Annotated in this window: 107 protein-coding genes and 2 tRNA genes (1 of these 109 cut by a window edge); 43 read left to right on the top strand and 66 right to left on the bottom strand. The window is 70.7% G+C overall.

The genetic code is table 11. From position 1 onward, the window contains the following. The 3 genes from AB3M83_RS03710 to AB3M83_RS03700 form a co-directional block, all read right to left on the bottom strand. Positions 1-331, bottom strand: the 5' portion of a protein-coding gene (locus tag AB3M83_RS03710) for a hypothetical protein (protein WP_412945227.1). 2 nt of this gene lie to the left of the window's left edge; 331 of the gene's 333 nt are visible here — the first part of the coding sequence; its start codon is at positions 329-331; the stop codon is cut by the window's left edge — 1 of its three bases falls inside, at position 1. Positions 332-398: 67 nt separating this feature from the next. After that, positions 399-725: a hypothetical protein gene (locus AB3M83_RS03705; RefSeq protein WP_412945225.1), complete on the bottom strand. Its 327-nt coding sequence runs from the start codon at positions 723-725 to the stop codon at positions 399-401. A gap of 98 nt (positions 726-823) precedes the next feature. Then, positions 824-1,111, bottom strand: coding sequence for a hypothetical protein (locus tag AB3M83_RS03700; RefSeq protein ID WP_412945223.1), 288 nt, complete (start codon positions 1,109-1,111; stop codon positions 824-826). Positions 1,112-1,536: 425 nt separating this feature from the next. Here AB3M83_RS03700 and AB3M83_RS03695 point away from each other — a divergent pair, with 425 nt between their 5' ends. Together AB3M83_RS03695 and AB3M83_RS03690 are read left to right on the top strand one after the other, a co-directional pair. Beyond that, a complete protein-coding gene (locus AB3M83_RS03695) occupies positions 1,537-1,731 on the top strand; it encodes a hypothetical protein (protein WP_412945222.1) in 195 nt (64 codons plus the stop codon). A gap of 202 nt (positions 1,732-1,933) precedes the next feature. Continuing rightward, positions 1,934-2,809, top strand: a complete 876-nt coding sequence (locus AB3M83_RS03690) for a manganese catalase (protein ID WP_412945221.1) — start codon at positions 1,934-1,936, stop codon at positions 2,807-2,809. 62 nt (positions 2,810-2,871) lie between these two features. On the opposite strand, the gene AB3M83_RS03685 is transcribed toward AB3M83_RS03690, so the two are convergent. From AB3M83_RS03685 to AB3M83_RS03675, 3 genes are all read right to left on the bottom strand, one after another. Next, a complete protein-coding gene (locus AB3M83_RS03685; RefSeq protein ID WP_412945973.1) occupies positions 2,872-3,537 on the bottom strand; it encodes an alpha/beta fold hydrolase in 666 nt (221 codons plus the stop codon). A gap of 92 nt (positions 3,538-3,629) precedes the next feature. Continuing rightward, positions 3,630-4,229 (bottom strand): hypothetical protein, encoded by a 600-nt coding sequence (locus tag AB3M83_RS03680; protein ID WP_412945219.1) that lies wholly within the window; start codon positions 4,227-4,229, stop codon positions 3,630-3,632. A gap of 11 nt (positions 4,230-4,240) precedes the next feature. Beyond that, positions 4,241-5,386 (bottom strand): zinc-dependent alcohol dehydrogenase, encoded by a 1,146-nt coding sequence (locus AB3M83_RS03675; RefSeq protein WP_412945217.1) that lies wholly within the window; start codon positions 5,384-5,386, stop codon positions 4,241-4,243. A gap of 133 nt (positions 5,387-5,519) precedes the next feature. On the opposite strand from AB3M83_RS03675, the gene AB3M83_RS03670 reads away from it, so the two are divergent. Next, positions 5,520-6,170, top strand: a complete 651-nt coding sequence (locus tag AB3M83_RS03670; protein WP_412945216.1) for a prolyl oligopeptidase family serine peptidase — start codon at positions 5,520-5,522, stop codon at positions 6,168-6,170. A gap of 4 nt (positions 6,171-6,174) precedes the next feature. Here AB3M83_RS03670 and AB3M83_RS03665 read toward each other — a convergent pair whose 3' ends face one another. From AB3M83_RS03665 to AB3M83_RS03620, 10 genes are all read right to left on the bottom strand, one after another. Beyond that, positions 6,175-6,849 (bottom strand): ThuA domain-containing protein, encoded by a 675-nt coding sequence (locus AB3M83_RS03665; RefSeq protein WP_412945215.1) that lies wholly within the window; start codon positions 6,847-6,849, stop codon positions 6,175-6,177. 47 nt (positions 6,850-6,896) lie between these two features. Beyond that, positions 6,897-7,604: a cupin domain-containing protein gene (locus AB3M83_RS03660; protein ID WP_412945213.1), complete on the bottom strand. Its 708-nt coding sequence runs from the start codon at positions 7,602-7,604 to the stop codon at positions 6,897-6,899. After that, on the bottom strand, positions 7,601-8,506 hold the full coding sequence (locus AB3M83_RS03655) for a DUF6807 domain-containing protein (protein WP_412945212.1): 906 nt from the start codon (positions 8,504-8,506) through the stop codon (positions 7,601-7,603). The genes AB3M83_RS03660 and AB3M83_RS03655 overlap by 4 nt, the downstream gene beginning before the upstream one ends. Beyond that, positions 8,503-9,624 carry a Gfo/Idh/MocA family protein gene (locus tag AB3M83_RS03650; RefSeq protein WP_412945210.1) on the bottom strand — a complete coding sequence of 374 codons (1,122 nt, stop codon included), beginning with the start codon at positions 9,622-9,624 and terminating at the stop codon, positions 8,503-8,505. Before AB3M83_RS03650 ends, AB3M83_RS03655 begins: the two co-directional genes overlap by 4 nt. A 73-nt stretch (positions 9,625-9,697) precedes the next feature. After that, positions 9,698-10,084, bottom strand: coding sequence for a DUF1304 domain-containing protein (locus AB3M83_RS03645; protein WP_412945208.1), 387 nt, complete (start codon positions 10,082-10,084; stop codon positions 9,698-9,700). 12 nt (positions 10,085-10,096) lie between these two features. After that, positions 10,097-10,924 (bottom strand): carbohydrate ABC transporter permease, encoded by an 828-nt coding sequence (locus AB3M83_RS03640; RefSeq protein ID WP_412945971.1) that lies wholly within the window; start codon positions 10,922-10,924, stop codon positions 10,097-10,099. A gap of 83 nt (positions 10,925-11,007) precedes the next feature. Beyond that, on the bottom strand, positions 11,008-11,910 hold the full coding sequence (locus AB3M83_RS03635) for a carbohydrate ABC transporter permease (RefSeq protein ID WP_412945206.1): 903 nt from the start codon (positions 11,908-11,910) through the stop codon (positions 11,008-11,010). 14 nt (positions 11,911-11,924) lie between these two features. Continuing rightward, positions 11,925-13,193: an ABC transporter substrate-binding protein gene (locus AB3M83_RS03630; protein ID WP_412945205.1), complete on the bottom strand. Its 1,269-nt coding sequence runs from the start codon at positions 13,191-13,193 to the stop codon at positions 11,925-11,927. A 95-nt stretch (positions 13,194-13,288) separates the two neighbouring features. Then, the gene (locus tag AB3M83_RS03625) at positions 13,289-13,921 is read right to left on the bottom strand and encodes a phosphoribosyltransferase (protein ID WP_412945203.1); all 633 of its coding nucleotides are present in this window, start codon (positions 13,919-13,921) and stop codon (positions 13,289-13,291) included. Between the two features lie 39 nt (positions 13,922-13,960). Further along, positions 13,961-14,950, bottom strand: a complete 990-nt coding sequence (locus AB3M83_RS03620; protein ID WP_412945201.1) for a hypothetical protein — start codon at positions 14,948-14,950, stop codon at positions 13,961-13,963. Between the two features lie 89 nt (positions 14,951-15,039). Between AB3M83_RS03620 and AB3M83_RS03615 the strand changes: the two genes are divergently transcribed. Next, positions 15,040-15,501 (top strand): hypothetical protein, encoded by a 462-nt coding sequence (locus AB3M83_RS03615; protein ID WP_412945199.1) that lies wholly within the window; start codon positions 15,040-15,042, stop codon positions 15,499-15,501. A gap of 13 nt (positions 15,502-15,514) precedes the next feature. Here the strand turns inward: AB3M83_RS03615 and AB3M83_RS03610 are convergent, their stop codons facing one another. Genes AB3M83_RS03610 through AB3M83_RS03600 form a run of 3 tightly spaced genes read right to left on the bottom strand, consistent with a single transcriptional unit; the run spans position 15,515 to position 18,687 of the window. Continuing rightward, positions 15,515-17,083, bottom strand: a complete 1,569-nt coding sequence (locus AB3M83_RS03610; RefSeq protein ID WP_412945198.1) for a tripartite tricarboxylate transporter permease — start codon at positions 17,081-17,083, stop codon at positions 15,515-15,517. 3 nt (positions 17,084-17,086) lie between these two features. Further along, positions 17,087-17,710, bottom strand: a complete 624-nt coding sequence (locus tag AB3M83_RS03605) for a tripartite tricarboxylate transporter TctB family protein (RefSeq protein WP_412945196.1) — start codon at positions 17,708-17,710, stop codon at positions 17,087-17,089. Beyond that, positions 17,707-18,687 (bottom strand): Bug family tripartite tricarboxylate transporter substrate binding protein, encoded by a 981-nt coding sequence (locus AB3M83_RS03600; RefSeq protein WP_412945195.1) that lies wholly within the window; start codon positions 18,685-18,687, stop codon positions 17,707-17,709. Before AB3M83_RS03600 ends, AB3M83_RS03605 begins: the two co-directional genes overlap by 4 nt. A gap of 158 nt (positions 18,688-18,845) precedes the next feature. Between AB3M83_RS03600 and AB3M83_RS03595 the strand changes: the two genes are divergently transcribed. The 4 genes from AB3M83_RS03595 to AB3M83_RS03580 all read left to right on the top strand — a co-directional run bounded on the left by AB3M83_RS03595 (position 18,846) and on the right by AB3M83_RS03580 (position 23,513). Further along, on the top strand, positions 18,846-20,459 hold the full coding sequence (locus AB3M83_RS03595) for a sensor histidine kinase (protein ID WP_412945193.1): 1,614 nt from the start codon (positions 18,846-18,848) through the stop codon (positions 20,457-20,459). Position 20,460: 1 nt separating this feature from the next. Continuing rightward, the gene (locus AB3M83_RS03590; protein WP_412945191.1) at positions 20,461-21,150 is read left to right on the top strand and encodes a response regulator; all 690 of its coding nucleotides are present in this window, start codon (positions 20,461-20,463) and stop codon (positions 21,148-21,150) included. Between the two features lie 84 nt (positions 21,151-21,234). After that, complete coding sequence (tcuA, locus tag AB3M83_RS03585; RefSeq protein WP_412945190.1) at positions 21,235-22,704, top strand: FAD-dependent tricarballylate dehydrogenase TcuA; 1,470 nt, start codon at positions 21,235-21,237, stop codon at positions 22,702-22,704. Between the two features lie 158 nt (positions 22,705-22,862). Continuing rightward, complete coding sequence (locus tag AB3M83_RS03580; protein WP_412945188.1) at positions 22,863-23,513, top strand: GntR family transcriptional regulator; 651 nt, start codon at positions 22,863-22,865, stop codon at positions 23,511-23,513. A 65-nt stretch (positions 23,514-23,578) separates the two neighbouring features. Here AB3M83_RS03580 and AB3M83_RS03575 read toward each other — a convergent pair whose 3' ends face one another. The 6 genes from AB3M83_RS03575 to AB3M83_RS03550 are packed head-to-tail and all read right to left on the bottom strand — an operon-like array spanning position 23,579 to position 31,329. Then, a complete protein-coding gene (locus AB3M83_RS03575; protein ID WP_412945186.1) occupies positions 23,579-24,271 on the bottom strand; it encodes a response regulator transcription factor in 693 nt (230 codons plus the stop codon). Beyond that, complete coding sequence (locus AB3M83_RS03570; RefSeq protein WP_412945184.1) at positions 24,246-26,774, bottom strand: ATP-binding protein; 2,529 nt, start codon at positions 26,772-26,774, stop codon at positions 24,246-24,248. Before AB3M83_RS03570 ends, AB3M83_RS03575 begins: the two co-directional genes overlap by 26 nt. 2 nt (positions 26,775-26,776) lie before the next feature. After that, positions 26,777-27,391 carry a potassium-transporting ATPase subunit KdpC gene (gene kdpC / locus AB3M83_RS03565; RefSeq protein ID WP_412945183.1) on the bottom strand — a complete coding sequence of 205 codons (615 nt, stop codon included), beginning with the start codon at positions 27,389-27,391 and terminating at the stop codon, positions 26,777-26,779. A 20-nt stretch (positions 27,392-27,411) separates the two neighbouring features. After that, positions 27,412-29,562 (bottom strand): potassium-transporting ATPase subunit KdpB, encoded by a 2,151-nt coding sequence (kdpB, locus tag AB3M83_RS03560; protein WP_412945182.1) that lies wholly within the window; start codon positions 29,560-29,562, stop codon positions 27,412-27,414. A 4-nt stretch (positions 29,563-29,566) separates the two neighbouring features. After that, positions 29,567-31,240, bottom strand: a complete 1,674-nt coding sequence (kdpA, locus tag AB3M83_RS03555; protein WP_412945181.1) for a potassium-transporting ATPase subunit KdpA — start codon at positions 31,238-31,240, stop codon at positions 29,567-29,569. Next, the gene (locus tag AB3M83_RS03550) at positions 31,240-31,329 is read right to left on the bottom strand and encodes a potassium-transporting ATPase subunit F (RefSeq protein ID WP_412945179.1); all 90 of its coding nucleotides are present in this window, start codon (positions 31,327-31,329) and stop codon (positions 31,240-31,242) included. Before AB3M83_RS03550 ends, kdpA begins: the two co-directional genes overlap by 1 nt. 274 nt (positions 31,330-31,603) lie before the next feature. Between AB3M83_RS03550 and AB3M83_RS03545 the strand changes: the two genes are divergently transcribed. Further along, the gene (locus tag AB3M83_RS03545) at positions 31,604-32,563 is read left to right on the top strand and encodes a LysR family transcriptional regulator (RefSeq protein WP_412945177.1); all 960 of its coding nucleotides are present in this window, start codon (positions 31,604-31,606) and stop codon (positions 32,561-32,563) included. 48 nt (positions 32,564-32,611) lie between these two features. On the opposite strand, the gene AB3M83_RS03540 is transcribed toward AB3M83_RS03545, so the two are convergent. The 9 genes from AB3M83_RS03540 to AB3M83_RS03500 form a co-directional block, all read right to left on the bottom strand. Further along, positions 32,612-33,556: a sugar kinase gene (locus AB3M83_RS03540; protein ID WP_412945175.1), complete on the bottom strand. Its 945-nt coding sequence runs from the start codon at positions 33,554-33,556 to the stop codon at positions 32,612-32,614. Between the two features lie 11 nt (positions 33,557-33,567). Further along, on the bottom strand, positions 33,568-34,281 hold the full coding sequence (locus AB3M83_RS03535) for an RraA family protein (RefSeq protein WP_412945174.1): 714 nt from the start codon (positions 34,279-34,281) through the stop codon (positions 33,568-33,570). Beyond that, a complete protein-coding gene (locus AB3M83_RS03530) occupies positions 34,223-34,885 on the bottom strand; it encodes a bifunctional 4-hydroxy-2-oxoglutarate aldolase/2-dehydro-3-deoxy-phosphogluconate aldolase (protein ID WP_412945173.1) in 663 nt (220 codons plus the stop codon). Before AB3M83_RS03530 ends, AB3M83_RS03535 begins: the two co-directional genes overlap by 59 nt. Then, positions 34,882-35,214, bottom strand: a complete 333-nt coding sequence (locus tag AB3M83_RS03525; RefSeq protein ID WP_412945171.1) for a hypothetical protein — start codon at positions 35,212-35,214, stop codon at positions 34,882-34,884. The genes AB3M83_RS03530 and AB3M83_RS03525 overlap by 4 nt, the downstream gene beginning before the upstream one ends. Next, positions 35,214-36,047, bottom strand: a complete 834-nt coding sequence (locus AB3M83_RS03520) for an ABC transporter ATP-binding protein (protein ID WP_412945169.1) — start codon at positions 36,045-36,047, stop codon at positions 35,214-35,216. The genes AB3M83_RS03525 and AB3M83_RS03520 overlap by 1 nt, the downstream gene beginning before the upstream one ends. Beyond that, a complete protein-coding gene (locus tag AB3M83_RS03515; RefSeq protein WP_412945167.1) occupies positions 36,044-36,877 on the bottom strand; it encodes an ABC transporter permease in 834 nt (277 codons plus the stop codon). The genes AB3M83_RS03520 and AB3M83_RS03515 overlap by 4 nt, the downstream gene beginning before the upstream one ends. Then, a complete protein-coding gene (locus tag AB3M83_RS03510; protein ID WP_412945165.1) occupies positions 36,874-37,707 on the bottom strand; it encodes an ABC transporter permease in 834 nt (277 codons plus the stop codon). The genes AB3M83_RS03515 and AB3M83_RS03510 overlap by 4 nt, the downstream gene beginning before the upstream one ends. Further along, positions 37,704-38,777: an ABC transporter substrate-binding protein gene (locus tag AB3M83_RS03505; protein WP_412945969.1), complete on the bottom strand. Its 1,074-nt coding sequence runs from the start codon at positions 38,775-38,777 to the stop codon at positions 37,704-37,706. The genes AB3M83_RS03510 and AB3M83_RS03505 overlap by 4 nt, the downstream gene beginning before the upstream one ends. A gap of 310 nt (positions 38,778-39,087) precedes the next feature. After that, positions 39,088-39,429, bottom strand: a complete 342-nt coding sequence (locus tag AB3M83_RS03500; RefSeq protein ID WP_412945163.1) for a hypothetical protein — start codon at positions 39,427-39,429, stop codon at positions 39,088-39,090. Between the two features lie 124 nt (positions 39,430-39,553). On the opposite strand from AB3M83_RS03500, the gene AB3M83_RS03495 reads away from it, so the two are divergent. The 6 genes from AB3M83_RS03495 to AB3M83_RS03470 all read left to right on the top strand — a co-directional run bounded on the left by AB3M83_RS03495 (position 39,554) and on the right by AB3M83_RS03470 (position 42,678). Continuing rightward, positions 39,554-40,270 (top strand): GAF and ANTAR domain-containing protein, encoded by a 717-nt coding sequence (locus AB3M83_RS03495; RefSeq protein WP_412945162.1) that lies wholly within the window; start codon positions 39,554-39,556, stop codon positions 40,268-40,270. Beyond that, on the top strand, positions 40,267-41,016 hold the full coding sequence (locus tag AB3M83_RS03490; protein ID WP_412945161.1) for a GAF and ANTAR domain-containing protein: 750 nt from the start codon (positions 40,267-40,269) through the stop codon (positions 41,014-41,016). Before AB3M83_RS03495 ends, AB3M83_RS03490 begins: the two co-directional genes overlap by 4 nt. Before the next feature lie 133 nt (positions 41,017-41,149). Continuing rightward, positions 41,150-41,440, top strand: a complete 291-nt coding sequence (locus tag AB3M83_RS03485; RefSeq protein ID WP_412945158.1) for a hypothetical protein — start codon at positions 41,150-41,152, stop codon at positions 41,438-41,440. Positions 41,441-41,762: 322 nt separating this feature from the next. Continuing rightward, complete coding sequence (locus AB3M83_RS03480; RefSeq protein ID WP_412945156.1) at positions 41,763-42,083, top strand: DUF7882 family protein; 321 nt, start codon at positions 41,763-41,765, stop codon at positions 42,081-42,083. After that, on the top strand, positions 42,083-42,412 hold the full coding sequence (locus AB3M83_RS03475) for a DUF7882 family protein (protein WP_412945154.1): 330 nt from the start codon (positions 42,083-42,085) through the stop codon (positions 42,410-42,412). Before AB3M83_RS03480 ends, AB3M83_RS03475 begins: the two co-directional genes overlap by 1 nt. Beyond that, complete coding sequence (locus AB3M83_RS03470) at positions 42,409-42,678, top strand: hypothetical protein (protein ID WP_412945152.1); 270 nt, start codon at positions 42,409-42,411, stop codon at positions 42,676-42,678. The genes AB3M83_RS03475 and AB3M83_RS03470 overlap by 4 nt, the downstream gene beginning before the upstream one ends. A gap of 64 nt (positions 42,679-42,742) precedes the next feature. Here the strand turns inward: AB3M83_RS03470 and AB3M83_RS03465 are convergent, their stop codons facing one another. After that, positions 42,743-43,915 (bottom strand): glutamate--cysteine ligase, encoded by a 1,173-nt coding sequence (locus AB3M83_RS03465; protein WP_412945150.1) that lies wholly within the window; start codon positions 43,913-43,915, stop codon positions 42,743-42,745. A 318-nt stretch (positions 43,916-44,233) separates the two neighbouring features. Between AB3M83_RS03465 and AB3M83_RS03460 the strand changes: the two genes are divergently transcribed. Continuing rightward, on the top strand, positions 44,234-44,965 hold the full coding sequence (locus AB3M83_RS03460; protein ID WP_412945149.1) for an SDR family NAD(P)-dependent oxidoreductase: 732 nt from the start codon (positions 44,234-44,236) through the stop codon (positions 44,963-44,965). A 58-nt stretch (positions 44,966-45,023) separates the two neighbouring features. Here the strand turns inward: AB3M83_RS03460 and AB3M83_RS03455 are convergent, their stop codons facing one another. The 6 genes from AB3M83_RS03455 to AB3M83_RS03430 form a co-directional block, all read right to left on the bottom strand. Further along, positions 45,024-45,695 (bottom strand): cation efflux transmembrane domain-containing protein, encoded by a 672-nt coding sequence (locus tag AB3M83_RS03455; RefSeq protein ID WP_412945148.1) that lies wholly within the window; start codon positions 45,693-45,695, stop codon positions 45,024-45,026. Positions 45,696-45,729: 34 nt separating this feature from the next. Continuing rightward, positions 45,730-46,035, bottom strand: a complete 306-nt coding sequence (locus AB3M83_RS03450) for a metal-sensitive transcriptional regulator (RefSeq protein ID WP_412945146.1) — start codon at positions 46,033-46,035, stop codon at positions 45,730-45,732. Continuing rightward, a complete protein-coding gene (locus AB3M83_RS03445) occupies positions 46,032-48,143 on the bottom strand; it encodes a heavy metal translocating P-type ATPase (protein WP_412945145.1) in 2,112 nt (703 codons plus the stop codon). Before AB3M83_RS03445 ends, AB3M83_RS03450 begins: the two co-directional genes overlap by 4 nt. 26 nt (positions 48,144-48,169) lie before the next feature. Further along, positions 48,170-50,455 carry a heavy metal translocating P-type ATPase gene (locus tag AB3M83_RS03440; protein WP_412945143.1) on the bottom strand — a complete coding sequence of 762 codons (2,286 nt, stop codon included), beginning with the start codon at positions 50,453-50,455 and terminating at the stop codon, positions 48,170-48,172. 32 nt (positions 50,456-50,487) lie between these two features. After that, entirely contained in the window at positions 50,488-50,697 is a 210-nt protein-coding gene (locus AB3M83_RS03435; protein ID WP_412945141.1) for a heavy-metal-associated domain-containing protein, read from the bottom strand. 150 nt (positions 50,698-50,847) lie between these two features. Next, the gene (locus AB3M83_RS03430; protein ID WP_412945139.1) at positions 50,848-52,167 is read right to left on the bottom strand and encodes an NAD(P)-binding domain-containing protein; all 1,320 of its coding nucleotides are present in this window, start codon (positions 52,165-52,167) and stop codon (positions 50,848-50,850) included. Between the two features lie 88 nt (positions 52,168-52,255). Between AB3M83_RS03430 and AB3M83_RS03425 the strand changes: the two genes are divergently transcribed. From AB3M83_RS03425 to AB3M83_RS03405, 5 genes are all read left to right on the top strand, one after another. After that, positions 52,256-52,606, top strand: a complete 351-nt coding sequence (locus AB3M83_RS03425) for an ArsR/SmtB family transcription factor (RefSeq protein WP_412945137.1) — start codon at positions 52,256-52,258, stop codon at positions 52,604-52,606. Between the two features lie 23 nt (positions 52,607-52,629). Continuing rightward, the gene (locus AB3M83_RS03420) at positions 52,630-53,115 is read left to right on the top strand and encodes a GNAT family N-acetyltransferase (RefSeq protein WP_412945135.1); all 486 of its coding nucleotides are present in this window, start codon (positions 52,630-52,632) and stop codon (positions 53,113-53,115) included. A 170-nt stretch (positions 53,116-53,285) separates the two neighbouring features. Further along, positions 53,286-54,635 carry an alpha-amylase family glycosyl hydrolase gene (locus AB3M83_RS03415; protein WP_412945134.1) on the top strand — a complete coding sequence of 450 codons (1,350 nt, stop codon included), beginning with the start codon at positions 53,286-53,288 and terminating at the stop codon, positions 54,633-54,635. 199 nt (positions 54,636-54,834) lie between these two features. Further along, a complete protein-coding gene (locus AB3M83_RS03410; RefSeq protein WP_412945132.1) occupies positions 54,835-56,166 on the top strand; it encodes an MFS transporter in 1,332 nt (443 codons plus the stop codon). Positions 56,167-56,426: 260 nt separating this feature from the next. Continuing rightward, entirely contained in the window at positions 56,427-56,972 is a 546-nt protein-coding gene (locus AB3M83_RS03405) for a hypothetical protein (RefSeq protein WP_412945131.1), read from the top strand. A gap of 64 nt (positions 56,973-57,036) precedes the next feature. On the opposite strand, the gene AB3M83_RS03400 is transcribed toward AB3M83_RS03405, so the two are convergent. The 5 genes from AB3M83_RS03400 to serS form a co-directional block, all read right to left on the bottom strand. After that, positions 57,037-57,128 (bottom strand) — tRNA-Ser (locus AB3M83_RS03400). 74 nt (positions 57,129-57,202) lie between these two features. After that, the gene (locus AB3M83_RS03395) at positions 57,203-58,522 is read right to left on the bottom strand and encodes an LCP family protein (protein WP_412945129.1); all 1,320 of its coding nucleotides are present in this window, start codon (positions 58,520-58,522) and stop codon (positions 57,203-57,205) included. 18 nt (positions 58,523-58,540) lie between these two features. Beyond that, positions 58,541-58,625: transfer RNA gene (locus AB3M83_RS03390), tRNA-Ser, on the bottom strand. A 104-nt stretch (positions 58,626-58,729) separates the two neighbouring features. Next, complete coding sequence (locus AB3M83_RS03385; RefSeq protein ID WP_412945127.1) at positions 58,730-59,632, bottom strand: HAD family hydrolase; 903 nt, start codon at positions 59,630-59,632, stop codon at positions 58,730-58,732. After that, positions 59,629-60,906 (bottom strand): serine--tRNA ligase, encoded by a 1,278-nt coding sequence (gene serS, locus AB3M83_RS03380; RefSeq protein WP_412945125.1) that lies wholly within the window; start codon positions 60,904-60,906, stop codon positions 59,629-59,631. Before serS ends, AB3M83_RS03385 begins: the two co-directional genes overlap by 4 nt. 76 nt (positions 60,907-60,982) lie before the next feature. Between serS and AB3M83_RS03375 the strand changes: the two genes are divergently transcribed. From AB3M83_RS03375 to AB3M83_RS03365, 3 genes are all read left to right on the top strand, one after another. Next, positions 60,983-62,152, top strand: coding sequence for a diacylglycerol/lipid kinase family protein (locus AB3M83_RS03375; RefSeq protein WP_412945123.1), 1,170 nt, complete (start codon positions 60,983-60,985; stop codon positions 62,150-62,152). A 62-nt stretch (positions 62,153-62,214) separates the two neighbouring features. Further along, positions 62,215-63,576, top strand: coding sequence for a cryptochrome/photolyase family protein (locus tag AB3M83_RS03370; protein WP_412945121.1), 1,362 nt, complete (start codon positions 62,215-62,217; stop codon positions 63,574-63,576). An 85-nt stretch (positions 63,577-63,661) separates the two neighbouring features. After that, a complete protein-coding gene (locus tag AB3M83_RS03365) occupies positions 63,662-64,705 on the top strand; it encodes an LLM class flavin-dependent oxidoreductase (protein WP_412945119.1) in 1,044 nt (347 codons plus the stop codon). Between the two features lie 6 nt (positions 64,706-64,711). On the opposite strand, the gene pheA is transcribed toward AB3M83_RS03365, so the two are convergent. Continuing rightward, positions 64,712-65,677, bottom strand: coding sequence for a prephenate dehydratase (pheA, locus tag AB3M83_RS03360; protein ID WP_412945117.1), 966 nt, complete (start codon positions 65,675-65,677; stop codon positions 64,712-64,714). Between the two features lie 120 nt (positions 65,678-65,797). Here pheA and pgm point away from each other — a divergent pair, with 120 nt between their 5' ends. Then, entirely contained in the window at positions 65,798-67,438 is a 1,641-nt protein-coding gene (gene pgm / locus AB3M83_RS03355; protein ID WP_412945116.1) for a phosphoglucomutase (alpha-D-glucose-1,6-bisphosphate-dependent), read from the top strand. 111 nt (positions 67,439-67,549) lie between these two features. Further along, positions 67,550-68,527 (top strand): UDP-glucose 4-epimerase GalE, encoded by a 978-nt coding sequence (gene galE, locus AB3M83_RS03350; protein ID WP_412945114.1) that lies wholly within the window; start codon positions 67,550-67,552, stop codon positions 68,525-68,527. Positions 68,528-68,801: 274 nt separating this feature from the next. Here the strand turns inward: galE and AB3M83_RS03345 are convergent, their stop codons facing one another. After that, on the bottom strand, positions 68,802-69,767 hold the full coding sequence (locus AB3M83_RS03345; protein WP_412945967.1) for a LacI family DNA-binding transcriptional regulator: 966 nt from the start codon (positions 69,765-69,767) through the stop codon (positions 68,802-68,804). 99 nt (positions 69,768-69,866) lie between these two features. Here AB3M83_RS03345 and galT point away from each other — a divergent pair, with 99 nt between their 5' ends. From galT to AB3M83_RS03330, 3 genes are all read left to right on the top strand, one after another. Continuing rightward, positions 69,867-71,042, top strand: a complete 1,176-nt coding sequence (gene galT, locus AB3M83_RS03340) for a galactose-1-phosphate uridylyltransferase (protein WP_412945112.1) — start codon at positions 69,867-69,869, stop codon at positions 71,040-71,042. Further along, the gene (galK, locus tag AB3M83_RS03335; RefSeq protein ID WP_412945111.1) at positions 71,039-72,217 is read left to right on the top strand and encodes a galactokinase; all 1,179 of its coding nucleotides are present in this window, start codon (positions 71,039-71,041) and stop codon (positions 72,215-72,217) included. Before galT ends, galK begins: the two co-directional genes overlap by 4 nt. Positions 72,218-72,314: 97 nt before the next feature. After that, positions 72,315-74,000, top strand: coding sequence for an ABC transporter ATP-binding protein (locus AB3M83_RS03330; RefSeq protein WP_412945109.1), 1,686 nt, complete (start codon positions 72,315-72,317; stop codon positions 73,998-74,000). A gap of 68 nt (positions 74,001-74,068) precedes the next feature. Here the strand turns inward: AB3M83_RS03330 and AB3M83_RS03325 are convergent, their stop codons facing one another. From AB3M83_RS03325 to AB3M83_RS03310, 4 genes are all read right to left on the bottom strand, one after another. Next, the gene (locus AB3M83_RS03325; RefSeq protein ID WP_412945106.1) at positions 74,069-75,028 is read right to left on the bottom strand and encodes an ABC transporter permease; all 960 of its coding nucleotides are present in this window, start codon (positions 75,026-75,028) and stop codon (positions 74,069-74,071) included. Next, positions 75,025-76,029, bottom strand: a complete 1,005-nt coding sequence (locus AB3M83_RS03320; RefSeq protein WP_412945103.1) for an ABC transporter permease — start codon at positions 76,027-76,029, stop codon at positions 75,025-75,027. Before AB3M83_RS03320 ends, AB3M83_RS03325 begins: the two co-directional genes overlap by 4 nt. An 85-nt stretch (positions 76,030-76,114) precedes the next feature. Further along, on the bottom strand, positions 76,115-77,788 hold the full coding sequence (locus tag AB3M83_RS03315; RefSeq protein ID WP_412945101.1) for an ABC transporter substrate-binding protein: 1,674 nt from the start codon (positions 77,786-77,788) through the stop codon (positions 76,115-76,117). Positions 77,789-77,976: 188 nt separating this feature from the next. Beyond that, positions 77,977-79,341 (bottom strand): flavin monoamine oxidase family protein, encoded by a 1,365-nt coding sequence (locus AB3M83_RS03310; protein ID WP_412945099.1) that lies wholly within the window; start codon positions 79,339-79,341, stop codon positions 77,977-77,979. A 312-nt stretch (positions 79,342-79,653) separates the two neighbouring features. Between AB3M83_RS03310 and AB3M83_RS03305 the strand changes: the two genes are divergently transcribed. From AB3M83_RS03305 to AB3M83_RS03290, 4 genes are all read left to right on the top strand, one after another. Further along, positions 79,654-81,102 (top strand): HNH endonuclease signature motif containing protein, encoded by a 1,449-nt coding sequence (locus tag AB3M83_RS03305; protein WP_412945097.1) that lies wholly within the window; start codon positions 79,654-79,656, stop codon positions 81,100-81,102. 476 nt (positions 81,103-81,578) lie between these two features. Further along, positions 81,579-82,442 carry a spermidine synthase gene (locus AB3M83_RS03300; protein ID WP_412945095.1) on the top strand — a complete coding sequence of 288 codons (864 nt, stop codon included), beginning with the start codon at positions 81,579-81,581 and terminating at the stop codon, positions 82,440-82,442. 82 nt (positions 82,443-82,524) lie between these two features. Then, positions 82,525-83,052, top strand: coding sequence for a hypothetical protein (locus AB3M83_RS03295; protein WP_412945093.1), 528 nt, complete (start codon positions 82,525-82,527; stop codon positions 83,050-83,052). 29 nt (positions 83,053-83,081) lie between these two features. After that, on the top strand, positions 83,082-83,570 hold the full coding sequence (locus tag AB3M83_RS03290) for a SprT-like domain-containing protein (protein ID WP_412945091.1): 489 nt from the start codon (positions 83,082-83,084) through the stop codon (positions 83,568-83,570). On the opposite strand, the gene AB3M83_RS03285 is transcribed toward AB3M83_RS03290, so the two are convergent. Further along, positions 83,557-84,216, bottom strand: a complete 660-nt coding sequence (locus AB3M83_RS03285; RefSeq protein ID WP_412945089.1) for a 2-phosphosulfolactate phosphatase — start codon at positions 84,214-84,216, stop codon at positions 83,557-83,559. The two genes, AB3M83_RS03290 and AB3M83_RS03285, sit on opposite strands and share 14 nt — an antisense overlap. Before the next feature lie 31 nt (positions 84,217-84,247). Continuing rightward, on the bottom strand, positions 84,248-86,713 hold the full coding sequence (locus AB3M83_RS03280; RefSeq protein WP_412945087.1) for a glycoside hydrolase family 3 protein: 2,466 nt from the start codon (positions 86,711-86,713) through the stop codon (positions 84,248-84,250). A gap of 139 nt (positions 86,714-86,852) precedes the next feature. Between AB3M83_RS03280 and AB3M83_RS03275 the strand changes: the two genes are divergently transcribed. Further along, entirely contained in the window at positions 86,853-87,407 is a 555-nt protein-coding gene (locus AB3M83_RS03275) for a hypothetical protein (RefSeq protein WP_412945084.1), read from the top strand. An 83-nt stretch (positions 87,408-87,490) separates the two neighbouring features. Here the strand turns inward: AB3M83_RS03275 and AB3M83_RS03270 are convergent, their stop codons facing one another. The 6 genes from AB3M83_RS03270 to AB3M83_RS03245 form a co-directional block, all read right to left on the bottom strand. Then, positions 87,491-88,969 (bottom strand): ABC transporter permease, encoded by a 1,479-nt coding sequence (locus AB3M83_RS03270; protein WP_412945083.1) that lies wholly within the window; start codon positions 88,967-88,969, stop codon positions 87,491-87,493. Further along, positions 88,966-89,727: an ABC transporter ATP-binding protein gene (locus AB3M83_RS03265; RefSeq protein ID WP_412945080.1), complete on the bottom strand. Its 762-nt coding sequence runs from the start codon at positions 89,725-89,727 to the stop codon at positions 88,966-88,968. The genes AB3M83_RS03270 and AB3M83_RS03265 overlap by 4 nt, the downstream gene beginning before the upstream one ends. A 98-nt stretch (positions 89,728-89,825) precedes the next feature. Then, positions 89,826-90,467 carry a response regulator gene (locus AB3M83_RS03260; RefSeq protein WP_412945078.1) on the bottom strand — a complete coding sequence of 214 codons (642 nt, stop codon included), beginning with the start codon at positions 90,465-90,467 and terminating at the stop codon, positions 89,826-89,828. Continuing rightward, positions 90,464-91,642, bottom strand: coding sequence for a histidine kinase (locus AB3M83_RS03255; protein ID WP_412945076.1), 1,179 nt, complete (start codon positions 91,640-91,642; stop codon positions 90,464-90,466). The genes AB3M83_RS03260 and AB3M83_RS03255 overlap by 4 nt, the downstream gene beginning before the upstream one ends. A gap of 56 nt (positions 91,643-91,698) precedes the next feature. After that, positions 91,699-92,661: a diacylglycerol/lipid kinase family protein gene (locus AB3M83_RS03250; RefSeq protein WP_412945073.1), complete on the bottom strand. Its 963-nt coding sequence runs from the start codon at positions 92,659-92,661 to the stop codon at positions 91,699-91,701. Positions 92,662-92,726: 65 nt separating this feature from the next. Further along, the gene (locus tag AB3M83_RS03245; protein ID WP_412945072.1) at positions 92,727-93,206 is read right to left on the bottom strand and encodes an Lrp/AsnC family transcriptional regulator; all 480 of its coding nucleotides are present in this window, start codon (positions 93,204-93,206) and stop codon (positions 92,727-92,729) included. A 119-nt stretch (positions 93,207-93,325) separates the two neighbouring features. On the opposite strand from AB3M83_RS03245, the gene AB3M83_RS03240 reads away from it, so the two are divergent. Continuing rightward, positions 93,326-94,738, top strand: coding sequence for a DUF6421 family protein (locus AB3M83_RS03240; RefSeq protein ID WP_412945070.1), 1,413 nt, complete (start codon positions 93,326-93,328; stop codon positions 94,736-94,738). 37 nt (positions 94,739-94,775) lie between these two features. Here AB3M83_RS03240 and AB3M83_RS03235 read toward each other — a convergent pair whose 3' ends face one another. Then, complete coding sequence (locus tag AB3M83_RS03235; RefSeq protein WP_412945068.1) at positions 94,776-96,215, bottom strand: MFS transporter; 1,440 nt, start codon at positions 96,213-96,215, stop codon at positions 94,776-94,778. 130 nt (positions 96,216-96,345) lie between these two features. Between AB3M83_RS03235 and AB3M83_RS03230 the strand changes: the two genes are divergently transcribed. Then, the gene (locus AB3M83_RS03230) at positions 96,346-97,407 is read left to right on the top strand and encodes a threonine aldolase family protein (RefSeq protein WP_412945066.1); all 1,062 of its coding nucleotides are present in this window, start codon (positions 96,346-96,348) and stop codon (positions 97,405-97,407) included. Here AB3M83_RS03230 and AB3M83_RS03225 read toward each other — a convergent pair whose 3' ends face one another. Then, complete coding sequence (locus AB3M83_RS03225) at positions 97,408-98,628, bottom strand: coiled-coil domain-containing protein (protein ID WP_412945064.1); 1,221 nt, start codon at positions 98,626-98,628, stop codon at positions 97,408-97,410. It lies immediately after the preceding gene. Between the two features lie 163 nt (positions 98,629-98,791). Continuing rightward, positions 98,792-99,442, bottom strand: a complete 651-nt coding sequence (locus AB3M83_RS03220; protein WP_412945063.1) for an NUDIX hydrolase family protein — start codon at positions 99,440-99,442, stop codon at positions 98,792-98,794. Between the two features lie 86 nt (positions 99,443-99,528). Between AB3M83_RS03220 and AB3M83_RS03215 the strand changes: the two genes are divergently transcribed. Next, positions 99,529-100,188, top strand: a complete 660-nt coding sequence (locus tag AB3M83_RS03215) for an alpha/beta hydrolase (RefSeq protein ID WP_412945061.1) — start codon at positions 99,529-99,531, stop codon at positions 100,186-100,188. Between the two features lie 9 nt (positions 100,189-100,197). On the opposite strand, the gene AB3M83_RS03210 is transcribed toward AB3M83_RS03215, so the two are convergent. Both AB3M83_RS03210 and AB3M83_RS03205 read right to left on the bottom strand, forming a co-directional pair. Further along, positions 100,198-100,608, bottom strand: coding sequence for a GreA/GreB family elongation factor (locus AB3M83_RS03210; RefSeq protein WP_412945059.1), 411 nt, complete (start codon positions 100,606-100,608; stop codon positions 100,198-100,200). An 82-nt stretch (positions 100,609-100,690) separates the two neighbouring features. Beyond that, positions 100,691-101,776 (bottom strand): PucR family transcriptional regulator, encoded by a 1,086-nt coding sequence (locus AB3M83_RS03205; RefSeq protein WP_412945057.1) that lies wholly within the window; start codon positions 101,774-101,776, stop codon positions 100,691-100,693. Between the two features lie 172 nt (positions 101,777-101,948). On the opposite strand from AB3M83_RS03205, the gene codB reads away from it, so the two are divergent. From codB to AB3M83_RS03180, 5 genes are all read left to right on the top strand, one after another. Beyond that, positions 101,949-103,310, top strand: a complete 1,362-nt coding sequence (codB, locus tag AB3M83_RS03200; RefSeq protein ID WP_412945055.1) for a cytosine permease — start codon at positions 101,949-101,951, stop codon at positions 103,308-103,310. A gap of 2 nt (positions 103,311-103,312) precedes the next feature. Then, the gene (locus AB3M83_RS03195; protein ID WP_412945052.1) at positions 103,313-104,848 is read left to right on the top strand and encodes an amidohydrolase family protein; all 1,536 of its coding nucleotides are present in this window, start codon (positions 103,313-103,315) and stop codon (positions 104,846-104,848) included. A 357-nt stretch (positions 104,849-105,205) separates the two neighbouring features. Next, the gene (locus AB3M83_RS03190) at positions 105,206-106,855 is read left to right on the top strand and encodes an ABC-F family ATP-binding cassette domain-containing protein (RefSeq protein ID WP_412945050.1); all 1,650 of its coding nucleotides are present in this window, start codon (positions 105,206-105,208) and stop codon (positions 106,853-106,855) included. A 76-nt stretch (positions 106,856-106,931) separates the two neighbouring features. Continuing rightward, positions 106,932-111,686: an Lhr family helicase gene (locus AB3M83_RS03185; protein WP_412945048.1), complete on the top strand. Its 4,755-nt coding sequence runs from the start codon at positions 106,932-106,934 to the stop codon at positions 111,684-111,686. Continuing rightward, complete coding sequence (locus AB3M83_RS03180; RefSeq protein ID WP_412945046.1) at positions 111,679-112,452, top strand: DNA-formamidopyrimidine glycosylase family protein; 774 nt, start codon at positions 111,679-111,681, stop codon at positions 112,450-112,452. Before AB3M83_RS03185 ends, AB3M83_RS03180 begins: the two co-directional genes overlap by 8 nt. 6 nt (positions 112,453-112,458) lie before the next feature. Here the strand turns inward: AB3M83_RS03180 and AB3M83_RS03175 are convergent, their stop codons facing one another. Then, positions 112,459-113,121, bottom strand: coding sequence for a YitT family protein (locus AB3M83_RS03175; RefSeq protein WP_412945044.1), 663 nt, complete (start codon positions 113,119-113,121; stop codon positions 112,459-112,461). 96 nt (positions 113,122-113,217) lie between these two features. Between AB3M83_RS03175 and AB3M83_RS03170 the strand changes: the two genes are divergently transcribed. Continuing rightward, positions 113,218-113,625 carry a transferase gene (locus AB3M83_RS03170; RefSeq protein ID WP_412945042.1) on the top strand — a complete coding sequence of 136 codons (408 nt, stop codon included), beginning with the start codon at positions 113,218-113,220 and terminating at the stop codon, positions 113,623-113,625. Positions 113,626-113,676: the final 51 nt, after the last annotated feature.

The raw sequence follows: 113,676 nt of genomic DNA, 5'->3' as shown, positions 1-113,676 counted from the left end.
AGCCGCGCAGCCGAGCCGCCACGGCGTCGAACTCGTCGGAGGACATGCTGATGCCGGCCTGCTCGAGGCGCTCGGCGAGCATCTTCGGCCCGTCCACGTCGTCGTGACCCGCGATGTCCGCGCGAGTCTGCACGAGGACGCCCTCGATCTTCTGCGAGGCGTCGGCATCGTTCTGCGACATGCCGGGGCGGTCCTGCGTCGACTCGCCGGCGTGATCCGATTGCGAGTCGCTCACCGAGATCGCGTCCGAACCGCCATCCTGGCCGTAGTGGTCGCCGGGGCGGCCGGCGGAGGTGGTCTCGTCGTTCGCGGCATCCGGGGTGTTCGTCATGATCCCAGTGTCGCGCGGCGTCCGGCCGACGGGCAGGGTCTTGACCTCCGACCGCGTCGACGTATAGTCAGCCGTTCCGCCGCTCGGCGTGGATGGTCGGCCCGCGCCATACCCCGGCGCCCGATCCCGGGCTCGCCGCGTCCATGTCGTCGTCCTCTTCGAACGGCTGCGGGTCCGGGGGAGGATCGCGCGGCTCCGCCTGCGGGATGATCGCGATGGGCACCCCAGGCGTGATGGACAGGAACGCGGGTCGCGGCTGGCCGCCGCCCTCGTTCACCTGCAGCCAGTGATGCCCGGCCAGGACGCCCCGCCGGATCTCCTCGTGGACTTCGGCCAGCGTCCGATCGCCGATCGAGTAGGACTGTCCGCCGTAGGAGACCTCTATACGACTCATGAGCGCTCCTCGGTCGGGCATCGGCGGTGTCACCCCAGCATGCGGGCTTCCGCCCCCGGCTGGCGACGTCCTTGACACTCAGTTCGCGGAGGGGTACTTCACATGGTCGCGAGCGGCGGGAGGTGCGGGATCGGTATGGGCTTCCCGCGCCGCGACGCGCACGCCGCGAGGTGGCGGTCCGCAGCCGCGATCAGGTCCTCGACCGACTCGAACCGCGCGTATCCGCCTCCTCCGCGGACCCAGGTCGCCTCGTACTCGTCGTCATGACGTTCGACGTACGCGACCACGGTGTCGGCGTCGGAGTCGGCCACCGCGGCGTCGCAGAGACGCCATGCGCGGGGTCCGATCGGCTGCAGCCGGAGTATGTGAACAGGGTCAGCAGGCATGGCATCCTCCAGTGAGGGGTCGAGCAGGGCAGCTCTTCTTCGAGCCACCGGGCGAGCTATGCTCACGGCGGCAGGATGCGGCCGACGGCGTCATCCGCGGAGGCCCTTGACAGCCGACGCGGCCCTTGTTCCGCATCCGGCGCCGTGTACCAGACCGCCCAGCGCGGAGTCAATGCCCCCGAGCCACCGACTCCGACCGCCGTACATTGGTGCGTGCAAGGAACGTAGGCGGATCGGTCGAGACGGAAGGTGTTCGGGTCACTTCTCTTCTCCCGCGTCTATGAAAGGCCCCGGCGATCGGGCTTATCGCCGGGGCCTCATCCTTGTCCGGCCGGCGAGCGCGCCGGGCGCCGGACCGTGTCAACCCCTCGCGTGCGGGAACGGCCCCGGCCTACGGTCGGAGGGACAAGCGAGAGGAGCCGATCATGACCGATCGAGGCGACATCCCGGGCTCGGACAAGCCCATCCCCGGCGGCGACCTTCCCGACGAGGACCCCATCGAAGCGGTGTCCGACGCGGCCGACGGCGACGACAGCGTCCCCATCGAGAACGTCGAGCCGGGCGTCGACGCGGATTCCGCTGATTCCAGCGCCGTGCTCCACCGGCGCGACGAGGACTGAGTCCCGCTCCACCGAACGAAGGCCGTGCATCCCCTCGGGATGCACGGCCTTCGTCTTCGCCCGGACGGATGCCGCAGTGTCACGCCGTCGGGCATTCGTCAAGGCCCGCACTGTGCGGCCCTCCACCTGTTTAGCGTCGCTGTGCGGCGGCGATGCTCTCCCACATCGTCCTTCGGGCCGCGCATCACGGACAGGAGACAGAATGTTCTTTCACCGCCAGGAACTGCAGTTCACCTCGACCCCCGACAAGCCCGACGCGCTCTTCGCGAGGCGGCTGCAGGAGGTGCTGGGCGGCCAGTACGGCGAGATCACCGTCGCCATGCAGTACGGCTTCCAGGCGTGGAACGCCCACATCCCGGGCAAGTACCGGGACCTGCTCTACGGCATCGGCGCAGAGGAGTTCGGCCACGTCGAGATGCTGGCGATCATGATCGCCCAGCTGCTGGAGAAGGCCCCGATCGAGCAGAGCGAGGCGGCCGCGGCATCGGATCCCGTCCTGGGCGCCGTCATGGGCGGCATGGACGTGCAGTCCGCGATCGTCGCCGGCGCGGGTGCGCGTCCGGTCGACAGCAACGGCAACCCGTGGCAGGGCTCTTACATCACCGCGAGCGGCAACCTGATGGCGGACTTCACCGCCAACGCGAACGCCGAGATGCAGGGGCGCGTCCAGGTCGCGCGGCTCTACAACATGACCGATGACCACGGTGTCCGGGAGATGCTCTCGTTCCTGCTCGCGCGGGACACCATGCATCAGAACCAGTGGACCCGCGCCATCCAGGAGCTCCGCGAGGAGGGCGTCGAGGATCTGCCGGTGCCCCTGAACTTCCCGCTCTCGAACGAGGCGCGCGAGCACTCGTACAAGTACATCAACTTCTCCGACGGCGCCGCGGCCGCGGAAGGGTCGTGGGCGAGCGGCCCGACGCCGGACGGCAAGGGCGAGTTCACCTACCTCGACGGACCCGACACGTCGGTGCCGATGCCTCCGCCGACGCAGCCGGACCCCCGCCTGTACGGCACGGATGCGAAGCCGAACATCGTCGACAAGGCGGAGGGGGTCATCCGCGACAAGCTGTCCTGACGGCGTGACGGGATGCCGGGCCTGGTTCCCGGCATCCCTCACTCCCCCGGCATCCCGCGCGTTCAGCGCTCCGCGGGGACCAGCGCGAGCAGCTGTGCCGCGACGGCATCGGTCCGGGTCGCCTGCGCGACGTGCGCGGCGCCGGGGATCTCCACGAAACGCCCGTCGCGCGCACTCGCCGCGAGGGCGCGGCACCAGCGGGTGCCGGCGATCGGGTCGCGCGCTCCCCGCAGCACGAGGAGCGGCTGCGACAGCCGCGCGACGCGGCCTTCGAGCGGGTACGCCATCATGTGCCGGAGCTGCGTGAGATACCAGCGGATGCCGCAGCGGACGTAGTCACTGAAGACGACGGCGTTGACGCGGGGCGGCTCTCGGAGGCTGTCCATCGCGAGGGCGGCGGCCTGAGCCGGGACGGTGCGGTGCGCGTCATCGGTGACGGGGCCGATCGCGACGACGCGCGCGACGAGGTCCGGGGCGATGAGCGCCGTCTCGACCACCCACTGCGCACCCATGGAGTGCCCGACGACGACGCAGCCCGCGGCGTCCGTCCGCTCGAGCACGACGGCAAGGCCGCGGGCCATGGCGGCCACGTCGACGTCCCGACCGGGACGCCGCAGTCCGCCGTGCCCCGGCAGGTCCACGCAGACGACACGGCGATGGCCTCGGAGCCGACGGGACAGATTGCGGAAGTACCGCGAGGACATCCCGATTCCGTGCACGAGGACGATCGGCGGACCGGGCAGCGCATCGCCCGACTCGCGGACGCGGTAGACGAGGTCGCCGACGCGCAGCCGCCGGACGCGCTCGCCCGCCGGGCCGCTCAGCGGCGCGGCGCCGGGACGGCCCGACGCTTCGACGCGGGCAGGAACAGCGCTCGCCCCAGCTTGACGGCCACGACCGCCGACACCACCCAGGGGCCCACGATCAGGAGGGGATCGATCCAGGTGTGGTTCAGGTCCGCCCGGCCTCGGCCGAACCGCGACGAGACCGGGCCGCGCCCGCGTTCGCCGAGGACGCCGGACTGCGTGATCGGGTCGTCGGGCCGGCTGCTGACGAACGAGCGCAGATGGGCGCCGGCCGATTCGACGCGGTCACCGAGGATGAGGAGCATCCAGTGCGGTGTCTGGCCTTCGCTGTAGCGCGCGTAGGCGAGCCGACGGATCGCGCCGGCGACCCCGTGCAGCGGCTGGGCCGTGCCGAACACCGGCGTGAGCCGGTTGTGCTCCACCGAACGCTCGCGGCCCTGGCCTCCCGGCTGCTGCTCGGGGAGGTCCCAGTGCGCGCCGGTCTCGATGCCGGGCTGCTCGCGGGGGAACGCGGGGCGGTCGCTCGGATCGAGGTCGGCGCCCCAGCCGGGGATGCGGGCGCGCAGCGCGTCGGGGTCGGGGGTCGGTCCGGGCTTGTGTGCGGTGTACGGCATGTCGATCCTCCTCAGGAGCCGAACGTGACGACGGGCTTGATGATGCCATCGAGCTTCGAGGAGAAGACGTGGTACCCCTCGGCGATGTCATCGAGATCGAAGCGGTGGGTGATGAGCTCGCGCGGGGCGATGTGACCGGCGCGGATGTGCTCGAGCAGGCGCGGCCACTGCCGTTTGACGGGAGCCTGGTTCGCGCGGATCGTCAGACCCTTGTTCATCGCGTCGCCGAACTTGACGGCGCTGAACAGCGGGCCGTACGCCCCCATGACCGAGACGGTCCCGCCCTTGCGGACGGCGTCGATCGCCCAGTTCAGCGCGATCGGCGAGCCGCCCTGCATCTTGAGCTTCGCGGCCGTGACGTGCTGCAGGAAGTGGCCGTCCGCCTCGGCGCCGACGGCGTCGATCACGGCATCCGCGCCGAGCCCGTCGGTCATCCGCTTGAGCTTCAGGACGATGTCGTCGACCTCGCCGAAGTGCACGGTCTCGGCGAAGGCGAACTCGCGCGCCTTCTGCAGGCGGTAGTCGATGTGATCCACGACGATGACGCGACCGGCGCCCATGAGCCAGCACGAGCGGGCTGCCGCCAGGCCCACAGGACCCGCGCCGAGGACGACGACCGTATCGCCCTCGACGATGTCGGCGAGCTGCGAACCGAAGTAGCCCGTCGAGAACGCGTCGGTGAGCAGCAGCGCGTCCTCCGAGGCGATGTCCTCGGGGATCACCATCGGGCCGACGTCCGCGAACGGCACCCGGACGAGCTCGGCCTGGCCGCCGTCGTACCCGCCCGTGGTGTGGGAGTAGCCGTAGATCCCGCCGATGGCGGTCGCGTTCGCGTTCACGTTGTGGCAGTTGGAGTACAGGCCTCGTGCGCAGAAGAAACAGGACCCGCAGTAGATGTTGAAGGGCACCATGACGCGATCCCCCACGGACAGGTTCTGCACCGACGAGCCGACCTGCTCGACGCGGCCGATGAACTCGTGGCCGAAGGTGTGGCCGACCCGGGTGTCGGGCATCATGCCGTGATACAGGTGCAGGTCCGAGCCGCAGATCGACGCGAGCTCCACGCGGACGACCGCGTCGTTGGGGTGCTCGATCACGGGGTCGGGTTTGCTGTCGACACGGACCTTGTACGGTCCGCGGTAGGCCATGGCCTTCATGTGTCCTCCTCCTCCGGTGGTCTTCCGCAAGCATCATCGGGATGACGGGTCGACGCGAGGGGCTTGCACGAGCCCCGGCGACGTGTCAGAGGGCGCTCGCTAGGCTCGGATCGCACCGAGGAGAGGCAGGCGGATGACCCAGGTGGACCACATGATCGTCCTTCCCGGGGGCGGCTACGGGATGCACGCCGACCACGAGGCCGAACCCGTCGCCGACTGGCTGCGCGGGCTGGGCATCCGCGCGAGCGTGTTCCGCTACCCGGTGCTGACGCGGCACCCCGGCCCGCTCGCCGCCGTGCGGGCAGCCGTGGTCGCGGAGCGCGAGCGCGGTGCGCAGCGGGTCGGCCTGCTCGGCTTCTCCGCCGGCGGCCACGCCGCCGCGCATGCGGCGCTGGCGCCCGGCGCGAGCGAGGCGGAGCGGGTCGACATCGCCGTCACCGCCTATCCGGTCGTGTCGATGCAGCTCGACACCCACCAGGGCTCGCGTGAGAACCTCATCGGACCGGATGCGGCGGACGGGCTCCGGGCCGAGACCTCCGCCGATCGGCTCGTCACACCCGAGGCCCCGCCGTTCTTCCTCTGGCACACCGCCGAGGACGATGCCGTCCCGGTGGCGCACTCCCTGCTGCTGGCATCGGCGCTGTCCGCGGCTCGCGTGCCCTACGAGCTGCACGTGTACGAGCGCGGTGAGCACGGGATCGGGCTCGCCGAGGAGAGCGGCACCGCGGCCGACTGGACGTCCGCCTGCGCGAGATGGCTCGCGAGCCACGGCTGGGGCGGCTGAGGCCTCAGCGGTCGTCGGCCGCTGCGGCCCAGGCGGCGAGCGCCTCGACGAGGCGCCGGTGCCCGGCCGAGTCGTACGAGCGCGCGTCGTGCCCGAGGACGTCGACGGCGATGCGCGCGTGCCCCAGGGTGCGCCGCCACGCGGCGGGCTCCGGCCCGCTTCCGGGCTCGTCCGCGCCGCTGTGCCAGGCGACGACCTCGCGCCGTCCCGTCAGCTGCAGGGCGCAGTACTTCTCGTCGCGCACGCGGAAGCCCCCGGGGAGGCCGGGCAGCGGCATCCGTTCGACGCGCACGTCGACGTCGCCGTGCGGCGGGTGGAACGAGAGCTCCGGCAGCCAGATCGCCCCGACGGCGCCCGCCCAGCTCGGGTAGTCGCGCAGGGAAGAGGCTGCCGAGTGCATCGCGAGAACACCCATGCCGCGCTCGAGCGCCGCCTCGAATCCGGCGAGCGACGCGGCCGGGGCGCCGCGCTCCCCGTCCGACCACGGGTCGCCCGCGTTGACGACGAGCAGGTCGACGCCACCGAGTTCCGCCATGGCCGCATCGATGTCGCCGCGGACGGCGACGTCGTGACCCGCCCCGACGAGGATCTCGCGGAGGCGGTCGGTGGTCTCGGCGAACGGATGCCACGGGTCGGCGTAGCGGCCCTCGCCGGTGAGGATCAGAGTGCGGACGGTCATGATGCCATCCTGTCGCACCCCGAGCAGGGCGGATCGCCGTACGGCGCTCAGCCGGCGGGCCACTCCCAGGTGCGGAGCATGCCGCACATGCCGTGGGTGCGCTCCGGTCCGCGCTCGGCGGCGCGCCTCACGCTGGCGTCCCGCAGACCGCCCGGCTCGCCGGCGGCCAGGGCATCGAGCTGGGCGTCGACCCGAGCCGTCTCGGCGGCGACGGTGGCCTGCCAGATCTCGCGCCACTGCGGCACCCGGCCCTGCACGATCCGTGCCGCATCGGCGTGGAGCTGCGCGAGAGCGCCCGGCCCGCCGGCACGCAGCGCCTCGAATCCCGCCAGGGCGAGATCGCGACGTGCTCGGGCGGATGCCTCGCGTCCGGCTACGTCGTCGAGCGCCGCGGCGGCGGCGTACGCGTCGGGGTCCCGCAGGATGTCCGACGGAAAGGTGAGGACCGCGTCGCCGGCTTCCGGCAGACCCGCGTTCGACATCGCGACCAGCAGCCGGAGATCGCCGTCGTTGACGAGCCGGTGCACCGTGCCGGGACTGAACCAGACGATGTCGCCGACGGCGAGCGGATGCTCCTCGACGCCGCTCGAGGACACGGTCTGCACCGAGCCGGTCCCGCCGATGACCACGTAGCCCTCGCTCGAGGCCGTGTGCAGGTGCGGGGTGCCGCCCCGGCATCCGTCCGCCGCCGCCCAGTCGTAGACCTGCAGGTCGCTCAGCGCAACGCCGCCGGGGAAGAGCGGGGACGAGGTCATCGCAGCGGGCGGAGCCGGTCGGCCAGGTCCGCCGCCTGCGCACCGTCGCCGTCGGCGATCCCCACGACGTAGCGGAAGGTGGCCGTGTCGCCGGATCCGATCTCGAACTCCTCGCTGAAGAAGGGCGCCGGGTTCAGGCCGGCGAACTCCTCGGACCGCGCGAACCACTGCGGCGGGTGGCACGGGTTCTCGGCGGCGTCGAGCATGAGGACGAGGGACGTCTCGTCGATGACGTCATGGCGACCGACGAATCCCATCCACTCGTGGCGCTGCCCACGGACGTCGCCTCCCGTCCCCTCGCCGTCCGCCGTCACGAGCCGCCCGTCGGTGAACGACCTCGGCCCGCGCCAGAAGAGTCCGCCGTAGCCGGCATTGTCCCGGCCCTTCGTGGTCGGCGAGCCGATGCGGATGGCGGCATCCGTCACGTTCGTCATGGCCAGCTCGACGGTCAGCGCCCAGACGTCGTCGGAGAGGACGCGGGCGGACAGGCCCCGCTCCTCGGTGAAGATCCGGGCGCCGCCCTCGGTCACCCAGTCCAGCGCGTGCCGGAAGCGCGCGACGCCCGCCACGGTCTCCGCCTGCCGCACCGCGCGGTGCTGCTGGGTGCCGTTGTTGGGCAGCTGACGGTAGCCCTCATCCCGGAGGTAGGTCGGGCCGCCCCAGAAGTTCTCGTGGTCGACGACCGGCAGCGACCACGCGATGCCCTTGTGCCAGACGTGGTCCCACGGCCGGAACAGGCTCACGACGTGGCCGGCGCGCGTCCGGATCGGGTCGAGGTAGGGCTTGGGCGACTCGAGCTGCGGCGAGTCGGGGACGAAGACGTAGCGGAACAGCTCGACGCCGCCGGCGGCGACCACCAGGTCCGTCTCTCCGACGGTGATCGTCGGTGCGGGCTGCGTCATCGTGCGGACTCCTTCTGGTCTGCGGCGTCGGCCGGGGGCCACGGCACCGCGCCGCCGTCCATGGAGCGGGCGAACGGGTCGTCCGCCGTGATCTCGCCGGCACGGACGGGACGCCCTCGGAACGCCGAGGCGTAGGTCGCCGCCGCGAACTCCAGCGTACGGCGCGCGTCCTCGACGGCGACGCCGGGCCGCTCCCCCGCCGCGAACGCGTCGAGGATCGCCGCGATCTGATCGCGGTGCCCGCTCGGGTGGTCGGATGGCGCGGCGTGCCAGTGCTCCGCGAGATGCTCGTGCCCGGGCGCGGGAGTGAAGGTCCAGTCCGCCTCCGTGTACCCGTAGAGATGCTCGACCTCGACCGTGGCGTACTCGAAGTCGAACCGCAGGCGCGACGTCTCGCGCGGCGAGACGATCGAGTTGACGACGCTCGCGAGGGCTCCGTTGTCGAACTCGACGAGAGCCATCGAGACGTCCTCGGTGTCGGTCGGGAGCGCCTGGCGCGCGGCGAACGCGGTGAGTCTCGACCAGGGGCCGAGGACCGCGAGCAGCAGGTCGAACTGGTGGATGCCGTGTCCCATGGTGGGACCGCCGCCCTCGATGTGCCACGTGCCGCGCCACGGCAGCGCGAAGTACTCCGGACCCCGGCGCCACAGGGTGTCGCACGTCGCGACGAGCGGCCGTCCGAGGACGCCGTCACCGGCGAGGCGCGCGAGGCGGATGCCGGCGGCGCCGTAGCGGTGCTGGAAGACGGTGAGGGCGGGGACGCCCGTCTCCTGGGACACGGCCACGAGCTCGTCCATCTCGGCGAGGCTGAGCGCGGTCGGCTTCTCGACGAGAGCCGGCACGCCGGCGCGGAGCGCCGTGATCGCCAGGGGCACGTGCGTCTGCGGGGGCGTGCACACCGACACCAGGTCGAGCTCCTCCGCGGCGAACAGCGCGGCCGCGTCGGGGTGGACGTGGACGGCCTCGCCGTACGCGTCGGCGAACGCCTGTGCGCGTGCCGGGTCGAGGTCGACGACCGCGACGAGGTCGATGCGGGGCGCCAGCGCCGCCATGGCCTCCGCGTGCGCGTGCGCGATGGCGCCGGTGCCGATGATGGCTGCTCGGATGGGTCGGGGCATGCTGCTCCTCACTCGGTGACGTTCACGACTTGCGAGGCTACCCACCGCCCGGCAGCACTGCCATCGACGCGGATCAGGCGGCGAGGCCGACGACGAGCGCGATGATCCCGAGGAGCGGCGGCACCAGCTGGACGAGCGCGGCGCGCGCCTTCGTCCGGTCGGACAGCACGAGCACCAGTCCGGCGGCGACCATCGAGCCGGTTCCGACGAAGACGAGCGTCAGCCCGATCGCCTTCTGCCCGAGCGCGACGAGGACGATGCCGACCACGATCTCCACCACGAGGAACAGGTTGTAGAAGCCCTGATTGAACGCGAGCGGCTTGGTGATCTCGGCACTCTCGCGGGTCAGTCCGAACGTCCGCCGCGCCGCCGCACCCGTCCAGACCAGCGACTCGAGGACGAAGACGTAGACGTGGATCGCCGCGGCGACGGCCGCGAGCACGAGCCCCAGGATGGTCACGATGTCATCCTCTCAGCCTTTCAGGGCGCCCTGCGTGACCCCCTCCATCACCCAGCGCTGCGTGAACAGGTAGGCGATCACCGCGGGTGCCATCGCCATGAGGTACGACGCGAACGACACGTTGTAGTTGTTGCTGAACTGCGTCTGGAACAGGTTCTGCCGCACCGGCAGCGTCTGCAGCGCCGGGTCGGAGATGATGAGCGACGGCATCATGAAGTCGTTCCACGCGTAGAGGAACGCGAAGATCCCCACCGTCGCGCTCATCGGCGCCAGCAATGGGAAGATGAGCCGCCAGAAGGTCTGCCACGTCGTCGCGCCGTCGATGCGCGCGCTCTCCTCGAGCTCGATGGGGATCGACCGCAGGAACGCCGTGAACAGCAGCACGCTGAAGCTCAGCTGGAACATCGTCGCGAGGAGGACGACACCGCCCGGGTTGTCGAGTCCGAAGCGCCCGGTCAGCTGGATCTGCGGCAGTGCCACGACGGGGAACGGGATGAACATGGCGGCGAGGAGGTAGAAGAACGACCAGCGGAAGAACCGCTTGTCCCAGTTGCGCACGATCGCGTAGGAGGCGAACGCGGCGAGCAGGATCGTCGCGATGACGGTGCCGGCCGTCACGAGCAGGCTCATCAGCGCGCCGACCGGGAAGTTCGTCAGGTTCCACGCCTCGACGAAGCCGTCGAAGCTGATCGGCGCGGGCCACGAGAAGGCGTTGCCGTCGGTCGACTGCCCGCGGGTTTTGAACGCCATCGTGACGGTCACGTACAGCGGCAGCAGCACGGTGACCGCGCACAGCAGCAGGAGGATGGTCGTCGACCAGTTGTAGCGCTCCCCGCGCATGCCGCGGCCCTGCCGGCGCGGCTTGTCGACACGGTCCTCGCGGGTCGAGGTGAACGGGGGCTGCGCCGCGGTGTTGACGGACATCAGAGGCCCCTCCTTCCGCGGGTCATGGAGAGTTGCAGCAGCGACACGACGATGGCGACGATCAAAAAGAGCGTCGCGTTCGCCATCTGGTACGCGTAGTCGCCGCCGGTGAAGCCGCTGATGATGGTCATCGCGACGCTGCGGGTGGCCGTTCCCGGGCCGCCGTCGGTCAGGCCGATGATGATGTCGTACGAGTTCAGGAAGTTCTTGAAGCCGAGGATCACGTTGATCACGACGTAGCCGAACACGAGCGGCACGGTGATGCGCAGCAGCTGCTGGCGCTTCGTCGCGCCGTCCACGGATGCCGCCTCGTACACGTCGCCGGGGATCGAGAGGATGCCGGCGATGTAGATGAGCAGCGCGCTCGGCACCGCCTGCCACGCGGTCACGACGACGATCGCGAGCCACGCGAGGTCGGGGTTGGCGAGGAGGCTCGTCTCGAGCCAGGAGACGCCCGTCGCCGCCCCGAGGGCCGGGACCGAGCGCGAGAACAGGAAGTTGAAGACGTAGGCGATGATGATGCCGGAGACCACCATCGGGATGACGAAGACGGCCCGCAGCGGCATCTTCAGCCGGATGCGGGCCGTCAGCCCGACGGCGAGCAGGAAGGCGATGGCGTTCACGAGGATCACCGTCACGATGGAGAAGCCGAACGTGAACAGATAGCTCTGCAGGATCGCGGGGTCGCCGAACATCGCGATGTAGTTGCGGAAGCCGGTGAACTCCCACTCGCCGATGCCGATCGAGTTGGTGAAGCTGAAGAAGATCCCGATGAGGGCGGGCACGGTGATCGCGAGGGTGAACAGCACCAGCGCCGGCACCAGGAACAGGTAGTAGATCGGCTCCGTGCGCCGCATGCTCTTCGGGCGCTTGCCCTGCGTGACGATCGTGGTGGTGGCCATGCGGACTCCCTCGTCTACTGGCGGAACGCCAGGCGTGCCCAGTCGGCGTCGATCGTGCGCAGGACCTGCGCCGGGTCGTCTCCGAGCGCGATCGCCTGCGTGTAGTTGAAGAACGGGATCGTCTGCGGGACGAGCACCGACGGCCCCTGGTAGTAGCGCCCGTCCTCGTAGAACGGCACCATGCCCTCCACCTCCGGCTGTGACGGCGGCGGGGCATCCTCGGTGGGCGTGAACCCGAGCTGCGACTCGTTGTAGGCCTCGATGTTCTCGGGCAGGAAGAGGAACTCGAGGAAGTCGCGGGCGGCCTCCTGATGACGGGAGTCGACCGGGATCCAGGCGGCGAGGTCGACGTTGACGCGCACCTTGAGGTCGTCGGGGTCGTCGGTCATCGGCAGGGGGAACGTGCCGATCCGGGGCGGATCCTCCGCGCGGAGCAGCTCGGAGATCGCCCACGGCCCCTGCAGGTACATCGCGGCGTCGCCGTTCACGAAGGCGGTGTTCCCGTCGTTGTACCCGATACTCCCCGCATCCGGGTTCGTGTACGTGGAGGCGAGCTCCATCATCCGCTCGACGGGTTCGAGGTGATCCTTCTCGAACGAGACCTCCGAGTCGGGACCGACCTCGGTCCCCTCCTCGTCCAGCGCCTCATAGAACCCGACCACGTCGATGGACCCGCCGACCGCGTAGTCGTACCAGCCCTGCCCGATGGTCCACGGATCCTTGAACGTCCCGTAGAAGGGCGTGACGTCGGCATCCGCGAGCGTCTCGCACACCTCGATGAGCTCGTCCCACGTGGTCGGGACCTCGACGCCCACCTCCTCGAAGATGTCCATGTTGTAGACGACCGAGGACGCCATGATCGAGTACGGCAGGGCGCTCGTCCGGTCCTCGCACGAGCCGTACTGATCCATCAGGACGCTGAGGTCCTCGCGGATGGTCTGCGCCGCCTCGGTGTCCGAGAGGTCGGTGAGGGCGCACCGCTCGACGAAGCGGGACGTCTCCATGTTGTAGTTCGCGAGCGAGATGTCGGGCGGGTTGCCCCGCACGAAGCCCGCGGAGGTCGTGTCGACACCCGAGGTGTCGAGGATGACCCGGACGTCGTCGCTCTGCGCGTTGTAGGTGCTCACCATCTCGCGGACGATCTCGAAGGCTTCGCGCTTGCTGAAGGCGAAGCGCACCGTCTCCTTGCCGTCCGCCGAGCAGCCGGCGAGCACCGACGCTCCGAGGGCGAGAACGGCACCGGCCGCGAGGACCCGCCGCATCCGCGTCGTCGACACGGTCACCTCCTTCTCCGGACATCGGCGTCCGTGGGATTGATGGGGATGATGGCTCACCTGGGACGCGGCGTCAACACCGTTGCGCCCCGGCCTCCATCGATTCAGCCGACCGTGCCGGCCAGCAGCCGGACGACCTCGGCATCCGACGTCGGCGCGAAGTCCTCGTACCACTCGCCGACGGCGCGGAACGATCGGGGCTGAGCGAGACAGATCACCTCGTCGGCCGCCACGATCAGGCAGGCTGCGTCCCGGGGGCCGATCGGGGCCGCGACGATGACCCGGGCGGCGCCCTCATCCCGGGCGTACCGGCACGCCGCGGACGCCGTCGCACCGGTCGCGATGCCGTCGTCGACGACGAGGACCGTGCGGCCGCCCAGGTCCGGGCGCGCGGGGCGATGGGCGCGAACCGCCGCCGCGCGCCGCTCGAGCTCGTCCCGCTCGCGTCGTTCGACATCGCGCAGTGCGGCAGGGGTGACGCCGGCGCGCCGGATCAGATCGTCGTCGACGACCCGGATGCCGCCTTCCGCGATCGCCCCCATGGCGACCTCGGGCGCGGCGGGCAGGCCGAGCTTCCGGACGACGATCACGTCGAGCGGCAGGCGGAGCACCCGAGCCACCTCCGCGGCCACCGGGACGCCGCCTCGCGGCAGCCCGAAGACCATCGCGGCGACGACACCCCGCTCTGCGAGGTGCCGGCCGAGCCGCCGCCCGGCATCCGGACGATGCGCGAACATGCCGGAAGCCTGCCACGTCCGAGCGCGTCGCGGCACCGCTCAGATGAAGGGGCGCCGGTCGACGATCGGGGTGAGCGTCGCACCGTGCGAGGCCACGGCGTCCGGGAGCAGGTGCGCCAGTTCGGCGACGAGACCCACCCGCGCCTGCACGACGTGCAGATCGCCGTCGGTGGACGTCGGCGCGGCGAGCGCTGTCGCGGCGTGCCGGGCGAGGTCGGCGAACGCCTCGGCGACCGCCGGGGTGCGGTGACCGCAGCGCGCCGCACGGCCCACCGAGTAGGCCCAGTCGAGCTGCCGGAACCCCCAGTCGTCGGGATCACCCGGATCCGCCGGCAGGACGACGGCGGCGTGGCGGAACAGCGTGAGCCCGACGTCGATCACGCCGTCGGGTCTCGGCCAGGGGCGGCCGACCTTCTCGTAGAGGAAGTGCAGGTGGAAGGCGCACCCCAGGTTGCCGAACAGTCCCGGGGCGTCCTCGAGGCGTCCCATCCGGCCGGTGAGCCACAGCCCGGTGACGGGGTCCGCATGGTCGTCGAGCCAATCGAGGTACTCGCCGACCCACGAGGCTCGGGCGACGGGATCGGAGGCGCCGGTGGTGAGCCCGATCGCGAGCAGGCCGGCCGCCGCGTGAGACGCGAGCCAGGGCTCGTCCCAGTCGAGCCCGCCGAGGACGTCCGCGACGCGGTCCGCGCGCAGGAGCGGATCGACGAACGCCGGGGTGGCGGGCTTCTCGCCCAGCACCTGGAGCGTCGTCACCGCGGTGGCGGCACGGTGCATCTCGCCGTGCGTCGCGTCGGCGAAGCGGCCGTCGGCGTCCTGCCACCCGCGGAGGGTTGCGGCCAGCGTGCCGGCTTCGGCCCCTGACGGCCGGTCTCCGAGCGCGAGCCGGATGCCGACGGCGGCCGCCGTTCCGTAGAGGTCCGGCACCCGGGCGCCGGGTGTCCGCGCGTACCCGCCCCCGATGCGGCTGTCGGCGACGCGGGAGGAGGCGCGGGTGAGGAAGTCGGTGAAGTCGTGGATCATCTCCACCCATCATCCTCTGCGACGACGCGGTCCGCGGCGGCACACTCGACGGAGCCCGGGGGCCGGCGTATCCTGGCGCCGTCCGTAGGAGAACCGTGAAGAAGCACCGCCTCCCCCCGATCAGCGACGACGAGCAGATCGCCCGATACGCCTACATCCTGGGCAACGTGCCGTCCGGTGTCGCCGACAGGGCCTACGCCGCCGCCTTCGCCCGTCTCCCGGCGCCGGAGCGGCATCGGCTCCTCGCCGAGCTGGGGGCGCAGCTGCCGGTGGAGCAGCAGGATCCGGATGCCGACGACCCGGAGCGGTTCGCCGCACGGATGCGGAATCTGCACGCGCGCAGCGCCCTGGTGACCTGCCGCAGCGCACCGGTGCTGTCTGCGGCGTTCGTCTCGAGCCCGCCGGTCGCGGCGTACTTCACGTCGGGCGTCGGGTCGGTGTCGATCGACCAGCAGCCGCCGTGGGTGCACGAGCTGGTCGGCCATGAGACGGCGCCGATCGACGGCGGGCGCATGCATCACCGCAAGGGCGCGATCACGGGCAGGTGGTTCCGCTGACGGCGACGGACCGTTAGGAGACGGGCGTGTTCTGATCCGCGTCCCGGTCCGGCACGACACCGATCTCCTGGGTGCGCGCCTCCCGGGCATCGCGGCGGCGATGACGCAGATGCTGCACCGCCGAGACGACGAGCCCCACCGCGAGCACGATGTACAGCCCGATGGTGAAGGGGGACCCCCACAGGATCGCGACGTCGCCCTCCGAGACGGCGAGCGCCCGGCGGAGCTCCGTCTCCGCGAGCGGACCGAGCACGACGGCGATCATCACCGGAGCAACCGGCACACGGAAGCGCCGCATCACGAAGCCCAGGATGCCGACGCCGAACAGGACCCACAGGTCGGCGGTCGACGAGCCGACGGCGTAGACGCCGAGGACGGCGAGGACGGTGATGCCGGCGTACAGGTAGTGGTTCGGCACCTCCAGCAGCTTGCCCCACCAGCTCGCGAGGAAGAGGTTCAGAAGCAGGAGGACCGCCAGGCCGATGAAGAGCGACGCGAGGAGCGTCCACACGAGATCGGCGTTGTTCGTGAAGAGGAGGGGCCCGGGCTGGAGGCCGTACTGCTGGAAGGCGGCGAGCATGATCGCCGCCGTGGAGGACACCGGCAGACCCAGCGCGAGGAGGGTCCCCATGGCGGTGCCGGTGGTGGCGTTGCCCGCTGCTTCGGGGGCCGCCAGCCCGCGCAGCGAACCGGTCGTGCCGAACGTCTTGTCCCCGCGCCGCTTCGCGAGCGACTTCTCCGTGCCGTACGCGAGGAAGGTGGGCACCTCGGCTCCGCCGACCGGGATGATGCCGAAAGGCAGACCGAACGCCGTTCCCCGAAGCCAGGCCGGGAGGGCGAACCGGAACTGACGCCAGCTGAGCGCGGCGCGCTGCTGCGGGAGGCGCTGCGGCGGCCCGCTGCGGACGGTCGACGCCATCGTCAGCACCTCGCCCAGGGCGAGGAGGCCGACCGTGATGGTGACGATCGAGAATCCGTCGAGGAGCTCGGGGACGCCGAAGGTGAACCGCTCGGTGCCGGACGGGCCGTCGATCCCGACCATCGTGAGCGCGAGCCCGATGCCGAGGGCGATGAGACCCTTGACGACCGACTCCGACACGACGCTCGACACCGCGAGGAACGCGAAGACGGCGAGCGCGAAGTACTCGGCCGGGCCGAACACTGTGGCCAGCGCGGTGAGGTACGGGATGAGGAAGACCGTCAGCATCGTGGCGAGCAGTCCGCCGACGAAGGCGCCGATGGCGGCGGTCGCCAGCGCCTGGCCGGCCTTGCCGTGCAGGGCCAGTCGGTGCCCCTCGAACGTGGAGGCGATCGCCGACGACTGTCCCGGCGTGTTGAGGAGGATCGCCGCGGTCGAGTCGCCGAACATGCCGCCGAAGTAGATGCCCGCGAACATGATGAAGGCGGCGACGGGATCGAGGCTGAACGTCACCGGCAGCAGCAGCGCCACGGCCATCGAGGACCCCAGGCCGGGCAGCACGCCGACGGCTGTGCCCATGATCGCCCCGAGCAGGACCCAGAGCATGTTCATGGGGGTGATGGCCGATGCGAATCCCTGCATCAGCAGGTCGAACTGTTCCATGGGTCAGATCCCTCCGAGGAAGCCGGCGGGGAGCGCGAGGCCGAGCAGCCCACTGAAGACGAGTTGGACGATCGAGCCGATCAGCAGGCCGATCGCCAGATTGAATCCGATGCGCTTCGAGCCGAACGCGAACGCGATCGCCGCGAAGAGCAGGGTGCAGCCGATGATCCACCCGAGCACCGGGAGGAGGAGGATGTAGCCCGCGACGGACGCGGCGGTGATGCCGAGGGCCTTCCAGTCCAGGTCCGACGGCTCGGCGTCCTCGCGAGGCGGAGCGGCGGCCTTCTTCCGGTGGGCCTGCTTCAGCTGGATGAGCTGGGTGTCCGCACGGGACACGTCCCGCAGCAGCTCCCGCGAGACGTCCGGGGCCAGTTCGGCGCTCTCCTCCACCCGCTTCGCGGGGATGGCTGCCCGGATGAGGAGGAAGCCGCTGGTGACGGCGAGGAGGATGCCGACCACGACGGGGAAGAACTGCGGCCCGGGCACGGCTTGCCCGCGGACCTCCATCGTGGCGGACCCGGCGAAGAGGACCGCGGCGATCGCGAGGCCGATGCCGCCGATGAGGATGTCACCCCACCGGATCGTGCGGCGCCGCGACGGGGTGGGGGGAACAGGCGTCGTCGTCATAGTCCGAGCTCCTTCACGATGGCGTCGGCGGTCTCCTGCTCGTCCCGCACGAAGTCGTCGAACTCCGCCCCGGTGAGCCAGGAATCGGTCCACGAGTTGCGCTCGAGCGCGTCCCGCCACGTCGCCGACTCCCGCATCTCGGTCAGGATGGCGAGAAGCTCGTCGCGCTCCGCATCCGTGATCCCGGGAGGTGCCACGTAGCCGCGCCAGTTGGTCATCGCGACGTCGTAGCCGGCGTCCCGGAAGGTCGTGGTGTCGATGCCCGCCACGGGCTCGGGAGCGGAGATGGCGAGGAGGCGCAGCTGCCCCGCCTCGATCTGCCCGGAGACTTCGTTGTACCCGGAGATCCCCGCGGTGGTGGTGCCGGAGAGCATGGCGCTCAGTGCGTCTCCGCCCCCGGAGTAGGCGATGTAGTTGGCGTCGGCCGGGTCGATCCCGACCTCACGCGCGAGCAGGCCGGTGACGAGGTGGTCGATCGATCCGAGCGAGCCGCCCGCGAACGACGTGCCCGTGGGATCCGCCTGCCACACCTCGATGAAGTCGTCCAGCGTCTCGATGTCGCTCGAGGCGGGAACGACGAGGGCGGTGTAGTCGTCCGCGACGCGCGCGATGAGCGTCACGTCCTCGAACGACTCCGCGGGCTTCGACACGGAGATGCCGCCGACCATCACGCCGCCGGTCGCCATGAGGATGTCGTTGCGGCCGTCCATCTGGACGAACTGCGAGAGACCGATGGTCCCGGCGGCGCCCGGCACGTTGACGACCTGCACGTTCGCGACGACACCGTCGGTTCGCAGCGACTGCTGCGTCGTGCGTGCGAAGCCGTCCCATCCACCGCCCGGTGCCGCCGGGGCGAGCAGAGTCAGGCTCGAGCGGACCGTCGCCTGCGACGACGTCGAGATGGCGTTGGCGAAGGCGAATGCCGCGGTGACCGCGACGACGACGGCAAGCGCTGTTCTGCGGAGAATTCTGGCCAAGGTAACCCCATCGTTACGTGGATACAGCGGGATACGGCGGCTAGGGTTGCTCGCACAGTGCCCGGCCGCGCACACACTCTACGAACGGCCCGCGCCGCGAATCCGGTTCTTGGCACTAACGACAGTTTTGATCGTTTCGGTCCCAGAAAAGATCCCCCATGGCATCGTCACGCACCGCCCGACCGATCGCGGGCGTCCTTTTCGGCGTCCAGCTCGCCGTCATGGTCGTCGTCGTCGCGATCATCGCCGGGGTGGGCGTCGCGCGCGCGGTCGGCGAGGCTGAGGCTGTCGTCGAGCAGCGGATCCAGGAGGTCGCCGACACGATCCGGCACCTCCCGACGGTCGTCACCGCCCTGCGGAGCGACGATCCGACGGCGGAGATCCAGCCGATCGTCGATGCGGCGATCAGCGCGTCGGGCTTCCAATACATCACGGTCGCCGACCTCGACGGCATCCGCGTCGCTCATGTCGACCCGGACCAGATCGGACGGCCGGTGTCGAGCGATCACGCGCCGATCCGCGCCGGCGGCGAGTTCCGCGGGATCGAGTCGGGACCGCAGGGGGTGACGTACCGGGTCAAGCTCCCGATTATCGACGGAGACGACGTCGTCGGGACCATCTCCGTCGGCGAGCTGGTCAGCGACATCCGCCAGGAGGCCTTCGATCAGAGTCTCCCGATCGCCGCCACGTCCCTCCTGGCGATCGCGCTGGGCGCGCTGCTCGCCTGGCTCGTCTCGCGGTGGCTGCGGCGGAGGCTCTACGGCGTCGAGCCCAGCCAGGTGGTCGGGCTGCTCCACGCGCACCAGGCGGTCATGGACAGCGGCCAGGAGGGCATCGTGACGCTGGACCCGAAGGGCCGGATCCAGCTCATCAACGCGGAGGCCGCGAGACTCCTCGGGCTGGCCGCGGATGCGGTCCCGCCGCTCATCGGCGCGGGCGCCGACGCGCTTCCCGAGGAGGTCCGCGACCTCCTCGACGAGGACGCCGACCGCGGCCGCGTGCACCTGCGCCACTTCGGGGACTTCAGCGTCTACGTGCAGGCGGGCGACGTGCGCCACGGCAACAGGATCGTCGGCCGGATGGTGTCGCTTCGCGACCGCACCGAGCTCGATCGAGCCATGGCCCGGCTGCAGGCGGAGCAGGCCGAGGCCGAACTGCTCCGCATCGAAGCGCACGAGTTCGAGAACCGGATGCACCTCGTCTCGGGCCTCATCGAGCTCGAGGAGTACGACGAGGCCCGCTCCTACCTCGAGGGCGTGCCGGGGGCACGGCCGGTGGCATCGGTCGAGGCCCCGATGCTGGCGGCGCTCGTCTCTGCTCACATCGGCGTCGCCGCCCGCGAGCACGTGACGCTCGGCGTCGCGCCGGAGAGCAGCATCCCCGCGGCATGGCCCGTGGACGACGACACCCTGCTCGTCCTCGCCAACCTGCTCAACAACGCCGTCGAGGCCACCGGGTTCGGCGGAGTGGTGCAGCTCCTGCTCAGCGCCGAACCGGAGGCGGGTATCCTGCGGATCTGCGTCGATGACGACGGTCCCGGCTTCGAGGGCGACCCCGGACGCCTGCTCCGCCGCGGGGAGACGTCCAAGGAGGATGCCGCGAATCACGGGATCGGGCTGGCGTCGGTGCTGCGGGTCGTCGAGGGGCGGGGTGGACGCCTCGTCCTCGGCGAATCGCCGCTCGGCGGAGCGCGGGTCGAGGTCCTGCTGCCGGCGACGACGACCGGGGCTCCGCCCCCCACCCGGAGCGAGGAACAGGCGAGGGAGGCGTGACGTGACGGGGATACGGACGCTCATCGTCGACGACGACTTCGCCGTGGCACGGCTGCACGCGAGCTTCCTCGGGCGCATCCCGGGATTCGAGCTCGTCGGCAGCGAGCTGACCGCGGCCGACGCCCTCGCGCGGGTCCGCGGCGGTGACCTCGACCTGCTGCTCCTCGACATGTACCTGCCCGACGCGTCGGGGATCGAGCTCCTGCGACGACTGCGCGCCGATCCGGCGTGCCAGGTCGACGTCATCATGGTGAGCGCCGCCCACGAGCCGGCTCTGGTGGAGCAGGCGATCTCGCTCGGCGTCGTCGACTTCCTCCTGAAGCCGTTCACCCACGACGACTTCCGCGCCCGCCTGGCCGGCTACGCCACCCGCGTGCGCGAGCGCCGGCTCGTGAGCGGGCTGGCGCGCCTGTCGCAGGGTCAGGTCGACACGCTGCTCAAGCGCGGTCCCGTGGGCGCCGGCACCGGTGCGGCGAAGGGCATGAACCCCGTGACCCGGCAGCGGGTGCTCGAGGCCCTGGCGGGGATGGACTCCCCCATCACCGCGCTCGAGGCCGCGGACGCCACCGGGCTTTCGCGGGTCAGCGCACGCAGGTATCTCGAGCGCCTGGTCCACGACGGGGTCGTCGAGATGCAGCCGCGCTACGGCGAGGCCGGGCGGCCGCAGCACGAGTACTGGATCGGCTCCTGATGGGCTGACCATCACCCGTGGGGGTCCTTGCATCGGTCGGCCGAGCGTTGTATACATATGTATACCGAAACGATGGGAGCGGACATGACGCACATTCTCGCGACGGACGTGGTGGTCGTCGGGGGCGGCAATGCCGGCTTCACCGCGGCGCACGCGGCAACCGAGCGCGGGCGGCGGGTCATCGTGCTGGAGGCCGGCACCGAGGACATGGCCGGCGGTAACAGCTTCTACACGGCCGGTGCCACACGGATTACCCACAACGGTCTCGACGACCTGCGGCCGTGGCTCGAACCCGATGAGCGCTGGTCGACCACGGTCGTCCCGCCCTACAGTGCGGACGAGTATCGCGCGGATCTCGAGAAGGTCACCGAGGGCCGGAACGACCCCGAGCTGACGGACGTCCTCGTCCAGGACGCGACGGACGCGCTGATCTGGCTGCACGAGAAGGGCCTCAAGTACCGCCTCATGTACGAGCGGCAGGCCTACGAGCGCCCGGACGGCTCCCACCTCTTCTGGGGCGGTCTGCACGTCGGCAACGTCGGCGGCGGCGAGGGCCTGATCGCCGACCACACGCGCGCGGCGCGTGCGAGCGGAGTCGACATCCGCTACGGACACCGGGCCACGGACCTCATCGTCGACGGCGGTCGTGTGGTCGGAGTGACGGCTGCCACCGCCGACGGCGAGGTCGAGGTGCGGGCCGAGTCGGTCATCCTGACCGCAGGCGGCTTCGAGGCCAACGCCGGCATGCGCGAGGAGTACCTCGGCGAGGGATGGGGGAACGCCAAGGTGCGCGGCACGCCGTACAACCAGGGCGACATGCTCCGTGCCGCCCTCGCCGTCGGCGCGGCGCGGGGCGGCGACTGGAACAGCTGCCATTCGGTGCAGTGGGACGCGTTCACGGCGACGAACGAGTCGAATCGGGAGCTGACGAACCGGCTGACGCGGCAGAGCTACCCGCTCGGCATCATCGTGAACCGCGAGGGCAACCGCTTCCTGGACGAGGGCGCCGACTTCCGCAACTACACGTACGCGAAGTACGGTCGCGAGATCCTCCGCCAGCCCGGGTCCGTCGCCTACCAGGTGTTCGACGCCGAGCTCCGGCCGCACCTGCGGACGGAGGAGTACGACATGCCGGGCATCTCCGTCGAGGTCGCCGACACGATCGAGGAGCTGGCCGAGAAGATCGGCATCGATGGCGCGGCGCTCACGGCGACGGTGGACGCCTTCAACGCGTCGATCGATCGCGACCGTCCCTTCGATCCGACGGTCAAGGACGGACGCCGCGCCGACGTGGTGCCGCCGAAGTCCAACTGGGCCGCGGCCATCGAGACCGGGCCGTTCTACGCGTTCGGAGTGACCTGCGGCATCACCTTCACGTTCGGCGGGCTGAAGTCCGACACGGAAGGACGCGTGCTCGACGCCGACGGGACCCCTCTCCCCGGGCTCCTGGTGGCCGGCGAGATGCTCGGCGGCCTGTTCAGCGGCAACTATCCCGGCGGCAGCGGGCTCGCCGCCGGCTGCGTCTTCGGACGCCGAGCGGGCGCGATCGCCTGACCGTCTGACCGATCCGTGCGGGCGGTGTGCGTCGCGCCGCCCGCCCGGCATCCCTCCCTCGATGCTGTTGGCGTGCCGCGCCGCCGAGGGAGAGAATCGTCACAGCGCTCGACTGCCGCCCGCCCGACCGCCCACCCGCCCTGGAGGAGAGCCTCGATATGCCGTCGCATGATCCCGAGAGCCTCGTCCGATCGCTGCGCAGCGAGATCGTGTCCGGCGTGCTCGAGCCGGGTCTGGCGCTTCGCGAGGTCGCCCTGGCGGAGCGGTTCGGCGTCTCGCGGACGCCGGTGCGAGAAGCGCTGAGCCGGCTCGAGGGATACGGCCTCGTCGAGCGTGACGGCCGCACGCTCCGCGTCACGGCACCGAACCCCGAACGGATGCTGAACACGTACAACGTCCGCATCGCGCTGGAAGGCGAGGCGGCGGCGGAGGCCGCCGAGAACCGTCAGCTGAGCGACCTCGTCACCCTAGAGGGGCTCATCGCGAGGGACCGGTCGCTCCGGGACCCGGACGATGCGCAGCGCATCCGGACCAATCTCGAGTTCCACACCGCCCTGTGGCATGCCTCTCACAACGCCGTGCTCGTGGAGCTGCTCGAGCGCCTGCAGTTCCACCTGACCAACGCGCCGCACTCCACGCTCTCGGTCGGCGACCGCTGGACGCAGTCGCTCGACGAGCACGAGGCGATCGTGGCCGCGATCGACGCGCGCGACGCCGACGAGGCGCGTCGGCGGGCGAGTGCGCACATGCGCACGGCGCGGGAGCTGCGCATCCGCCTCCTGCGCGAGCACGCGCGAACGGCACGGTGAGGACGCCGCCGCCGGTCTGAACCGGCATCCTCTGCGGCGACCGGCATCCGCGCGGCCCGAAACGGTCACGCCTGGGCGTTCTCCAGCCGGTACCCCATTCCCGCCTCCGTGATGATGAACACCGGCGCCCCCGGGTCCGGTTCGAGCTTCTTCCTGAGCTGGGAGATGTAGAGGCGGAGGTAGCCGGTGTCCTCGGCGTGCTCGGTGCCCCAGATCTTGGTGAGCAGGGTCTGCCGCGTCACGAGACGCCCCGCGTTGCGGATGAGCACCTCGATGACCTGCCACTCGGTCGGCGTCAGACGGACGCGCTCCGCCCCGTCAGGAGTGCTGATCGTGACGCTCCGCGCAGAGAGGTCGATCGTCGCGTCGCCGAGCCGCACGACCGGCCCCGACTCGTCCGGCGTCACGCGCCGCGTCAATGCGCGGATCCGTGCGAGCAGCTCTTCGACGGCGAACGGCTTGGTGATGTAGTCGTCCGCGCCGACATCGAGCGCCTCGACCTTGTCGGCCGCCCCGGCTCGGCCCGAGACGACGAGGATGGGTGCCTGCGACCACCCCCGGATGCCTGCGATCACGTCGAGCCCGTTGAGCCTCGGCATCCCGAGGTCGAGCAAGAAGATGTCGGGGCGGTGATCGACGGCGGCGCTGATGGCTTCCGCCCCGTCCGAGGCCGTGACGACGTCGTAGCCCTTGGCGGAGAGGGTGATGCGAAGCGCGCGGATCAGCTGGGGGTCATCGTCCGCGATCAGGATTCTCATGAGGCTCTCGTTCGCTGCGGTGGGTGGTGCGGTGGGTGCGGAGGGAGATCACCATCGTGAGGCCGCCACCCGGGGTCTCCTCCGGGGTCAGGGTCCCGCCCATCGCCTCGACGAATCCCCGCGAGAGGGCGAGGCCGAGACCGAGGCCGGTGGAGTTGTCGGTGTCTCCCGAACGCTGGAAGGGGATGAAGATGTCGTCCGCCTTCTGCGCCGGCACCCCGGGCCCGTGATCGATGACGCGGATCTCCAGCCTGTCCGAGAAGGTGCTCGTGGTGATCTTCACCGGCGTGCCCTCGGGCGCATACCGGTGCGCGTTGGCGAGCAGGTTCACGAGCACCCGCTGCAGCAGGACGGGGTCTGCCAGCACCGTGCTGTCGTCATGCTGCAGGCGAAGGGCGACGTCCTGGGGGCCGAGCTGCAGTTCGTCGAGTGCGGGGGCGATCACCTCGGCCGGGTCGACCGGCATGTTCGCGATCGAGAGCGCACCGGCCTGCACGCGACTGACGTCGAGGAGGTCCGTCACGAGCGTCCCGAGCGCGCGGAGACTCTCGTCCGCCGTGTCGAGGAGCTCTCGTCTGTCGTGAGCGGTGAGGTTGACGTCGGCGGTCTTGAGTCCGCCGACAGCCGCGGTCGCGGACGCGAGCGGGCGCCGGAGGTCGTGGCTCAGCGCCGAGAGCAGCGCCCCGCGGACCCGATCGGATGCCGCGATGGGTTCGATCGTCTCAGCGGTCTGCTGGAGCCTCTCGTGCTCGAGAGCGGCCGCCAGCTGCGCGGTCACGACCGCCAGCAGCCGCCGCTCCGACGCCGCGAGGTTCGCGCCGTGGAGCTCGAGCGTCACGCCCTCAACGACGGGCACTTCGGTGCGCCGGTCATCGGCCACGGGCTCGCCGGCACGGGCGACGACCTCGTCACCCCGCACGAGTCGGACGCCGGGGAGCTGGAACGCTTCTCGGGTCCGGTCGACGAGAGCCTGGAGGGCGTTCTCCCCGCGGAGGACGCTGCCGGCGATGGTCTGGATCAGTTCCGACTCCGCCGCCGATCTCCGCGACGCGCGGGTGTAGCGGGCGGCGCGGTCGACGATCACGCTGACGAGCGAGGCGATGACGACGTAGAGGACGAGCGCGAGCAGGTGGTGGGGCTGGTGGATGTGGACGGCGTAGAGCGGTTCGATGAACAGGAAGTCGAGGGTGATCCCCGACAGCACCGCGGCGAACAGCGCCGGCCACAGTCCGCCGACCAGGGCGACGAGCACGACGAGGAGCTGGAAGCTCAGCACGTCGGTCGTGATGGACTCCTCCGAGCGGAAGACCGCGAGCAACGCGGTGAGGATCGGCCCGCCCACCAGCGCGAGCGCGAGCCCCAGGATCCTCCGCTTGACCGTGAGCGCCCCCGTCAGCGGGGGCAGCGCACGACTGCCGCCGGCGGCTGCGTGATTGACCATGTGCACGTCGATGTCCCCGGACTCCCGGACCACGCTTGCGCCGATCCCGGGTCCGGTGAGGGCAGCCGACAGCCGCCCCCGTCTGCTGGCGCCGAGCACGAGCTGGGTCGCGTTCACGGAGCGCGCGAACTCGACGAGGGCCGTCGGGATGTCCTCGCCGATCACCTGGTGGTACGTGCCGTTCAGCTTCTCGACGAGTGCTCGCTGCTGCGTGAGCGCGGCCGGGTTCGCGCTTCGGAGGCCGTCCTGGCTGGTGACGTGGACGGCGATGAGCTCGCCGCCGGCTGACCTCGCTGCGATCCGCGCGCCTCGCCGCAGGAGCGTCTCACCCTCGGCGCCGCCGGTGAGGGCGACGACGACGCGTTCCCTCGCTTCCCATGTCGCCTGGATGCCGTGTTCTCGCCGGTACCCCGTCAGCGCCTGGTCCACCTCGTCGGCGAGCCACAGCAGCGCGAGTTCGCGGAGTGCGGTGAGGTTGCCCAGGCGGAAGTAGTTGGACAGCGCCGCGTCGATGCGCTCCGCCGGGTAGACGAGGCCGCCGGTGAGACGGTCGCGCAGCGCCTGGGGCGCGAGGTCCACCACCTCGACCTGGGCGGCGGCCCGGAGGAAGCTGTCCGGCACGGTCTCCCGCTGCGCGGCTCCGGTGATCTGCTCGACGACGTCGGTGAGGGACTCGATGTGCTGGATGTTGAGCGTCGAGATCACGTCGATGCCCGCGGCGAGCAGCTCTGCGACGTCCTGCCACCGCTTCTCATTGCGCGTCCCGGGCGCGTTGGTGTGCGCGAGTTCGTCGACGAGCGCGACGCGCGGCGACCGGGTGAGGACTGCAGCCAGGTCCATCTCGTCGAGCTCGACGCCTCGGTGCGAGACCCGCATCCGCGGGACAGCCGGGATGCCCGCAGTCATGGCGGCCGTGGCGGAGCGGCCGTGCGACTCGACGACGGCGATGACGACGTCAGCGCCCTGTCCGATGAGGCGGCGCCCTTCCTCGAGCATCGTGTACGTCTTACCCACCCCGGGCGCAGCGCCGAGCAGCACCCGGAGCTGTCCCGGTCTGGTCATGCTCAGTCCCCTGCCTCGTCGAGTGCCACGTTGAGTTCGAGGACGTTCACCACGGGCTCACCGAGATAGCCTAGGTCCGGCCCCTGCGTGTGCGATCGCACCAGGTCGGAGACCTGCTCGGGTGGGATGCCGCGCTCCGCCGCGATCCGATCGACCTGGATCGCGGCGTACTCGGGGCTGATGTGGGGGTCCAACCCCGACCCCGAGGCGGTGAGCGCGTCCGCCGGCACATCGGCTTCGGGGACTCGGTTGAGCGACGCGACCTGCGACCGCCGCTCGGCGATCGCGGCGATGAGGTCGTCGTTCTCGGGCCCGAGGTTCGAGCCGGACGATGCGCCGCCGTCGTAGCCGTCGCCGGCCGCGGACGGCCGCGGCTGGAAGTACTCCGGCCGAGGGGCGCCGTCGTCGTCGTCTGCGAACGGCTGACCGATGAGGGACGACCCGACGACGTCACCCGCGCCGTTGCGCAGGAGCGAGCCGTTGGCCTGCGCGGGGAGCAGCGCCTGCGCGACGACGGTGATCGCGAGCGTGTAGCCGACGCCCAAGACGGTGGCCAGCACCATCGCCTTCACGGCGACTCCCGCGGAACGTCCGAGCTGCCGGGTGGAGGTGATCATCGCTGTTCTTCTTTCAGGTCTCAGAAACCGGGGATGAGGCGGACGACGAGGTCGATCAGCCAGATGCCGACGAAGGGGGTGACGACGCCACCCACCCCGTAGACGGCGAGGTTGCGGCCGAGCACGGTGGCGGCGCTGCCCGGCCGGTACGTCACGCCCCGGAGCGCCAGCGGGATGAGGAAGACGATCACGATCGCATTGAAGATGACGGCGGAGAGCACCGCCGATGCGGGCGAGCTCAGTCCCATGACGTTGAGCGCCGACAGCTGGGGGAACACCGCCATGAACATGGCCGGGATGATCGCGAAGTACTTCGCGATGTCGTTCGCGATGGAGAAGGTGGTGAGGGCGCCGCGGGTGACGAGCAGCTGCTTCCCGACGCGAACGATGTCGATGAGCTTGGACGGGTCGGAGTCCAGATCCACCATGTTGCCCGCCTCCTTGGCGGCCGAGGTGCCGGAGTTCATCGCGACGCCGACGTCGGCCTGCGCCAGAGCGGGTGCGTCATTGGTGCCGTCGCCGGTCATCGCGACGAGGTTGCCCCCCTCCTGCTCCTCTCGGATGTAGGCGAGCTTGTCCTCCGGGGTCGCCTCGGCGAGGAAGTCGTCCACGCCCGCCTCCCGCGCGATCGCCGCCGCGGTCAGCGGGTTGTCGCCGGTGATCATGACGGTGCGGATGCCCATCGCCCGCAGATCGGCGAACTTCGCCGGCAAGCCGTCCTTGACGACGTCCTTCAGATGGACGACACCCCAGAGGCGTCCTCGTCCGGCGGTCTTCGTCGCGACGGCCAGCGGAGTGCCGCCGGACTGCGAGATCATCTCGGCGTCGGCTTCGAGTTCGGCGAGTTCGGCGCGAGGCATCCGCTGCCCGTCGTCCTCCAGCCAGGCCACGATGGCCGACATCGCGCCCTTGCGGATGCTGACGCCGTCCGAGGTGTCGAGCCCGGACATGCGCGTCTGCGCGGTGAAGGGGACGACCTCTGCTGTCGTCGTCGCGCCGGCGTCGACCTCGACGCCCTCGACGCGGGCGAGCTCGACGATCGACGCGCCCTCGGGTGTCGGGTCGGCCAGCGAGGAGAGCGCCGCCATCCGGACCAGCTCCTCGTAGGCGGCGCCGGGCATCGGCAGGAATTCGCTCGCCCGTCGGTTGCCGTACGTGATGGTGCCGGTCTTGTCCAGGAGGAGTGTCGTGACGTCGCCGGCGGCTTCGACGGCACGGCCGGACATCGCGAGGACGTTGCGCTGGACGAGGCGGTCCATGCCGGCGATCCCGATCGCGCTGAGGAGGGCGCCGATCGTCGTGGGGATGAGGCACACCAGCAGCGCGACGAGGACCGTGATGCTGACGGGCGCGGCCGCGTACGACGCGATCGGGTTGAGGGTGAGCGCGACGACGACGAAGACGATCGACAGGGCCGCGAGGAGGATGTTCAGGGCGATCTCGTTCGGGGTCTTCTGGCGCGCAGCGCCTTCGACCAGAGCGATCATCCGGTCGACGAAGGTCTCCCCCGGCTTCGAGGTGATCCGCACCACGATCCGGTCGGAGAGGACGCGTGTCCCGCCGGTGACGGCGGAACGGTCGCCGCCCGACTCGCGGACGACAGGCGCGGACTCGCCGGTGATGGCGGATTCGTCCACGGATGCGATGCCCCACACGATGTCGCCGTCGCCGGGGATCAGCTCCCCTGCGGAGACGGCCACGACGTCGCCGAGTCCGAGCTCTGACGACGCGACCCGGTCGACCTGCGCTCGCTCACCGCCGCCGTCGACGGCGGCGTCATAGTCGGCCAGCCGGTTGGCGATGGTGCTCGTGCGCGTCTTGCGCAGGCTTTCGGCCTGAGCCTTGCCCCGCCCCTCGGCCACCGCCTCGGCGAGGTTGGCGAACAGGACCGTGAGCCAGAGCCACAGCGCGATCACCCCCGTGAAGGCCGCCGGGACCGCCGCTCCGCCCGAGTCGGCGGGGCCGCCGATGAAGGGCTCCGCGACCGCCAGGATGCTCGTGAGCACGGCGCCCACCCAGACGAGGAACATGACCGGATTCCGCCACTGGTCCTTGGGGTGGAGCTTCGCGACGGTGGCGGGGAGCGCGTCACGGACCTGCGTCCAGCTGAAGCCCCGCCGTGCCGTCGATGCGGCTTCCGCTCGGGGGCGGCTCTGTGTCGTCGTGGACATGGTGTTACCTCAGCCCTTCCGCCAGGGGACCCAGCGCGAGAACGGGAAAGTAGGTGAGCGCGGTCACCAGGACGATGACCGCCGTGAGGAGGCCGATGAACATCGGCCGGTGCGTCGGCAGGGTGCCCGACGTCGCCGGGACCTTGTCCTGTGCCGCGAACGATCCGGCGAGCGCGAGGATCAGAACGATCGGAACGAATCGCCCGAGGAGGATCGCCACTCCGAGCGCCGTGTTCATCCAGGGCGTGTTCGCCGTGAGTCCCGCGAAAGCGGATCCGTTGTTGTTGGCCGCCGACGTGAACGCGTAGAGCACTTCGGACATGCCGTGGATGCCCGGGTTCCAGATCGAGGTGGCGACCACGTCCTCACGGACGCCGGGGATCGCGAAGCTGAGGGCGGTGCCGACGAGGACGAGCGTGGGGGTCACGAGGATGTAGGTCGCGGCGAGCTTGATCTCCCTCGGCCCGATCTTCTTGCCGAGGTATTCGGGCGTGCGTCCGATCAGGAGCCCGGAGATGAAGACCGCGATGATCGCGAGGATCAGGAGGGAGTAGAGGCCCGCCCCGACGCCGCCGGGAGACACTTCGCCGAGCATCATGTTCAGCAGCGGGAGCATCCCGCCGAGCGCCGAGTACGAGTCGTGCATCGAGTTGACGGCGCCGGTGGAGGTGCTCGTGCTGGTCGTCGCGAACAGCGCGGAGCCGAGGATGCCGAAGCGCTGCTCCTTGCCCTCCAGCGCGGCGCCGGCGAGCTCGGGCGCCGTGCCCATCCCCGCGGATTCGAGCGCCGCGAGGGCCACGAACGACGCGGTGTAGAGCGTCGCCATCGTGGCGACGACGGCGTACCCCTGACGGTGGTCGCCGACCATCCGCCCGAAGGTGCGCGGAAGCGAGAACGGGATGATCAGCATGAGGAGCACCTGGAAGAGGTTCGTCCACGGGCTCGGGTTCTCGAAGGGGTGCGCGGAGTTGACGTTGAAGAAGCCGCCCCCGTTCGTGCCGAGGAGCTTGATGGCTTCCTGGGACGCGACGGGTCCCCCCGGGATGACCTGAGCCGTGCCCACGACGGTGGTGACGCCGGTGAACCCGTTGAGATTCTGGATCACGCCGCCGATCAGGAGGACGATCGCACTGATCACTGCCAGCGGGAGAAGGATGCGGAGTGTCCCACGGGTCAGGTCGACCCAGAAGTTCCCGATGGTCCCCGACCTCCGGTACGCGAAGCCGCGGACCAGGGCGATGGCGACGGCGATGCCCACGGCGGCGGACACGAAGTTCTGCACGGCCAGTCCGGCGAACTGGACGGTGTATCCGAGGGTGAGCTCTGGCGAGTAGGACTGCCAGTTCGTGTTGCCGACGAAGGATGCCGCGGTGTTGAACGACAGGTGCTCCGAGGGCGCCGGGAGTCCGAGGGAGTAGGGGAGCCACTGCTGCAGCCGCTGCAGCGCGTAGACGATGAGCAGACCGATGAGGGAGAACAGCAGGACGCCCCGCAGGTGGGCGGGCCACGCCTGCTCCGCGCGGGCGTCGACGCCGATCACTCGGTACACGCCGCGCTCGATGCGCAGATCCTTGCCGGAGGTGTACACCCGCGCCATGTAGTCGCCCATCGGGCGGTACAGGAGACCGAGGGCCAGCGCCACGGTGCCGAACGACAGGAGTGCGTGCAGCCACGTCATCAGAAGCGCTCCGGTTTCACGAGCGCGAACACGAGGTACACGATCGCCGCCACGCCGAGGCCGCCGGCGAGGAGCTCGAAGACGATCACAGCTTCTCCACCGCCTTCCCCAGCAGGCCGATGACGAGGAACACGGCGATCGCGCCCATCACGTACACGAGGTCAAGCACAGCGGGCTCCCATTCGGATGGAGACGGCAGCGGATGCCCGCGCCGTGCGGCCCGGGAGGGCCACGACTTCCGATCAAAGCCCTCCCGGAAGCCGCATCACCCGGCCCTAACGGAACCCATACGCCGTTCGGCCGATCCCTCACACATCCCTGACGACCACCGTCCCTCATGACGTCGCTCATTAGGCTGGCGGCATGGCATCGCTCTCCCGCCTCGATGGCTACCGCTTCGAGTGGCTGACGAGCTTTCTGGCCGTCGTCGACTTCGGCGGGTTCGCCGCCGCAGCCGAAGGCACCTTCCGATCGCAGCCGCGCATCTCGTCCCACGTCGCCGACCTCGAGCGCCACATCGGCGCCGAGTTGTTCGATAGGCGAGAGCGCCCGGTGCGGCTCACTGACGCGGGGATCGCATTCCTGGAGCACGCGCGCGCGGTCGCGCGATCCCTCGAAGCCGCGTCGGACTCCGTTCAGGCCGTCCTCGGTGTTCTGCGTGGGACAGTGCGCCTGGGGTGGTATCCGAGCGCGGGTGCCGCGTTCGGCCCCACCATCCTGAAGGAGTTCGGAACCCGGTATCCGCACATCGCGGTGACCATCGTCGAGGGGGATGCAGCCGCCCTCGGTGACGCGCTCCGTTCCGGTGAGGTGGATCTGGCGATCCGACCGCAGGTCCCGCAGATCAAGGAAGCGTCGGTGCGGTCACACGCACTGTGGGAAGAGCCGCTTGTCGCCGTCGTGCCCGACGGTCATCCGATCGCCCTGAACGACTATGTCTCCGTCGCGGAGGTGGCCAGTCATCCTGTCATCACCATGAGCACCCGAGGAGCCGAGCCCGAGTCCAGCAACGAGGCCTACCGCGCCTTCAAGACTGCCCATGCCAGGCCCAATGTCGTTCACCACACCGACGTGCCGCAGACGCTCATCGGTCTGGTGCGGGCGGGCCTCGGCGTCGGGTTGACCAACATGCTGGCAGCTGAGATCTCAGAACGGTCCGGCCTGCAGATCGTCCCCATCCAGGACTCCGGCAACCGGCGGGTGGTCAGCGTCTTCTGGGACTCTGCCCGTCCGCTGCAGCCAGCGACGCGTGCGCTGCTCGATCTCGTCGCACAACTACCGGTTCCCGAACCGGTGCGCAGATACCAGCGAGGCGGGGTCTGACGCTGGCGGGGAAGCGCTGTCGCGCCTCCCCGCTTCGCGCGCCCGAGCTCAGACCGACAAAGCAGCGAGCTCGGTGTAGATGGCGTCGGCCTCGCTGCGACGAGGGATGGGGCTGACCGCACCGAGTCCCTGCACTACCCGCGATGCGGCCGCCGAGGCGAACATGGCGGCCTCGGCAGGCGGCCGCCCCTCGACGAGCGCGACCGCGAAGCCCGCGTCGAAGGTGTCGCCGGCGCCGGTCGGGTCCTGCGCGACGACCTCGCGGGTCCGAACCGGAATGTACTCGTCCGGTGTCGCCACGACAGCTCCCGCGCCACCCATCTTCAGGACGACCATCCGGGCCCCCATGGCGAGCAACTCCTGCGTGATCGCGCGAGGTTCCTCACGACCGGTCAGCATGCGACCTTCGTCGAGGTTGGGGACGACCACATCGCAGAGCGGGATCGTGTATCTCACGATCGCCCGCGCGGTGTGCAGCGGCCACAGCGCCGGCCGGATGTTCGGGTCGTACGTGATCAGGGTCTCGGCTCCGCGGGCTCGATCGATCGCCTCGAAGACGGTTTCGCGCGCGCTGGCACTGATCGCCTGCGTGATTCCCGTGACGTGGAGGAGCTTTGCGTCTTCCACCCAGCCTCCGGGAAGGTCACTCGGGGTGAGATGAGCTGCTGCGGATCCCTGACGTCGATATTGGAACTCCGTCATGGCGCCGTGTCGCAGGATGAAGTACAGCCCGGTCGGGTGTTCCTCGTCGACGATGACATGGCTGGCATCGATTCCTTCGTCGTGCCACAGCTGCTGAAGCATCCCGCCGAACGGATCCGCCCCCACGCGTGTGAGGTATCCGACGCGGCCGCCAAGACGACGAGCTGCGACGGCGAAATTGGAGGAATCACCGCCGAAGCCTGCGCTGAAGATGGACCCAGCCCTCGGTCCCCCCAGCGCCTCCGAATTGAACTCGACCATCGGTTCCCCGAAAGACAGGATGTCCGACATTGTTGCCTCTCTCAGATGCGGTTGTACTTTGCGAGACCGGCGAGCAGAGAGCCCGACTCGAGGATGAGGCGGGTCTGCTCCTTCTCACGGTTCTCGATGTCTTCGGCGATCTCGCGCACCTGATTGACGAGGGCGGCAGGAACCACCACGATGCCGTCGCCGTCGCCGACGATCAGGTCTCCCGCGTTGACCGTGATCCCTCCGATGGTCACCGGAACGCCTGAGGCGACAGTGCGGAATCGTCCGACAGTCGTCGCCGGGGAGACCGATCGCGAGAACACCGCGAAGCCGTCGAAGTCGCGACGGATCTCCTCCACATCGCGAACACCGGATTCGATCACGACGCCGGCGAGCCCGTTGGCGACAGCTCCAGCAGTCATCAGGCCACCCCACGCCGCGACGTTCGTCTCGGCGCCGTTATCGATCACCATCACCGAGCCCGGCGTCGCCGAATCGATCGCCTCGAGCGCGTGCTGGGGCGGAACCGACTCTGTCGTCGGCTCTTCTTTGACCGTGACGGCAGGGCCGACGAGCTTCCCGCCCGCAACACGGCCGATGGCACTGTCTGCGTACCCGTGCACTCCGAGCGACTGGAGAGCGTCGGACACGGACGCCGTGGTGATACCCCGGAATGCCTCGATCGTCTCGGGGTGGATCGCGATGTTGTCAGGACTCAAGGGACAGCTCCTCTTCGTTGGTGTGGTGGGCGCGGCCGACGGCCGCAACTATTCGCCGGGCTTCGGCCGCGATCGATTCGAGATCCGGATGGGCAGTCCCAGGGCTCAAGCTGCCGGCGAGGCCGACCGCTATCGCACCCGCCGCGAGCCAATCCGCCGCGTTGGCCGCATTGACGCCGCCGCTGGGGATGACCTTCACCTGCGGCAGGGGCCCCCGAAGCGCCCTGATGTGATCAGGACCGGCGAGGTGTGCGGGGAAGAGCTTCACCGCGGGCGCCCCGAGCTGGAGCGCGCGCACAACCTCCGTCGGCGTGAAGACGCCCGGAAGCATCAGAACGCCCGCGTCAATGACGTGTTGCACGACATCGGCATCCAGCCCGGGACTGACCACGAAGAGCGCACCGGCATCGATGGCGGCTTGCGCCTGGTCGGTGCTCAGGACCGTGCCTGCCCCGACGATCAGCCGAGAGTCGCGGGCCAGCTCGCGAATGAGTTCGACCGCCCCTGGCACGGTGAACGTGACCTCCACCACCCGGATGCCGCCCGCCACCGCAGCGCCGATGGCGGCTTCGGCCGCGCTGGGGTCGGGCGCACGAACCACCATGATCGCCTTCTGGCGGGCGATGGCGGCCAGCGTCGTCGCGGCGCTCACGACGCGTCTCCGGGCAGGACCCGCTGCACCCAATAGATGCGGGCGAGCAGTCCGACGGACTCCGGACGGACATCCCGCAGATGCAGCGTGTTCTCATCCACGCCCGAGATCCGGCCGTACGACTGCAGATGAAGCGTGTGGAACTGCTCGGGCGGGAAGCCGAGGACGACATCGACGGTCAAGGATGGCGAGGTCTGCGCCTCGGCGGCGACCGCTTCGTCGATAACGGAACCGGCACGCACCGTCAGGTACGCCTGCCACGCGAGGACGATGGTGACGGCGACGACGACCACCTTGAGAAGTCGCGAGCGGAGGAATCGCGTGAGCATCAGGGTGCCGCCTCTGACGTGGCGTCATCGACGCCGACAGCAGCGGATCCATCGAGCTCCACCTGGTCCTCCACGCCGAGCATGCCGAGCAGGCGGCTGCGGAGACGGATGAACTCCGGGTGACTCTGGACGTCCTTCCATGCCCGAGGACGCGGCAGATCGATCGTGATGTCCGCCTGCACCTCGCTCGGGCGGTTGCCGAGAACGATGACGCGGTCCGACATGAAGACCGCTTCCTCGACGTCATGGGTGACGAAGAGGACGGTCGGCTTCTGGGTCGACCAGATGCGCAGCACTTCCTGCTGCAGCACCCGGCGAGTCTGGGCATCGATCGATGCGAACGGCTCGTCCATGAGCATGATGCTCGGCTCCGTGGCGAGGACCCGCGCGACTCCCGCGCGTTGGCGCATGCCACCGGAGAGCTCATGAGGGAATTTCTGCTCAAAGCCGGCCAGGCCGACCAGTCGTGCCATCTCGCGCGCGCTCTCCCGGCGTTGTCCTTTCGGAACCCCGCGCATCTTCAGACCGAACCCGATGTTGGCTTCCACCGTCATCCACGGGAAGAGGGCGAAGTCCTGGAAGACGACACCGCGGTCCTGCCCGGGTCCGGTCACGGGGGCGCCATCGACGAGCACGCGCCCGCCGGTTGGCTGGATGAACCCCGCGACGATGTTCAGGACCGTCGTTTTTCCGCAGCCGCTCGGTCCGATCAGCGACACGAACTGTCCCTCGGGGATCTCGAACTCGACATCGCCGACGGCGGTCACCGTCGACTTGGCGTACGAGTCGAAATACGACTGGCTGAGATGATCGATCTTCAGGGTGCCGCTCATCGGCCCACTCCTTCTACCATGCCCCAGCGTTCGACGGTCTCCCGTTCGAAGGGGGCGAGAATCAATGCGTCGACGAGGTACCAGAGGACACCCAGAACGACCATTCCGACAAAGACCTTCGCCACATCGCCTTGGCCGCGAGCGTCGAACATCATGAACCCGACACCGCTCGTGCCGATGATCATCTCCGCCGCGATCAGCGCACGCAGCCCGTAGCCCAGGCCCGTGCGGATGCCGCTCGAGACGCCGGGGAGCGTGCCCGGGAGGATGACGTACAGAAGGCGGGACCAACGGCCGGCCCCGAGACTGCCAGATGCCCGGAGCAGGCTGACCGGCATTCCGTCGATCGCAGAGACGATGGCGATGATCAGGGGGAACATCACCGTGTAGACGATCACGATTGTCACGCTGGTGATGGAGAATCCGAACCAGATCACCAGGATCGGGAGCCACGCGATGTCGCCGATCGCCTGGAAGAACAGCAGCAGGGGCCACAGGAACTTCCGGACGTAGCGGTTCAAGCCGATCAGGAATCCCAGCCCTACGCCGACCGCCAGTCCCACTGCACTTCCGACGAGCAGTCGACCGATGGAGTCACCGAGGTAGGCCGGCAGGATGCCGCGCTCGACCAGCGACACGAACTCCTCGGTGACCGCACCCGGTCCGGTGAAGAAGGACGATGGCACGATCTGAGCGGCGGCGATGCCAGCCCAGATGATGAGGACGACCAGGAAGGGACCCCAGGTGCGGATCCCGGGGATTCGGAGCGCAACAGCCCAGAACTGATCCCACGCCGACTCCCGGCGCGCAGCGGGAGCGAGGGCGCTCACCTGTCCACTCCCTGCTGGCCGCCCCATCGCTGTATCGTGCGGCGCTCGATGGGGACGAGGACGAGACGATCCATGATCAGCCAGAGAACTCCGATGACGATCATGACGAGGATCATCACATCCGTCTCGTAGTACTGGCGGGCCAGGAACAGGGTGTAGCCCAACCCGAGGCTCGTCGCGATGATCTCGGCGGCGATCAGACCGCGCCATGCGAACCCCATTCCGGTGCGGGCGCCGACCGCGATGCCGGGCATCGCTCCGGGCAGATACACCTCGAAGAACATGCGCAGCGGGGACGCTCCGTTGCTGCGCGCAGCGCGCAGCAACGAGATCGGGATCTGCCGCACGCCGAGCAGCGTTTGGTAGACGATGGCGAAGAAGACCGCGTTGAAGACGATGAAGATCACCGCTCCTTCGCCGTAGCCGAAGGCCAGCGTCGCGATCGGGATCCACGCGATGCCCGCGAGGGCCACAGAGAAGCGCAGCAGCGGCTCGAAGAAGCCGGAGACTGCTTTGCTCATGCCCATGAGGATGCCGAAGGGTATGCCGATCAGCATGGCGAGACCGGCCCCGACGAGGACGCGCATGAGGCTGACGCCCGTGTTGGTGAGCAGCGTACCGTCGGCGAGCGTCTCCCCGAGCGTGGTGACCACGGCCCCGATCGACGGGAATGTCCGAGGCGACACGCCCGCGAGCGGGACGATGATGGCCCAGAGCGCGATCAGCACGAGAAACGGGCTGACGAACCAGGCTGCCCGCGTCGCCGCCTCCCGCATCCGCCGCGTCTGGGCGGCGGATGCGGGAGCTGCGGTGGCGGTCAGGGCACTCACCGCGAGCACTGGCTCCCCGCCGGATCGAACGCGAAGCCGTCGGACCACTGGGCGGCGCTCGGGATCGGCGTGAGATCGTCGAACAGCTCGGGGTTGGCATCGATGACCCTGGTGATCGGCCCCGGCACGAAGACCTCGTTGACGTCGAAGGTGCCGTCGATGGACCCGAGTTCGTTGAGCGTCGTCTCGGCCGAATCGAGCGCCGCATAGTTGCAGGCGGAGATGCGCGGGTCGAGCTGCTGGATGTTGTACTCCATCGATGCCTCGGCGATGGCGGGGTCCAGGCTCGACAGCCAACGACTGGCTGTCGCCGCGGCATCCGAGGGATTGTCGCGGATCCATCGGTCCGCTGCGGCCCGCGCTGTCAGGAATGCCTCGACGGTCTCCGGATTCTCCTCGACGAAGTCCCGCTTCGCGACGATGTACCCCAGGAAGCCGATGTAGCCTCCGCCACGCGCGACCTCGTAGCTCCCCTCGACCTGGTCCAGGTTCTGGAGCGGCCACGGGTCCCAGGAGATCGCGACGTCGATTCCCCCGGTCTGGAGCGCCACTCCGAGGTCCGGGGGTGCGGTGTTGACCACCTGCACGTCGTCCACCTCGGCTCCGAGGTCCTCGAGGACGGCGAGCAGGTACAGATGGTTGATCGATCCCACGGCGACACCGATCTTCTTCCCGAGGATCGTGGAGAGATCACCCTCCTCGACTCCGGACCCCTCTCTCGCGATGACCGCCATCGTCTCGTCGACGCCGAACTGGGATGCCGAGCCGGTGTAGTTGCCCACGATGACGTAGTCGGCGCCCGAGAGCTTGGCACCGATGAACGGAGCTCCGACCTGAGCGAACTGGATGGCGTCTGTCTCGAGCGCGTTCAGCTGGTCGACGCCCGTGGCGAAGGGATCCGCCACATCCACATCCAGGCCGTATTCGTCGAAGAAGCCCTGATCGAGCGCCGCGGGAAGACCGATCTGATCGATGGAGCTCACCCACCCGGCGGTAACCGAGTCGAGCGCGCTCGCGCTCGGGTCCGCGGGTGCCGGCGTCGGTGAGCTGCACGCGGAGAGGGCGACCATCGCGCCCATAGCCGCGAGTGCGGCGGATTGCTTCGCGAAGCGGAACATAGGTGTCCTTTCACAACGGTGTGATGCGGGAACAGAAGGACGACCACTCCCCGTGGCGGGAAACTGCGGGCGAGGGAGGTTGTCGTTCTCGGGTGGTTCCGACGCTAGGGCGCGCAACGATCCGGAGGAATCGCGTTAACGGGATGGCGGCCATCCGGCAAACGAATAACTCCGCGACGGCACCATCCGACCAATGAAAGAAGCCCCGGTGGGACCGGGGCTTCTTTCGTTCGGTTGGCGGCGTGCGCGCGTCGCAGCTGGGTCAGCTGAAGTCGCCGGCGTTCCAGGGGTGCACGTCGACGGGATCGTCGGCAGGGTGCGCCGGTACGCCGTTGCGGAGGATCTCGATGCGACCGCGCATGTAGGCGACGGCGTCGGTGTTCTCGGGAGGTTCCATGTCGGCTGTCGTCGACTCCGACATCAGGTTGGTCGCCTGGTTGAGGACGAAGTCGGCCTCCACTTCGTTCCCATCCGTTCCGATGGCCCGGATGCGGACGGAGTCCGCGGAGTGGGCAGCCCCGAGCAGGGTCGCGTACTCGACGAGGCAGTCTGCTGCGTCGTCGTCCACGAAGAGCGATTTCTCGGCAAAGGTGATGTGCTTCACGCGGCGAGGATCGCCCTCTCATTCGACGCCGGCCAGAGGGTTGACACCGTGGGGACTCGCGGAAATCATTACGCTGAGATGGACGCGCCGGAGAGCGCGCGAGTCACGTACGAGGCGGGTGAGGATGTTGGCAGACGACGCATTCGCGACGACGCTGGCAGAGCTGGAGGCATCCGCGCGTCAACCCGACCGATTCAGCAACTACTTCGTCAAGCTGCTGCCCATCTCCGGAGCGGCTGTCTCCACGATCGGTCCGCCGCTCGGCAGCGAGACGGTGTCTGCGACGAACGCGATCGCCGCTCGTCTCGATGAACTGCAGTTCGACCTCGGCGAAGGGCCCTGCTGGGACGCCGTGCGGACCGCACGCGTCGTCGCGGTCCCCGACTTCCGCTCGGACGGTTCGCGACGCTGGCCCGCCTTCGCGGATGCCGTCGCCGAGGAATCGATCGAGTCGCTCTTCGCCTTCCCGCTGTCGGTGGGAGCGCTCCGCCTCGGCGCGGTGGATCTCTACTCCATCTCCGCCCCCGTCTCCCTGGACGATGAGCAGCAGCGGCAGGCCACGACCATGGCGGAGGTCATCGGCCGCCATGTCCTCAGCCGGGCACTCACGACCCGACCCGACTCCACCGACGAGCCGGCGAGCCCGTACTCGCGGCGCACCGTGCACCAGGCGACCGGCATGGTGCTCGCGCAGTTGGACACCGACCCCGAGAACGCGCTCCTCGTGCTCCAGGCGCATGCCTTCGCGTCGGGCCTCCGCCTCATGGAGGTCGCCACCGAGATCGTCGACCGTCGCCTCTCGTTCGTGCGCGTGGACGGTCGAATCGAGTCGCGACCGTGACGGAGCAGTCGAGGGAAGAGCGGGTGGTGCAGGTCCTGGCGAGCCTCGCGGACACACTCGTCGACGACTACGACGTCGTCGACCTGCTGCAGACCCTCGTCGATGCCTGCAGCGAGATACTCGGCGTGGCGGAGGCGGGGATCCTCCTCACCGACGGCGACAGCGGCGAACTCGAGACCATCGCATCGACCAGCGAGGCGACACGACTCGTCGAGGTGATGCAGCTGGCCGCGCACGCAGGCCCCTGCATCGACTGCTTCCGTTCGGGGGCGCCCGTCTCCGCTCCGGACATCCGGGTCCACCATCCGGGCTGGGAGTCGTTCGAGCGCATAGCCCTGCAGAGCGGATTCCTCGCCGTCGACGCGATCCCGATGAGGCTGCGCAACGTCACCATCGGAACGCTGAACCTCCTCCGGTCGGCTCCCGGCACCCTGGCCTCGTCGGAAGCGACCGTGGCCCGGGCGTTCGCGGATGTCGCGACGATCGGCATCCTTCAAGAGCGGGCGATCCACCGAGCGGGCGACCTCAACTCGCAGCTTCAGGCAGCGCTGGACAGTCGCGTCGTCATCGAGCAGGCCAAAGGCGTCGTCTCCCAGAGGACCGGGCTCCGCATCGATGAGGCGTACGCACCGATCCGCGCCTACGCACGGGCGCACCAGCAGCCGCTGCACGAGGTCGCAGCCAAGATCGTCCGGAGGGACATCGACCCTTCCACGCTCCTCATCGGATTGCAAGGGGATGCCTGACGCCTCGTCAGCGCCCCTAGAGTCGCCCCGTTGCCCCAGACCCCGGTGACGCAGTCCTCTTGTGAAGCGGATCGGGTGGTGGCGCGTGAAAAGTTTGGCGACTCAGATAGGCACATTCCAGACCACGACGGCGGTGGCGGATGCCGTCCTGGCGTATTGGCTGACGCTGGCGGAAGACAATCGCGCGGACGTCGTCCATGTGCCTTACGTCACCGACGAGGGACAGCCGTCTCACGCGTCGATCACCTTGAGTCCTGCGATGGTTCTCGCGGCGCTCGAGCCGGGCGATGGGACGCTCCGGACGATGTTGGACGATGCTTCCGCACTCGTCGACATCCGGTCGCGGATCCGTTCCGCTCGACTGCCCGCGCAGGCCGTTCCGTGCGAGACGCCGCCGTCGGCGCTCAACTGGGATGAGTTGTGACCGGACTCTGTAAACCTTTCATTTGACCACACCACGTGCAGGACCACCAGGGGCCTGATATTGGACCGGGCAGGCTGAGCGGGACACGACGAACACCCGCAGTCGACTCGTGCCGCAGAGCGAACCGCAGGAATCCGCGGGAGTTCCCCCCCCCCTCTCAGCGCGGGATGCAGACCTCGCAGGGGCCGGCAGCCCCCGCAGCGACCGTCGAAATTTCTCCCGAGAGTGACCGTGCGGACGGCGCGGTTGCTGATGACTTCCGCGGGCCGGATACTGGCCTCGCGGCTCTTCGGAGAGCTCATGCGAGAGAAATGGAGCTTTGATGGGTCGACTCACCTTTGGAGAGGGGCTTCGGGTCGACGCCGAAGACCGCGACATCGCGCACGTTCATCGCGTGATGCTCGCCAAGCTGCGGCGTGGCGAAGGGCTCCACTTCTCATGGCGGGACGACATGTCCATCGGAGACGGTCGCACCACGGTCTGGGTGCATCCGGACGCGCCCCTGGTGTGCAAGCTGACACGACAGGTGGGGAGCTTCAACCACAAGTGGCTGGATGAACTGGCCGTCGCGGCGAACAGCAACGAGGGGCTGACTTTCCTTCCGGAAGCAGACGAGCACCCGCGCCCGAAGGGTCGTTCCTGATGGGCAAGTTCATCTACGAGAACATCCTCAAAGCGGATTTCGACGACCGCATCCTCGCCCACCTGCAGGTGGTGATCGGCACGAAGCAGCGACGCGGCGAGTCCTTCCACTTCACCTGGAAGGACGACCCGAGCATCGGCGATGGCGTCACGATCGTGTGGATCCACCCTCGCTGCACCATCGCGTACAAGTTCTACGGCGGTCGTCGGCCCGCACTCAGTCGGGCGTGGATCGAGCAGATGATGCTGGCGGCGAACTCCGGCGGCGGGCTGTTCGTCATGAGCGAGCCGGCGGACGCCCCACACCCCGGGCCAGAGAGCGGATCATGAAGCGCATCGACATCCGCTACGGCGACGCCAGCTACAGCGTCGGCGGCGAAGAGCTCGAGGATCTGCAGTCGGAGATCGCGCGCGGGCTGACCGGAGAAGTGGTCTGGCTGCGCGTCAATGACGGAGAGGGAGTCCGGCGCGATGCGTATCTGCTCATCTCCCCCGGCGTCGCGATCTCTCTGATCCCGGTCGCGGACCCCGATGGGGAGGGTGGCGCGACCCCCCGCGCGAGCAGCGCACATTCGGACGGGGAGCACCGGTCCTGAGGCGCGCGGATCGGGCGGGGCTGTCAGGCTCTGCAGCTCGGGAATGACTCGTCCGACAGGGGCGTCACATCGTCGACGCCGTGACCGTTCCGCGGCGTAGCACCTCGGATGCTGCGCTCCGGATGTCGCCGTCCCGGCGGACGGCGGCGCGTTGCAACGCGGCGCCGGTCCCGCGCGTGAGGATGGCGGCGACGCCGTCACGGACCTGAGACCGTTCCACCGAGGTGAAGTAGTGCTCGTCCACGTGTCCGAGAAGAGCATCGACGGCCGCCGTCGCGGGGACGAGGCTCAGGTCGATCGGGTGCACGAGGTCCCCCTCCAGCCCCCACCTGCTCGCTCGCCAGCTCGCGAGGCGAAGCGACGTCCCGGAGCGGTCGAGCGGTGGGATGCCCGCGTTCCAGTCGGCTGCGGCCCGGTCGACGAGTGCACGGACCAGGAGCGGGATCGTGACCGCGTCCTCGGGCAGAAGGCACACGTCCGCGATCCGGACCTCGACCGTGGGCGCGTGATCCGAGAGCCGCGCGTCGAAGTAGATCATGCCCGAATCGAGGCAGACCCCGGACGCGACCGCATCCGCCACCTCGCGCCGGTAGGCGTCGAGGGATCCGAAGATCTCGGTGGGCCCGGCCGTCGGCCACCGCCCCCACGCCTGATAGCGATAACTGGCGAAGCCGGTGTCGCCGCCATGCCAGAACGGAGAGTTCGCGCTGAGTGCCAGGACGACCGGCAGCCAGGCGCGGACGCGGTCCAGGACGCCGACTCCCTCTTCGGGGGATTCGACGGCGACGTGGATGTGCATCCCGCAGGTCAGCTGTTCATGCGCGGTCGCGCCGAAGCGCGCCGCGATCTCCTGATAGCGCGCCGGCGACGCGATATGCGGTGCGCAGGCGTCGGGGGCGGTCGCCACCGGAAGCGCCCGTGCGCCCACTGATCGTGCAGCGCGGTCGACGGCCTGCCGGCCCTCCGTGATGACGGCGACCAGTTCGCTCCGGGTCCGCACCGGCGGACTGGCCACCTCGACCTGCTCCCGCTGGAGCTCGGCGTGGAACGCGATGGGTGACCGGCGCGGTCCGACGACGACGCCGGGCAGGCGAGACGCCGCCGCAAGCGTCTCTTCGGCCGCCGGCACCGGCTGCAAGGTCGCTCCGTCGACGAGGAGGAACTCCTCCTCCACGCCGAGCGTCCGCAGCGCTCGGCGGGCGGGCACTGTCGGCAGCCGCTCGTGAGTGTGAACCATCGACATCGTCGTCCCCCGTCGGACGGGCTCGTGGCGATGTCAGCGCCGCTCGAGCCCTTGTCGTGGGGACAGATTCAGAAGGCACGCCCGGCTTGGGAGGGGGATTGACTTTGTCGCGGACGGCCCGTACGGGCGTCGCGGGTGAACCGTCCTCAGTGAGCGAACCGTCCTCACGGGTAGCGCAGGTGCTGGTCGTCTCCCGCCGGGTCGATCCCGCAGCGGGCAAGGGCTTGCCGGCCCTCCGTGAGGGCACAGCCCGCACGTGCGCGGACATCCCACACTGAATGAACCGCCTCGTCCTCTGGCACGATCGAATGCATGGAGTCGAGTACAGGCGTTGTGGCCATCACGGGCGGCGCACGCGGTATCGGGGCGGCGGTGGCGCGACGGATGGCGACGTCCGGCCATGGCGTCCTCATCGGTTACCGGACAGGCGAGGATGCCGCTGCTGCGCTCGCGAACGAGTTGCGCGCCGGAGGCGCCATCGCCGCCGCGCATGACGTCGACATCACGGATGCCGACTCGCTCACGACCTTCCTTCGCGCAGCGGAAGATCTCGGTCCCCTCACCGGCGTCGTGGCGAACGCCGGAGCTGTCAGGGCTGTCGGCGATCTCGCACGGGCCGACCCTGACGACCTCCGACGCGACGTGGACGTCAACCTCCTCGGTCCGATCCTCACCTGTCGGGCCGCTGCTGGCCATCTGGCGCGCACCGGGGGCTCCATCGTCCTCATCGGATCCGCCGCGACGACGAGCGGCAGCCCGGGGGTCTACGTACACTACGCAGCCGCGAAAGCCGGTGTCGCTGCACTCACGGTAGGTCTCGCGAAGGAGCTCGCCGCCTCCGGGGTGCGCGTGAACTGCGTCGAACCGGGCACGGTCTGGACAGACTTCCATCTCGACCCGCTCCGGCCGCAGAAGGTCGCCTCGGCCATCCCGGTCGGTCGGGCGGGCCAGCCCGAGGAGATCGCCGGCGCCGTGGCATACCTGCTCTCCGAGGACGCGAGTTACACCACGGGCGCAGTGATCCGCGTGGCCGGCGGCCTGTGACGAATCCACCCTCTGGAGGAGGACTCGGCTCACTGACGTCTTCGCAGGCGAACCGGCCTCACGGGTGGGGCAGGCGCTGCTCGTCTCCCGCGGGTCCGAGACCCTCGAGCACCTCGAAGGGCGACTCGACATCTCCGCTCCAGGCCTCGATGCCCTCCCGCACAGCGAGGAAGGCGACCACCAGGGCTGCGACGGAGTCGGCCCACCACCATCCGAGGACGCCATTGAGAATGAGTCCGACGAACACAGCGGCGGACAGGTAGACGCAGAGGACGAGCTGCTTCGCGTCCGCCGTCACGCTCCGCGAGCCCAGCTCGCGACCGGTGCGCACCTCGAGCCACGCCAGGAGTGGCATCACGACCAGGCTCAACGCCGTGATCGCCACGCCGAGCGGACTGTGCTCCGGGCCTTCCCGGTTGATCAAGCCGATCAGCGCGTCGACGGAGACGTAGGCGGCCAAAGCGAAGAAGGCGAGGCCGACACCCCGGACGGTCACCTTCTCCCAGCGCTCGGGATGCTTCCTCGTGTACTGCCACGCGATCGCCGCAGCCGACAGCACTTCGACGACCGAGTCGAGGCCGAATCCGATCAGCGCCGCCGATGACGCCAGCGCTCCCGCCCAGATCGCCACGACCGCTTCGATGATGTTGTACGAGATGGAGACACCGACGATGAACCGCACTCGACGGTGCAGTGTCGCGCGGCGAGCGGCGGGAAGCGCACCGGTCATGTCGCTGCCGCCACCCGGTGAGCCGACGCAGACATCAAGAGCGGACGAGGCGGGCGATCGCGTCGCTCGCTTCCTTGATCTTCAGGTCCGCATCGTCGCCACCCGCGCGGGCGGCATCCAGGACACAGTGCTTGAGGTGGTCATCCAGCAGGCCGACGGCCACGGCTTCGAGCGCGCTCTTGAGCGCGCTGATCTGAGTGAGGATGTCGATGCAGTACTTCTCCTCGTCGACCATGCGGGAGATGCCGCGCGCCTGACCCTCGATCCGCCGGAGCCGGTTGAGATACCGGTCCTTGTCGGTGATGTAGCCGTGGGGGGCGTGGTCGCCGTCGATGCTCATGAGGGATCCTTCGTTCGGAGGGCCAGCACGGCCCGGGTGCTGGCTTCGGGTGTGAGGTCGATGCGCCGCAGCAGCTGGGCATTGAGAGCGACGACGACGGTGGACAGGGACATGAGGACCGCACCGACCGACATCGGCAGCACGAAGCCGATGGGTGCGAGCACTCCCGCAGCGAGCGGGACGGACACCAGGTTGTATCCCGCGGCCCACCAGAGGTTCTGCGTCATCTTCCGGTACGTGCGGCGCGAGAGCTCGATCACGGAGATCACGCTTCGCGGGTCGGAGCTCGCCAGGATGACTCCTGCCGAGGCTATCGCCACATCGGTGCCTGCGCCGATGGCGATGCCGACGTCGGCTCGAGCGAGGGCGGGGGCGTCGTTCACGCCATCCCCGACCATGGCGACGGTGCGCCCCTCCTCCTGCAGGTCGGCGACGGCGTTCGCCTTGTCCTCGGGGCGGACCTGCGCGAAGACGCGGTCGATCCCGAGGTCGTCTCCGACGACATGGGCGACCGATTCGGCATCGCCGGTGATCATCACGACCTGAACCCCGAGCGCGTGGAGGGCGTCGATCGCGCCACGGGACTCCGCTCGGACCTCGTCGGCGAGCCTGATGGCGCCGATCACCTCCCCATCGCGGGCGACGTGGAGGATGATCGCTCCCTCCCGCCGCCAGCCCTCAGCCTGCGGGACCTCTTCCCGGCCGATCTCCTCGAGCATCCGCGGGCCGCCGACGCGGATCTCCGCACCGTCGACGGTCGCCGTCACCCCGACCGCCGGAGACGAGGTGAAACCGGTCGCCGTGGCGAGCGGGATGCCGTCCTCCCCGGCAGCTCGCACGATCGCCCGGGCCAGGGGGTGCTCGCTGTCGGCCTCCGCAGCGGCCGCGATCCCGACGACAGCATCCTCGTCGAGATCAGCGGTGGCAGCGACGGCGGACACGGTGGGCTCACCCTTGGTGAGGGTGCCGGTCTTGTCGAACAGCACCGTGTCGATCGTGCGCATGCTCTCCAGCGCGAGACGGTCCTTCACCAGCACGCCGCCGTGAGCGGCGCGTTCGGTGGCGATCGAGACCACGAGCGGGATCGCGAGTCCGAGGGCGTGCGGACACGCGATGACGAGCACGGTGATCGAACGGACGACGGCATCCTCCGGATGTCCCACGAGCGCCCACACCAGGGCGGTCAGGCCGGCTGACGCGAGCGCGAACCAGAACAGCAGCGCCGCGGCCCGATCGGCGATCCGCTGAGCCCGAGACGACGAGTTCTGCGCCTCGCTGACCAGCCGCTGGATACCTGCGAGCGCGGTGTCATCCCCGGTCGCGGTGATCTGGATGCGCAGCCCCGAGTCCGTCGCGACGGTGCCGGCAGTGACCGTGTCGCCGGCGCCGCGGGCGACCGGCCGGGACTCCCCCGTGACCATGGACTCGTTCATGTCGGCGCGCCCGTCGACGATACGGCCGTCTGCCGGGACGCTGGCGCCGGGCCGGACGATCACGACGTCGCCGACTCGGAGATCGGCCGGAGCGATGCTCACGACGCGGTCGCCCTCGACACGCTCTGCCTCATCCGGAAGGAGCGCGGCGAGGGAATCGAGTGCGGAGGTCGTCTGCGCGAGCGAGCGCATCTCGATCCAGTGCCCGAGCAGCATGATCACGATCAGCAGCGCGAGCTCCCACCAGAACTCGAGCTCGTGGTGCAGCAGACCGAGCGTCGCGCCCCACGACGCGACGAAGGCGACGGTGATGGCCAGGCCGATCAGCAGCATCATTCCGGGCTTTCGCGAGCGCAGCTCGTCGACGGCGCCCGACAGGAACGGCGAACCGCCCCATGCGAACATGACGGTGCCGAGCACCGGCGCGATGACCATCGCCCAGCCGGGAACGGCGCGACCGAAGATCATCGCGAACATCGGCGAGAACGCCACGACGGGAACGGCGATGATCAGGTTCATCCAGAACAGGCGGCGGAACCGGGCGACGTGATCCCCGTGTCTGCCGTGACCCCCGTGACCGGAGTGGTCGCCGGCGTGCTCCGCGTGTCCCGCGTGCCCGCCGTGCGCGTCGCCGTCCACAGGATGCTCGGCGTGCTGGCTCTGCGCCTCCGACATGGTTTCCTCTCCTTCCACGGGTTGGTTCAGGCAGTGGTCGCGGCCGTGCTCGCGAAACGGCGCAGGCGCAGGCTGTTGCCGACGACGAACACGCTGGACAGGGCCATCGCCGCGCCGGCGAGCATCGGATTGAGCAGTCCCAGGGCGGCAACCGGGATGGCGGCCACGTTGTAGGCGAAAGCCCAGAACAGGTTCGACTTGATCGTGCTCAGAGTCCGTCGTGAGAGGCGGATCGCATCGACCGCGCTGCGCAGGTCGCCGCGGATCAGGGTGATGTCGGATGCTTCGATCGCGACATCCGTGCCCGTTCCCATGGCGATCCCGAGGTCGGCTCCGGCGAGAGCGGGCGCGTCGTTGACCCCATCACCGACCATCGCCACGACCCGGCCCTCGCGCTGCAGGCCTGCCACGACGTCGACTTTGCCGCTCGGCAGGACTCCGGCGATCACCTGTTCGATTCCCACGTCTTCCGCGATGCGCCGGGCGACGGCTTCGTTGTCCCCGGTGAGGAGCACGACGGTCAGGCCGAGGTCCTTCATCTGCCGAACCGCTTCGGCGCTGGTGGGCTTGACGGCATCCGCGACGACGAGCACGCCGCGCGCTCGGCCGTCCCAGCCCACGACCACGACGGTCTTGCCCTCGCGTTCGGCCCGCGCCTTCGCGGATGCGACGTCCGGGCTGAGGAGCGCAGACGGGTCCGCCAGCAGCGAATCGCGCCCGACGAGGACCGTGTGCCCGTCGACGGTGCCCTGAACGCCCCGCCCCTCGATGCTCGTGAACCCCGCCACCGTCGGCAGCGCGCCGGTCTGCTGGGTCGCCGCCTTCGCGATCGCCTGTCCGATCGGGTGCTCCGACGCGTCCTCGACCGCACCGGCCAGCCGCAGGAGGTCACGGGCATCCGTCCCCTGCTCCGGGATCACATCGACGACGGTCATGGTGCCGCTGGTGACGGTGCCGGTCTTGTCGAGCACGATCGTGTCGACCCTGCGGGTCGATTCCAGCACCTCGGGCCCCTTGATGAGGATGCCCAGTTGAGCGCCGCGACCGGTGCCGACGAGGAGGGCCGTGGGGGTGGCGAGCCCGAGGGCGCACGGGCACGCGATGACCAGAACCGCGACGGCGGCGGTGAAGGCGGTGGCAGCGGGGAATCCCGCAGCCAGCCAGGCACCGAGTGCGACGACCGCGATGATGAGCACGATGGGCACGAAGATGCCCGAGATCCGGTCGGCGAGGCGCTGGACATCCGCTTTGCCGGTCTGCGCGTCCGCGACGAGCCGCGCCATCTGCGCCAGCTGCGTGTCCGCCCCGACCCGGGTGGCCCGCACGATGAGTCGTCCGCCGGCGTTGACGGTCGCGCCGGTCAGGGTGTCGCCTTCGGCGACCTCCACGGGCACGGACTCTCCGGTCAGCATCGAGACGTCCACGGCCGAGGTGCCGGAGATGACGACGCCGTCCGTGGCGATCTTCTCACCGGGGCGGACGATGAACTCGTCGCCGGTGCGCAGATCGGCGGCCGGGATCTTCGCTTCCACGCCGCCGCGCAGAACGGATACCTCCTTGGCACCGAGCTCGAGAAGGGCCCGGAGGGCTGCGCCCGCCTGCCGCTTCGAACGCTTCTCGAAGTACCGGCCGGCGAGGACGAACACCGTCACTCCGGCACCGACCTCGAGGTAGATGTTCGCTGCGCCGTCGGAAGGGGCGAGGGCGACGTCGAACCCGTGAGTCATGCCGGGGGTGCCCGCGGTGCCCAGGAACAGCGCGTAGAGCGACCACAGCAGAGCCGCACCGGTGCCCATCGAGATCAGGGTGTCCATCGTCGCGGCGCCGTGCCTGAGATTGGTCCAGGCCGCCTTGTGGAAGGGGAACGCCGCCCACACGATCACCGGCGCGGCCAGCGCGAGGGACGCCCACTGCCAGGAGGTGAACTGCAGAGCCGGGATCATGGCCAGCGCGATCACCGGCACGGTCAGCACGGTCGCGATGATCAGCCGGCTCCGCAGCGCGGCGAGCTCCGGGTCGTTCGCGGCCGCGTCGGAATCACCGGTCGCGGCGCCGGGCCCAGGCTCCTTCGACGCGGGAAGCGCGGCGGTGTACCCCGTCTTCTCCACCTCGGCGATGAGCTCAGCCGGGTCGTACCCGGCGGGCACCGTCACCTTCGCCCGCTCCGTGGCGTAGTTCACGGCCGCCGCGACACCGTCGAGCCTGTTCAGCTTCTTCTCGATCCGCATCGCGCAGGACGCGCACGTCATGCCGCCGATCTCCAGTTCGACGCTGGAACCCGCGGGGGTGGCGCGAGACGCAGTGGCGCTCATCGCATTCCTCTCTTCGTGACAGCCGGTGGGTGTCAGGCGCGCACTGCCGAGTAGCCGGCCTCGTCCACCGCCGACAGCACGTCGGCGTCATCCACGGGCTGCGAGGCGGTGACGACGAGCTTCCCCGTCTTGGCGCTCACCTGGACATCCTCCACACCTGCGATCTGCGCGACCTCCTGTCGGACCGACATCTCGCAGTGGCCGCAGCTCATGCCGCTCACGGTGTACTCGTTCGAAGCCATGGGTTTCCTCCCTCTCGTGATACCCGCCTGGGGTATGACTCACCCTAACGCATACCGGCAGGGGGTATTCCGACGTCGCGGAGGTCGTGAGTGGCGAGCGCGATCTCGAGGGACTCCCGGCGGGGCCGGGCAGCCGCCAGGGCGGACGGCTCAGACGGATGCCGGCGCGCGGCCGATCTGGACGACCTGCGGAGGGGCGGCGCAGCAGGCGCCGTCCGAGGAGGCGGCCGGAGCGTCGAACAGGCCGGTGCCGCCGCACACCCCGGTGTCGGGCAGGACGAGCTCCACGCGCCGTGCGGCTTCGTGATCGCCGGCGAGCTCGGCCACGATGCTGCGCACCTGCTCGTAGCCCGTCAGCGCGAGGAAGGTCGGGGCTCGCCCGTAGGACTTGGCGCCGGCGAGGTAGAAGTCGGGCTCGGGATGCGCCAGGTCGGCCGCGCCCGTCGCCGCGACCGACCCGCAGGAGTGCGCGTTCGGGTCGACCTCGGCGGCGATGCGCGCGGGCGCCTGCAGCGCGGCATCCAGCTCCAGCCGCAGCTCCGACAGGAACGAGAGATCGGGACGGAAACCTGTCAGCACCACGACCAGGTCGGCCGTCACCGTGCGGCCGTCCTCGGCGATCAGAACGGCGCGCTGCTGGTCACGGGCGACGCGCTCGACCCGGAATCCGGTGACGAGGGACACGACGCCGGACTCCGCGACCTCCCTCGCCCTCACGCCGAGCGCTCCGCGTGCAGGGAGCTCGTCAGCCTCGCCCCCACCGAAGACGGTGCCGACGGCGGCACGGCGCAGCACCCAGGTGACGGTGGTGCCGGCGTCGTCGTGGGCCATCTGCGCCAGCGCGAGGACGGCGGTCACGGCGGAGTGCCCGGAGCCGATCACGACGGTGTGCCTTCCGGCGAATCGTTCACGATCGCGGAAGTCGGGGATGCGGTAGGACAGCAGGTCCGCGGCCGCCGCCTCCCCCAGCGCGGGGAGGCCGTCGGCGCCCGCGGGGTTGGGGCTCGACCACGTACCGGATGCGTCGATGACAGCCCGCGCTCGCACGCGGTGCTCCCGGCCCTCCGCGGACGAGATGTGGACGGTGAAGGGCTGGTCGCCGCGTCCCTCGTCGACGAGTCGGTCGCGACCGAGCCGCGAGACGCCGGTGACCCGGCTGTCATAGCGGACGCGGTCGCCGAGGACGTCGGCGAGCGGCGCGAGGTACTTCTCGATCCATTGTGCGCCGGTCGGGAATCCCGCCCTCGGCGCCTTCCGTCCCGCGGCAGCGAGGAGGCGGGCGCCGGCCGCGTCGACCAGCTCGGGCCATTCGGAGAACAGGCGCACGTGGCCCCACTCCGCGACGGCGGCAGCCGGCGAGTGCCCGGCCTCCAGCACCAGGACCGGCACGTTCCGCTCGACGAGGTGCGCCGCTGCTGCGAGACCCTGCGGCCCGGCACCGATCACGACCACAGGCGACTCTTCGTCCACCGGGCATCCTCCTGCCATATCGACGATGTTCGATGAAACGATCGCCGATGTATCGACAGATGTCAATACGACGTGAGAAGATCACCTCATGGCTACGACGCTATCCAGCTCGACGACTGAAGACGCTGGGACGTGCTGCGCCACGGTCACCGGCGATGTCATCTCTTTCGAGGCCGCCGAGCGGGCGGCCCGCACATTCAAAGCGCTGGGCGACCCGACGCGCCTCCGTCTGCTGTCGCTGATCGCGGCATCCGACAACGGCGAGGCGTGCATCTGCGACCTCACCGAGCCCGTGGGACTGTCGCAGCCGACCGTCTCCCACCACATGAAGAGTCTCGTCGAGGCGGGACTCGCAACGCGCGAGCAGCGCGGGCGCTGGGCCTACTATCGCGTCGTCACCGGCGCCCTCGACGCCGCCTCCCACGCGCTCCGACCGTGACCGCCGCCGTCACGGTGCGAGCCATGACCCCCGGGGACTGGCCGGCGGTGGAGGCCATCTACCGTGAGGGGATCGCCACCGGCAACGCGACGTTCGAACGCGAACCACCCGGGTGGGAGGCCTTCGACGCCGGAAAGCTGCGCGTCGGCAGACTGACCGCCCTCGACGGGACCGGATCGATCATCGGCTGGGTCGCGGCATCCCGCGTCTCGGACCGCGAGGTCTACCGCGGCGTCGTCGAGCACTCGGTCTACGTCGCCGGCCACGCCCGCGGCCTCGGGGCGGGGAGGACCCTGCTGCACGCGTTCCTGCACGCCGTCGACGGCGCCGACATCTGGACAGTCCAGGCGAGCATCTTCCCGGAGAACACCGCCAGCCTCGCGCTCCACGACCGCGCCGGCTTCCGCCGCATCGGCCGCCGCGAACGCATCGCACACATGACGTACGGCCCCTGGGTGGGCCGATGGCGCGACACGATCCTCATCGAGCGCCGTCGGCCCACCGGGTGAGCTTCGCCGACACCACGGGGAAGCCCTGGCTTGGTCGAGGGAGTCTGGCGGAGACGGAGTCAGGTCTCAGGCTCCGCGGCGTACCCGCGCCGATCCGCGCTCGCATACCGGTCCATGGGAGAGATGTCCATGCGGGGGTCCCGATTCGCCGCGCCTGATTGACTGAGACCATGGCAGCCTGGGTAGACCACGTGATGTGGTGGCACATCTATCCCCTCGGCTTCGTCGGGGCCCCGGTCCGACCGGAGGGACCGGAGCCGGATGCGGTGCGCCACCGACTCCCCCGGATCGAGGGGTGGCTGGACCACGTTGTCGAGCTCGGTCTCAATGGCCTGGCGCTCGGGCCCGTGTTCGCATCGTCGACGCACGGCTACGACACCACGGACCATTTCCGGATCGACCCGCGCCTCGGCGACGATGCCGACTTCGCCCGCTTGACGGCCGCAGCGCGGGAGCGCGGGTTACGCGTGCTCCTGGACGGCGTCTTCAACCATGTGGGACGGGCGCACCCCGCTTTCCGCGCCCTTGAGGAGTACGGTCCGGACGCTCCCACGGCTGGCCTGTTCCGCGTCGACTGGTCGGGGTGGCGCCCGGGCGAGCCGGTCCGCGCCGAGGTCTTCGAGGGGCATGAGTCGCTCGTCGCGCTGGACCACTCCTCAGACCAGGTCGCGCAGCTCGTCGTCGACGTCATGTGCCACTGGCTCGACCGGGGCGCCGACGGATGGCGCCTCGACGCGGCATACGCGGTGGACCCCGCGTTCTGGGCGCGAGTGCTGCCGCGCGTCCGGGAGCGGCATCCCGATGTGTGGATCACCGGCGAGGTGATACACGGGGATTCCGCCGCCATCGTCGCGCAGTCCACGATGGACTCGCTCACTCAATACGAGCTCTGGCAGGGCGTCTGGCACAGCCTCGCCGACCGCAATCTGTTCGAGCTCACTCACGCGATCGAGCGTCACAACGCCCTGCTCGCGACGTTCGTGCCCACCACTTTCGTCGGCAATCACGATGTCACCCGGATCGCCTCGGCGGTCGGGGACGCTCGGCACGTTCCGCATGCGATCGCCGTGCTGATGACGCTCGCCGGTACGCCGATGGTCTACGCCGGTGACGAATACGGGCTGCGCGCCATCAAGGAGGAGCGCCTCGGCGGAGACGATGCCGTTCGCCCCGAGTTTCCCGTCGCCGCACCGTCTGCGGCGCAGGCGTCGACGCTGCCGGGCGCTGCGGGCGACGCGGACGCGATCCTCGCCATACACAGGGAGCTCGTCGCTGTACGCCGACGCCATCCGTGGCTCCACCGCGCGCATACGGACGTGATACAGGTCGAGAACACCGCGGTCGCGCTGCGAACGGCGGTGGGATCGGATGCCGTCGTCACGGTCCTCAACCTGGCGGACGAGCCCGTGTCGCTGCCGTCGGGCGGAGCCGTCACGGTGCTCGCCGGGTCGGCCTCGGCCACGGACGGCCGGGCCGAGCTCCCCGCTCACGGGTGGGCAGTGCTCGGTGGCCCGGTTTGATGACCGCGTCACTGGCTGCAGGTCGTGACATCCGCGGTCGGCTGGAGCGTGTGTGCGCCGAGTCCGGCGTGCGGGATCCCATCCCTGAATGAAACCCGAGGGATTCGCGCCTTGAACGCCTCGTCAGGTTCACGTCCCCGACGTGCAGGCCGAGCCATCTCTCCCATCACGGGGATCGGAACCGTCAAGGGTTGCGGTCTTGAGCGACACGCGCACCTGCGCAGAGATCGACGGACGCACGCCCGTCCCGCGATCGTTGCGCCGGGTAGCCCTAGCGGCGCGCTCTAATCTCGTGAGAGTGGCGACGACACGAGTTCGCGGGCTGGGTCCGCTCTACCTGGCAGGATTCACGACGGCGTTCGGCGCCCACGGAGTAGCAGCGGCGCTCGGCACCGAAACCGATGACATCGGCCTCACCTTCGCGACCCTCGGGCTGATCCTCGCCATCTACGACGTCGCCGAAGTCATCCTCAAACCGATCTTCGGAGCGCTGAGCGACCGTATCGGAGTGAAGCCCGTCGTCGTCGGCGGCCTGCTGGTCTTCGCACTCGCATCGACGCTCGGTGCGTTCGCGGCAACTCCGATTGCGCTGGCCGTGGCGCGACTCGGCCAGGGCGCGGCGGCTGCGGCGTTCTCACCGGCGTCGTCCTCGGCTGTGGCTCGCCTCGTCGGCCCTTCTCTCGCCGGGAGGTACTTCGGCAAGTACGGGTCGTGGAAAGGCCTGGGCTACGCCGCCGGTCCCCTGATCGGTGCCGGGCTCATCATGTGGTCCGGGCTACCCGCACTGTTCCTGGCTCTCGCCGGTCTCGCACTCGCGGCTGCGATCTGGACTGCCCTCGCCATGACCCCCCTGCCCGTTCTCCCTAAGCAGCGCGCAACCCTCATCGAACTTGTGAGGCAGTCCACGGCCCCCGCATTCCTCGGCCCGGTGATCCTCCTTTCCGTCGCGACGGCGACCCTCGGCGTCGCTGTCGGATTCCTTCCCCTCATCGGTTCTCAGCTCGGCTTGGATCCGATCTTCGGCATGGGAGCCGTCACCGTTCTCGCCGTCGTCTCAGCCGTCGTGCAACCCCGTATCGGTCGGCTGCACGATACCGCCCCGGAGCGCGTACTCCTGATCATGGGCATCGGCGCTGGCACTCTGATCGTTGCCATCGGCCTGGTCGCTGTCGCACCTTCCCTCCTGACAATCATCGTGACGGCAGTTCTCGTCGGCCTGGGTGTGGGATCCATCACCCCGCTCGGCTTCGCTCGACTCGCCGCGACCACCCCGCCAGAGCGCATGGGACGCACGATGGGAAGTGCCGAACTCGGCCGGGAGGTAGGCGACGCCGGCGGCCCCATCCTCGTGGGTGTCGTCGCAGGCGCCACGACCCTGCCCCTCGCTCTGGGAGTCATGGCCGCTACCTCCGCTCTGGCGAGCGGGATCGGGAGTGTACTCGCGCGGCAAGCGAACACCGTGCCCGAGGACTCCAAGCGGCCCAGACACCGGAAAGCAGTCAGGGAGACGGGTGCGCGTATGACAATGTGACACCGACGGGCTGCGCCTGATAGACATCACCAGTGATATCCCGCTCCACGAAGCCACACAGAATGCCTTCGGTTGCCGCGCTCGTGTGCGTGGCGCTCCTGTCCGCAGGTTGTGCGAGCGGGGCAGGTCCATCCTCGGCACCGACAGGTTCCACCACCGAAGAACCTCCGCCTGCCGAGAGCGTTGGCGAGACCGTGACCGGGACGGGCCCGACGGGATGGCCAGGTGTCGAGTTCCCGATCCCTGGCGACGCCCGTTCGGTGTCGATCGACCTGACCTGCGACGGTCACGGCCCCTACTCCGTGGAACTCGGTGACTCCATGGCAGCGAACCTGGCGACGATCTCGGGCACGTGCGGCGCCGAGGAGCCACTGGCGTGGCCGGTCACGGACGATACCGCCCCCTCGATCGCGGTGACGGTCGATGACAACGTCGAGTGGACGGCGGCTCCTCGATTCTCCACCGCCGAATTCACGAGGGACCCCGCAGTGACCGCCGAATGCGCTGCGTTCACGGACGTCTATAGCGCGTTGGTCAACGCGGACGACGGCTTCAACGATTACGACGCGTTCGACGAGGAGGCCTGGTCGGCGCGCGTTGCGACGGCGTCCACGCAACTCGCCGACCTCGCGGCCGCTTCGACGTCTGCGCTCGCGGCGCCACTCGCGGCCATGTCCACAGTCGTGGCCGCCGCGTCGGAGCCTGGAAAGGCGCGGTCCGGGACGGAGGACTCCGTGATGCAGGTGGCAGACGCGTGCGACGCGAACCAAACGCCGTTCGTCATCATGGCGGAGTTCGGCGGCTGACGTAGGCAGGCGCCCAGCCACCTTCGACCGGCAACGAAAAAGCCCCGGCGAACCAGGGCTTTTCTGGCGGAGACGGAGGGATTTGAACCCTCGGTCCCCTTGCGAGGACTCCACCTTAGCAGGGTGGTGCACTAGGCCTGACTATGCGACGTCTCCAGGCATCCGTCCGTCACCGGCGCGAATGCACCCAGCAAGCATAACCGGTCCGGGGCCCGGTTCCGAACGTGCGCTCAGCCTTCGGCGCGCGTGCAGGTGACATCGGCGGCGGAGCTGCCGGTGATGTCGCTCGGCAGGTCGACGGCCTCGTCGGCAGACGGCTCGTCCTCGCCCTCGCCGGCATCCGCCGACGCCGAGGGAGTCGAGGTCGGGCTGCCGGCATCCGCGGTCGGCGTGGCGGTCGGCGTCGGACCCTCCGCCTCGCCGACGATGTCGACACCGTAGCCGCCACTGGCCTCGCCGGTCACCTTGACCGGCTTGTTCTCCTTGAGGGCGGTGAACAGCACGTCCGCCGCAGACGTCACGGGCAGGACGCGTCCGCCGCCCGGGGCGTACACGGTCGGGTACTGCACGAACACGATGTCCTTGTACGGGATGTCCGAGACGGCCATCGCGATCTGCACCATCCGCTGCGGGTTGGTCAGCGAGTCGCTGAGGGTCAGCTGCCCCTCGTTCACCTGACGCACCGCGGTGTTCGCGAGGTTGAGGAGAGCCGGGTAGTTCGACAGGACCGCGCCGGACTGCAGCTTGCGGACGAGCGACCCCATGAACTGCTGCTGGTTCGAGATGCGGCCGAGGTCCGAGCCGTCGCCGATGCCGTGACGGATGCGGAGGAACTGCAGCGCCTCGGCGCCGACGAGCGTGTGCTCGCCCTTCGCCAGGTTGAGGCCGGTGTGCCGGTCGGAGATGTCGTCGCTCACGCAGACGTCCACGCCGCCGAGCGCATCGGACATGTTGATGACGCCGGTCCAGCGGATGGATGCCGCGAACTGGATGTCGATCCCGGTCAGCTCCTCGACGGTCGAGACCGTGCAGCCCAGCCCGCCGTACATGTAGGACGCGTTGATCATCTGCGCGCTCATCGCCGAGTACGTGCCGCCGTCGGGGCTCTCGCACGAGGGGATCGGCACGATCATGTCGCGCGGGAAGGACACCACCGTGACGCGGCGCGGCTCGTCGCTGATGTGGACGAGCATGGTGACGTCGTTGCGCTCACCGCCATCGTCCTTCTTGCAGCGCGGGAAGAGCTTCAGATCCTGGCCCTCGCACGAGTCGGTGCCGACGACGAGCATGTTGACGCCGCCCTCGATCTCGCCGATGTGCGGCGGCAGCGTGCTCTCATCGCCGATCGAGACGCCGCTGTCACCCAGGGCGCGCGCGGCATCCCACACGTAGAAGCCGCCGATCGCGGTGACGCTGACCAGGGCGACGGCGACGACGGCGGCGAGGATCGTCAGGACCTGCTTGAACGGGTTCGGCGAGGTGAGCACGCCATGACGCGCGACAGGGTGGCGTCGGAACTTCGACGCCTGCGCCTCGGGTTTCGCGCTCACGGATCACCTTTCACACTGCGGAGGGTGTGGGATTCGAACCCACGGGACATTGCTGCCCACCGGTTTTCAAGACCGGATCCTTCGGCCGCTCGGACAACCCTCCCGGACGGGCGCCTTGCGGCATCCGTCAGCCAGGGGTCGAGTCTAGCCGGTCCCAGAACGGTCCCATTGTTCCGGCAACGTCTGTGCGAGTGCTGAAAGCCCGGGTCAGAGCGCCTTCAGGATGGCGGAGACGCCGCCCTCCATGACGGATGCCGTCAGCTCCGACGCCTCGCTGCGGACCTCGTCCGGTCCCTGCGCCATCGCGATCGCCCGGCCGCCGTGCTCGCGCGCCCACCGGAACATGCCGATGTCGTTGCGTCCGTCGCCGATCACGAGCACGTGCGGTGCGTCGATGCCCAGCCAGCCGCGCACCTTCTCAAGGGCCGTGGCCTTGTCGATGCCCTGCGGCGCGATGTCGAGCCACGCCGTCCACCCGACGGCATACGACACCTCGTTGAGGCCGATGCGGGCGACGAGCTCGACGAAGTCCTGGTCGGTGTCCTCGTCGGAGACCACGACGATGCGCGAGACGGGCTGAGCAGCCAGATCGGCGAAGCCGACGCGGTCGGCGTTCGCCAGGTTCCAGTCGTCGATGTGGTCGGTGTACAGCCGGCGCCCGTCGGGCAGCTCCACCATGTACTTCGCCTCCGGAAGGTGCTCGCCCAGCAGGCCGAGAACCTCCGTGGCGTCGAACTGCTCGGTGTGGAACCGCTCGTACCGCGCGTCCGCACCGTCGCCGAGCCGCCTCAGGATGACGGCCCCGTTCGAGCACACGACGTACTCGGGGTTCAGCGCGAGCCCCTCGAGGATGTGACGGGTGCCCTCCCAGGAACGCCCCGTGGCGAGCATGACCTCGTGGCCGGCCGCATGGGCGTGTGCCACCGCGTCGACGACGCCGGGGCTGTAGCTCTCGTCCTCGAGCACGACGGTGCCGTCGATGTCGAGCGCGATCAGCAGACGGCCGACGACGGATGCCTCGGCATCCGTGGCGACGTCGTCGACGACCTCGGCGGCTTCGGCGTCGGAGACGGCTTCGACGCTGCCGGTGGCGGGGAGCGACTCCGTCATGCGATCGGCTCCGCGACCTCGAGGCCGCCGAGGTACGGTCGCAGCACCTCGGGGATGACCACGGACCCGTCCGCACGCTGGTGCGTCTCGAGGAGCGCGACGATCCAGCGCGTCGTGGCGAGGGTGCCGTTGAGGGTCGCGACGGGCGCGGTCTTGCCGCCGCCGCCCTCGACGGCGGGGCGGTAGCGGATGTCGAGGCGACGGGCCTGGAAGCTCGTGCAGTTCGACGTCGACGTCAGCTCGCGGTAGGCACCCTGCGTGGGCACCCACGCCTCGACGTCGTACTTGCGTGCCGCCGACGAGCCGAGGTCGCCCGCGGCCACGTCGATGACGCGGTACGCGAGACCGAGATCCTGCAGCATCCGTTCCTGCATCTCGACGAGGCGCAGGTGCTCCGCCTCGGCGTCCTCCGGCTTCGTGTACACGAACATCTCGAGCTTGTTGAACTGGTGCAGACGGATGATGCCGCGGGTGTCCTTGCCGTACGACCCCGCCTCCCGCCGATAGCAGGTGGACCATCCGGCGTAGCGCCTGGCACCGGCCTCGAGGTCGAGGATCTCGCCCATGTGGTAGCCGGCGAGCGGGACCTCGCTGGTGCCGACGAGGTAGAGGTCGTCGTCGTCGAGGCGGTAGACCTCGTCGGCGTGCTGACCGAGGAAGCCGGTCCCCCGCATGACCTCGGCCCGGACGAGCGTCGGGGGGATCATCGGGATGAAGCCGGCCTCGAGGGCCCGGTCCATGCCGAGATTCATCAGGGCGAGCTCCAGGCGCGCCCCGATCCCGGTCAGGAAGGTGAAGCGGGCGCCGGAGACCTTGACGCCGCGCTCCATGTCGATGGCGCCGAGCTTCTCGCCGAGGGCGAGGTGATCGAGCGGCTCGAAGTCGAAGGCGGCGGGCTCGCCGTGCGTCCGAAGGGTCTCGAAGTCCTCCTCGCCGCCGGCGGGGACCCCGTCGATCACGATGTTCTCGATCTTGGCGAGCGCCGCCCCGGCGGCTTCCTCCGCGGCGGTCACGGCCTGCTGGGCGGCCTTGACCTGCTCGCTGAGCTGCTTCGCCTCGGCGACGAGGGCCGCCTTCTGCTCCTTGGGCGCCTTGGCGACGGTCTTCCCGTGCGCGTTCTGCGCGGCTCGGAGCTCCTCGAAGGTGGTGATGGCGGCGCGGCGGGCACGGTCTGCCTCGAGCGCGGCATCGACCGTGTCGGGCGATTCGCCGCGGGCTTCCTGCGAGCGCTTCACGGATGCGGGGTCGTCACGGAGGAGGGCCAGATCGATCACGGCGCAAGTCTAGTCGCGGGCGGGCGGGCCTCCCCCGGTCCGGGGTGCGCGGGCGGGCGGGCCATACTCTGTACACATGGCGACCGACTCCGGCACGACGAACGGCTCCGACGACCCCAAGGACCCCGAGGACGCGGCAGCGCCGGACGACGTCATCCGCGAACCGGGCGACGTCGCGCCCGACACCGCGGACGGCGAGACCGGCGAAGCGCGCCGCGTCGACGAGAGCGGCTCGACCGAACCCCTCCCGGACGACGAAGGGCGACCCGCACCCAAGGCCGCGCTGGTGTACAACCCGACGAAGGTGGACGGGGACGGGATCCGCGAGCAGGTCGCCGCCCTCGCGAAGGATGCCGGCTGGTCCGAGCCGCTGTTCTACGAGACCACGGTGGACGACCTCGGCGACGACGTCGCCCGGCAAGCCCTCGAGGAAGGCGTGACCGCGGTCCTCGTCGCCGGCGGCGACGGCACGGTCCGCGCCGTGAGCGAGGCGATGACCGGCTCCGGCGTGCCCCTCACGATCGTGCCGAGCGGCACCGGCAACCTGCTGGCCCGCAATCTGCGGCTGCCCCTCGACGACGCGGCGGCCATGATCGCCGCGACCTTCGACGGCGACACGATCCCGATCGATGTGGGCCTCGCGACGATCCGGCGCACCGACGGCACCTCGCGCCAGCACGCTTTCGTGGTGATGGGCGGGATGGGCCTCGACGCCGCGATGATCGCGAACACGAGCAGCGACCTCAAGAAGAAGGTCGGCTGGGTGGCGTACGTCGACGGCGCCGCGCGCTCGCTCGCGCAGGCCAAGCCGTTCCCCGTCCTTTACCAGGTGCCCGGGCACCGGATGCACCGCGCGAGCGTGCAGAGCGTCCTGTTCGCGAACTGCGGCTCGCTGCCGGCCGGTCTCGAGCTGATCCCCGAGGCGTCGATCACCGACGGCGAGCTCGACATCACGATCTTCCAGCCGCGCAACCCGCTCGGCTGGCTCGCGGTGTGGCGTCGGCTGGCGTGGGACAACAGCGTCCTCCGCCGGTTCCGCGCCGGCCGCAGGATCCTCGCCCTGCGCACCGCCGACAACGCCGTCCGCTACACGAAGGGCGAGGGCATCGACCTGATGGCGCAGGAGCCGCGTCCGGTGCAGCTCGACGGGGACGAGTTCGGCGAGGCGACCCATGTGAAGGTCCGCGTCGCCGCCGGCGGCCTGACGGTCGCCGTGCCGCGGGGGCACCGCATCCCGGTCGCCTGAGCATCCCCACCGGCCCGGGTCAAGGGGCGGCGGGAAAGCTCCCGCTCGGTGAGGATGAGCGGGTGAGCGCCCCCTCCATCGTCTGGTTCCGCGACGACCTGCGCCTGGCCGATCACCCCGCCCTGCGGGCCGCGCTCGACCGGGACGCCCCCGTCATCGCGCTGTACATCCTCGATGAGGAGTCGCCCGGCATCCGTCCCCTCGGCGGCGCCGCACGCTGGTGGCTGCATCACTCCCTCGCGTCGCTCGATGCCCGCCTGCGCGAGCGCGGCGGCCGGCTGGTCCTGCGGCGAGGGCCGGCGGACAGGGTGGTGCGGGATGTCGTGGCGGATGCCGGCGCCGCGGCCGTCTACTGGAACCGCCGCTACGGGGGCCCCGAGCGCGAGATCGACGCGGGACTCAAGGCGGCCCTCCGCGAGGACGGCGTCGAGGTCGCCTCGTTCGCCGGGTCGCTCCTGTTCGAGCCGTGGACGGTGACCACGGGGGCAGGCACGCACTTCTCGGTGTACAGCCCGTTCTGGCGGGCATGCCTCGCCCTGCCCTCGCCGCGGGCGCCTCTCCCCGAGCCGCGCGAGATCCCCGGCCCCGTCCGCTCCCCGGCGTCCGACGACCTGGCCGACTGGGGGCTGCTGCCGACGGCGCCCGACTGGGCGGGCGGACTCCGCGACACGTGGGAGCCCGGTGAGCCGGCTGCGCGCCGACGGCTGCAGGCATTCCTCACCGAGGACATCGACGCCTACGACCGGGCGCGCGATCAGCCGAGCGCGGGGGCGACGTCGCTGCTGTCACCTCGCCTCCGCTGGGGCGAGCTCAGTCCGCACACGGTCTGGCACGAGGCGGTGCACGCGGCGGGCGCGGGCAGATTCCTCTCCGAGCTCGGCTGGCGCGAGTTCGCGTGGCACACGCTCTTCCACTTCCCCGACCTCGCGACGCGGAACCTGCGGCGCGAGTTCGACGCATTCCCGTGGCCGCCCCTGCGGCCGACCGCACTCCGGGCGTGGCAGCGCGGCGAGACGGGGTACGCGATCGTGGACGCGGGCATGCGCGAGCTGTGGCGAACGGGCTACATGCACAACCGGGTGCGGATGGTGACGGCATCCTTCCTCATCAAGAACCTGCTCATCGACTGGCGGCACGGCGAGGAATGGTTCTGGGACACCCTCGTGGACGCGGACGGTGCCAACAACCCGTTCAACTGGCAGTGGGTGGCGGGGTCCGGCGCGGACGCCGCCCCGTACTTCCGGGTCTTCAATCCCGAGCTGCAGGCGAGCAAATTCGACAAGGACGGCCGCTACGTCGCCGAGTGGGCGCCGGAGTACCGCGCGCCGGACGGCCGACCGCCGCTGCCCCTCGTCGATCTGAAGTCGTCCCGGCAGGCGGCCCTCGACGCGTACGAGCACGTCAAGCGCGCCCCGCGCGACTGACGCTGGGGCCGCGGCGAGACACCGCCCGCCGGGCGCACGTCCCGAGGGCGGAATGCACCGGGCCGGTTCGGAGTTGCATCCCCCGATGAGCACAGCAGCCCCGGCCCTCTCCGTCCTCGACCTCGTTCCCGTCCGCACCGGACAGACCAGCGCCCAGGCGGTCGCCGCGTCGCTGTCCGTCGCGCAGCGCGCCGACGAGCTGGGTTACCGCCGCTACTGGTTCGCCGAGCACCACAACATGCCGGCCGTGGCCTCCACCGCCCCGCCGGTCCTCATCGCCGCCGCCGCGGCCCGCACCACCCGCATCCGGGTCGGCTCGGGCGGCGTCATGCTCCCCAATCACTCGCCTCTCGTCGTCGCCGAGCAGTTCGCGGCCCTCGAGGCCATCGCCCCCGACCGGATCGACCTCGGCATCGGCCGTGCACCCGGATCGGATCCGGTGATCACGCAACTGCTGCGCCAGTCCGGGACGACGAGCGACGTCGACCGCTTCCCGCAGCACATCACCGACATCCGCTCGCTGGTCTCACCCGAGGGCGCGACCGTCCGGTTCACCTCCGGCGGGACGTACGACGTGCACGCCACGCCCGCCGCCACCACGGCGCCGGCGGTGTGGCTGCTCGGCTCCAGCGACTATTCGGCCCAGCTCGCCGCCGGCATGGGGCTGCCCTATGTGTTCGCCAACCACTTCTCGGGGGACGGCCTCGAGCGCGCACTCGACCTGTACCGCAGCCAGTTCCAGGCTTCCGAGACGCTCGCGCAGCCGCGCACGTTCCTCACCGCCAACGCCGTCGTGGCCGACACCGCGGAGCAGGCGGAGGCGGCGATGCTGCCGCAGGCCCGCATGATGGCCCGCCTCCGCGGGAACCGGCCGCTCGTCGCCCTGGAGACCGTCGAGCAGGCCGCCGCCGCCGAGGCATCCGACTCCCTCGCGACGGGCCTCCTCGACGCGATGCGGGCCCGCTGGTTCGTCGGCACGGGCGACGACGTCCGCAGCCGGATCGCCGAGTTCGCGGCGCGGCACGGCGTCGACGAGGTCATGATCTCGCCGGTGGCCGGCGCGACCGAGGACGAGCCGATGGACGCGGCGACCTCGCGCATCCGGACGCTCGAACTGCTCGCGGCCTGACGGGTCTCAGTCCTCGGGCTCGCCCGACATCAGCCCGCGGAGCCAGTCGCGCGCCTCGACGAACACGTCGTCGGAGTAGCGCTCCGGATAGCGGTTGATCGCCCGGTCGGCGCGTGGATACGACCCGAGGAAGAGCACCCGCGGCGAGAAGCGACGCAGCCCGAGGAGGGCGTCCGCCATCCGCTCGTCCGAGATGTGACCGTCCGCGTCGATGACGAACCGGTACCGGCCGAGCGCGTCTCCGATGGGACGCGACGCCAGCAGCGACAGGTTGATGCCACGCGTCGCGAACTGCTCCAGCAGCTCGAGCAATGCACCCGGGTGGTCTTCGGGGAGCTCGACGATGAGCGACGTCTTGTCGGCACCGGTCGGCGCGGGCGGCGCCGTCGTGCGGCTGACCAGGACGAACCGGGTCACCGCGTTGGGGTTGTCGCCGATCTTCTCGGCGAGCAGGTCGAGGTCGTACACGTTGCGGATGCCGGGGGGCGCGATGGCGGCATCCGCGTCGATGACGCCCTCCACGATCCCGACGGCGGCGGCGACGTTGCTCGCCGCGGGGATGTGGGCGTGCGCCGGCAGGCGCTCGGTCAGCCAGTTGAGGCACTGCGCGTAGGCGACCGGGTGCGCGGCGATCACCGAGACGTCCTCGAGGGCGATGCCGGGCTTCGCGACCAGTACGAACTCGACGGGGACGAGGTACTCCCCCACGATGCGCAGGCCGGGAACCGTCGCGAGCGCATCCTGCGTGGTCGACACCCCGCCGTCGACGGAGTTCTCGATGGCGATCATCGCGGCATCCGATCGTCCCTCGACGACGTCGGCGAGCGCCTCGCCGACGTTCCGCACCGGACGCCAGGTCTGGTCGCGCGCTTCGGGGACCTGCGCGAGGGCCGCCTCGGTGAAGGTCCCGGCCGGGCCCAGGAAGCTGTAGGTGCGACGTGCGGGGGGCGCTGCGTCGGGCTCGATGGTCACGGGATGACAGCCTAGTGCGGCCGCGCCCCGCCCCCGCGAGGTCGGCGCCGGGCGACTACGGCGCAACGGCCCGGTGCACAAGGGGTGCCTCGGTTCCGCCATGCAGGGCAGACTAGAGACATGAGCCGTGCCGGACATCCTGCCGAAGCATCCGATCTGATCGACGTCGATGAGCTGATCGCCGCGTACTACGACCGCCGCCCGGATGCCGCGGTGCCCGGCCAGCGCGTCGCCTTCGGCACCAGCGGCCACCGCGGCTCGAGCCTGTCGACCAGCTTCAACGAGGACCACATCCTCGCGACGACGCAGGCGATCGTCGACTACCGCGCCGCGCAGGGGATCACGGGGCCGCTCTTCCTCGGTCGCGACACCCATGGGCTCTCGCTCCCCGCCGAGCGCACCGCGACCGAGGTGCTCATCGCCAACGGCATCGACGTGCGCATCGACTCGCGGGACTCCTGGGTGCCGACGCCGGCGCTCAGCCACGCCATCCTCAGCTACAACCGCGGCCGCGCCGAGGACGACCCCGGACGCGCCGACGGCATCGTCGTGACGCCCTCGCACAACCCTCCCCGCGACGGGGGCTTCAAGTACAACCCGCCGCACGGCGGCCCCGCCGACACGGATGCCACCGGGTGGATCGCCGACCGCGCGAACGCGCTCATCACCGATGGGCTCGCCGGAGTGAAGCGCGTCCGCCACGCCGACATCGACGCCGACGCGATCGGCGAGTACGACTTCCGTGAGCACTACGTCGCCGACCTGGCCTCGATCATCGACGTCGAGGCGATCGCGAAGGCCGGCATCCGTATCGGCGCCGATCCGCTGGGCGGCGCGTCCGTCGAGTACTGGGCGCTGATCGGCGAGCGCTACGGACTCGACCTCACCGTCGTGAACCCCGAGGTCGACCCGACCTGGCGCTTCATGACGCTCGACTGGGACGAGAAGATCCGCATGGATCCCTCGTCGCCGTCGGCGATGGCCTCCCTCGTCGGGCGCCGCTCGGAGTTCGACATCCTCACCGGCAACGACGCCGACGCCGACCGTCACGGCATCGTCACCCCCGACGCGGGTCTCATGAACCCGAACCACTTCCTCGCCGTCGCCATCGACTACCTCTACCGCCACCGTGCGGACTGGCCGGCGGATGCCGCCATCGGCAAGACGCTCGTGTCGTCGATGATCATCGACCGCGTCGCCGCCTCGCTCGGGCGGACGCTGCTCGAGGTCCCGGTCGGGTTCAAGTGGTTCGTCCCCGGTCTGCTCGACGGCTCCGTCGCCTTCGGCGGCGAGGAGTCCGCCGGCGCGTCGTTCCTCCGGAAGGACGGAACGGTCTGGACGACCGACAAGGACGGCATCCTGCTGTGCCTGCTCGCCGCCGAGATCCTCGCCGTCACCGGCAAGACCCCCTCGCAGCGCTACGCGGAGCTCGAGGCCGAGTTCGGCTCGGCCGCCTACGAGCGCGTCGACGCCCCGGCATCCCCCGAGCAGAAGGCGACCCTGTCGAAGCTGTCGGGCGATGCCGTGACGGCCAGCGAGCTCGCCGGCGACCCGGTGACCGCGAAGCTGTCGCACGCGCCCGGGAACGGCGCCGCGATCGGCGGCCTCAAGGTGCAGACCGAGTTCGCCTGGTTCGCCGCGCGGCCCTCCGGCACCGAGGACGTCTACAAGCTCTACGCCGAGAGCCTCCGAGGCCCGGAGCACCTTGCTCAGGTGCAGGCCGAGGCCCGCGCCGTGGTGTCGGCCGCGCTCGGCGGCTGAGCCGCGGCGTCCCGGCGGGGTCCGCGGCGTCCGGGTGGCATCTGCGGCGTCCGGTCGGCGGGCTAGCCGCGGCATCCGGGCGGTCGGCGCCGCCCCGATAGGCTGGCGATCATGAGCTGGTTGGTCACGGGAGGCGCCGGGTACATCGGCGCGCACATCGTTCGCGCCCTCGCCGACGCGGGGCTCGGCCCTGTCGTCATCGACGATCTGTCGAGCGGGCATGCGCCGTTCGTGCCGGACGGCGTACCGTTCGTGCGGGGCACCATCCTCGACCGGGAACTCGTGGCCGACACGCTCCGCGCGCACCACGCCGAGGGCGTCATCCACGTGGCCGCGTTCAAGTACGCCGGCGTCTCGGTGCAGCGCCCGCTGCACACCTACGAGCAGAACGTCGAGGGCACCCGTGTCGTGCTCGCGGCGATGGCGGATGCCGGCGTCTCGAACATCGTGTTCTCCTCGAGCGCGGCGGTGTACGGCACCCCCGACGTCCCGCTCGTGACCGAGGACCTGCCGAAGCGGCCGGCGTCGCCGTACGGCGAGTCGAAGCTCATCGGGGAGTGGCTGCTCGCCGCGCAGGGGGTCGCGACCGCGGCATCCGAGAAGCCGCTCCGGCACACCTCGCTGCGCTACTTCAACGTCGTCGGGTCCGGCGACCCGACGGTGTACGACACGAGCCCCCACAACCTCTTCCCGATCGTGTTCGAGATGCTCCGCGACGGTAAGACGCCGCGGATCAACGGCGACGACTACGCGACGGCCGACGGCACGAACGTCCGCGACTACGTCCACGTCGCCGACATCGCGGCGGCGCACGTCGTGGCGGCGCAGCGCCTCGCCGACGGACGGTCCATCGAACCGGCTTACAACCTGGGATCGCAGAACGGGCTGTCCGTGCGGCAGATCATGGATGCCATCGCCCGCGTGACCGGCATCGACTTCACCCCCGAGATCGCGCCGCGCCGCGCCGGCGACCCCGACAGCATCGTCGCGACGGGCGAGCTCGCCGCCCGCGACCTGGACTGGCGGATGCGGTACTCGCTCGACGAGATGGTCCGCAGCGGCTGGGAAGCCCGCCGCAACGCCGGCTGAGTCCGCGCCGCGCGCTGCCACTCCGCACCACCGCTTGAGCGCGAGAGCGCCGCTTCCCGCCGAGCGCGCCGGATAGGGCGCGCCCCCACACGGCGCACTCGACCACAACCGGCGCACTCGGCGAACGTCTGCGCGATCCCCGGCCGGCCCGCGCGAAAGCGCCGGTTGGTGCCGAAAGCGCCGTTCCATGCCGAGCGCGCCGGATCGGGCGCGCTCCCGCACGGCGCACTCGACCACAACCGGCGCGCTCGGCGAACGGATGCGCGACCCCGGCCTAGCCGCGCGGCGGAGCGGTGCTCGCGCGGACGATGAGCTCGGGCACCAGGATCGTGCCGGCCGGCCGCTCCCCCGCGATCCGCGCGACGAGAGCGGCGACCGCGGCCGCCCCGAGGGCATCGAAGTCCTGCCGGACCGTCGTCAGCGGCGGGCGGAAGTCCGCGGCATCCGCCACATCGTCGAATCCGACGACACTCACGTCGCCGGGCACCTCGCGTCCCGCCTCGGCGAGGGCGCGGAGCGCGCCCAGCGCCATCTGGTCGTTGGCGGCGAAGAGGGCGGTGGCATCCGCCGGCAGCGCGGCGACGGCGCGATGACCGGATGCCGCGGACCAGTCCCCGCGCAGCACCTCGGGCGCCGCCACACCTGCCTGCGCCAGCGCCGAGCGCCAGCCGCGCTCGCGCTCGGCGGCGGCGAAGGATCCCTCCGGACCGCGCAGGTGGCGGACGCTCGCATGCCCCAGCTCGAGCAGGTGCGTGGTCGCCGCGTGCGCGCCAGCGGCGTGGTCGGTCTGGACGGCCGTGTAGCGCTCGTCCGGCGGCGAGTCCACGACCACGAGCGCGAGGCCGGCCGGCACCGCCACGGTGCGGGCGAGCGCCGTCGCCTCGTTGAGGACGATGGCCCCGTCGACGCCCTGGTCGTGCAGCCGCGCGAACGCATCGCCGACGGCATCCCGCCCCGACGCCGTCACCACGGTCAGAGCTAGTCCGCCGCGGGCGGCGGAATCGGCGATCGCCTGCAGCATGCGGGAGTTGCCCACCGTCGCGAGGGTCGAGACGACGAGTCCGATCGTGTCGGTGCGGCCGGTGCGGAGCGCCCGCGCGGCGCGGTGAGGGCGGTACCCGAGGTCGGCCATCGCGCGCTCCACCCGGGTGCGCGTCTCGGGATCGACGCGGGGGCTTCCGTTGACGACCCGTGACACCGTCTGACCCGACACGCCCGCTGCCGCGGCCACATCCGCCATCGACGCTCGACGCTCCACGACTTCCTCCCCGGTCGTCCCCGCGGAACCCCCGGTTCCGTCGATGTTGACGATAACACGCACGCGACCTACCATGTTGACGTGAACACTGCGGAGAATGCACCCACGGATGCCACCGAACTCGGCGCCGGCGTGGTGAAGCGCGCCACTCGGCTCGCCGACGGTCGCGAGCTGATCTACTACGACGACCCCGGGACGACGCTCGACGCCGAACGCGCCGTCGACGCCCGCGATCTCACCCCGCGCCCCGACACCGCGACGATGCGCCAGGACATCCTCACCGGCGACTGGGTGTCGGTCGCCGCCGCCCGCCAGAATCGCGCGTTCCTGCCGCCGGCCGAGCTCGATCCGCTGGCGCCGCAGACCGAGACGAACCCGTCCGAGATCCCGTCGCTGTACGACGTCGCCGTGTTCGAGAACAAGTCGCCGTCGTTCGGTCCCGCCCTCGCCGCCGCCCACGGCGACGCCCCCGAAGCGGTCGATCCGCCCCGGGGCCTCGAAGACCTCGCACACCTGGGACTGGGACGGACCCGCACGAGCGTCGGTCGGACCGAAGTCGTGTGCTTCTCGCCCGAGCACACCGGCTCGTTCGGCACGCAGACGGTCACGCGCGCCCGCACCGTCATCGAGGCGTGGGCAGACCGGACCGCCGCGCTGTCGGCACTGCCGGGCATCGAGCAGGTCTTCCCGTTCGAGAACCGGGGCGAGGCCATCGGGGTCACGCTGCGGCATCCGCACGGTCAGATCTACGCCTACCCGTACGTCACACCGCGGACGCTGCGCCTGCTCGACTCGATCGACCGCACCGCCCCCGATCTGTTCGCCCGCATCCTCGAGTTCGAGCAGGCCGGGCCCCGCGTGCTGCTGCGCGGCGAGCACTGGACCGCGTTCGTGCCCTTCGCTGCGCGCTGGCCGCTCGAGATCCACATGCTGCCGCACCGGCACGTCCCCGACTTCGCCGCACTGAACGCCGAGGAGCGCGACGAGCTCGCCCCCCTCTACCTGCGGCTGCTGCGCGGCGTCGACGCGCTGTACGACAGCCCGACGCCGTACATCGCCGCGTGGCATCAGGCGCCGGTGAGCACGGGCCGCGACACGGTCCGGCTCAGCCTGCAGCTGACGAGCCCGCGCCGCGCCGCCGACAAGCTCAAGTTCCTGGCCGGATCCGAGGCCGCCATGGGCGCCTGGATCGGCGACGTCCCCCCGGAGGATGCCGCCGCGCGCCTCCGCACCGCCATCGAAGGGATCACCCTGTGACCGCTGCCGGCGAGGCCTACGGCCTGTTCACCTCCCTGACCGGAACCGAGCCGGCCGGCTCGTGGTCGGCTCCCGGTCGGGTCAACCTGATCGGCGAGCACACCGACTACAACGACGGCTTCGTGTTCCCCTTCGCGACCCCGCACCGCACGCACGTCGCCCTCGGTCGCCGGGAGGACGGCCGCATCCGCGTCGTGTCGACCTTCGACCCCGTGCCGGTCGAGGTCGCTCTCGCCGACCTGGACGCCCTGTTCCCCGCGCGCCGGGACGAGGTCGTCGAGTGGGCGCGCTACCCGCTCGGCGTCGCCTGGGCGCTGCTGCAGGCGACCGGCGCCGACCCGGCATCCGTTCCCGGCGTCGACCTCGCGTTCGCCTCCGACGTCCCCGTCGGCGCGGGACTCTCGTCGTCCGCCGCCATCGAGTCGGCCACCGGCTCGGCGCTGAACGACGTCTGGGGTCTCGGCCTCGACCGCGTGGCCGTCGCCCGCGCCGGCCGCACGGCGGAGAACGAGGCCGTCGGCGCTCCGACCGGGATCATGGACCAGATGGCCGCCATGCTCGGCGAGACGGATGCCGGGACGTTCCTCGACTGCCGGACCCTCGACGCTCAGGTCATCGAGCTCGGGTTCGCCCGGGCCGGACTCGACCTCGTCGTCATGGACACCCGCGTCACGCACGCCCACTCGACGGGCGGCTACGGCGAGCGGCGTGCCGCCTGCGAGCGCGGCGCCGCCGCGATGGGCGTGCCCGCCCTGCGCGACGTGCGACCCGATCAGCTGGCGCGCGTCCAAGAGCTCGTCGACGACGTGACGTTCCGCCGCGTCCGTCACGTCGTCACCGAGAACCAGCGCGTGCTCGACGCCGTCCGCACTTTGCGGGAGCAGGGCCCGCGCGCGATCGGCGACCTGCTGTACGCCTCGCACGTGTCGATGCGCGACGACTTCGAGATCTCGGTGCCCGAGCTCGACCTCGCCGTCGAAAGCGCTCGCGCAGCCGGCGCCATCGGCGCGCGCATGACCGGCGGCGGGTTCGGCGGGGCGGCGATCGCTCTGGTCGCGCACGACACGGTGGGCGCCGTGACGGATGCCGTCCGTGCAGCCTTCGCCGACGCGGGATTCACCGAGCCCCACATCTTCACGGTCCGCCCGTCCGAGGGTGCGCGCCGCGACAGCTGACCCGCGGGGTCCGACGGGCCGCTCCGCCGCGTTACGAGTCGGTAAAGCGGCGGGCCGATTCCCGCACGAGTGGCTCCGACGGGGCAGGATGGACCCTATGCCTCTGCAGACGACTCCCGGCACCGGTGCGCCCCTCCTCCAGGTGCGCGACATGGCCGTCGAATTCCGGACGATCGATGGAGCCGTGCACGCGGTCGAAGGCGTCGACCTCGACCTGGCGGCGGGCGAGACCGTCGCGATCGTCGGTGAATCCGGCTCCGGCAAGTCGACGACGGCGATGGCGATCATCGGCCTGCTCGCCGGCAACGGCCGCGTCTCGCGCGGCAGCATCCGTCTCGACGGCGAAGAGCTCGTCGGTGCGTCCGAGTCGGTCATGCGCACCGTGCGCGGCGGGAAGATCGGCCTGGTGCCGCAGGACCCGATGTCGAACCTCAACCCGACCTCGCGCATCGGCACCCAGGTCGCCGAGACGCTTCTCGCGCACGGCCTCGCGACCCGGAAGGACGTCGACCAGAGAGTCGTCGAGACCCTCGCGGCCGCCGGCCTCCCCGACGCCGAGGACCGTGCCAAGCAGTACCCGCACGAGTTCTCGGGCGGCATGCGCCAGCGCGCGCTGATCGCCATCGGCCTCGCCTGCAACCCTCGGCTGCTGATCGCCGACGAGCCCACGAGCGCCCTCGACGTCACGGTCCAGAAGACGATCCTCGACCAGCTCGGGCGCATGACCACCGAGCTCGGCACGTCCGTCCTGCTCATCACCCACGACCTGGGCCTCGCCGCCGAGCGCGCCGCCCGCGTCGTCGTGATGCACCGCGGCCGGATCGTCGAGCAGGGTCCGGCGCGCCAGATCCTCGAGGACCCGCAGCACGCGTACACGAAGTCGCTCGTGAAGGCGGCGCCGTCGGTCGCGGTCGCCCGCCTGCGCCCCGAGGCGTTCGCCGCGCCCGCCGCCCCTGCAGCGGTGACGACGGATGCCGCCGCTCCCGCGACGCCCGTCGACAACATCCTCGAGGTCGAGTCGCTGACCAAGCTCTACCCGGTCCGCGGCCGCAAGGAGGACTTCGCCGCCGTGAACGACGTGTCCTTCGCGATCCCGAGGGGCGAGACCGTCGCGATCGTGGGCGAGTCCGGATCGGGCAAGACGACGACGGCACGGATGATGCTGAAGATCATCGAGCCCACGAGCGGTGAGATCCGCTTCGACGGCGTGGACGTGGCATCCCTGAAGGGCAAGGACCTGCGCGAGTTCCGCCAGAAGGTCCAGCCGATCTTCCAGGACCCGTACTCATCGCTCAACCCGATGTTCACGATCGAGCGGATCGTGTCGGAGCCGCTGGAGTTCTACCGGCGCGGATCGTCGAAGGACCGCGCCAAGCGCGTCCGGCAGCTGCTCGACGACGTGGCCCTGCCCGAGTCGGCGCTGCGCCGCTACCCGTCGGAGCTGTCGGGCGGCCAGCGTCAGCGCGTCGCGATCGCGCGCGCCCTCGCTCTCTCGCCCGAGCTGATCGTCTGCGATGAGCCGGTGTCGGCGCTCGACGTCCTCGTGCAGGATCAGATCCTCACGCTGCTGCGCGGCCTGCAGAGCGAGTACGGCCTCAGCTACCTGTTCATCTCGCACGACCTCGCCGTCGTGCGCCTGATCAGCGACTACGTGTGCGTCATGAAGGACGGGCAGCTGGTCGAAGCGGCATCCAGTGAGGAGATCTTCACGAACCCGCGCGACCCGTACACCCGCAACCTGCTCGCCTCGATCCCCGGCAACGAGCTCGACATCGCGGTCTGACCCGGGCCGGCGTCCCGGCGGCCGAGTCGTGCGCGGGCGGATGCCGCGGCATCCGCCCGCGGGACGGCTCAGCGGGCGCGGGTCCTCGGATCCATCGCCTCGCGCAGCGCCTCGCCGAGCAGGGTGAAGCCGAGCGCGGTCACCGCGATGCAGATGCCCGGCAGGAAGGCGAGCCACGGCGCGATGGCGAGCTCCGCCTGCGCGTAGGTGAGCATGCGCCCCCATTCCGCGGTCTCGGGGCGTCCACCGCCGAGGCCCAGGAACGACAGCGCCGCGGCGTCGATGACGGCCGTCGCAAGCGACAGCGTCCCCTGCACGATGACCGGTCCGACGGCGTTCGGCAGCACGTGGCTCATCGTGATCCGGCCACGGCCGAGGCCGAGGGTCTGCGCCGACAGCACGTAGTCCGCCGATCGCTGCTGCAGCATCGAGGCTCGCAGCAGGCGGGCGAAGATCGGCACCTGCGCGACACCGATGGCGATCATGATCGAGTTCTGGTTCTGGCCGAGGATCGCCGCGATCGACACCGCGAGCAGCAGGCTCGGCACCGACAGCAGGATGTCGACCAGGCGCATGATCAGGTTGTCGACCCAGCCGCCGAAGGTGCCGGCGAGCAGACCCAGCAGCATCCCGCCGATCAGTCCGTACGCCGTCGACACGACACCGATCTGCAGCGACGCCTGCGCGCCCCAGATGAGCTTCGACAGGACGTCGCCGCCGAAGCGGTCGAGACCGAGCGGGAACCCCGGGATCTCGCCGGGTCCGGGGATGGACGTCGGGGTGATCTCGCGCGCGCCGGGAAGGGCCGTCTCGGAATAGGGCGCGAGGAGCGGCGCAAGGAGCGACACGAGGATGAACAGCAGCACGATGGCCGCACCGACCCAGGCCGTCGGGTTCGAGCGGAGGCGGCGCAGGACGTCGTGCCAGAAGCCGCCGCGGGGGGCGCCGCCGGCGCCGGCCGACAGGTCGGCGGTGGTGCCGTCGGCGGCGGGGCTGCCGCCGGATGCGGGGGGAAGAACGGCGCTCATGAGACCCTCACTCTCGGGTCGATCAGGCTGTACGACACGTCGACGATCAGGTTGATCAGCGCGTATGCGATGGCGATGAAGATGATGAAGCCCTGCAGCACCGGGAAGTCGCGGTTGAAGATGGCCGTCGCGAGGAACGAGCCGATGCCCGGGAAGGCGAAGACCGTCTCGGTCAGGATCGCCCCCGAGAGGAGGAGACCGGCCTGAAGGCCGATCGTGGTCACGACCGGGAGCATGGCGTTGCGGAGGATGAACCGGTTGCGCAGCAGCGACCCCGGGACGCCCTTCGCCTTGCCGGTCCGCACGTAGTCCGCGTTCTGCACCTCGAGGACGGATGCCCGGGTGATGCGCACGATGATGGCGAGGGGGATCGTGCCGAGCGCGAGCGCCGGCAGGATCAGGTGCAGGACGGCATCCCAGGCGGCATCGAATTCACCGGTGATCAGGCCGTCCAGCACGTAGAAGTTCGTGTAGTGGGTCGCGTCGATACGCGGGTTCTGACGGCCGTCCGAGGGGAGCCAGCCCAGCTGCACGGCGAAGAAGTACTTCAGGATGAAGGCCAGGAAGAACACCGGGATGGTGATGCCGACGAGGCTCAGCACGACCGCCGTGTGATCGGCCGCCTTGCCGTGGCGCCGCGCCGCCCAGTATCCGAGGGGGACGCCCACGCCGACCGCGATGATCAGCGCCGCGATCGAGAGCTCGATCGTCGCGGGGAAGCGGCGCAGGAACTCCTCGAGCACGGGTCGCCCGGTGTTGATGGAGTTGCCGAAGTCTCCGGACAGGAGACGCCCCATCCAGGTGAAGTACTGCTCCAGGATGGGCCGGTTGAAGCCGTAGAGCTCGTTGATCCGCTCGATCGCCTCGGGGGTGGCCTTCTCGCCGAGGAGGGCGGTGGCGGGGCCGCCCTTGAGGGAACGGACCCACCAGAACAGCAGGATGCTCATTCCGAGCAGGGTGGGGATCAGCAGCAGAAGTCTCTTGCCGATGGTTCGCAGCACTGTGTCGCTTTCGGGATGGGCGGTGCGGGACGGGGAATGCTCCCCGCCCCGCACCGGTCAGGCGACGGATGCCGCCGCGTACGTCTTACTCGGCGAGGACGATCTCGCTGAACACCTCGTCGTTCACCGGGCTGGCGGGGAAGCTCTCGACCCGGGGGTCGAAGGCCAGCGTCGGGGCGGGGTGGGCCAGCGGGACGCCGGGGATGAACTCGGCGACCATCTGGTTGATGTCCTGGTACAGCCCTGCCTGCTCCTCGGGGTCCGCGATGCCGCGGGCCTCGGTGAGCGCGTCGAACAGCTCCGGGTTGTCGAAGCCCCATTCCGCCGACTCCGCGCCGAAGAACACGCCGACGAAGTTGTCGGTGTCGTTGTAGTCACCCGTCCAGCCCAGCAGGTGGATGCCGTGGTTCGGGCCGGCGGTGATCTTGTCGAGGTAGTCCGGGCTCCAGGTGTCGGTGACCGGCTCGGTGACGACGCCGACCTCTTCGAGCTGCTTCGACAGCACGGTGAAGATCTGCTCCGGGTCCGGCATGTAGGGGCGCGAGACGTCCGAGGGGTAGTTGAACTCGAGCTCGAGCGGGTTCGACTCGTCGTACCCGGCCTCGGCCAGCAGATCCATCGCCTTCTGCGGGTCGTACTCGTACGTGGTGACGTCGGGGTTGTAGCCGTTCACGCTGTCGGGCATGAACTGCGTCGCCTTCTCGGTGCCCTCGGGGAGGACCTGCGAGATGAGGGCGTCCTTGTCGATCGCGTACGAGAGCGCCTCGCGGACGGTCGGGTCCTGCAGCTCCTCCACGGCCTGGTTGAAGGCGAGGTAGAGGATCGTGAACGGGGGCCGCGAGACCATCGTGAAGCCGGCCTCCTCGAGGGCGGCCGTGTCGGCCGGGCCCACCAGGTCGTAGCCGTCGATGGAGCCCGCCTCGAGCGCCTGACGGCGCGCGGTCGGGTCGTCGATCACGCGGAAGATGATCTCGTCGATCTGCCCGGGCTCGCCCCAGTAGTCCTCGTACGCGGACAGGGTGAGCTGCTCACCGGGAGCCCACTCCTCGAACATGAACGGGCCGGTGCCGACCGGGTGCTCCCTGGCGTACTCGCTGAGAACGGGGGCCTCGGCCGTGCCGCCCACCTCGTCCGCGGCGAACTCCTCGAGCGCGGCGGGCGACTGCATGCCGAACGCCGGCAGCGAGAGGGCGGGGATGAATCCGGCGAACGGCTTGTTGAGCTCGATCGTCACCGTGGTGTCGCCGTCGGGCGTGCACGACTTGTAGACGGCGTCGTCGGGGTTGGCGGCGTAGCCCTTGAAGAGCTTGTTGTAGTAGTAGCCGAGCGCCTCGCTGGCGGCGAGGCCCTCCCAGTTGTACCAGCGCTCGAAGTTGGCGCACACGGCCTCGGCGTTGAAGTCGGTGCCGTCGTGGAACGTGACGCCCTCCTTCAGGGTGAAGGTGTGGCTCATGCCGTCCTCGGCCGATTCCCACGACTCGGCGAGCAGCGGTGCGGGGTCGGCGGTGCCGGGCACGGTTCCGACGAGGCCCTCGAAGATCTGGCGCGAGACGCGGAACGTCTCGCCGTCCTGCGCGAAGGCGGGGTCGAGGCTGGCCGGGTCGGACGACGCGGCGAAGACGAACGTGCCGTCGACGTCCTCGGGGGCGGCGGATTCGCCGTCACCGCCGCGCTGGCTGCCGCACGCGCTGAGCGCGAGGGCGCCGATGGCGAGGGCCGCGACGGACGCGACCACCCGCTTCCTGGGAGTGGAGAGCATTGCTGTGTACCTTCCGCTTGGCTCGTCGGCGGGCACGACTCAAGGTCGTCCGCCGATGGGGATGCGCCCGACGCTACCGGGATGTATGCCGCGACGCGATGACAGCCGCATCTCGATCATGTTTCATCCTGCCCCGGCTCGTGCGCTCTCGCGGACAGGCGTGTCGGCGACGTCGGCTTCCGGCCGGCTCAGCGGAGAGGATCGGCGAGCAGCTCGATCGGCAGCGACCGGTCCAGGATGCGCTCGGCCGCCCGGTGACCCGATCGGATCGCCGCCGTGACGGTCGCCGGGTCCTCTCCCCAGGTCGCCTCCCCGGCCAGGTGCAGCACGCCGTCCACCGGAGCGGCCATGCGGTCGTGGTCCGCGCCCCGGCATCCGATCGTCATGTATGCGTAGGAGCCGCGAGACCACGGGTCGTCCTGCCAGGCGGTGCGGTGCACCCCGGCCGGCTCTCCCACGGCGGAGCCGTAGATCCCGCGGAGCGCGGCGAGCACCGACGCGACGACGCGCTCGTCGCTCCACGAGCGCGTCTCCTGTGCGCACCGTCCGGCGGCGAAGGTGAGCAGCGTCGGCTCGCCGTGCGCCTCCGTCAGGTCGTACCAGGAGTGCCACCACGACGCGGCTTCGCCCTGTCGGCGGATCGCGTAGACGTCGGCATCCCAGAACCGCTCCGGGAATCGCAGGAAGACCTTCTCGAACGCGTTCATCTCGAACTTCGCCATCGCCCCGGTGACGGTGTCGGGCAGCGGGGGCTCGAACGCGATGCCGCCGGTGCGGAGGACCCCGATCGGCGCGGTCACGACGGCGTGGTCCGCCTCGAACACTCCGCTGCCGGTGCCGATCCTCACGCCGTGGGGAACACCCGGGGCACCGCGGCGGGCCACCGTGGTGACCTCGTGGTCGAGGCGGACGTCCAGGCCGTCGGCGAGGCGTGCGGCGAGCTCGTCGTAGCCGCGGGGAAAGACGACCTCGTCGCCGTCGACCACCTCGTCCTCGAGCCCGTGGGCGTCGAGGAGCCGCGCGTCGGCGCCGTACTGTTCCTCGGATCGATGGTCGAAGTACTCGACGACCCGCGCGGCGCGGTCGGCCTGCCAGCCGTCGCTCGCCGCGACGGCGGTGACTGCCGCGCGGACGACCTCTGCGTAGCTGGTGCCGTCGGGGGCGCCGGCGATGACCCGCTCGAGCTCGTCGTCGACGCGGGCGGTGTCGGCGATGAACTGCTCGGTGTGCGCCGCGGCGAGGCGCGTCCCGTCCGGGCCGTAGTAGGCGATCGGGCGGCCGCCGGCCTGATAGCTGCCGACGGTGAACTCCGTCATCGGCAGCTGGAACGCCCGAGCGACCGTGTGCACGGGGTTGCCGTCGATGCCGTGGATCCAGGACGCCCCGAGATCGGTGACGCGGCCGTCGGAACGGTCGGTGTGCACGCGTCCTCCGACGCGGTCGCGGGCCTCGAGCACGACGACGCGGTGTCCCTGGCCGGCGAGGAGCCGTGCGGCGGCGAGGCCCGAGATCCCGGCCCCGACGACAGCAGTGTGAAAACGCTCGCTGGCCACCTGACTCTCCTTTGTATCGGCAGGTCCATCCTGCACCCGGGGGCGGACGGACGGGTGTCGGCGGGGGCGGTCGGGCGGTGCGGCGGGGTCGGGCGGGTCGGCGGGGTCGGGCGGTGATCGGCGGGGTCGGGCGGGTCGGCGGGGTCGCGCGGGTCGGCGGGGTCGGGCGGGTCGGCGGGTTGCGCGGTGCGCGTCTCCTCGCCCGCAGCGATCGCTCGACGGCAGGCGTCGGCCGGCACAGTTTCTCCCTGCCGGACGATGCGAGATGACCTCTCTGGTGGGCTGTGGATAACTGTCGGATCGGCCGGTTCGATGTCGGAGGCCCTCACCAGAATGGGGGGTATGAACATCCCGTCCGGACCCGCTTCGCCCGACGCGTATATCGCGTCGCTGGCGGGGATCGTCGCGGACGTCGAGACCGTCGAACGGCAGATCGCCACGGCTCAGATCGCGCAGTTGCGGGTGCTTGCCCGGGCGGGTCAGCTCGCCGAGGAGCAGGCGGTCGGGAGTGGGTCTCGGGTGCGGGTGCATGACATGGCGCTGCGGTCGATCGCGGCGGAGGTGGGTGGGATCATGCGCACCACCGACCGGACCGTGCAGCGCCGGATCGACGAGGCCCGCACCATCGTGGAAGGCTACCCCGCGGCGCTGGGCGCGTGGGAGGCGGGGCTGATCACCCGCGGTCACGTGCTGGTCATCGTGGACACCGGGGGCGTCGTGCCCGTCGAGCTGCGACCCGAGTTCGAAGCCGCCGCGATCAGCCGGTGCGAACAGGACACCCCGAACCGGGTGCGCGCGGAGCTCGAGATCCTCGCGCAGCGAATGCACCCCCGCTCCTTCACGGAACGGCATGTGGAAGCGGCCGCCGGCCGGTGCGTGAGGCTGATGCCGGGGCGTGACGGGATGTCGGACCTGATCGCGACACTCCCCACGGTGATCGCGGAGGGCATCCACGACCGGTTGACGCAGCAGGCCCGCGCGATCGTCGACACCCGCACCGAACGGGCCGTGACAGCTGCCGACCGCCGCGCGACCGACGGGCCGGTCCCCGAGGGCGCGTTCAGACGGACGAACGGCACGGACGCCGTGGACGTGGTGGCAACGGACAAGCGCCCGATCGACCAGGTGCGGGCCGACTTGTTCGCCGACCTGCTCCTCGCGGGCACACCGGCGTTGGATGACACGATCGACACCAGCGCGGGTCCGCTCGGGGCGATCCGTGCCCGGGTGCAGGTCGTCCTGCCCGCATCGTGCCTGGACGGCACCGATGACGGGCCTGCGGATCTGATCGGCCGGTCACCCATCGACACGCTCACCGCCCGCACGCTCGCCGGTGCGGTGGGGATCTGGGAGCGGATGTTCACCGACCCCGTCACCGGCACCACCGTCGCCGTCGACTCGTACCGGGTTCCGCTGCCGATGCGCCGGTACCTGCAGGCGAGGGACCAGCACTGCCGGTTCCCCGGCTGCCGGGTGCCCGCGATCCGCTGCGAGATCGACCACACCCACGACCACGCCCTCGGCGGCAGAACCGAACTCCGAAACCTCGCCCACCTGTGTCAACGGCACCATTCCATGAAGCAGTTCACCGCCTGGCGGGTCCGACAACTCCAGGGTGGCGTCCTGGAATGGACCTCACCCGCCGGCAGGACCTACCGCGAAGACGCACCCACCCCCGCCGTCGCCTTCACACCTGCCACCGGACCCGACAACACCGACCGCGCCAACACCACCGACCGCACCGACGCCCCACCCTTCTGACCCGGATGCCTCTGAGCCACGTCGGCGATTCCGCAGCGAGACGCGTTCTTCCGCAGCGAGACGCGATCTTCCGCAGCGAGACGCGGCCCTCCGCAACGCGACGCGGTCCTCCGCAACCAGGTGCAGCATTCCGTAGCGACGCAGCACACGCGCGCACCATCACAGTGCACCTCGACCAGCACGTGCGCCGACCGGCACACAGCCGACCCGAACGGCTGGACGGCTCGCAACCCAGCACGACGCTGCAGCCCGGCCACCAGCACCCCGCTCGGCGACCGGCACGACGCACCGGCGACCAGAACAGCTGAGCGGGTCACACACCGGCACGACGCTCCGGCGACCACAACAAGCACGCTGACCGGCGCACAGCCCGCCAGGCCAGGTGAGCGACTCCACCGCCAGCGAGCCCGGCCAGCGCCCGGCCGACCTGCGCAACCAGCGGGCTCTCGCTCACCCGCGGCGGATACCGTAGGAGGATGGCCCGCTCCCGAGACGCAGACGACGCGCCCGTCGCGAAACTGTCCGACGGCCGACAGGCGCGGATCATCCCGGGACGCTTCGCGGGTGGCTGGGAGCTCGTCGTCGAGACCACCCCGCAGTCGCACGTCGACCTCGACGACCCGTCGCACCTGCACTTCGAGTACATCGCCCGGATGGGCGCCGTGATCGATCAGCTCAAGTTGCCCGGCGAGCCGCTCACGGCCGTCCACCTCGGCGCCGGCGCCATGAGCCTGCCGCGCTACGTCGAGCACACCCGCCCCGGCTCCCGCCAGCAGGTGATCGAGCTGGAGCAGGGGCTCGTCGACCTCGTCCGCGCGCACCTGCCGCTCCCCCGAGGCGGCCAGCTGCGCGTGCGGATCGGCGACGCCCGAGACGTCGCCGGCCGCCTGCCGAACGGCATCCTGGGACAGGTCGACCTCGTCGTCTCGGACGTCTTCGCCGGCGCGCAGACACCCGCGCATCTCACCAGCATCGAGTACTACCGCATCCTCGCGGACCTCCTCGCCCCGACGGGAGTCCTGCTCGTCAACATCGCCGACGGCAGCGGCCTCGCCTTCGCCCGCGCGCAGGTCGCGACGGTCCGCTCGGTGCTCGAGCACGTCGTCATCCTCGCCGAGGTGGGCACGCTCAAGAGCGGTCGGTTCGGCAACATCGTGATCGCCGCATCCGCGTCCCCGCTGCCGATGGACTGGCTCCCGCGCCTGATGGCGGCCGGTCCGCACCCCGCGAAGGTCGCTCACGGTGACGAACTCGACGTCTTCGTCCGGGGCGCGCGTGTCGTGACGGATGCCGACGCCACCCCGTCGCCGAAACCGGCGGCATCCGTCTTCGAACGCTGATCCGCGCGGCGCGCCCTGCCCCGCAAATCGAGACGCCGGGCGAGACTGGACGGACACGTCGGGAGCGTCGGAAGGAGTCGCCGTGAGCTACATCAAGGGATACGACCCGGAGACTCTGCGTGAGATCGTCGATCTGCACGAGTGCCGCGAGCGGCTCGACGAGCTGGGCGAACAGCGCAGCCTCGCCGCGATGCTCGAGCGGGTCTGGCTGCTCAAGGTCCTCGACCGCCTCGACGACGCGCTCATCGTGTCGGAGGAGGCGGTGCGCCTCGCGCGCATGGCGGGCACCCGCAAGGACCTGCTGCGCGCCCGCGTGCTGCACGCCACGGTGCAGCAGTTCCGCGGTGCCCACGCCGCCGCGATCCACGAGCTCAACATGTGCGTCGAAGAAGCCGAAGGCCAGGGCTGGGCGGCTCTCGGAGCCTTCGCGTGCCAGCACCGCGGCAAGACCTTCTACGACGCGCGGGACTACGCCTCTGCCCGAGCCGACTTCAAGAAGGCCCTGTTCCTGCGCCAGGAGGCGGGTGCTCCCGAGGAGCAGCTCGAGTCCACTCTCCTCGCGATCGAGGCGGCAGACCGTCGCCGCACCGGTGCCTCCGTCGCCAGCTGAGTGTCGTACATCCGTTCTATCATCCCCGCATGACCGATCTCCTCGACGTCCGCCGCGAGGCGGAGAGCCTGCTCCGTCGCCACCTCGACGACTCGTGGAGCTTCGCGTTCGACAACGCCAAGCGTCGTGCCGGTGCCTGCGACTACACGCGCAAGCGCATCACCCTGTCGCGGTACCTGTCGGCGCGGTATGACGACGCCACCAACCGGCAGACCATCCTGCACGAGATCGCCCACGCACTGGCCGGCCCGCGGACCGGGCACGGCCCGGAGTGGCTGCGGGTCGCCCGCGCGCTCGGCTACACCGGCGGGGTCACGCATCGGGGCGAGACCGCGACGGAGCTCGCGCCGTGGGTCGGTACCTGCCCGGCGGGGCACGTCGCTTACCGGCACCGTCGGGCGACGCGCGCGACCTCCTGCGCGATCTGCGCACCCGCCTTCGACGAACGGCACCTGTTCACGTGGCGTCGCCGCGAGATCACGGCCGCGACACGTCAGTCCGCGCTCACGCCCCGCTGAGATCCGGTCCGTACGCGACCCAGACTCCGTCGCGCAGGACGGGGACGGATGCCACGGCGTCCAGCTGCGCCGCGGCCAGCACCTCGTCGCGAGCGCCCCGCTCGATGAGCTCCTGCCCCGAGCCGCTGGCCGTCAGCAGGTGACGTGCCGCCGCCCGGAGCCCGCGGAACGACTCCGAGGCGGCCGCCGCCTCGGGCGAGCTGTGGTCGATCCCGAGCGCCTCGATGGCGCCCAGCACGGCACCGGCGCCCAGCTGATCCTCGACCGCGAACCGGAGCGACCCCCCGGCCCCATCACCGACGGTCTCGCCGGCGGCGACCACGCTGACACTCGTGCGGGCCCCGCGCCGGGTCTGCTCGGCGAGCACGGCCTGGGCGACGGCGGCCGCGTTCGTGAGCGATCCCAGCAGCACGACGGGTCCCGAGCCGGCGGCATCCGCGACGGCTGCGCCGTTCCGCGAAAGCGCCCGCGCCGACGCGTCGTGCCGCACGGTCTCCCCCACCGCGACGCGCGCCGTGATCGTCGACGAGAAGCGCAGCACGTCCACCACGATCACCACGTCGGCGGGCGCGAGGCGACGGAGCCCTTCGACGCCCCACTCGAAGCGGAGCTGGTAGCGGGACTGGTCGAAGGGGCTCGCGGTCATCCCTCTACGTTACGAGAGCGACCGCCCTCCGTTACGGACGTGGCTCCGCGTTACGGGCGTCGATGACGGGCTTCAGCGCGAGCGCGAGCCGGAGCACGTTGCGGGCGCTGCGCTGCAGCTCGCCGCGCGTGATGCCGCCGTCGCGCGCCAGCGATTCGAGGATCGTGTCGTCCGCCTGATCGGTCGGTCCCGACTCCGTCTTCGTCCCGCCCGGCATGAGCACGTCGACCTGTGCGCGCACGCGGTAGGCGTTGTCCTCGAGCGCCGGGAAGTCCGGGTCGACGGCATCCTCCATCCACCAGTCGGTGATGACGGTGCCGGTGTAGCCCCACTCCTCGCGCAGCACGACCGTCGCCAGGTCGTAGTGGTAGTGCGCCCACACGCCGTTGATCTGGTTGTACGAGGTCATGAGCGTCTTCGGCTTGCCCTCGCGGATGCAGATCTCGAAGCCGCGCAGGTAGATCTCTCGCAGCGCGCGCTCCGAGACGCGAGAGTCGTTGCGCGTGCGGTTGGTCTCCTGGTTGTTCGCCGCGAAGTGCTTCGGGCACGCCGAGACACCCGCCGACTGCACGCCCTGCACGACGGCCGCGGCCACCCGGCCCGTGATGAGCGGGTCCTCGCTGAAGTACTCGAAGTTGCGGCCGCACAGCGGGTCGCGGTGAATGTTCATCCCGGGGCTGAGGAGGACGTCCGAGCCCTTCCGGACCATCTCCTGCCCGTGCAGCGTGGTCAGCTCGCGGACGAGCGCCGTGTTCCACGTCGAGGCGAGGGCCGTCCCCGAGGGAAGGAGCGATGCATACGCCGACAGTCGCAGGCCGCTGGGACCGTCGGTCGTCGTGACCGGCGGCACGCCCTTCTCGCGCAGCGATTCCGAGACCCCGCCGAGGACGCCGGCGTTGCCGGGAGCACCGAGCGGGCTGTGCATCGTCACGTCCCCCCGGGCCAGCAGGGCGAGCTCCTCGTCGCTGAGCTGCGCGACGAAGTCGTCGAGGGATGCCTCTCCCGACGCGACCGCGTCGAGCGTGATCCCGCGGTCGCCGGTCTGCGGCGTCTCCGCCGGCAGACCTTCGGTGACCCGCTCGGCGCGTGCCACGGTCGACATCGGAACATCCTCCTGCGCGGGGACGGCGTTCCCGCCGGCGTCACGGGCCAGCGTCATCCGCGAGAACGGGACGACGGGCGCGGCGATCTCGGTCAGTCGCTGCACGACCCGCAGCTCCGGCACGTCGAACGCGGCGACCTGCGCCGCCGACCGGACGTCGGTGCCGACGTAGACGGGGTACTCCCCCGGCTCGAGCACCCAGCAGCTGCGGTTCCCCGTGACGCCGCCGTCGTCGTACGAGGCCAGGTCGTCGAGGCGGACGTCCAGATCGATCCGCTCGGTCTCGCCGGGCCCGAGGGTTCGGGTCTTCGCGAAGGCCGCGAGATGCCGGGCGGGCTTGCCGAGCGCGCCGTCGGGAGCGCCGGTGTAGACCTGCACGACCTCCTTGCCGTCGACCGCGCCCGTGTTGGTGACGTCGACCGAGAGGCGGAGGGTGCCGGCATCCATCGCCGCCGTGGTCACGACGTCGAAGGCGGTGTAGCTCAGGCCGTGACCGAAGGGGAAGAGCACCCGGTCGCGGGCGAACGTCTCGAAGTACCGGTAGCCGACGAAGACGTCCTCGACGTAGTGGTTGGCGTCGAGGTCGCCGAAGTTGGACGAGCTCGGGTAGTCGGCATACCGGTGCGCGATCGTGTCCGTGAGCTTGCCGCTCGGCGACACGTCGCCCGCCAGCACGTCGGCCACCGCGCGCGCGCCCTCCATGCCGCCCTGCCACGCGTAGAGCACGGCGCCGATGCGGTCGCCGTACCCCTCGAGCCAGGCGAGGTCCATGACGTTTCCGGCGTCGAGGACGACGACCGTGCGGGGGAAGCTCTCGGTCACGGCGTCGAGGAGCGCGCGCTCGTCATCGGTGAGGTAGTAGCTGCCGGCCTCGAGGATGCTCTCGCGGGCTTCGCCGGCGGCGCGACCGATCGCGACGACGGCCGTGTCGGCGCGGGATGCCGCGGCGGCGACGGCCTCGGGAGCCAGCGGCATCTCGGGGAAGTGGTGCGGCCACTCGCCCCAGGTGGCCGCGAAGGTCGGACGGTTCTCCGCCGACCACGAGGCGTACAGGTCGGCGAGCTCGCCGTCGACGGTCACGCCGGCATCGCGCAGGCCCGCGAGCAGGTTCCAGATGTAGGGCACCTTCACGTCGCCGCCCGAGCCATAGCCCACGGCGAACCAGTCGATCTGGACGCGTCCGAACACCGCGACCCGCCGGTCCGCGAGCGGGAGCGTGCCGTCGTTTCGCAGCAGGACGACGCCTTCCGCGGCGGCCTGGCGCGCGACGCGGGCGAGCTCCGGGTCGAGCGTCGGGTCGGTGTCGAGCAGCATCGTGGAGATCTGAGCCACGGACTCGACCGGCGTCAGGGTGTGCGAGCGGTCGCCCGACTCGAGGGCGGGGTCAAGAGGCATGGGAACTCCGGAGATGACGGCGGGGCGCGATGCGCAGGGCGGCTCCCGCGCGCGGAATGACGGCGATGTCGCCGGTACCTCGGGGATGGGAGCGCTCCCAGCCTACCCGCGGCCGCCGCCCGATGCGAGACTTTCGTCCATGCGGATTCTGCTCAAGCTCGTCCTCGACTGCACCCCCGACGCCGCCTGGCGAGCTCTGCACTCGCCGCGCGCGGTCGCCGAGCTCTACGGCCCGCTGCTGGAGATGAGCCCGCTCGACCCGCACCCGGCCACCTCTCTCGAGACCGGCGACGACGTGCCGGTCCAGCTGCGCGCACTCGGCGCCGTCCCGGTCGGACGCCAGCTCATCTCGGTGTCGGAGCGGCACGTCGAGGATGGTCGCGGGCCGGTCCGGATCTTCCGCGACAGCGGCATCCCGCTCACCGGACCGCTGTCGGCGCTGGACGTCTGGGACCATCAGATGGCCGTCAGTGCGGCTCCCGGCGATCCCACCAGGACGCTGTGGCGGGACCGGCTCGTGATCGGCGGCTCCGCGGCGCTCCCGCTGTGGCCGCTGCTCTGGGCGACGTGGCAGTACCGGGCGGTCCGGCTGCGCGCCCTCGCGCCGACATGGTCGTACGAGCCTGAGTCCGACCGCCCGGCGGCCGGACCGGCGACCGCCGAGAACGAGACGGATGCCGACGTCGCGGGCTGAGCGCGACGCGGCATCCGTCCTGTGGAGGTGGCGCGACCGATCGGGATCCCCCGGACCCGTCGCCGACGGGCGGCGCCACCGGCTCAGTCGGCGAGCGCCTCGACGGGTGCGGTGCGCGTCGCGATCCGCGTCGGGGCGACCGCGGCCACCAGCGTGAGCACCGCCGTGGCGACGACGATGACGGCGGCGGGAAGCCACGGGATCGCCGGTGCGACGAAGGTCGGCGACGACCACATCGGCGGGATCGGCACCGAGCCGAGCAGCGACTGCGCACCCACCCAGCCGTACAGCGCTCCGAGCACCAGCCCGAAGACGAGCGCGGTGACCGTGATGTGCGCCGCCTCGATGAGGACCATGCGTCGGATGCCGGCGGAGCTGAGTCCGAGCGCGCGCAGCAGACCGAGCTCGCGACGCCGCTGGACGACGCCGATCGTCAGCAGGTTCACCAGTCCCACGGCGGCGATCACCGCGCTGACGGCGACGAGCGCCATCATCACCCCCGAGAAGGAGTCCATCATCGCGTTGAACGCCTCGTCGACCTCTCCCCCGCCCGAGACGGCGACGAGCGCCTTGACGGATTCCGACGCCACCGCGAACATCACCACCAGCGCGACGCCCATCACGACGCCGATCGCCATGCGGCTGGACCGCTCCGGGTAGCGGACCGCGTTCTCGGCCGCGAGCCGCGCGGCGACGGACTTCCCGAACAGCCGGCCCGTCGCCCGCAAAAGCGGCGGCATGAGGGAGGCGGCGCCGAGAGTCACTCCGGTGAAGGAGAGGAGCCCGCCGACGAAGGCGACCACCACGCCCGCGGGAGTGAGCATGCCGAGCACGATGCCGCCCACCATGAGCGCGCCACCGGCGATGCCGAGCACCAGCGCGCCGACGTTGCGTCCGCGCCGGGCGGAGAGCTCCGCCCGACTCTGCTCGACCGCGCCGCCGAGCGCCTGCAGCGGCGTCACCGTGAGCACCCGCCGCGACCCCGTCCAGGCGGCCGCCCACGTCGTCAGCGCGACCCCGAGAGCGGGGACGAGGAGCACCGGCTGGACGACCGAGAACTCCGTGCTGGCCCCCGCCAGCCGATCGACGAGCGGGAGCGCGGCGGCTGTGCCGGCCGTCCCGAGGACGAGACCGATGAGAGCGCCGATGGCTCCGACGATGAGTCCCTGCCGTGCCACCTCGGATCGCTGCGAGCGCGCCGTCGCCCCGATGAGCCGCATCAGCGCGATCCGGCGAGTCCGTCCCGCGATGATCGTGGCGAACGTGTTCGCGGTGACGATCGCTGCGACGTAGACCGCCACGGCGAGCAGGATCACGCCCAGGATCGCGATCACGAGCGCGAGGGTCTCCGAGCCGCCGTACAGGGGGTTGGCGGTGAGCGCGGCGCCGAGATATCCGGTCGCCGACAGCAGCGCGACGCCGAATGCGGTCGAGATGGCGGCGACGAGGACGGTCGCGCCCATGCCGCGCTCGCGCAGCCATCCGACGCTGGTACGACGGCGCGCGGCGGGCGGCCGCGCCGATCCGGGCGCCGTCGAGACGGGAGCGGCGAGCGCGGTCATGCCGCCACCTCGGCGGCGAGCATGTGCGCCGAGATCTGCTCGGCCGTCTGCGTGGGCTTGTCGGCGACGATGCGCCCGTCGCCGAGGAAGAGGACCCGGTCCGCGTAGGAGGCGGCGATCGGATCGTGGGTGACCATCGCGATGGACTGCCCGTGCTCGCGACTGGCCGTCGCGAGCAGCGCGAGGACCTCGCGTCCGGAGCGCGAGTCGAGGTTTCCGGTCGGTTCGTCGGCGAACAGCAGGTCGGGCGAGGTGGCGAGGGCACGTGCGATCGCGACGCGCTGCTGCTGACCTCCCGACAGCTCGTGCGGCCGGTGGCGCAGCCGCGCGGTGAGCCCGAGCGTCTCGACGAGGCCGTCGATGCGGGAACGCTCGAGCGCGCTCGGACGGCGTCCGTCGAGGTCGAACGGCAGCAGGATGTTGCCGATCGCGTCGAGGGTGGGCACGAGGTTGAACGCCTGGAACACGAACCCCACACGGCGGCGCCGCAGGATGGTGAGGTCGATGTCGCCGAGACCTGTGATCTCGGTGTCACCGATCCAGGCGCGGCCCGACGTCGGGGCATCGAGGCCGGCCATGATGTGCATGAGCGTGGACTTGCCGGACCCGGACGGACCCATGATGGCGGTGAACTCGCCGCGCCGGATGCCCACGGTGACGTCGTCCAGTGCGCGAACGCCGGACTCTCCCGCACCGTAGGTCTTGGTCAGGTTCTGGACACGGGCGGCGAGCCCCATGTCGGTGGTCGTGATCTCCATGCCCTCGACGCTACGGATGCCGCCGGGTCGGCCGCGTCGGCCTCCGGTCGCTGCCGTGTACATCTCCAGGATGATCCCGGAGCGGCAGCCGTCCGCCGTCAGGCGAGACCGTGCTCGAACGCGAAGACCACGAGCTGCACGCGGTCGCGGAGCCCGAGCTTGGCGAGGATGCGGCTGACGTGCGTTTTGACGGTGGCCTCGGAGAGGAACTCGCGGGCGGCGATCTCGCTGTTCGAGAGCCCCCGCGCGGCGAGCGCGAAGATCTCGCGTTCGCGGTCGGTGAGATCCGAGTAGCTGGGCGGGACGGCCCGGGTCGGCTCGTTCAGGGCCGCGAAGAGCTCGCGCGTCGCCGAGGCGGCGATCACGGACGAGCCCGCGTGCACGGTGCGGATCGCCGCCAGCAGGAACTCCGGGTCCGCGTCCTTGAGCAGGAAGCCGCTGGCGCCCTGCTGGATCGCGCGCGCCGCCGCCTCGTCGAGGTCGAACGTCGTCAGCATCACGACCTTCGGCGGGTCGGCATCGGCGAGCAGCGCGGCCGTCGCCGCGAGCCCGTCCATCACCGGCATCCGGATGTCCATCAGCACGACGTCCGGGCGGACCTGACGGACGACCTCGAGAGCCTGCATCCCGTCGGAGGCCTCGCCGACGACCTCCAGGTCGGCCTGCGACGTGATGACCATGCGGATGCCGGCTCGGAACAGCGCCTGGTCGTCGACCAGGACGACACGGATGACGCTCATCGGTCTCCTTCTCGGGGTGCGGCGCCTGCGCCCAGCGGCAGGCTCGCGGTGACGGTGAAGACGGCGCCCTCGGCTCCGGCGTCGAGCCGGCCGCCGATCAGCTGTGCACGCTCGCGCATCCCGATCATGCCGTGGCCGGGCGGCCGCCGGTCGGGATCGCCATCCGTGGCGACCGGGTTGCGGACGGTCAGCTCGACACGGTCGGCGCGCCAGGCGAGCGCCACGTCCACGCCCCCGGCGCGACCGTGACGCAGTGCGTTGGTGAGCGCCTCCTGCAGGATGCGGAAGACGGCGAGCTGCACGGATGCCGGGATTTCCCCCTGCGGGGCGGGGTCGACGTCGACCCGCAGGTCGACACCGGCGGCGCGGACCTGGCCGTACAGCTGCTCGAGGTCGGCGAGGGTCGGCTGGGGACCCTCGGACTGGCTGTGGCGCAGCTGGGTGAGCAGCAGCCGCACGTCCGCCAGCGCGGCGCGCGCCGTCGAGGAGATGGTGCCGAGCGCCGCCGACTGCGCCTCGGGGTCGGCGGCGGCGGCGTAGCGCGCGCCGTCCGCCTGCGCGATGACGACGGCGAGGGAGTGCGCCACGATGTCGTGCATGTCGCGGGCGATGCGGGTGCGCTCCTGCTCGGCGGCCGTCTGGGCTTCGGCGCGGGTCTGCGCGGCCCGGGTGGCGCGGGCGCGCAGGACGCTGCGCATGAGGGCGCCCGAGGTCCAGGCGAGCCCGAGCGCGAACAGCGCGGCGATCAGCACCGCGATCGCCGTGGGGATCTCGGACAGCGCGGCGCCCGTGGTGAGTCCCCAGCGCAGGAGATAGAGGGTGATCGCCGCGGCCCCCACGATCACCGACGCGAATCCCGCCCAGAACACACGGCGCGTGCCGTAGGCGGCGGTGACGTACAGCACGCCGAAGATCGCGACGTCGGCGAACCCGGGCGGTCGCCCGAATCCCATCTGGCTGATCGCGCCGATCCAGGCGAGCAGCAGGGCGAGCCCCGGTGAGAGCCGCCGCACGGCGAGAGCCGCCCCCATGGTCAGGGACAGCAACGTTGCCGAGACGCCGGCGAACGGCATCGTGGGATCGGTGTTCAGCTCGGCGGCGAGCGCGGCGAGCGTGAAAGCCATCGCCGCGAAGACGTCGAAGGCGATCTGCGGCGGGCGGAGGCGGGCGAACACCCTTCGACCGTACGCGGGTGCGCGCGGCGCGGCATCCGCCCGGAGATGTATCCGGCTCAGCCGCGTGCGCCCGGGTCGCGAGGGGGCAGGTATGCCCGCAGGCCGTCGGGGCTCGCCCGCACGCGGAGCCGGAACCCGTCCTTCGAGACCTCTTCCAGCTCGCCGTCGTGGACGAAGAGGTCGGGAGCGCCACCGGGCCGGACCTCGATGCCGAAGTCCCCGTCGACGATGCGCTCGATGTCGGATGCGGGCGGCATGAGCCGCACGGCCCGCAGGACGGCGATCGAGCGCTTCCCGAACGCGAGGGAGGCGATCGCCCGCACCCGCGTGCCGCGGGCGTGGTGAACCCGGACGTCGACGACCGCCTCGGTCAGGGTCGCCCGCTGCATCATCGCCACGCGGTCGGGATCGTTCCGCCCGACCCCCACGAAGACGGACCAGACCTGCGCGCGCCGACCGTTCCGCGCCACCTCGACCCGGTGGGCGCCCTGCAGCGCACGCCACGCGGCGACGGCTCCGCCCCACCACTTGCCGAGGCTCGAGCGGCGTTCGCGCTCGGCGACCAGCTCGGGGTACGCGCCGATCGACACCGCGTTCAGCACGGTGATCGGGGCCCGGTCGTCGACCGACGCCTCGGCGACGGCGACGGATGCCACGCTGCCCGACAGGTAGGCGTCGAGCCCGGCGTCGACGTCCTCGATCCCGAGCGACCTCGCGAAGTGGTTGAACGTCCCGCCCGGCAGGACGAGCAGCGTCAGGTCGTGCTGTCGGGCGAGGTGCGCCGCGCGCGACACGGTGCCGTCGCCGCCGAGCACGCCGAGGACGGTGGGCGGCTGCGGCGAGGCCACCGCTGCGGCGACGACCTCGTCGATCGATTCGCCCTTCGTGAGCTCCCGCACGGTGGCCGCCGGGAGGCGGCGGCGCACGTCGGGCACACGATCGGGACGCCCCAGCGATGCGCCGGAGCGGCTGTTGGCGAGGACGAGGACGCCGGTACCGTCGGAGGGGTTGTCGGGCATCCCTCGAGGCTACGGGCGGAGACCGCACCGCCCCACCTCTTGACAGCGATGCCGGGCGAGACGGGTCAAACCGGCGTGATCGGCCGGTGCTCGAAGAACGACTGCAGCACGACGGTGGTCCGCGTGTTGACCGACGCCGCGGAGCGGATGTCGCGGATGAGACGCTCCAGCTCGCGCGGCGACGCCACCCGCACGAACAGCATGTACGCGGCGTCTCCCGCGATCGAGTGGCACGCCTCGATCTCATCGAGGTGGGCGATCAGCTCGGGGGCGTTGTCGGGCTGGCCGGGGTCGAGCGGGGTGATCTCGACGAACGCGGCGAGCGGCTTGCCGACCGCTTCGGGGTCGATGATCGCGTGATACCCCGAGATCACGCCACGCGCCTCGAGCCGCCGCACCCGCGCCTGCGTCGCCGAGACCGAGAGGCCGGTGATGGCGGACAGCTCGGCGAGCGTCGCCCGCGCGTTGAGCGAGAGCTCAGCGACGAGCGCCGTGTCCACCGCGTCACTGAACGCAGAACCGCCCGTCGCATCGTCGTTCGCCACGTTCCGACGGTAGCGCACCGGGCGAGAGCGGCGATTCGTTCTGTCAGAGCGCTGTTCGACAGGAAGATTTCCCGTACAATCGTCGCTCAGCCCGCTTCGATGCCGATAGGAGGTTCACCATGAGCACCGTCACCACCCCGCAGACGATCATCGGAATGCCCGAGGTCGTCGAAGACGCCGGCCTCGCGACGGACTCCTCCGCCTGGCGCCTCCTCAGGGATGCCGCCACCGCCCTGCAGCCGCTGCAGGCGGCAGACGGCTCCGTCCCCGATCCCGCGGACCACGGCGCCGCCCGCGCACACGTCGATGCGATCATCGCCGGCATCCGCGCCCTCTCGCCCGCCTTCCGGCACGACGAGGAGTACCTGCGCGCGAGCGTCCTCGATTTCGAGCGGTGGGCCGACTCGGGATTCACCGTGCCCGACTTCCTGGACTCGCTCGTCGCCTTCCAGCCGCAGAAGCACCGTGTCGACGGCCTCCGTCACCTCGTGGTGTTCCCGATGTACACCCAGAACGGGTCTCGCGAGCGGAAGGTCGAGGCTGTCCTCGCCGAGGTGATCTGGCCCGAGTTCATCCAGGAGGTCGAGGCCACCTACTCGAACCGCCTGTTCGTCTCGCTCCGCCTGCTGGACTTCACACCCGGATACGACTCGAACTCGGCGGTCCTGTTCCCCGAGACCGTCGCCATGCGCGAGATCCCCACCTTCACGTGGGGGGCGATCTTCCAGGACCGCGAGGCGGCGCGGTACCGGCGCGTCGTGCGCGCGGCCTCCGAGATCACCCGCCTCGAGCTGCCCGAGGCCGCGGCCCGGCTCCTCGACGACCAGCAGCTGACCGAGAAGTCGTTCGTCCTGTGGGACCTCATCCACGACCGCACCCACATGCGCGGGGACCTGCCCTTCGATCCGTTCATGATCAAGCAGCGGATGCCGTTCTTCCTCTACTCGCTCGAGGAGCTGCGCTGCGATCTGACCGCGTTCCGGGAGTGCGTCGCGATCGAGCGGTCGCTCGCGGCGCGGCGGGACCTGTCGCGCGTCGAGGCCGAGACCCTCGAGCAGGCCGGCCTGGTGCAGTACGCGGTGATCTTCGACCGGATCTTCCGGTTCGCGATCACCGGCACGCGCGTCCGCAACTATGACGGACTCGGTGGCCAGCTGCTGTTCGCCTGGCTCCATCGCCACGGCGTGCTGCACTGGACCGACACGTCGCTCGCGTTCGAGTGGGACCGCGTGCCCGATGCCGTCGTCGCCCTCGCCGACGCGATCGACCGACTGTACTGGGAGTCGATCGACCGCCCGAAGGTGGCGCACTGGCTCGCCGCGTACGACCTGGTCCGCGAGACGGTCACCCCGCACCCCGCGTCGCGCTGGGCGCGCGGCCTGCCCGACGAGATCCTCGCGGGACCGCCGAAGGGGTACACCGACGCCGTGCTGGACGACGAGTTCCCGCTGTCGATGTTCTTCGAGGCGCTGGAGAGGAAGATGCGTCCGGTGATCGCCTCGACGAGCGGCATCCGCAGCACGGACACCTGACGGGGGCGGGGGACGGCCGGGGCGGGCGGGCTGGGGGTCAGTCCGCTCCGGCCGAGCCGCCGGCGACCTCGCGGGAGGATGCCGGGTATGCGTCGGGCGCCGGGACCTCGTCCTCCGCGCGCTTGGTCTCGGGCGCCGTCGAGTAGGCCGACGACAGCGTCCGGTACGAGCGGGTCAGGAAGGCGCCGAGCGCCGCCAGCACCATGACGATGCCGCCGACGAGGAAGATCATCGCGATGCCGCGCGCCTCGCCCTCTCCGAGCAGCCAGGCCCACCGAGCCTCGCCCTCGTCGGACCGCAGATAGGGGATGACCCAGAACTCCGCGATCGGCGCGATCGCGAACGACGTGATCGGGGCGGCGGAGACCTCCAGCGCTGTCGCGGCCCCGAAGACGCGGCCTTGCCGCTCGTAGGGGACGACCTTCTGGATGACCGTCTGCTCGGCCGCCTCGACGACCGGGATGAGCGTCATGTACGCCCAGATCCCGAGCGCGTAGAGCCACCACCATTCGCGGATGGTGAAGACGGCGCCGAGCGCGCCCATGACGATGACGCCGAGCAGCAGGGTGCGGATCGGATTGCGGCCGAGGCCCTTCGCCGCGACGATCGCACCGCCGATGAGGAAGCCGGTCGCGGTCACGGCCAGCACGACGCCCCAGATCTTCACGTCGAACAGCGTCAGACCGTACGGATCCATCAGGGCCATGTACAGCCCGCCGATGAGGTTGTTGAAGGTCGAGAACAGGATGAGCGCGAACAGTCCCGGGACGACGCGGATCGCCGCCGCCGCCCCCCGGATGTCGATGATCTTCGACCCCGGCGACGGCTCGGGCGGTTCCTCGGGGATGCGCAGCGCGAGCAGATGGACGATGGGCAGCGCCGTGAGGACGATCGCGATCACGAGGGTCCAGCCCATGCCGAGCACGCCGATCGCGAAGCCGGACAGCACGCTCGTGACGATGAAGGCGAGCCCCTGCACGGTGCCGACCATCCCGTTGGCATTCGCGTGGCGCTCGGTCGGGACGAGCAGCGTCACGGTCGTCGAGAGCGCGATGTTCCGGAGGTTCTCGATCACCGCGCCCGCCAGGATGATCGACGAGAACAGCCAGAACCAGGGCGCGCCCAGATCGAGCAGCCGCGACTCGGGCTGGGACAGGTAGATCGCGCCGGCGAGCAGGAACGCCACCAGGGTGACGAGGCCGGACACGATCATGACGGCGTGCTTGCGGAAACGGTCGACGAGGGTGCCGAACACCATCCCGAACACCGCGAGCAGGAGCATGTAGGCGCCGCCGATGATGCCGGTCGCGAGGACGGATCTCGTCTCGAGGTAGACCCAGAACGTCAGGGCGAACCAGAGGAAGCTCGTCGTGATGTTCGCGACGGCGGTGTTCACGAGGACGTGAAGGAAGGTCCGCATGCCGTTCGGCGGCGTGGTGCGCGGTGCAGCGGTCGAACTCGACGTGGCGTCGGTCATGCGACCGAGGGTACGACCCGCGTCCGACACCGACAATGACCCATCCGGATGCATGCGCCGCCTCTTCACCACGGCGGTGCCTGAGACATGGTCCACGGACGAGTGCTCCCCCGGCGAATAGGGTGGGGAGGTGACGACGCTCCACGACCCGACGGTCCGCTCCTTCGCCTCCGACAACTACTCCGGCGTGCACCCCGACGTGCTCGCCGCGATCACCGCCGCCAACGACGGCCACCAGGTCGCCTACGGCGAGGACGTGTACACGGCCCGGCTCCAGGAGGTGTTCGCCGGGCACTTCGGCGACGGTGTCGAGGCGTTCCCCGTCTTCAACGGCACGGGCGCGAACGTCACCGGCCTGCAGTCGATGCTCCCCCGGTGGGGCGCCGTCGTCTCGGCATCCACCGCGCACATCAATGTGGACGAGGGCGGCGCTCCGGAGCGGGTCGCCGGCATCAAGATCCTGAACGTGCCGACCGAGGACGGCAAGCTGACGCCCGACCTCGTCGACCTCGAGGCATGGGGCTGGGGCGACGAGCACCGTGCGCAGCCGCTCGTGGTCTCGATCACGCAGTCGACCGAGCTCGGCACCCTGTACACGCCCGACGAGATCCGCGCCCTCGCCGACCACGCGCACGCGCGCGGCATGTTCCTGCACCTCGACGGCGCCCGCATCGCGAACGCGGCCGCGGCGCTCGACCTGCCGCTGCGCGCCTTCACCCGCGACGTCGGCGTCGACGTCCTCAGCTTCGGCGGGACCAAGAACGGCGCGCTCGGCGCCGAGGCCATCGTGGTCCTCGACCCGGCGGCATCCGTCGGCCTGCAGTACCTCCGCAAGCTCAACATGCAGCTGGCGTCGAAGATGCGGTTCGTGTCGGCGCAGCTCATCGCCCTGCTCGAGGACGACCTCTATCTGCGCAACGCGCGGCACGCGAACGCCATGGCGCAGCGCCTTCGCGGCGCGGTCGAGGCGGGCATCGCGGACGGCTCGATCCGCGGCGTCGCCTTCTCGCAGCCGACGCAGTCCAACGGGGTCTTCGCCACCCTCCCCGACGGCGTCGCCGACGCCCTCCGGACGAGCTTCCGCTTCTACGACTGGGACGCCGCGAAGAACGAGGTCCGCTGGATGTGCGCGTTCGACACGAGCGAGGCGGACGTCGACGCCTTCGTCGCCGAGCTCTCCCGACTCACCTGATCAGACCCCGGCGGGCTCGCCCTCCGACTCGACGACCGGCTGCTCGGTCCCGGCCGGAGCAGCGCCGGCGTCGAGGCGCATGAGCTCCCGCACCTCGGCCATGAGGCTCGTGAGCTGGTGCTGCTGCCAGCGCAGGGCACGCGTCCGGTCCTCCGCGTCGCGGAGCACCGACTGCGAGTGGGAGGTGACGGTGTCGATGATCTTCTGCGCCTTGGTGCGCGCTCGCTCGAGCGTCTCCCGCGAACGAGCCGCGGCATCCGCCTCGATCTGCTGGGCCTGAGCGCGCATCAGCCGATCGAAGTCGTCGGCCTTCGCCGCAACCCTCTGCGCGTGCTCCAGCGACGCGGTGACCTGTTCGTTGGCGTCCTGGGTGATGCGCTCGGCGTGAGCGACCGCCTGATTGTGGAGCACGAGGAACTCCTGCTGCGCGTCGTCCTGGCGGCGCGTGAGCGACTCCTCGAACTCCAGCGCACGCACGCGCAGCTCGCGGACGGTCTCCTCCGCCTCCGCGCGCATGAGCTCGGACTCACGGGCGGTCATCGTCCGGAGGGCAGCGGCGCCCTTCTCGGCCTCGGTGCGGATCGCGGCGGCCTCCTGCTCCGCCTGCGCGACCTTCTCGGCCGCGTGCGCCCGCTCGCGACCCAGCTGCGACTCGTGCGCCGTCAGCTCGGTGTCGATGCGCAGCCGAGCCTGCTGGGCGTCGTGGTCGGCGCGGGCCACGATCGCGGCGGCGTCCGCCTGCGCCTCGGTGCGACGGTTCGCGATCTCCTGGTGCGCGGCCTCGAGCAGGCGGTCCGCCTGGATGCTGGCGTTCTTGATGAGGACGCCGGCCTGCTCCTCGGCGACGTGCAGCACCTCCTCGAAGCGCTGCCGACCCGCGGAGTCGCCGCCGGCGTCGAGCAACTCGTCGCTGAGCGTCTGCACACGGTCGACGGCCGTGGCGGCCTCCGCCGTCACGAGAGCGAGCTGCTCCTCGAGCTCGGCGACGCGCCGCGCATCCGCCGACGCCGCCGTCGTGGCGCGGTGATGCGCATCCTTGAGCTGGGCGATCTCGTCGGCCTGGACAGCCTGCTGACGCGTCAGGACCGCGACCGCGGCATCCACCTCTTCCTTGTCGTACCCGCGGAAGGAGGTCGCGAACGAGGACTCGGCGGGAGCGGAACCGCTGCTGATCAGCTGATCGAACGGCGAGGGGGTGTCGGTGGGATGCTGATCGGTCACGCGGGTCTCCGGGTTCGTCGCACAGCCGCGCGGGAGGGCCGCGACGTCGGCGGGCCGGCTGACGTCGCGAGGAGGACGCGACCGAGGAATGCCGGTGCGGGCACACCGGTGAGATGAGACTAGTGGTTCCGCGGCACCGGCACGACGGGTCCGGTGCCGGTGGTCAGCGCAGCGCGCCGACGGATGCCAGGGCGAGGCGCAGCAGCGTCGACCGGCCGCCCTCCATCTCGGCGGCGAGCGCATCGGACGACGCCTCCTCGGGTGACATCCACGTCACCTCCAGGGCGTCCTGACGCGGCTCGCAGGTTCCGGTCACGGGGACGACGAAGGCGAGCGAGACCGCATGCTGACGGTCGTCGTGGAAGGCGCTGACGCCGGGGATGGGGAAGTACTCCGCCACGGTGAAGGGCACCGGCTGGGGCGGCAGCAACGGGAACGCCATCGGTCCGAGATCGTTCTCGAGGTGACGGAAGAGGGCGTCGCGCACCGTCTCGCCGTACCGCACGCGTCCCGACACGATCGTGCGGGTGATCTCGCCCATCGGGGTCGCCCGCAGCAGCACGCCCACCTCGGTCACCGACCCCATGCCGTCCGTCCGCACCGGGATCGCCTCGACATACAGCATCGGCATCCGGCGTCGCACCTCGGCCAGCTCGACATCGGTCAGCCACGCCGGGTTGCTCGTCCCGCCGGCGCCGGCGTCGCCCCCGCCGGCGCTCCGGTGATACGAGGAGCCCAGATCACGCAGCGGATCCCGCGGGGTCTCGTCGTCGTCGCGATCGTTCGGTTCAGGATCGGGGGTGCGGACGGCCATGCCTCCATGTATACCCGAGCGGATGCCGCAGCACCGCGGGACCCGGGGAGCCGGCACCCCTGACGGTGACGGAACGCTGGGGCAGGATGGGTGCCATGACCGTCCTCGATCCCGACGTCGCCCTCTGGTCCGCGCCCGAGTCCGAGCGAGCCGGACGGCCGCTCCTGGTCATGCTGCACGGCTACGGGTCCACCGAGGAGGACCTGTTCGGGCTGACGCCGCACCTTCCCGACGCGTTCGTCGTGGCATCCGTCCGGGCGCCGTTCGCGCCGCGCTTCCCGCTGCCCGGGCACTCGTGGTTCACGATCGACGGCGTGCAGAGCCGCGACCCCGCCGAGGTGCGCGCCTCGACGGGTGCCGTGCTCGAGTGGCTCGATGCGGTGCGCGGCGATGCGCCGCTGATCGGCCTGCTGGGGTTCTCGCAGGGCGGAGTGATCGCGCTGGAGGCGCTCCGCACCCGGCCGGCCGACATCGCCTTCGCCGTGAACCTCGCCGGATACGCCTTCCCCGAACCGCTGCCGACCGACGCCGATCTCGCCGAGGCGAGACCTCCCGTGTTCTGGGGGCGCGGCGCGCGGGACGAGGTCGTCTCGCCGCGCTTCGTCGAGCACACCGCGCAGTGGCTCCCCGACCACGTCGAGCTCAGCGGCCGGGTCTACCCCGACCTCGCCCACGCCGTCTCGGCGGAGGAGCTGCACGACGTGAGGGTCTTCCTCGAGAAGCAGCTGACGCCGAAAGGCGCCTGACGCGGGCGGTCAGGCGAACGGCGCCGCGGCGACGACCGTGACCTCGAGCTCGCGCCCGTTCGGCGCCGTGTAGCGGACCGTGTCGCCCACGTGATGGCCGAGGAGCGCACCGCCGAGCGGCGACTCCGGCGAGTAGACGTCGAGCTCCGTATCGCCGACCGTCTGGAACAGGGCACGCTCGCCGAGCAGGAACGTCTCGGCCTGGTCGTCGCCCGCGAAGCGGACCGTCACCGTCATCCCCGGTTCCACGAGGCCGTCGTCGGGCTTGGCGCCCGTCTCCGCGCGGCGGATGAGGTCGCGCACCTCGACCAGTCGCGGCGCCGCTTCCTCCTGGGGCGCCGCCTCGAGACGCGCGAGCTCCTCCTGCAGGGCGGCGAGCGCGGCTTCGGTCATCCAGATCTCAGAGCGGTTGTCGGACATGGCTGCTCCTCCCGACGGGGGTGGGTAAAACCTCGAGCCTAGCCCGGACGCGCGGTGTCGCCTCCTCCGACGCTGCGGATGCTCAACGGTCCCGGGCGGCGAGTGCGACGAGCAGCGCGGCCCGACCGCGGGCTTCGAGCGGGCTCAGGCCGGTCAGCGCCTCGATCCTGTCGACGCGCTTGCGCACCGTGTTGACGTGGACGAAGAGGTCCTCAGCGGCGAGCTGAACCGAGCCGTCATGGTGGCAGAGTCGCTCGAGGGTCGCCACCAGCGTCGTCCGGTGACGAGCGTCGTAGTCGCGCAGCGGGGCGAGGACGCGATCCCGGAACGGGGTGAGCTGCTCAGGCGTCAGCCGCTCGATCAGCCCTTCCCACGTGGCCAGATCGCGGGGGCCGCGGGCGCTCCTGTCCTTCGCCGCGAGCCGGGCCGCCGCCACGGCCTCCCGCAGCGCGCCGGGCAGACCCGGAAGTTCGATGGGGCCGCTCCAGCCGACGTCCGGGCCGAGCAGCTCGCTCGGCGGTTCCGGCGTGATCCCGGCGGCGACGAGGGCGATCGACATCCCCGAGGTCGTACCCACCACCGCGGCACCGGGGGGACGGATGACTCTGCCACGAGCGGCGACCACCCACATCGAGGCGGCCCGGCCGAGTCCGGTCGTCACCGCGTCGCGGAGCACAATCGGACTCGCGTGACCGCGACGGACCATGTCCAGCAGCGATCCGGTCGCCTCCCGTGCGAGCTCTTCGGCATCGTGTCGCTGTTGCTCCACCGCGATGCGCTGCGTGATCTCGACGAAAGCGACGTCGGCGGGCACCGAGAGCACCGCGATGCCCCGCGCGTTCGCCGTGGCGACGAGGGCCGGTGGGACGGGTCCGGGGACGACCCCGAGCGCATATCCGATCGCGGCCGGCCTCGTCGGGCTGACGGCGTCGACGAAGCGCTGCTGACTCGTCGGGTCGCGCATGGAGATCCCCGACGTGAGCACGAGCTCGCCGCCGCGGAGGTAGGGAGCGGGGTCGAGGAGATCGGTGGGCAGCGCCCAACGGACGGCGCGGTCGAGTCCGACGGCCCGGCCCGCCAGCTCCATGCGGGGATGCTCCCACGACAGCAGATCAGCGACCCGCAGCACGTCGGGGTCGGCCGTTCCGATGTCGCCGCCGCCGCTCATCCGGCCACGATAGGACGGTCCTGTTTCCCCGCCGTGTCGCGACGGTTTCGCCGCAGTGGAGGTTTCCACACCGATGGTGCGCCACCTCTGTGACCGCCTCCACTCCTCGGGGCCGCGCAATGGAACGGAAACAATCCGGGGCTGTGATGGCAAGCACTCGGAAAGGAGCGCCATGACCCCGACCTCACCGGCAACCGAGCCGGCTCAGACCACGGCACACATCGACCGCGACTACCCGCTCACCCGCGTCCCGCGTGGAGCCCGAAAGGGATGGTTCGCCATCCTGGTCGTCGTCGCCGGCTTCATCTTCTTCACGCCGACGATGGTGACGGGCGGACAGGTCGCCGGCGCCTTCGGCTTCTCGGCCTTCCTCGGGCTGTCCATGCTCGCCTCCCTCATCCTCGCGTTCTACGTCGCGACCCTCGGCGCTGCGAGCGCGCGCACCGGCCTGTCGACCGTCCTCATGGCGCGCCTGGCACTCGGTCGGGTGGGCGGAAAGTGGGCGTCTCTGGTCCTGGGCGGCACCCAGATCGGCTGGTACGGCATCACGGTGGGCATCTTCGCCGACCTGCTGGCATCGGCGCTGGGGTGGGAGGTGTCGTGGCCGCTCGCGATCTTCGGCGGTCTGCTCATGGCGACCACCGCGTACTGGGGCTTCAAGGGGATCGAGATCCTCTCGTGGGTCTCGGTGCCGCTGATGTTCGCCCTCTGCGTGTGGATCACCGTCACCTCCGTCGACGAGGTCGGCGGCTGGGGAGAGATGCTCGGCACGACCGGTGACGGGTCGGTGCCCGTGGGGCTCGCCCTCACCCTGATGATCGGCACGTTCATCTCCGGCGGGACCCAGATCGGCAACTGGACGCGCTTCGCGACGAGCGCGCGCACGGCCTTCCTCGTCTGCTTCGGCGTGCTCATCGTCATCGAGACCTCGATGCTCGTGTTCGGCGGCGTCGGCGCCATCGCCTTCGGCGAGGCCGACTTCACGGCCCTGCTGTTCACAATGGGGCTCGCCATCATCGGCGTCCTCATGCTCACCTTCAACCTCTGGACGACGAACGACAACGCCGCGTACGCCTTCGGGGTCGCGGGCGCCGAACTGCTCGACAAGAACGACAAGCGGCCGTTCGTGGTCGGCGGCGTCGTTGTCGGGATCATCCTCGCCGCCAGCGGTGTCGCCGATGCGATCAGCGGCTTCCTCATCACCCTCGGCACCGTCATCCCGCCCTTGGGCGGCGTCATCATCGGCACCTTCCTGTTCGTCTGGAAGGGACGCGATCCCGGCACGGATGTCACCCGCGTCGGTGCCGTCATCTGGCCCGGCGTCGCGGGCTACCTGCTCGGCACGGCGGCCGCGGCATTCGGTGCCGTCACCGGCATCGGCAGCCCCGCCGTCCAGGGCGTCCTGGTCGCCATCGTGGCCACGCCGATCTGCCACCTGATCGCCCGTGCGCTGCGCCCGACGGTCGACATGGTCGAACCGGCAGCGGAGGAATCCGAGCCGGTGTCGTACGTCCCGACCTCGACGGGAGTCTGAGCATGACGCGCACCCTCATCCGCGGCGCCCAGGTGATCACGATGGATACCGCCACCGGATCGACCCCCACCCGCCTCGACCTGCGCATCGCCGACGGCGCGTTCACGGAGATCGGCCCGAACCTCGCAGCGCTGCCGGGCGAGGAGGTGATCGACGGCACGGACACGCTCGTCACTCCCGGCTTCGTCAACGCGCACACCCATTCGTGGGAGTACCTCTACAAGGGCCGCTACGACAACATGCCGCTCGAACTGTGGATGCTGTACGCGTACCCGATCCTGGGGGGCGGGCGGACGAGCCCGGATCTGATCCGGCTGCGCACCCTCATGTTCGCGATGGAGTCGATGAAGAACGGGGTGACGACCCTCATCGACGACGTGCTCGAGACCCCGGGGCAGGACCTCGACCAGCTCGCCGCGGTGACCGGCGCGTACGCGGACATCGGCATCCGCGCCAACGTCTCGGGCCACGTCATCAACCGCCCGTTCGTCGACACGGTGCCGTTCGTCACGGACTGGCTGCCGGACGAGCTGGTCCGGCGCGTCCGCGCCGAACCGACGCTGACGGCCGAGGGATACCTCGACTACTCCCGTCAGGCGTTCGCCCGCCATCACGACACCGCGAACGGCCGCATCCGTTACATGCTCGCGCCGTCAGGCCCGCAGCGGTGCACCGATGATCTGCTCGTGGGCGCAACGGAGCTGGCAGCCGAATTCGACGCCGAGGTGCACATCCACGTCCTCGAGACGAAGACCCAGGCGGTGACGGGCGACGAGCTGTACGGCGGGCGCACGCTCGTGCAGCATCTGGATGAACTCGGTGCGATGAGCCCGCGGACCACCTTCGCGCACGGCATCTGGGTGACGGATGAGGACATCGAGCGCATCTCGCGGCACGGCGTCTCGGTGTCGCACAACGCGATCTCCAACCTGAAGCTCGGGTCGGGAATCCTGCCGTGGCGGGCGTACCAGGACGCCGGTGTGAACCTCGGGCTCGGCACCGACGGCTGCTCCTCCAGCGACACGCCGCGGCTGATGGAGGTCATGAAGACCGCGGCGCTCCTCCACAAGGTGACCGAACCCGACCACACCCGCTGGTCGACGGTCGACGAAGTGCTGCGCGCGGCCACGATCGGCGGGGCGCGCAGCGGCGTGCTGGACGGATCCATCGGCTCCATCGAGGTCGGCAAGCGGGCGGATCTCGTGATGTTCGACACCGAGACGCTCGCCTTCCTGCCCACGAACCGGCTCGAGAACCACCTGGTGTACAGCGAGAACGGCTCGTCCATCGTGCGGGTCATGGTCGACGGCGTCACGACCGTCGAGGACGGCCGCCTCACACAGATCGACGAGAACGCGGTGATCGCCGCCTTCCGCGCCGAGATGCCGGGCATCCGGGAGGAGCAGGACCGGCTCGATCGCGTGAACGACGCGTTCGCCCCGGCGTTCGCCCGCATGTACGAGGAGGCCTCCGGCCGATCGACCCCCGTGAACCGCTGGACCGGCGACGAGAACAGGTGGGTCCGGCAGCACGCCTGAACAGCACCGAGCGGTCGTGCGCCGTCCCGGGTCGCCGGGGCGGCGCACGCGTCGCCGGTCCGGCGGCCCTGGCATCCGTCCTCGTGGCCCGCTAGCATGGCGGAGTCCTGTCCCGAGTGTGAGGAAGAGCCGTTGAAGGCATTCGACGCGATCGCGCTGTGATCCCGCGCTGAGCCGTCGACCCTCTCCGAGGACGATTCCGACGGTCCGCCCGGTGATCCGTTCACCGACCAGCGCGGACCGTCGCCTCCTCGCCCGCTGTGCTCGCGTCCGTCGCCGCACGGCACGGCCGCATCGATCGCTGCGGACCGGACGGCGGAGCACGCGTCCGCGCACCCTGACGACAGGGAGGCGCTCATGCCCACCACCCTCGTACCCGCGGTCGTCCTCGACCGCCTCACCTTCACCTGGCCGGACGGCACCGCCGCGCTGCGGGACGTCACCGGAGCCTTCGGCGCCGGCCGGACCGGTCTCGTCGGTCGCAACGGCTCCGGCAAGTCCACACTGTTGCGGCTCATCGCCGGCACGCTCGAACCGACGTCCGGGGCGATCACCCGCGCCGGACGGGTCGACCTGCTCCCGCAGCAGCTGACGCTCGACACGGATCGACGGATCGCCGACGTGCTCGGCATCGCCGCGGTGCTCGACGCCGTCCGAGCGATCGAACGCGGCGACGTCCACGAGCGGCACTTCGACACGGTCGGCGACGACTGGGACATCGAGGCGCGCGCCACGGCGGCGCTCGCCGAAGCCGGCCTGCCGCCGGGCGCCCTCGACCGGCGCGTGGGAGAGCTGTCCGGCGGCGAAGCGGTGCTGGCCGCCCTCGTCGGGGTCCGGCTCCGCGGATCCGACATCGCCCTGCTCGACGAGCCGACGAACAACCTCGACCGCGACGCGCGCCGGGGCGTGCACGAGCTCGTCGCCTCCTGGCGGGGCACGCTGATCGTGGTCAGTCACGACACGACCCTGCTCGACAAGATGGACGACACCGCCGAGCTGTACGGCAGCGAGCTCTCCGTGTTCGGCGGGCCGTACGCCGCGTGGCAGGCGTGGCTCGACGCCGAGCAGGCCGCCGCCGCGCAGGCCGAGACGGCGGCGCGGCAGGCGCTGCGCCGCGAGAAGCGCGACCGGGAGCAGGTCGAGTCGATGCTCGCCACCCGCAAGGCGATCGGGGCGAAGGCGTCGGCGCAGAAGCGCGAGCCGGGAATCATCATGAACGCCAAGAAGCGCGCCGCGCAGGTCTCCGCCGGACGGGTCCGCGGCGAGGCGATCGAGAAGGTGGATGCCGCTCGCGCTGCTCTCGACGCGGCCGGGCACCGCGTGCGCGACGACCGCTCGGTGCGGATCGACCTGCCCGACCCGGGCGTCGCGGCAGGGCGCCGCATCGCCACGCTCGGCGACGCAGACCGCTCGTGGACCGTGCAGGGCCCCGAACGGGTCGCCCTCATCGGGCCGAACGGAGCGGGCAAGACGACGCTGGTGGAGCGACTGGTCGACCCGGCCGGCACGTTCCCCGGTCGATCGGCCACCGCGGGCACCGCAGCGCGCGGCGACGGCGCGTTCGCCCTGGACGGCGTTCGCGCCGAGGCGCACACCGACCGGATCGGCTACCTGTCGCAGCGGGTGGACGGGCTCGACGACGGGGCGTCCGTGCTGGCGACCATCCGGGCGGCGGCGCCCGGCGTCGGCGACGTGGAGCTGCGGAACCGGCTCGCCCGCTTCCTCGTCCGCGGCGATGCGGTGGGGCGTCCGGTCTCGGCGCTGTCCGGCGGGGAACGGTTCCGCGTCGCGCTGGCACGCGTCCTCCTCGCCGACCCGCCGCCGCAGCTGCTCGTGCTCGACGAGCCGACCAACAACCTCGACCTCGACACCGTCGACCAGCTCGTGGCGGCGATCGGCGCGTATCGCGGCGCCGTCCTGGTGGTCAGCCACGACGACGGCTTCCTGCAGCGGGTGGAACCGGACCTGACGCTGGAGCTGCGGGACGGCGTGCTGGTCGAGAGATGAGATCGCGTCCTGCGCCACCGAGGGCCCCTGTCGCAAGGGCCTCCGCGATGTCGGAGGCCCTTGCGACAATGAGGTGATGGCCGACGTCCTCGAACGGTTCAGTCCTGCGACCCAGGACTGGTTCCGTGGCGCCTTCGCGGCGCCGACCGACGCCCAGTCCGGCGCGTGGAAGACGATCTCGGCGGGCAGGCATGCCCTCGTCGTCGCGCCGACCGGCTCCGGCAAGACGCTGTCGGCGTTCCTCTGGGCGCTCGACCGCATCTTCCGCGACAGGGCCGCCGCGCCCGCTCCCGCGTTCGAGGGCACGCGGACGAAGAAGAAAGCGGATGCCGGGTCTCCCCGCACCCGCGTCCTGTACGTCTCGCCCCTCAAGGCGCTCGGCGTCGACGTCGAGCGCAACCTCCGCTCGCCCCTCGTCGGCATCGGGCAGTCCGCGCGCCGGCTCGGCCTCGCGGCGCCGGACGTCACCGTCGGAGTCCGTTCGGGTGACACGCCGGCCGCCGACCGCCGGCGGCTCCTCACCGATCCGCCCGACATCCTCATCACGACGCCCGAGTCGCTGTACCTGATGCTCACCTCGCAGGCGGCCGAGACCCTGCGCGGCATCCACACGGTCATCGTCGACGAGGTGCACGCCGTGGCGGCGACCAAGCGCGGTGCGCATCTGGCCGTCAGCCTCGAGCGGCTCGACGCGCTGCTCGACGCGCCGGCGCAGCGGATCGGCTTGTCCGCGACGGTGCGGCCCATCGACGAGGTGGCCCGCTTCCTCGGCGGCGCTGCTCCCGTCGACATCGTCGCGCCCCGCGCGACGAAGGCGTTCGATCTGTCGGTCGTGGTGCCCATCGACGACCTCACCAACCCGCCCCCGCCGCCCGGCGCCGCCGACGAGCCCGGTGAGCCCGCAGCCGGCCCGGACGACGACGACGGGGACGGGGACGGCGACAACTGGTACACGCCGCCGCAGTCGTCCGAGATGACGGGATCCGTGTGGCCGCACGTCGAAGAGGCGATCGTCGACCGCATCCTCGCGCACCGGTCGACGATCGTCTTCTCGAACTCGAGGCGGCTCGCGGAGCGGCTGACCGGCCGGCTCAACGAGATCTATGCCGAGCGTGTCGGGATCGACGTCCCCGACCCCACGGTCCCGGCGGCCATGATGGCGCAGGCGGGGGCCTCGGCCGGCGTGGCGGCGATCCTCGCGAAGGCGCACCACGGCTCGGTGTCGAAGGAGCAGCGGGCGCAGGTCGAGGACGAGCTGAAGTCCGGCGCGCTGCGGTGCGTGGTCGCGACCAGCAGCCTCGAGCTCGGCATCGACATGGGAGCCGTGGACCTCGTCATCCAGGTCGAAGCGCCGCCCTCGGCGGCGTCCGGCCTGCAGCGCGTCGGCCGGGCCGGGCACCAGGTCGGCGAGGTGAGCCGGGCGGCCCTGTTCCCGAAGCACCGCGGTGACGTGCTGCACACGGCCGTGGTCACCGAACGGATGCTGGCGGGCCAGATCGAGGCGATCTCGGTGCCGCAGAACCCGCTCGACATCCTCGCCCAGCAGACCATCGCCGCGTGCGCGACGGGCACCATCGAGGTGGAGGCCTGGTTCGACACCGTGAAGCGGTCGGCACCCTTCCGCTCCCTCCCCCGTTCCGCCTACGAGGCGACGCTCGACCTGCTGGCCGGCCGCTACCCCTCGGATGCGTTCGCCGAGCTCCGCCCGCGGGTCATCTGGGACCGCGACGACGGCACGCTCACCGGCCGTCCCGGCGCGCAGCGGATCGCGGTCACGAGCGGCGGCACGATCCCGGACCGTGGCCTGTTCGGCGTCTTCATCTCGGGCGAGACCCGCAACGCCCGCGTCGGCGAGCTCGACGAGGAGATGGTGTACGAGTCGCGGGTGGGCGACGTCTTCACCCTCGGGACCACGAGCTGGCGCATCGTCGAGATCACGCACGACCGCGTGAACGTCCTGCCGGCGTACGGCCAGCCCGGCAAGCTGCCGTTCTGGCACGGCGACGGGCTGGGCCGGCCGGCCGAGCTGGGCGAGGCGCTCGGGAAGTTCTCGCGCGAGCTCGCGTCCGCGACGCCCGCGAAGGCCACGGCACGACTGCAGGAGTCCGGCCTCGATGACAACGCGATCGGCAACCTCCTCGCCTATCTCGGCGAGCAGCGCGAGGCGACCGGCAGCCTGCCGACCGACAAGACGCTCACCGTCGAGCGATCCCGCGACGAGGTCGGCGACTGGCGGGTGATCCTGCATTCCCCGTACGGCATGCACGTGCACGCGCCGTGGGCCCTGGCGGTCAACGCCCGCATCCGCGAGCGGCTCGGCGTCGAGGGCGCCGCCGTCGCGAGTGACGACGGCATCATCGCCCGGGTGCCGGACACGGATGCCGAGCCGCCCGGAGCGGAGCTCTTCGTCTTCGATCCCGACGAGCTCGAGCAGCTCGTCACCGACGAGGTGGGCGGCTCGGCCCTGTTCGCATCGCGGTTCCGCGAGTGCGCGGCGCGTGCGCTGCTGCTCCCCCGGCTGAACCCCAACAAGCGGTCGCCGCTGTGGCAGCAGCGCCAGCGCTCGGCGCAGCTGCTCGAGGTCGCGAAGGAGCATCCCACCTTCCCGATCATCCTCGAGACTCTGCGGGAGGTGCTGCAGGACGTCTACGACCTCCCGGCGCTGCTGCGTCTGGCACGTGCGATCGGCGACCGCCGCATCCGACTCGTCGAGACCACGACGAGCTCGCCCTCGCCCTACGCCCGCGACCTGCTCTTCGGCTACGTCGGGGCGTTCATGTACGAAGGCGACTCGCCGCTCGCGGAGCGCCGAGCGGCCGCGCTGTCGGTCGACCCGGCCCTGCTGAGCGAGCTGCTGGGGAAGATCGAGATGCGCGAGCTGCTCGATCCGGGCGTCATCGAGCAGTACGAGCGCGAGGTGCAGCGACTCGACCCGACGCGTCGCGTCCGCGGCCTCGAGGGCGTCGCCGATCTGCTGCGCCTGCTCGGACCGCTGGACGCCGCCGAGGTCGCCGACCGCCTGGATGCCGCCTCCGTTCCCGCGGCGGGCGACACGCTCCCGGTCGGTGAGGACGCGCCGGAGGACGGAGCGCGAGCGCCCGCGACGGCCAGCGCCACCGAGGCCGAAGCGCAGGCGCTGCTCGATCAGCTCATCGATGCCCGACGCGCCATCCGGGTGACGATCGGCGGAGTGCCGCGCGTCGCCGGGATCGAGGACGCCGGCCGCCTGCGCGACGCCCTCGGAGCCGCCCTGCCCGTCGGCATCCCGACCGCCTTCCTCGAGCCCGTCGCCGATCCGCTCGCCGACCTCGTCGCGCGCCACGCGCGGACGCACGGGCCGTTCCGGACCTCGGCGGTCGCAGCGCGCCTCGGTGTCGGCGGAGCGGTCGTGCGGCAGACCCTGCAGCGACTCGAGGCGCAGGGCCGGCTGACCAGCGGCTTCTTCCTGCCCGAGCGATCAGACCGCAGCGACGACCTCGAGTGGTGCGACAGCGAGGTGATGCGGCGGCTCCGGATGCGCTCGCTCGCCGCCATCCGCGGCAGCGTCGAACCCGTCGCGCCCGAGGCGCTCGCCCGCTTCCTGCCCGTCTGGCAGCATCTGACCCGACCGCTCGAGGGCGTCGACGGCGTCCTCGCGGTCGTCGAGCAGCTGGCGGGCGTGCCGCTCCCGGCCAGCGCCTGGGAATCGCTCATCCTGCCCTCGCGCGTGCGGGACTACTCACCCGCGCTCCTCGACGAACTCACCGCGACGGGTGAGGTGCTCTGGTCCGGACACGGATCTCTCCCCGGCCGGGACGGCTGGATCGCGCTCCACCCCGCCGATGCCGCGACCCTGACGCTGCAGGTCCCCGAGGACGAGCCGACGCCGTTCGAACAGTCGATCCTCGACGCGCTGGGCGCCGGCGGCGCGTACTTCGCCGCCCAGCTCGTCGGCATGATCGACGGACCCAGCGAGCAGTCGGTGATCGACGCGCTGTGGAACCTGACCTGGTCGGGCCGCGTCACGAACGACACCTTCGCCCCCGTCCGCAGCCTGCTCGGCGGCGGGTCGCAGGCGCATCGCGTCACGCGGCGGACGCCGCGCACCCGCATGTTCCGCGGCACGCCGCTGGCGCCGACCGGCAAGGCCGCTCCGCAGCGGCCGGCGCTGGTGGGCGGCCGCTGGTCGCTGCTGCCGCAGCCCGACGACGACGCCGCCCTCCGCGCCACCGCGACGGCCAGCCTGCTGCTCGAGCGGTACGGGGTCGTCACGCGCGGCTCCGTGCAGTCCGAGGGCGTGCCCGGCGGCTTCGCGCAGACCTACCGCGTCCTGGCCGGGTTCGAGGATGCCGGGCACTGCCGTCGCGGGTACTTCATCGAGAAGCTCGGCGCGGCGCAGTTCGCGACCTCCGCCACCGTCGACCGGCTCCGCGAGTTCGCCTCGGTCCCGGAGCCCGCTCCGCTGCTCGCCCGCACCCTCGCGGCGACGGATCCGGCCAACCCCTACGGTGCCGCCCTGAACTGGCCGGCACTGGAGGGCGTGAACCACCGCCCCGGCCGCAAGGCCGGCGGGCTCGTCGTGCTCGTCGACGGAGCGCTCATCCTGTACCTGGAACGCGGCGGGCGGACGGCCCTGGCGTTCACGGACGACGAGGACCTCCTCGCGGCCGCCGCACGCAGCCTCGTCGAGACCGCCCGCACCCGACGCCTCGACACCCTCACGATCGAGCAGGTCAGCGGCGAGTTCGTCTACACGACGACCGCCGGGCGGGCGCTCCGCGACGCCGGCTTCGTCGAATCCCCGCGCGGGCTGACGCTGCGGCGCGGGGCACGGGAGCCGCAGCGTGCCTGAGGGCGACACCGTCTTCCGCACCGCGCGTCGCCTCCACGATGCCCTCGCGGGCCACGAGGTGACGCGCTTCGAGGTCCGCGTTCCGCGCAGCGCCGTCGCAGACCTCCGCGGCGAGACCGTCGGCGCCGTCGTTCCCCGCGGCAAGCACCTCCTGCTGCGAGCCGGCGACTACACGCTGCACTCGCACCTCAAGATGGAGGGCCGCTGGCACGTGTACCGACCCGGTGAGAAGTGGCGCGCGCCCGCCTTCCAGGCCCGGGCGATCGTCGGGACGGCGGCGGCGGATGCCGTCGGCTTCGAGCTCGCGATGGTCGAGGTGCTGCCGACGGCCGAGGAGGACCGGGTCGTGGGACACCTCGGCCCCGATCCCCTCGCCGACGACTGGGACGCGAGCGAGGCGGCCCGCCGCGTCGGCGCGGATGACCGGGCGATCCACGTCGCGCTGCTCGACCAGCGGAACGTCGCCGGTTTCGGCAACGAGTACGCGAATGAGCTGCTCTTCGTGCGCGGCATCCGTCCCACCGCCCTCGCCGCCGAGGTCGACGCCGCGGCGATCATCGAGACGGGGACGCGGATGATCCGGGCGAACCGGGATCGGGCCGGCCGCACGTTCACCGGCGACGCGCGCCCCGGCCGGCAGACCTGGGTCTACGGGCGCGAGAACAAGCCGTGCCGGCGGTGCGGCACGGTCATCCGGAAGGCGGAGCTCGGCGCGCGCGCCACGAGTGAGCGCGTCGTCTTCTGGTGCCCCGTCTGTCAACCCTGACGGCGGTCAGTGCCCGATGTACCGCCCCGGCCGGTGATTGAGCGCCAGCACCAGGTTCAGGAGCACCGCGCCCCCCGCGCTGAGGAGGACGTTCGGCCACGGCACCACCAGGAGTGCCAGCAGGATGATGAGGAGGTCGAACACCATCATCGACCAGCCGACCCGGATGCCCGTCGCGTCCTGGATCACCAGGGCGACCACATTGATGCCGCCCAGGCTCGCCCCGTGACGGAAGACGATGAGCAGCCCGATGCCCGCCAGGAGGTTGCCGGCGACGGTCCCGAAGATCGGGTCGAGGTACTCGACCCGGAAGAACCGCTCGATCACCACTGAGAAGGCTGACACCGCCGCGATGCAGACGAGCGTGCGGACGGCGAAGTCGACGCCGCGCTTCCAGACGGCCAGGACGGCGAACGGCAGGTTGACCGCCGTGAACAGCACCCAGAACGGCCAGCCGACCGCGTAGCCGAGCAGGAGGGAGAGACCCGCCGTGCCGCCGGTGACGGCGGTGCTGAGGTGAAGCAGGAACAGCCCGAGCGCCACCGTGAACGTGCCCGTCGCGAGCCCCACGACGTCGTCGAGCCACGAATGGGGCGCCGCTTTCTGCTCGAAGACGAGGGATGGCCCGGTCTCGGGGGCGGCGGGGTCGATGGGGTCGGCGACGGTCACCGATACACCCTACAAAGCTCCGGTCAACCCCGTGTTTCCAGGTCATTCAAGGGAATGAAATGTGTCCCGGCGCGTTGTATCCGCCAAGGAGGATTCGTGGGCAAGAACTACATCGACATCGAGAACGACCGAGGCGAGACGCTGCGCTATCGCAAGCACATCAACGGGCGGGGCTTGATCGCGCACGGAGCCAAGGTTCACCCCAGCGCACTGGTCGAGGCCGGTGCCTACGTCGAGCCCGGCGCGCAGGTCGCCGCCGGCGCGCACATCGGCCGCGGCGTCTGGGTCGAACCGGACGCCGTCATCGGACCGAACGCCGAGATCGCCCCCCACGCGCACATCGGACCGGGCGCCGCCATCGGCCCCGGCGCGAAGATCGGGGTGCGGACGTTCATCGGCGCCGGCGCCCGGGTGGCGGGCGAGTCCCTCATCGGCGACGACGAGAGCGTCGGCGACGGGGAGCGCATCGCGACGGACCGTCGCGGGCTCCGCCTGGCCGCCTGAGCGGCACCGCACGATGATGCGCCCGCGGCCGGTGAGGCCGACCGCGGGGCA

Source organism: Microbacterium pasadenense (genome assembly GCF_047246565.1).
In the GTDB taxonomy this organism is placed as follows: Bacteria; Actinomycetota; Actinomycetes; order Actinomycetales; family Microbacteriaceae; genus Microbacterium.
This window is presented reverse-complemented; position numbering and strand designations above follow the sequence as displayed.

Bases quoted from the DNA above. Each gene is read 5' to 3' on its own strand.
- AB3M83_RS03455 (WP_412945148.1), bottom strand. From the start codon at position 45,695: ATGACCGGTGCGCTTCCCGCCGCTCGCCGCGCGACACTGCACCGTCGA.
- AB3M83_RS03570 (WP_412945184.1), bottom strand. From the start codon at position 26,774: ATGACCAGACCGGGACAGCTCCGGGTGCTGCTCGGCGCTGCGCCCGGG.
- AB3M83_RS03575 (WP_412945186.1), bottom strand. From the start codon at position 24,271: ATGAGAATCCTGATCGCGGACGATGACCCCCAGCTGATCCGCGCGCTT.
- AB3M83_RS03700 (WP_412945223.1), bottom strand. From the start codon at position 1,111: ATGCCTGCTGACCCTGTTCACATACTCCGGCTGCAGCCGATCGGACCC.
- AB3M83_RS03330 (WP_412945109.1), top strand. From the start codon at position 72,315: ATGCCTCTGCAGACGACTCCCGGCACCGGTGCGCCCCTCCTCCAGGTG.
- AB3M83_RS03420 (WP_412945135.1), top strand. From the start codon at position 52,630: ATGACCCCCGGGGACTGGCCGGCGGTGGAGGCCATCTACCGTGAGGGG.
- AB3M83_RS03345 (WP_412945967.1), bottom strand. From the start codon at position 69,767: ATGGCGGATGTGGCCGCGGCAGCGGGCGTGTCGGGTCAGACGGTGTCA.
- AB3M83_RS03625 (WP_412945203.1), bottom strand. From the start codon at position 13,921: ATGTTCGCGCATCGTCCGGATGCCGGGCGGCGGCTCGGCCGGCACCTC.
- AB3M83_RS03595 (WP_412945193.1), top strand. From the start codon at position 18,846: ATGGCATCGTCACGCACCGCCCGACCGATCGCGGGCGTCCTTTTCGGC.
- AB3M83_RS03705 (WP_412945225.1), bottom strand. From the start codon at position 725: ATGAGTCGTATAGAGGTCTCCTACGGCGGACAGTCCTACTCGATCGGC.
- AB3M83_RS03185 (WP_412945048.1), top strand. From the start codon at position 106,932: ATGGCCGACGTCCTCGAACGGTTCAGTCCTGCGACCCAGGACTGGTTC.
- AB3M83_RS03465 (WP_412945150.1), bottom strand. From the start codon at position 43,915: ATGGTTCACACTCACGAGCGGCTGCCGACAGTGCCCGCCCGCCGAGCG.
- AB3M83_RS03415 (WP_412945134.1), top strand. From the start codon at position 53,286: ATGGCAGCCTGGGTAGACCACGTGATGTGGTGGCACATCTATCCCCTC.
- codB (WP_412945055.1), top strand. From the start codon at position 101,949: ATGACCCCGACCTCACCGGCAACCGAGCCGGCTCAGACCACGGCACAC.
- AB3M83_RS03690 (WP_412945221.1), top strand. From the start codon at position 1,934: ATGTTCTTTCACCGCCAGGAACTGCAGTTCACCTCGACCCCCGACAAG.
- AB3M83_RS03610 (WP_412945198.1), bottom strand. From the start codon at position 17,083: ATGGAACAGTTCGACCTGCTGATGCAGGGATTCGCATCGGCCATCACC.
- AB3M83_RS03520 (WP_412945169.1), bottom strand. From the start codon at position 36,047: ATGAGCGGCACCCTGAAGATCGATCATCTCAGCCAGTCGTATTTCGAC.
- AB3M83_RS03505 (WP_412945969.1), bottom strand. From the start codon at position 38,777: ATGGTCGCCCTCTCCGCGTGCAGCTCACCGACGCCGGCACCCGCGGAC.
- AB3M83_RS03290 (WP_412945091.1), top strand. From the start codon at position 83,082: ATGACCGATCTCCTCGACGTCCGCCGCGAGGCGGAGAGCCTGCTCCGT.
- kdpC (WP_412945183.1), bottom strand. From the start codon at position 27,391: ATGATCACCTCCACCCGGCAGCTCGGACGTTCCGCGGGAGTCGCCGTG.
- AB3M83_RS03480 (WP_412945156.1), top strand. From the start codon at position 41,763: ATGGGTCGACTCACCTTTGGAGAGGGGCTTCGGGTCGACGCCGAAGAC.
- AB3M83_RS03250 (WP_412945073.1), bottom strand. From the start codon at position 92,661: ATGCCCGACAACCCCTCCGACGGTACCGGCGTCCTCGTCCTCGCCAAC.
- AB3M83_RS03440 (WP_412945143.1), bottom strand. From the start codon at position 50,455: ATGAGCGCCACTGCGTCTCGCGCCACCCCCGCGGGTTCCAGCGTCGAA.
- AB3M83_RS03605 (WP_412945196.1), bottom strand. From the start codon at position 17,710: ATGACGACGACGCCTGTTCCCCCCACCCCGTCGCGGCGCCGCACGATC.
- kdpA (WP_412945181.1), bottom strand. From the start codon at position 31,240: ATGACGTGGCTGCACGCACTCCTGTCGTTCGGCACCGTGGCGCTGGCC.
- AB3M83_RS03365 (WP_412945119.1), top strand. From the start codon at position 63,662: ATGAGCACAGCAGCCCCGGCCCTCTCCGTCCTCGACCTCGTTCCCGTC.
- AB3M83_RS03280 (WP_412945087.1), bottom strand. From the start codon at position 86,713: ATGCCTCTTGACCCCGCCCTCGAGTCGGGCGACCGCTCGCACACCCTG.
- AB3M83_RS03695 (WP_412945222.1), top strand. From the start codon at position 1,537: ATGACCGATCGAGGCGACATCCCGGGCTCGGACAAGCCCATCCCCGGC.
- AB3M83_RS03640 (WP_412945971.1), bottom strand. From the start codon at position 10,924: ATGCGCGGGGAGCGCTACAACTGGTCGACGACCATCCTCCTGCTGCTG.
- AB3M83_RS03495 (WP_412945162.1), top strand. From the start codon at position 39,554: ATGTTGGCAGACGACGCATTCGCGACGACGCTGGCAGAGCTGGAGGCA.
- AB3M83_RS03675 (WP_412945217.1), bottom strand. From the start codon at position 5,386: ATGAAGGCCATGGCCTACCGCGGACCGTACAAGGTCCGTGTCGACAGC.
- AB3M83_RS03325 (WP_412945106.1), bottom strand. From the start codon at position 75,028: ATGAGCGCCGTTCTTCCCCCCGCATCCGGCGGCAGCCCCGCCGCCGAC.
- AB3M83_RS03545 (WP_412945177.1), top strand. From the start codon at position 31,604: ATGGCATCGCTCTCCCGCCTCGATGGCTACCGCTTCGAGTGGCTGACG.
- AB3M83_RS03580 (WP_412945188.1), top strand. From the start codon at position 22,863: ATGCCGTCGCATGATCCCGAGAGCCTCGTCCGATCGCTGCGCAGCGAG.
- tcuA (WP_412945190.1), top strand. From the start codon at position 21,235: ATGACGCACATTCTCGCGACGGACGTGGTGGTCGTCGGGGGCGGCAAT.
- AB3M83_RS03385 (WP_412945127.1), bottom strand. From the start codon at position 59,632: ATGACGGAGTCGCTCCCCGCCACCGGCAGCGTCGAAGCCGTCTCCGAC.
- AB3M83_RS03270 (WP_412945083.1), bottom strand. From the start codon at position 88,969: ATGACCGCGCTCGCCGCTCCCGTCTCGACGGCGCCCGGATCGGCGCGG.
- AB3M83_RS03665 (WP_412945215.1), bottom strand. From the start codon at position 6,849: ATGACCGTCCGCACTCTGATCCTCACCGGCGAGGGCCGCTACGCCGAC.
- AB3M83_RS03525 (WP_412945171.1), bottom strand. From the start codon at position 35,214: ATGCTCACGCGATTCCTCCGCTCGCGACTTCTCAAGGTGGTCGTCGTC.
- AB3M83_RS03240 (WP_412945070.1), top strand. From the start codon at position 93,326: ATGAGCACCGTCACCACCCCGCAGACGATCATCGGAATGCCCGAGGTC.
- kdpB (WP_412945182.1), bottom strand. From the start codon at position 29,562: ATGTCCACGACGACACAGAGCCGCCCCCGAGCGGAAGCCGCATCGACG.
- galE (WP_412945114.1), top strand. From the start codon at position 67,550: ATGAGCTGGTTGGTCACGGGAGGCGCCGGGTACATCGGCGCGCACATC.
- AB3M83_RS03460 (WP_412945149.1), top strand. From the start codon at position 44,234: ATGGAGTCGAGTACAGGCGTTGTGGCCATCACGGGCGGCGCACGCGGT.
- AB3M83_RS03445 (WP_412945145.1), bottom strand. From the start codon at position 48,143: ATGTCGGAGGCGCAGAGCCAGCACGCCGAGCATCCTGTGGACGGCGAC.
- AB3M83_RS03305 (WP_412945097.1), top strand. From the start codon at position 79,654: ATGTCGGAGGCCCTCACCAGAATGGGGGGTATGAACATCCCGTCCGGA.
- AB3M83_RS03190 (WP_412945050.1), top strand. From the start codon at position 105,206: ATGCCCACCACCCTCGTACCCGCGGTCGTCCTCGACCGCCTCACCTTC.
- AB3M83_RS03680 (WP_412945219.1), bottom strand. From the start codon at position 4,229: ATGCCGTACACCGCACACAAGCCCGGACCGACCCCCGACCCCGACGCG.
- AB3M83_RS03435 (WP_412945141.1), bottom strand. From the start codon at position 50,697: ATGGCTTCGAACGAGTACACCGTGAGCGGCATGAGCTGCGGCCACTGC.
- AB3M83_RS03670 (WP_412945216.1), top strand. From the start codon at position 5,520: ATGACCCAGGTGGACCACATGATCGTCCTTCCCGGGGGCGGCTACGGG.
- AB3M83_RS03635 (WP_412945206.1), bottom strand. From the start codon at position 11,910: ATGGCCACCACCACGATCGTCACGCAGGGCAAGCGCCCGAAGAGCATG.
- AB3M83_RS03260 (WP_412945078.1), bottom strand. From the start codon at position 90,467: ATGAGCGTCATCCGTGTCGTCCTGGTCGACGACCAGGCGCTGTTCCGA.
- AB3M83_RS03265 (WP_412945080.1), bottom strand. From the start codon at position 89,727: ATGGAGATCACGACCACCGACATGGGGCTCGCCGCCCGTGTCCAGAAC.
- AB3M83_RS03375 (WP_412945123.1), top strand. From the start codon at position 60,983: ATGGCGACCGACTCCGGCACGACGAACGGCTCCGACGACCCCAAGGAC.
- AB3M83_RS03275 (WP_412945084.1), top strand. From the start codon at position 86,853: ATGCGGATTCTGCTCAAGCTCGTCCTCGACTGCACCCCCGACGCCGCC.
- AB3M83_RS03660 (WP_412945213.1), bottom strand. From the start codon at position 7,604: ATGACCTCGTCCCCGCTCTTCCCCGGCGGCGTTGCGCTGAGCGACCTG.
- AB3M83_RS03315 (WP_412945101.1), bottom strand. From the start codon at position 77,788: ATGCTCTCCACTCCCAGGAAGCGGGTGGTCGCGTCCGTCGCGGCCCTC.
- pgm (WP_412945116.1), top strand. From the start codon at position 65,798: ATGAGCCGTGCCGGACATCCTGCCGAAGCATCCGATCTGATCGACGTC.
- AB3M83_RS03220 (WP_412945063.1), bottom strand. From the start codon at position 99,442: ATGGCCGTCCGCACCCCCGATCCTGAACCGAACGATCGCGACGACGAC.
- AB3M83_RS03195 (WP_412945052.1), top strand. From the start codon at position 103,313: ATGACGCGCACCCTCATCCGCGGCGCCCAGGTGATCACGATGGATACC.
- AB3M83_RS03300 (WP_412945095.1), top strand. From the start codon at position 81,579: ATGGCCCGCTCCCGAGACGCAGACGACGCGCCCGTCGCGAAACTGTCC.
- AB3M83_RS03540 (WP_412945175.1), bottom strand. From the start codon at position 33,556: ATGTCGGACATCCTGTCTTTCGGGGAACCGATGGTCGAGTTCAATTCG.
- AB3M83_RS03475 (WP_412945154.1), top strand. From the start codon at position 42,083: ATGGGCAAGTTCATCTACGAGAACATCCTCAAAGCGGATTTCGACGAC.
- AB3M83_RS03450 (WP_412945146.1), bottom strand. From the start codon at position 46,035: ATGAGCATCGACGGCGACCACGCCCCCCACGGCTACATCACCGACAAG.
- AB3M83_RS03210 (WP_412945059.1), bottom strand. From the start codon at position 100,608: ATGTCCGACAACCGCTCTGAGATCTGGATGACCGAAGCCGCGCTCGCC.
- AB3M83_RS03235 (WP_412945068.1), bottom strand. From the start codon at position 96,215: ATGACCGACGCCACGTCGAGTTCGACCGCTGCACCGCGCACCACGCCG.
- AB3M83_RS03285 (WP_412945089.1), bottom strand. From the start codon at position 84,216: ATGACCGCGAGCCCCTTCGACCAGTCCCGCTACCAGCTCCGCTTCGAG.
- AB3M83_RS03425 (WP_412945137.1), top strand. From the start codon at position 52,256: ATGGCTACGACGCTATCCAGCTCGACGACTGAAGACGCTGGGACGTGC.
- AB3M83_RS03215 (WP_412945061.1), top strand. From the start codon at position 99,529: ATGGGTGCCATGACCGTCCTCGATCCCGACGTCGCCCTCTGGTCCGCG.
- AB3M83_RS03655 (WP_412945212.1), bottom strand. From the start codon at position 8,506: ATGACGCAGCCCGCACCGACGATCACCGTCGGAGAGACGGACCTGGTG.
- AB3M83_RS03470 (WP_412945152.1), top strand. From the start codon at position 42,409: ATGAAGCGCATCGACATCCGCTACGGCGACGCCAGCTACAGCGTCGGC.
- AB3M83_RS03650 (WP_412945210.1), bottom strand. From the start codon at position 9,624: ATGCCCCGACCCATCCGAGCAGCCATCATCGGCACCGGCGCCATCGCG.
- AB3M83_RS03205 (WP_412945057.1), bottom strand. From the start codon at position 101,776: ATGAGCGGCGGCGGCGACATCGGAACGGCCGACCCCGACGTGCTGCGG.